Annotated in this window: 115 protein-coding genes and 2 riboswitches (2 of these 117 cut by a window edge); of the genes, 68 read left to right on the top strand and 47 right to left on the bottom strand. The window is 61.7% G+C overall.

Annotation, left to right across the window (positions count from 1 at the left end; translation table 11 throughout):
• Together AC1D1J_RS05870 and AC1D1J_RS05865 are read right to left on the bottom strand one after the other, a co-directional pair.
• Positions 1–949: the 5' portion of an FAD-binding oxidoreductase gene (locus AC1D1J_RS05870; RefSeq protein ID WP_477694121.1), read on the bottom strand. Its footprint begins 473 nt before the window's first position; 949 of the gene's 1,422 nt are visible here — the first part of the coding sequence; the start codon lies at positions 947–949; its stop codon lies off the left edge, out of view.
• Positions 950–965: 16 nt separating this feature from the next.
• Positions 966–1,358, bottom strand: a complete 393-nt coding sequence (locus tag AC1D1J_RS05865) for a DUF2069 domain-containing protein (protein WP_477694475.1) — start codon at positions 1,356–1,358, stop codon at positions 966–968.
• Between the two features lie 58 nt (positions 1,359–1,416).
• Between AC1D1J_RS05865 and AC1D1J_RS05860 the strand changes: the two genes are divergently transcribed.
• The 4 genes from AC1D1J_RS05860 (at position 1,417) to AC1D1J_RS05845 (ending at position 3,770) form a co-directional block, all read left to right on the top strand.
• Complete coding sequence (locus tag AC1D1J_RS05860; protein WP_477685198.1) at positions 1,417–2,631, top strand: YihY family inner membrane protein; 1,215 nt, start codon at positions 1,417–1,419, stop codon at positions 2,629–2,631.
• Between the two features lie 149 nt (positions 2,632–2,780).
• Entirely contained in the window at positions 2,781–3,017 is a 237-nt protein-coding gene (locus tag AC1D1J_RS05855) for a hypothetical protein (RefSeq protein ID WP_477685199.1), read from the top strand.
• A 337-nt stretch (positions 3,018–3,354) separates the two neighbouring features.
• The gene (locus tag AC1D1J_RS05850) at positions 3,355–3,543 is read left to right on the top strand and encodes a DUF3606 domain-containing protein (RefSeq protein ID WP_457280090.1); all 189 of its coding nucleotides are present in this window, start codon (positions 3,355–3,357) and stop codon (positions 3,541–3,543) included.
• Entirely contained in the window at positions 3,540–3,770 is a 231-nt protein-coding gene (locus AC1D1J_RS05845) for a hypothetical protein (protein WP_477685200.1), read from the top strand. Before AC1D1J_RS05850 ends, AC1D1J_RS05845 begins: the two co-directional genes overlap by 4 nt.
• Before the next feature lie 45 nt (positions 3,771–3,815).
• Here the strand turns inward: AC1D1J_RS05845 and AC1D1J_RS05840 are convergent, their stop codons facing one another.
• Entirely contained in the window at positions 3,816–4,184 is a 369-nt protein-coding gene (locus tag AC1D1J_RS05840; protein WP_477685201.1) for an Mpo1-like protein, read from the bottom strand.
• A 159-nt stretch (positions 4,185–4,343) separates the two neighbouring features.
• On the opposite strand from AC1D1J_RS05840, the gene AC1D1J_RS05835 reads away from it, so the two are divergent.
• Positions 4,344–4,724 (top strand): thioredoxin family protein, encoded by a 381-nt coding sequence (locus AC1D1J_RS05835; protein WP_477694120.1) that lies wholly within the window; start codon positions 4,344–4,346, stop codon positions 4,722–4,724.
• Here AC1D1J_RS05835 and AC1D1J_RS05830 read toward each other — a convergent pair.
• Genes AC1D1J_RS05830 through AC1D1J_RS05820 form a run of 3 tightly spaced genes read right to left on the bottom strand, consistent with a single transcriptional unit; the run spans position 4,717 to position 8,129 of the window.
• A complete protein-coding gene (locus AC1D1J_RS05830; protein WP_477694119.1) occupies positions 4,717–6,009 on the bottom strand; it encodes a cytochrome P450 in 1,293 nt (430 codons plus the stop codon). The two genes, AC1D1J_RS05835 and AC1D1J_RS05830, sit on opposite strands and share 8 nt — an antisense overlap.
• A complete protein-coding gene (locus AC1D1J_RS05825) occupies positions 6,006–6,812 on the bottom strand; it encodes an alpha/beta fold hydrolase (protein WP_477694118.1) in 807 nt (268 codons plus the stop codon). The genes AC1D1J_RS05830 and AC1D1J_RS05825 overlap by 4 nt, the downstream gene beginning before the upstream one ends.
• 3 nt (positions 6,813–6,815) lie before the next feature.
• The gene (locus tag AC1D1J_RS05820; RefSeq protein ID WP_477694117.1) at positions 6,816–8,129 is read right to left on the bottom strand and encodes an O-acetylhomoserine aminocarboxypropyltransferase; all 1,314 of its coding nucleotides are present in this window, start codon (positions 8,127–8,129) and stop codon (positions 6,816–6,818) included.
• 171 nt (positions 8,130–8,300) lie between these two features.
• On the opposite strand from AC1D1J_RS05820, the gene AC1D1J_RS05815 reads away from it, so the two are divergent.
• From AC1D1J_RS05815 to AC1D1J_RS05800, 4 genes are all read left to right on the top strand, one after another.
• Positions 8,301–8,756: a CBS domain-containing protein gene (locus AC1D1J_RS05815; protein ID WP_457280097.1), complete on the top strand. Its 456-nt coding sequence runs from the start codon at positions 8,301–8,303 to the stop codon at positions 8,754–8,756.
• A 141-nt stretch (positions 8,757–8,897) separates the two neighbouring features.
• Positions 8,898–10,100 (top strand): MFS transporter, encoded by a 1,203-nt coding sequence (locus tag AC1D1J_RS05810; RefSeq protein ID WP_477694116.1) that lies wholly within the window; start codon positions 8,898–8,900, stop codon positions 10,098–10,100.
• Positions 10,101–10,264: 164 nt separating this feature from the next.
• Positions 10,265–10,675, top strand: a complete 411-nt coding sequence (locus AC1D1J_RS05805; RefSeq protein ID WP_477694115.1) for a DUF4259 domain-containing protein — start codon at positions 10,265–10,267, stop codon at positions 10,673–10,675.
• Positions 10,676–10,689: 14 nt separating this feature from the next.
• On the top strand, positions 10,690–10,956 hold the full coding sequence (locus AC1D1J_RS05800; RefSeq protein WP_477685208.1) for a hypothetical protein: 267 nt from the start codon (positions 10,690–10,692) through the stop codon (positions 10,954–10,956).
• Between the two features lie 96 nt (positions 10,957–11,052).
• On the opposite strand, the gene AC1D1J_RS05795 is transcribed toward AC1D1J_RS05800, so the two are convergent.
• A complete protein-coding gene (locus AC1D1J_RS05795) occupies positions 11,053–12,273 on the bottom strand; it encodes a polyhydroxyalkanoate depolymerase (RefSeq protein ID WP_477694114.1) in 1,221 nt (406 codons plus the stop codon).
• 168 nt (positions 12,274–12,441) lie between these two features.
• On the opposite strand from AC1D1J_RS05795, the gene AC1D1J_RS05790 reads away from it, so the two are divergent.
• Positions 12,442–13,098 carry a glutathione S-transferase gene (locus tag AC1D1J_RS05790; RefSeq protein WP_477685210.1) on the top strand — a complete coding sequence of 219 codons (657 nt, stop codon included), beginning with the start codon at positions 12,442–12,444 and terminating at the stop codon, positions 13,096–13,098.
• 314 nt (positions 13,099–13,412) lie between these two features.
• Here AC1D1J_RS05790 and AC1D1J_RS05785 read toward each other — a convergent pair whose 3' ends face one another.
• The gene (locus AC1D1J_RS05785) at positions 13,413–13,835 is read right to left on the bottom strand and encodes a cupin domain-containing protein (protein WP_092130677.1); all 423 of its coding nucleotides are present in this window, start codon (positions 13,833–13,835) and stop codon (positions 13,413–13,415) included.
• 311 nt (positions 13,836–14,146) lie between these two features.
• Between AC1D1J_RS05785 and AC1D1J_RS05780 the strand changes: the two genes are divergently transcribed.
• The 3 genes from AC1D1J_RS05780 (at position 14,147) to aroC (ending at position 16,441) form a co-directional block, all read left to right on the top strand.
• Entirely contained in the window at positions 14,147–14,593 is a 447-nt protein-coding gene (locus tag AC1D1J_RS05780) for a hypothetical protein (RefSeq protein WP_477694113.1), read from the top strand.
• A 34-nt stretch (positions 14,594–14,627) separates the two neighbouring features.
• Positions 14,628–15,230 (top strand): hypothetical protein, encoded by a 603-nt coding sequence (locus AC1D1J_RS05775; protein ID WP_477694112.1) that lies wholly within the window; start codon positions 14,628–14,630, stop codon positions 15,228–15,230.
• Between the two features lie 113 nt (positions 15,231–15,343).
• Positions 15,344–16,441, top strand: a complete 1,098-nt coding sequence (gene aroC / locus AC1D1J_RS05770; RefSeq protein WP_477694111.1) for a chorismate synthase — start codon at positions 15,344–15,346, stop codon at positions 16,439–16,441.
• 142 nt (positions 16,442–16,583) lie between these two features.
• Here aroC and AC1D1J_RS05765 read toward each other — a convergent pair whose 3' ends face one another.
• Positions 16,584–17,435, bottom strand: coding sequence for a DMT family transporter (locus tag AC1D1J_RS05765; protein WP_477694110.1), 852 nt, complete (start codon positions 17,433–17,435; stop codon positions 16,584–16,586).
• 228 nt (positions 17,436–17,663) lie between these two features.
• Between AC1D1J_RS05765 and AC1D1J_RS05760 the strand changes: the two genes are divergently transcribed.
• A complete protein-coding gene (locus AC1D1J_RS05760; RefSeq protein ID WP_477694109.1) occupies positions 17,664–18,698 on the top strand; it encodes an SDR family oxidoreductase in 1,035 nt (344 codons plus the stop codon).
• Positions 18,699–18,828: 130 nt separating this feature from the next.
• On the opposite strand, the gene AC1D1J_RS05755 is transcribed toward AC1D1J_RS05760, so the two are convergent.
• Positions 18,829–19,641: an IclR family transcriptional regulator domain-containing protein gene (locus AC1D1J_RS05755; RefSeq protein WP_477694108.1), complete on the bottom strand. Its 813-nt coding sequence runs from the start codon at positions 19,639–19,641 to the stop codon at positions 18,829–18,831.
• Positions 19,642–19,834: 193 nt separating this feature from the next.
• Between AC1D1J_RS05755 and AC1D1J_RS05750 the strand changes: the two genes are divergently transcribed.
• The 13 genes from AC1D1J_RS05750 (at position 19,835) to arfB (ending at position 31,153) form a co-directional block, all read left to right on the top strand.
• Complete coding sequence (locus AC1D1J_RS05750; protein ID WP_477694107.1) at positions 19,835–20,803, top strand: shikimate dehydrogenase family protein; 969 nt, start codon at positions 19,835–19,837, stop codon at positions 20,801–20,803.
• 27 nt (positions 20,804–20,830) lie between these two features.
• Positions 20,831–22,042: an ABC transporter substrate-binding protein gene (locus tag AC1D1J_RS05745; RefSeq protein WP_477694106.1), complete on the top strand. Its 1,212-nt coding sequence runs from the start codon at positions 20,831–20,833 to the stop codon at positions 22,040–22,042.
• Between the two features lie 117 nt (positions 22,043–22,159).
• On the top strand, positions 22,160–23,035 hold the full coding sequence (locus tag AC1D1J_RS05740) for a branched-chain amino acid ABC transporter permease (RefSeq protein WP_457280111.1): 876 nt from the start codon (positions 22,160–22,162) through the stop codon (positions 23,033–23,035).
• Positions 23,032–24,039 (top strand): branched-chain amino acid ABC transporter permease, encoded by a 1,008-nt coding sequence (locus tag AC1D1J_RS05735; protein ID WP_457280112.1) that lies wholly within the window; start codon positions 23,032–23,034, stop codon positions 24,037–24,039. The genes AC1D1J_RS05740 and AC1D1J_RS05735 overlap by 4 nt, the downstream gene beginning before the upstream one ends.
• Positions 24,036–24,794, top strand: a complete 759-nt coding sequence (locus AC1D1J_RS05730) for an ABC transporter ATP-binding protein (protein WP_477694105.1) — start codon at positions 24,036–24,038, stop codon at positions 24,792–24,794. Before AC1D1J_RS05735 ends, AC1D1J_RS05730 begins: the two co-directional genes overlap by 4 nt.
• 137 nt (positions 24,795–24,931) lie before the next feature.
• Positions 24,932–25,693: an ABC transporter ATP-binding protein gene (locus tag AC1D1J_RS05725; RefSeq protein WP_477694104.1), complete on the top strand. Its 762-nt coding sequence runs from the start codon at positions 24,932–24,934 to the stop codon at positions 25,691–25,693.
• 32 nt (positions 25,694–25,725) lie between these two features.
• Entirely contained in the window at positions 25,726–26,628 is a 903-nt protein-coding gene (locus AC1D1J_RS05720; RefSeq protein WP_477685221.1) for a VOC family protein, read from the top strand.
• Positions 26,629–26,641: 13 nt separating this feature from the next.
• Positions 26,642–27,535, top strand: a complete 894-nt coding sequence (locus AC1D1J_RS05715) for a sugar phosphate isomerase/epimerase family protein (RefSeq protein ID WP_477694474.1) — start codon at positions 26,642–26,644, stop codon at positions 27,533–27,535.
• Between the two features lie 124 nt (positions 27,536–27,659).
• Positions 27,660–28,898 carry a 3-carboxy-cis,cis-muconate cycloisomerase gene (gene pcaB, locus AC1D1J_RS05710; protein WP_477694103.1) on the top strand — a complete coding sequence of 413 codons (1,239 nt, stop codon included), beginning with the start codon at positions 27,660–27,662 and terminating at the stop codon, positions 28,896–28,898.
• Positions 28,899–28,902: 4 nt separating this feature from the next.
• Complete coding sequence (locus tag AC1D1J_RS05705; RefSeq protein ID WP_457280117.1) at positions 28,903–29,295, top strand: carboxymuconolactone decarboxylase family protein; 393 nt, start codon at positions 28,903–28,905, stop codon at positions 29,293–29,295.
• A gap of 47 nt (positions 29,296–29,342) precedes the next feature.
• The gene (locus AC1D1J_RS05700; RefSeq protein ID WP_477694102.1) at positions 29,343–30,125 is read left to right on the top strand and encodes an alpha/beta fold hydrolase; all 783 of its coding nucleotides are present in this window, start codon (positions 29,343–29,345) and stop codon (positions 30,123–30,125) included.
• A gap of 143 nt (positions 30,126–30,268) precedes the next feature.
• Entirely contained in the window at positions 30,269–30,718 is a 450-nt protein-coding gene (aroQ, locus tag AC1D1J_RS05695; RefSeq protein ID WP_477685224.1) for a type II 3-dehydroquinate dehydratase, read from the top strand.
• An 18-nt stretch (positions 30,719–30,736) separates the two neighbouring features.
• Complete coding sequence (arfB, locus tag AC1D1J_RS05690) at positions 30,737–31,153, top strand: alternative ribosome rescue aminoacyl-tRNA hydrolase ArfB (protein WP_477685225.1); 417 nt, start codon at positions 30,737–30,739, stop codon at positions 31,151–31,153.
• A gap of 2 nt (positions 31,154–31,155) precedes the next feature.
• On the opposite strand, the gene AC1D1J_RS05685 is transcribed toward arfB, so the two are convergent.
• Together AC1D1J_RS05685 and AC1D1J_RS05680 are read right to left on the bottom strand one after the other, a co-directional pair.
• The gene (locus AC1D1J_RS05685; RefSeq protein ID WP_477685226.1) at positions 31,156–31,767 is read right to left on the bottom strand and encodes a DUF6198 family protein; all 612 of its coding nucleotides are present in this window, start codon (positions 31,765–31,767) and stop codon (positions 31,156–31,158) included.
• 177 nt (positions 31,768–31,944) lie between these two features.
• Positions 31,945–32,958: an LLM class flavin-dependent oxidoreductase gene (locus tag AC1D1J_RS05680; RefSeq protein WP_477694101.1), complete on the bottom strand. Its 1,014-nt coding sequence runs from the start codon at positions 32,956–32,958 to the stop codon at positions 31,945–31,947.
• Between the two features lie 472 nt (positions 32,959–33,430).
• Between AC1D1J_RS05680 and AC1D1J_RS05675 the strand changes: the two genes are divergently transcribed.
• Positions 33,431–34,306, top strand: coding sequence for an alpha/beta fold hydrolase (locus AC1D1J_RS05675; RefSeq protein ID WP_477685228.1), 876 nt, complete (start codon positions 33,431–33,433; stop codon positions 34,304–34,306).
• Positions 34,307–34,309: 3 nt separating this feature from the next.
• Here AC1D1J_RS05675 and AC1D1J_RS05670 read toward each other — a convergent pair whose 3' ends face one another.
• Positions 34,310–34,720 carry an FKBP-type peptidyl-prolyl cis-trans isomerase gene (locus AC1D1J_RS05670; protein WP_477685229.1) on the bottom strand — a complete coding sequence of 137 codons (411 nt, stop codon included), beginning with the start codon at positions 34,718–34,720 and terminating at the stop codon, positions 34,310–34,312.
• Positions 34,721–35,006: 286 nt separating this feature from the next.
• Between AC1D1J_RS05670 and AC1D1J_RS05665 the strand changes: the two genes are divergently transcribed.
• From AC1D1J_RS05665 to AC1D1J_RS05625, 9 genes are all read left to right on the top strand, one after another.
• On the top strand, positions 35,007–35,714 hold the full coding sequence (locus AC1D1J_RS05665; RefSeq protein WP_477665654.1) for a FadR/GntR family transcriptional regulator: 708 nt from the start codon (positions 35,007–35,009) through the stop codon (positions 35,712–35,714).
• Between the two features lie 230 nt (positions 35,715–35,944).
• Entirely contained in the window at positions 35,945–37,519 is a 1,575-nt protein-coding gene (locus AC1D1J_RS05660; RefSeq protein WP_477694473.1) for a sugar ABC transporter ATP-binding protein, read from the top strand.
• Between the two features lie 31 nt (positions 37,520–37,550).
• Complete coding sequence (locus AC1D1J_RS05655) at positions 37,551–38,534, top strand: ABC transporter permease (RefSeq protein WP_477646229.1); 984 nt, start codon at positions 37,551–37,553, stop codon at positions 38,532–38,534.
• 68 nt (positions 38,535–38,602) lie between these two features.
• A complete protein-coding gene (locus AC1D1J_RS05650) occupies positions 38,603–39,547 on the top strand; it encodes an ABC transporter substrate-binding protein (protein ID WP_457280127.1) in 945 nt (314 codons plus the stop codon).
• A gap of 50 nt (positions 39,548–39,597) precedes the next feature.
• Positions 39,598–40,605, top strand: a complete 1,008-nt coding sequence (locus tag AC1D1J_RS05645) for an aldo/keto reductase (RefSeq protein WP_477694100.1) — start codon at positions 39,598–39,600, stop codon at positions 40,603–40,605.
• 133 nt (positions 40,606–40,738) lie between these two features.
• The gene (locus AC1D1J_RS05640) at positions 40,739–41,068 is read left to right on the top strand and encodes an L-rhamnose mutarotase (protein WP_477646226.1); all 330 of its coding nucleotides are present in this window, start codon (positions 40,739–40,741) and stop codon (positions 41,066–41,068) included.
• Between the two features lie 22 nt (positions 41,069–41,090).
• Entirely contained in the window at positions 41,091–42,101 is a 1,011-nt protein-coding gene (locus tag AC1D1J_RS05635) for a zinc-binding alcohol dehydrogenase family protein (protein WP_477694099.1), read from the top strand.
• Between the two features lie 13 nt (positions 42,102–42,114).
• On the top strand, positions 42,115–43,269 hold the full coding sequence (locus AC1D1J_RS05630) for a mannitol dehydrogenase family protein (RefSeq protein WP_477694098.1): 1,155 nt from the start codon (positions 42,115–42,117) through the stop codon (positions 43,267–43,269).
• A gap of 188 nt (positions 43,270–43,457) precedes the next feature.
• A complete protein-coding gene (locus tag AC1D1J_RS05625) occupies positions 43,458–44,228 on the top strand; it encodes a transglutaminase family protein (protein WP_477694097.1) in 771 nt (256 codons plus the stop codon).
• Positions 44,229–44,285: 57 nt separating this feature from the next.
• Here the strand turns inward: AC1D1J_RS05625 and AC1D1J_RS05620 are convergent, their stop codons facing one another.
• The 10 genes from AC1D1J_RS05620 to AC1D1J_RS05575 all read right to left on the bottom strand — a co-directional run bounded on the left by AC1D1J_RS05620 (position 44,286) and on the right by AC1D1J_RS05575 (position 56,153).
• Complete coding sequence (locus AC1D1J_RS05620) at positions 44,286–45,053, bottom strand: sulfite exporter TauE/SafE family protein (RefSeq protein WP_477694096.1); 768 nt, start codon at positions 45,051–45,053, stop codon at positions 44,286–44,288.
• A gap of 14 nt (positions 45,054–45,067) precedes the next feature.
• Positions 45,068–47,962 carry an aminomethyl-transferring glycine dehydrogenase gene (gene gcvP, locus AC1D1J_RS05615; protein WP_477694095.1) on the bottom strand — a complete coding sequence of 965 codons (2,895 nt, stop codon included), beginning with the start codon at positions 47,960–47,962 and terminating at the stop codon, positions 45,068–45,070.
• 55 nt (positions 47,963–48,017) lie between these two features.
• On the bottom strand, positions 48,018–48,383 hold the full coding sequence (gene gcvH, locus AC1D1J_RS05610) for a glycine cleavage system protein GcvH (RefSeq protein WP_477646220.1): 366 nt from the start codon (positions 48,381–48,383) through the stop codon (positions 48,018–48,020).
• 48 nt (positions 48,384–48,431) lie between these two features.
• Entirely contained in the window at positions 48,432–49,625 is a 1,194-nt protein-coding gene (gcvT, locus tag AC1D1J_RS05605; RefSeq protein WP_477694094.1) for a glycine cleavage system aminomethyltransferase GcvT, read from the bottom strand.
• Positions 49,626–49,627: 2 nt separating this feature from the next.
• A riboswitch (glycine riboswitch) is annotated at positions 49,628–49,732 on the bottom strand.
• A gap of 19 nt (positions 49,733–49,751) precedes the next feature.
• Positions 49,752–49,867: riboswitch (glycine riboswitch) on the bottom strand.
• A 35-nt stretch (positions 49,868–49,902) separates the two neighbouring features.
• Positions 49,903–50,472, bottom strand: a complete 570-nt coding sequence (locus AC1D1J_RS05600) for a hypothetical protein (protein ID WP_477694093.1) — start codon at positions 50,470–50,472, stop codon at positions 49,903–49,905.
• 342 nt (positions 50,473–50,814) lie between these two features.
• Positions 50,815–52,092 (bottom strand): TRAP transporter large permease, encoded by a 1,278-nt coding sequence (locus tag AC1D1J_RS05595; RefSeq protein WP_477685238.1) that lies wholly within the window; start codon positions 52,090–52,092, stop codon positions 50,815–50,817.
• A 124-nt stretch (positions 52,093–52,216) separates the two neighbouring features.
• Positions 52,217–52,711: a TRAP transporter small permease gene (locus AC1D1J_RS05590; protein ID WP_477685239.1), complete on the bottom strand. Its 495-nt coding sequence runs from the start codon at positions 52,709–52,711 to the stop codon at positions 52,217–52,219.
• A gap of 103 nt (positions 52,712–52,814) precedes the next feature.
• Positions 52,815–53,786, bottom strand: coding sequence for a TRAP transporter substrate-binding protein (locus tag AC1D1J_RS05585; RefSeq protein ID WP_477694092.1), 972 nt, complete (start codon positions 53,784–53,786; stop codon positions 52,815–52,817).
• A gap of 92 nt (positions 53,787–53,878) precedes the next feature.
• Positions 53,879–54,904: a D-erythronate dehydrogenase gene (gene denD / locus AC1D1J_RS05580; protein WP_477694091.1), complete on the bottom strand. Its 1,026-nt coding sequence runs from the start codon at positions 54,902–54,904 to the stop codon at positions 53,879–53,881.
• A gap of 253 nt (positions 54,905–55,157) precedes the next feature.
• Positions 55,158–56,153, bottom strand: coding sequence for an acyltransferase family protein (locus tag AC1D1J_RS05575; protein WP_477685242.1), 996 nt, complete (start codon positions 56,151–56,153; stop codon positions 55,158–55,160).
• A gap of 389 nt (positions 56,154–56,542) precedes the next feature.
• Here AC1D1J_RS05575 and epsA point away from each other — a divergent pair, with 389 nt between their 5' ends.
• From epsA to epsG, 6 genes are all read left to right on the top strand, one after another.
• Positions 56,543–57,331: an XrtB/PEP-CTERM-associated transcriptional regulator EpsA gene (epsA, locus tag AC1D1J_RS05570; protein ID WP_477685243.1), complete on the top strand. Its 789-nt coding sequence runs from the start codon at positions 56,543–56,545 to the stop codon at positions 57,329–57,331.
• Positions 57,324–58,751 (top strand): undecaprenyl-phosphate glucose phosphotransferase, encoded by a 1,428-nt coding sequence (locus AC1D1J_RS05565; protein ID WP_477694090.1) that lies wholly within the window; start codon positions 57,324–57,326, stop codon positions 58,749–58,751. Before epsA ends, AC1D1J_RS05565 begins: the two co-directional genes overlap by 8 nt.
• Positions 58,652–59,971: an XrtB/PEP-CTERM-associated polysaccharide biosynthesis outer membrane protein EpsL gene (gene epsL, locus AC1D1J_RS05560; protein ID WP_477694089.1), complete on the top strand. Its 1,320-nt coding sequence runs from the start codon at positions 58,652–58,654 to the stop codon at positions 59,969–59,971. The genes AC1D1J_RS05565 and epsL overlap by 100 nt, the downstream gene beginning before the upstream one ends.
• A 97-nt stretch (positions 59,972–60,068) precedes the next feature.
• Positions 60,069–60,962, top strand: coding sequence for a polysaccharide export protein EpsE (gene epsE / locus AC1D1J_RS05555; protein ID WP_477694088.1), 894 nt, complete (start codon positions 60,069–60,071; stop codon positions 60,960–60,962).
• Positions 60,963–60,965: 3 nt separating this feature from the next.
• The gene (gene epsF, locus AC1D1J_RS05550; RefSeq protein ID WP_477667871.1) at positions 60,966–62,363 is read left to right on the top strand and encodes a chain length determinant protein EpsF; all 1,398 of its coding nucleotides are present in this window, start codon (positions 60,966–60,968) and stop codon (positions 62,361–62,363) included.
• Positions 62,360–63,259: a chain length determinant protein tyrosine kinase EpsG gene (gene epsG, locus AC1D1J_RS05545; RefSeq protein WP_477646209.1), complete on the top strand. Its 900-nt coding sequence runs from the start codon at positions 62,360–62,362 to the stop codon at positions 63,257–63,259. Before epsF ends, epsG begins: the two co-directional genes overlap by 4 nt.
• Here epsG and AC1D1J_RS05540 read toward each other — a convergent pair.
• The gene (locus tag AC1D1J_RS05540) at positions 63,246–63,650 is read right to left on the bottom strand and encodes a VanZ family protein (protein ID WP_477685247.1); all 405 of its coding nucleotides are present in this window, start codon (positions 63,648–63,650) and stop codon (positions 63,246–63,248) included. The two genes, epsG and AC1D1J_RS05540, sit on opposite strands and share 14 nt — an antisense overlap.
• Before the next feature lie 29 nt (positions 63,651–63,679).
• Here AC1D1J_RS05540 and AC1D1J_RS05535 point away from each other — a divergent pair, with 29 nt between their 5' ends.
• Complete coding sequence (locus AC1D1J_RS05535; protein WP_477694087.1) at positions 63,680–64,462, top strand: WecB/TagA/CpsF family glycosyltransferase; 783 nt, start codon at positions 63,680–63,682, stop codon at positions 64,460–64,462.
• Here the strand turns inward: AC1D1J_RS05535 and AC1D1J_RS05530 are convergent.
• The 12 genes from AC1D1J_RS05530 to AC1D1J_RS05475 all read right to left on the bottom strand — a co-directional run bounded on the left by AC1D1J_RS05530 (position 64,421) and on the right by AC1D1J_RS05475 (position 78,901).
• Entirely contained in the window at positions 64,421–65,101 is a 681-nt protein-coding gene (locus AC1D1J_RS05530; protein WP_477685249.1) for a serine O-acetyltransferase, read from the bottom strand. The two genes, AC1D1J_RS05535 and AC1D1J_RS05530, sit on opposite strands and share 42 nt — an antisense overlap.
• Complete coding sequence (locus AC1D1J_RS05525; RefSeq protein ID WP_477694086.1) at positions 65,089–66,117, bottom strand: NAD-dependent epimerase/dehydratase family protein; 1,029 nt, start codon at positions 66,115–66,117, stop codon at positions 65,089–65,091. Before AC1D1J_RS05525 ends, AC1D1J_RS05530 begins: the two co-directional genes overlap by 13 nt.
• Positions 66,114–67,805 (bottom strand): FAD-dependent oxidoreductase, encoded by a 1,692-nt coding sequence (locus tag AC1D1J_RS05520; protein WP_477685251.1) that lies wholly within the window; start codon positions 67,803–67,805, stop codon positions 66,114–66,116. The genes AC1D1J_RS05525 and AC1D1J_RS05520 overlap by 4 nt, the downstream gene beginning before the upstream one ends.
• Positions 67,802–68,980 carry a glycosyltransferase family 4 protein gene (locus AC1D1J_RS05515; RefSeq protein ID WP_477694085.1) on the bottom strand — a complete coding sequence of 393 codons (1,179 nt, stop codon included), beginning with the start codon at positions 68,978–68,980 and terminating at the stop codon, positions 67,802–67,804. Before AC1D1J_RS05515 ends, AC1D1J_RS05520 begins: the two co-directional genes overlap by 4 nt.
• 2 nt (positions 68,981–68,982) lie before the next feature.
• Entirely contained in the window at positions 68,983–70,086 is a 1,104-nt protein-coding gene (locus tag AC1D1J_RS05510; RefSeq protein ID WP_477694084.1) for an acyltransferase family protein, read from the bottom strand.
• Positions 70,083–71,162 (bottom strand): glycosyltransferase family 2 protein, encoded by a 1,080-nt coding sequence (locus AC1D1J_RS05505; protein WP_477685254.1) that lies wholly within the window; start codon positions 71,160–71,162, stop codon positions 70,083–70,085. The genes AC1D1J_RS05510 and AC1D1J_RS05505 overlap by 4 nt, the downstream gene beginning before the upstream one ends.
• A gap of 3 nt (positions 71,163–71,165) precedes the next feature.
• Positions 71,166–72,134, bottom strand: coding sequence for a glycosyltransferase family 2 protein (locus AC1D1J_RS05500; protein ID WP_477685255.1), 969 nt, complete (start codon positions 72,132–72,134; stop codon positions 71,166–71,168).
• Entirely contained in the window at positions 72,131–73,498 is a 1,368-nt protein-coding gene (locus AC1D1J_RS05495; RefSeq protein ID WP_477694083.1) for an O-antigen ligase family protein, read from the bottom strand. The genes AC1D1J_RS05500 and AC1D1J_RS05495 overlap by 4 nt, the downstream gene beginning before the upstream one ends.
• A 126-nt stretch (positions 73,499–73,624) precedes the next feature.
• On the bottom strand, positions 73,625–75,148 hold the full coding sequence (locus AC1D1J_RS05490; protein WP_477694082.1) for a lipopolysaccharide biosynthesis protein: 1,524 nt from the start codon (positions 75,146–75,148) through the stop codon (positions 73,625–73,627).
• Positions 75,149–75,150: 2 nt separating this feature from the next.
• Positions 75,151–75,486: a hypothetical protein gene (locus tag AC1D1J_RS05485; RefSeq protein WP_477694081.1), complete on the bottom strand. Its 336-nt coding sequence runs from the start codon at positions 75,484–75,486 to the stop codon at positions 75,151–75,153.
• Between the two features lie 144 nt (positions 75,487–75,630).
• A complete protein-coding gene (gene galE, locus AC1D1J_RS05480; RefSeq protein ID WP_477694080.1) occupies positions 75,631–76,770 on the bottom strand; it encodes a UDP-glucose 4-epimerase GalE in 1,140 nt (379 codons plus the stop codon).
• Positions 76,771–77,215: 445 nt separating this feature from the next.
• On the bottom strand, positions 77,216–78,901 hold the full coding sequence (locus AC1D1J_RS05475; protein ID WP_477694079.1) for an electron transfer flavoprotein-ubiquinone oxidoreductase: 1,686 nt from the start codon (positions 78,899–78,901) through the stop codon (positions 77,216–77,218).
• Between the two features lie 125 nt (positions 78,902–79,026).
• Between AC1D1J_RS05475 and AC1D1J_RS05470 the strand changes: the two genes are divergently transcribed.
• The 4 genes from AC1D1J_RS05470 to AC1D1J_RS05455 are packed head-to-tail and all read left to right on the top strand — an operon-like array spanning position 79,027 to position 81,841.
• Positions 79,027–79,809: an SDR family oxidoreductase gene (locus AC1D1J_RS05470; protein ID WP_457280162.1), complete on the top strand. Its 783-nt coding sequence runs from the start codon at positions 79,027–79,029 to the stop codon at positions 79,807–79,809.
• Positions 79,810–79,847: 38 nt separating this feature from the next.
• Complete coding sequence (locus AC1D1J_RS05465; RefSeq protein ID WP_477694078.1) at positions 79,848–80,498, top strand: LysE family translocator; 651 nt, start codon at positions 79,848–79,850, stop codon at positions 80,496–80,498.
• Between the two features lie 3 nt (positions 80,499–80,501).
• Positions 80,502–81,404, top strand: coding sequence for a DMT family transporter (locus tag AC1D1J_RS05460; RefSeq protein ID WP_477694077.1), 903 nt, complete (start codon positions 80,502–80,504; stop codon positions 81,402–81,404).
• Positions 81,405–81,418: 14 nt separating this feature from the next.
• The gene (locus AC1D1J_RS05455; protein ID WP_477685263.1) at positions 81,419–81,841 is read left to right on the top strand and encodes an acyl-CoA thioesterase; all 423 of its coding nucleotides are present in this window, start codon (positions 81,419–81,421) and stop codon (positions 81,839–81,841) included.
• Between the two features lie 6 nt (positions 81,842–81,847).
• Here the strand turns inward: AC1D1J_RS05455 and AC1D1J_RS05450 are convergent, their stop codons facing one another.
• Both AC1D1J_RS05450 and AC1D1J_RS05445 read right to left on the bottom strand, forming a co-directional pair.
• On the bottom strand, positions 81,848–82,759 hold the full coding sequence (locus tag AC1D1J_RS05450; protein ID WP_477685264.1) for a metal-dependent hydrolase: 912 nt from the start codon (positions 82,757–82,759) through the stop codon (positions 81,848–81,850).
• Positions 82,760–82,849: 90 nt separating this feature from the next.
• On the bottom strand, positions 82,850–83,473 hold the full coding sequence (locus tag AC1D1J_RS05445; protein WP_477685265.1) for a peroxidase-related enzyme: 624 nt from the start codon (positions 83,471–83,473) through the stop codon (positions 82,850–82,852).
• Between the two features lie 329 nt (positions 83,474–83,802).
• On the opposite strand from AC1D1J_RS05445, the gene katG reads away from it, so the two are divergent.
• From katG to AC1D1J_RS05430, 3 genes are all read left to right on the top strand, one after another.
• The gene (katG, locus tag AC1D1J_RS05440; RefSeq protein ID WP_477685266.1) at positions 83,803–86,013 is read left to right on the top strand and encodes a catalase/peroxidase HPI; all 2,211 of its coding nucleotides are present in this window, start codon (positions 83,803–83,805) and stop codon (positions 86,011–86,013) included.
• A 103-nt stretch (positions 86,014–86,116) separates the two neighbouring features.
• A complete protein-coding gene (locus AC1D1J_RS05435) occupies positions 86,117–86,506 on the top strand; it encodes a carboxymuconolactone decarboxylase family protein (protein WP_477667851.1) in 390 nt (129 codons plus the stop codon).
• Between the two features lie 102 nt (positions 86,507–86,608).
• Positions 86,609–87,112, top strand: a complete 504-nt coding sequence (locus AC1D1J_RS05430) for an N-acetyltransferase family protein (protein WP_477685844.1) — start codon at positions 86,609–86,611, stop codon at positions 87,110–87,112.
• A 33-nt stretch (positions 87,113–87,145) separates the two neighbouring features.
• Here the strand turns inward: AC1D1J_RS05430 and AC1D1J_RS05425 are convergent, their stop codons facing one another.
• A complete protein-coding gene (locus AC1D1J_RS05425; RefSeq protein WP_477694076.1) occupies positions 87,146–88,171 on the bottom strand; it encodes a zinc-binding alcohol dehydrogenase family protein in 1,026 nt (341 codons plus the stop codon).
• Between the two features lie 145 nt (positions 88,172–88,316).
• On the opposite strand from AC1D1J_RS05425, the gene AC1D1J_RS05420 reads away from it, so the two are divergent.
• A complete protein-coding gene (locus AC1D1J_RS05420; RefSeq protein ID WP_477685268.1) occupies positions 88,317–89,222 on the top strand; it encodes a LysR family transcriptional regulator in 906 nt (301 codons plus the stop codon).
• Positions 89,223–89,420: 198 nt separating this feature from the next.
• On the top strand, positions 89,421–89,777 hold the full coding sequence (locus tag AC1D1J_RS05415; RefSeq protein ID WP_457280173.1) for an HPF/RaiA family ribosome-associated protein: 357 nt from the start codon (positions 89,421–89,423) through the stop codon (positions 89,775–89,777).
• Between the two features lie 8 nt (positions 89,778–89,785).
• On the opposite strand, the gene AC1D1J_RS05410 is transcribed toward AC1D1J_RS05415, so the two are convergent.
• Entirely contained in the window at positions 89,786–90,325 is a 540-nt protein-coding gene (locus AC1D1J_RS05410) for a GNAT family N-acetyltransferase (RefSeq protein ID WP_477694075.1), read from the bottom strand.
• Between the two features lie 216 nt (positions 90,326–90,541).
• Here AC1D1J_RS05410 and AC1D1J_RS05405 point away from each other — a divergent pair, with 216 nt between their 5' ends.
• Together AC1D1J_RS05405 and AC1D1J_RS05400 are read left to right on the top strand one after the other, a co-directional pair.
• Positions 90,542–91,294, top strand: a complete 753-nt coding sequence (locus tag AC1D1J_RS05405; protein WP_477694074.1) for a metallophosphoesterase family protein — start codon at positions 90,542–90,544, stop codon at positions 91,292–91,294.
• The gene (locus AC1D1J_RS05400) at positions 91,291–92,766 is read left to right on the top strand and encodes a protein kinase domain-containing protein (RefSeq protein WP_477694073.1); all 1,476 of its coding nucleotides are present in this window, start codon (positions 91,291–91,293) and stop codon (positions 92,764–92,766) included. The genes AC1D1J_RS05405 and AC1D1J_RS05400 overlap by 4 nt, the downstream gene beginning before the upstream one ends.
• Positions 92,767–92,839: 73 nt before the next feature.
• Here the strand turns inward: AC1D1J_RS05400 and AC1D1J_RS05395 are convergent, their stop codons facing one another.
• A complete protein-coding gene (locus AC1D1J_RS05395) occupies positions 92,840–93,397 on the bottom strand; it encodes a helix-turn-helix transcriptional regulator (protein WP_457280177.1) in 558 nt (185 codons plus the stop codon).
• A gap of 97 nt (positions 93,398–93,494) precedes the next feature.
• Here AC1D1J_RS05395 and AC1D1J_RS05390 point away from each other — a divergent pair, with 97 nt between their 5' ends.
• Both AC1D1J_RS05390 and AC1D1J_RS05385 read left to right on the top strand, forming a co-directional pair.
• Positions 93,495–94,202: a CoA transferase subunit A gene (locus tag AC1D1J_RS05390; RefSeq protein ID WP_477694072.1), complete on the top strand. Its 708-nt coding sequence runs from the start codon at positions 93,495–93,497 to the stop codon at positions 94,200–94,202.
• Positions 94,203–94,291: 89 nt separating this feature from the next.
• Positions 94,292–94,927 (top strand): 3-oxoacid CoA-transferase subunit B, encoded by a 636-nt coding sequence (locus AC1D1J_RS05385; protein WP_477685273.1) that lies wholly within the window; start codon positions 94,292–94,294, stop codon positions 94,925–94,927.
• Positions 94,928–94,970: 43 nt separating this feature from the next.
• On the opposite strand, the gene AC1D1J_RS05380 is transcribed toward AC1D1J_RS05385, so the two are convergent.
• The 5 genes from AC1D1J_RS05380 to AC1D1J_RS05360 all read right to left on the bottom strand — a co-directional run bounded on the left by AC1D1J_RS05380 (position 94,971) and on the right by AC1D1J_RS05360 (position 98,945).
• The gene (locus tag AC1D1J_RS05380) at positions 94,971–95,849 is read right to left on the bottom strand and encodes a DMT family transporter (protein WP_477694071.1); all 879 of its coding nucleotides are present in this window, start codon (positions 95,847–95,849) and stop codon (positions 94,971–94,973) included.
• A gap of 104 nt (positions 95,850–95,953) precedes the next feature.
• A complete protein-coding gene (locus AC1D1J_RS05375; protein WP_477646178.1) occupies positions 95,954–96,109 on the bottom strand; it encodes a hypothetical protein in 156 nt (51 codons plus the stop codon).
• A 66-nt stretch (positions 96,110–96,175) separates the two neighbouring features.
• Positions 96,176–96,757, bottom strand: a complete 582-nt coding sequence (locus AC1D1J_RS05370; protein WP_477685275.1) for a MarR family winged helix-turn-helix transcriptional regulator — start codon at positions 96,755–96,757, stop codon at positions 96,176–96,178.
• A complete protein-coding gene (locus AC1D1J_RS05365) occupies positions 96,754–97,953 on the bottom strand; it encodes a Gfo/Idh/MocA family protein (protein ID WP_477694070.1) in 1,200 nt (399 codons plus the stop codon). The genes AC1D1J_RS05370 and AC1D1J_RS05365 overlap by 4 nt, the downstream gene beginning before the upstream one ends.
• Complete coding sequence (locus tag AC1D1J_RS05360) at positions 97,950–98,945, bottom strand: PDR/VanB family oxidoreductase (protein ID WP_477694069.1); 996 nt, start codon at positions 98,943–98,945, stop codon at positions 97,950–97,952. The genes AC1D1J_RS05365 and AC1D1J_RS05360 overlap by 4 nt, the downstream gene beginning before the upstream one ends.
• A gap of 145 nt (positions 98,946–99,090) precedes the next feature.
• Between AC1D1J_RS05360 and AC1D1J_RS05355 the strand changes: the two genes are divergently transcribed.
• The 4 genes from AC1D1J_RS05355 to AC1D1J_RS05340 all read left to right on the top strand — a co-directional run bounded on the left by AC1D1J_RS05355 (position 99,091) and on the right by AC1D1J_RS05340 (position 103,526).
• Complete coding sequence (locus AC1D1J_RS05355) at positions 99,091–100,398, top strand: Rieske 2Fe-2S domain-containing protein (protein ID WP_477694068.1); 1,308 nt, start codon at positions 99,091–99,093, stop codon at positions 100,396–100,398.
• A 77-nt stretch (positions 100,399–100,475) separates the two neighbouring features.
• The gene (locus tag AC1D1J_RS05350; protein WP_477694067.1) at positions 100,476–101,465 is read left to right on the top strand and encodes a Bug family tripartite tricarboxylate transporter substrate binding protein; all 990 of its coding nucleotides are present in this window, start codon (positions 100,476–100,478) and stop codon (positions 101,463–101,465) included.
• 21 nt (positions 101,466–101,486) lie between these two features.
• Entirely contained in the window at positions 101,487–102,479 is a 993-nt protein-coding gene (locus AC1D1J_RS05345) for a substrate-binding domain-containing protein (RefSeq protein WP_477694066.1), read from the top strand.
• Between the two features lie 81 nt (positions 102,480–102,560).
• Complete coding sequence (locus AC1D1J_RS05340) at positions 102,561–103,526, top strand: DMT family transporter (RefSeq protein ID WP_477694065.1); 966 nt, start codon at positions 102,561–102,563, stop codon at positions 103,524–103,526.
• Positions 103,527–103,696: 170 nt separating this feature from the next.
• Here the strand turns inward: AC1D1J_RS05340 and AC1D1J_RS05335 are convergent, their stop codons facing one another.
• The gene (locus tag AC1D1J_RS05335) at positions 103,697–104,314 is read right to left on the bottom strand and encodes a TetR/AcrR family transcriptional regulator (RefSeq protein ID WP_477665675.1); all 618 of its coding nucleotides are present in this window, start codon (positions 104,312–104,314) and stop codon (positions 103,697–103,699) included.
• A 122-nt stretch (positions 104,315–104,436) separates the two neighbouring features.
• Here AC1D1J_RS05335 and AC1D1J_RS05330 point away from each other — a divergent pair, with 122 nt between their 5' ends.
• The 7 genes from AC1D1J_RS05330 to AC1D1J_RS05300 form a co-directional block, all read left to right on the top strand.
• Entirely contained in the window at positions 104,437–105,735 is a 1,299-nt protein-coding gene (locus tag AC1D1J_RS05330; RefSeq protein ID WP_477694472.1) for an NAD(P)/FAD-dependent oxidoreductase, read from the top strand.
• The gene (locus AC1D1J_RS05325; RefSeq protein WP_477694064.1) at positions 105,732–106,550 is read left to right on the top strand and encodes a DUF1365 domain-containing protein; all 819 of its coding nucleotides are present in this window, start codon (positions 105,732–105,734) and stop codon (positions 106,548–106,550) included. The genes AC1D1J_RS05330 and AC1D1J_RS05325 overlap by 4 nt, the downstream gene beginning before the upstream one ends.
• A gap of 42 nt (positions 106,551–106,592) precedes the next feature.
• Entirely contained in the window at positions 106,593–107,870 is a 1,278-nt protein-coding gene (locus AC1D1J_RS05320) for a class I SAM-dependent methyltransferase (RefSeq protein WP_477694063.1), read from the top strand.
• A gap of 95 nt (positions 107,871–107,965) precedes the next feature.
• The gene (locus AC1D1J_RS05315) at positions 107,966–108,439 is read left to right on the top strand and encodes a chalcone isomerase family protein (protein ID WP_477694062.1); all 474 of its coding nucleotides are present in this window, start codon (positions 107,966–107,968) and stop codon (positions 108,437–108,439) included.
• Positions 108,436–109,749 carry an MFS transporter gene (locus AC1D1J_RS05310; RefSeq protein WP_477694061.1) on the top strand — a complete coding sequence of 438 codons (1,314 nt, stop codon included), beginning with the start codon at positions 108,436–108,438 and terminating at the stop codon, positions 109,747–109,749. The genes AC1D1J_RS05315 and AC1D1J_RS05310 overlap by 4 nt, the downstream gene beginning before the upstream one ends.
• Complete coding sequence (locus AC1D1J_RS05305) at positions 109,746–110,294, top strand: DUF3833 domain-containing protein (protein ID WP_477694060.1); 549 nt, start codon at positions 109,746–109,748, stop codon at positions 110,292–110,294. The genes AC1D1J_RS05310 and AC1D1J_RS05305 overlap by 4 nt, the downstream gene beginning before the upstream one ends.
• A 6-nt stretch (positions 110,295–110,300) precedes the next feature.
• Positions 110,301–110,329, top strand: partial view of an SDR family NAD(P)-dependent oxidoreductase gene (locus AC1D1J_RS05300; RefSeq protein ID WP_477694059.1) — the 5' portion only. Its footprint extends 763 nt past the window's final position; the window shows 29 of its 792 coding nt (coding positions 1–29); its start codon is at positions 110,301–110,303; its stop codon lies beyond the right edge, outside the window.

Genomic DNA, 110,329 nt, shown 5'->3' with positions numbered 1-110,329 from the left:
CTGCGTCGGCCACGCAGCCGGCCTCCATGGCGGCCTCGAGCAGTCGCTCGAAGCATTCACGCGCATGGGTTTCCGATTCGTTGTCCGAGTTCTCCAGAACCACGCACCAGGCGTGCTCTTGCCAGAAAGGCACGCGTTGTTGCGGGAAGTGCCTGGCCACCAGGCCCAGTGCGAACTGGCCCATGACTTCGAAACCGGTCAGGCCGGAGCCCAGGTGCTCATGCGCCAGGCCCAGCAGCTGTACGGCGGCCTCAAGCGACGGCACGGCCGCAAAGGCGGTGAGCTGGGATTTGGGCATGGGATACAGCTTCATGATGGCGCCGGTGATCACGCCCAGCGTGCCTTCGCTGCCGATGAACAGGTGGCGCAGGTCGTAGCCGGTGTTGTCTTTTCGCAGGCCAGAGAGGCCGTCCCAGATTTCGCCCTGCGCGTTGACGACTTCCAGGCCCAAGCAGAGGTCGCGCGTATTGCCGTAGCGCACGACCTGGGTGCCGCCGGCGTTGGTGCCGAGGTTGCCGCCAATGGTGCAGCTTCCTTCCGAGGCCAGGCTCAAGGGAAACAGGAAACCGGCTTTTTCGCAGGCTTCCTGCAGGTTTTGCAGCACGCAGCCGGCATCGACCGTGATGGTCAGGTTGCCGGCGTCCAGCGTGCGCACCTTGTTCATGCGTGTCAGGCTGAGCACGACCTGCGTGCCGGTGTCGTCGGGTGTCGACCCTACCACCATGCCGGTATTGCCGCCTTGCGGCACGATGCTCACGCGTGCTGCGGCGCAGGCTTTCACCACGGCCGCGACTTCAGGCGTGGAGCCAGGACGCACCACGGCCAGGGCCTTGCCGGTTTCGCGCCTGCGCCAGTCCTGTACCCAGGGCGTCAGGTCGCCATCAATCAGGACATTGGGTGCGCCGACGATCTGGCGCAGGGACTCAATCAGTTGGGTGTGTGTGCTCACGATGTTCGGCTTCAGGTTAAGGGGTTGATGGATTTGAGGCGCTGGAAGCGGTGGAGGCGTTTTTCAGCCGCACCCGCACATGCATCGCGCAGGCGACAAACAGCGTGAGGCACAGCAGTACCTCGATGAAGGCCAGGTAGTTGCCGGGGGTGCGGTCGCTCCAGGCCCGCACCACGCCTTCGGTGAAATAAAGCCACACCAGCAGGCTGACCCAGCGGTAGGTGTACATGCGGTTTTTCATGATGCCGGCCAGCGGGATGCACAGCGGCAGCACTTTGAGCGCCAGTAATGAGCCGCCCGGGCGTATGGGCGCCAGCCACATTTCCCAGGCCAGGCCCAGGACGATAAGGCCCAGCAGACTGGCCAGCGCGAGCCGGCGGGTGATGTCAATTTGCGTTGTTTTGTTCATGGTCATGGGAACCCGCTGGACCGTCAACACGTCCAAGGTCAGTGGCATGATACCGGGGATGAAATTTCAGCAATATCTGGAGGACCTCTTGGGCAACCTGTCGCGCTTTCCGTGGCGCGGCACAGCGCTCACGCTGCGCGACCGGTTCCGCGAAGATCACATGGGCCTGACCGCCAGCAGCCTGACCTTCACCACGTCGATCGCGCTGGTGCCGTTTTTTACGGTGGCGCTGGCCATTTTTACGGCCTTCCCGATGTTCTCGAAGTTGCAGGGTGCCCTGCAGGCCTGGCTGATCCAGAGCCTGATCCCCGACAACATTGCCCGCCAGGTGCTGGGTTACCTGACGCAGTTCAGCCGCCAGGCCAACAAGCTGGGCATCGCGGGCCTGGCCGTGCTGCTGGTTACCGCCATCGCGCTTATTTTGACGATCGACCGCACGCTCAACGGTATCTGGCGCGTCAAGAAGGCGCGGCCACTGACGCAGCGTGTGCTCATTTATTGGGCTGCCATTACCCTGGGGCCGCTGCTGCTGGCGGCCAGCCTGGCGGTCACCTCTTATGTGCTGTCCGCCTCGGGCGGCCTGGTGGGCGCCTTGCCGGTCAGCCTGCGTTTTCTGCTCAGCGTCCTGCAGTTTTTCCTGGTGGCAGGGGGCATGGCAGCGATGTACCGCTATGTACCCAATACCTACGTGAAGTGGTCGCATGCCTGGGTAGGGGGCCTGTTTGTGGCTGCGGGCATTGAGGTGGCCAAACGCGTGCTGAGCCTGTATCTGGGCGCCGTGCCGACCTATTCGCTGGTGTATGGCGCGTTCGCTACCTTGCCCATCCTCCTTGTATGGATTTATGTGTCCTGGGTCATCGTACTGATGGGCGCTGTGATTGCCGCGTACCTGCCCAGTCTCCTGGCCGGAGTGGCCCGTCGCGGCAGCGCACATGGCTGGCATTTCCAGCTGGCCATTGAAGTGCTCCAGCAGTTGCACCGGGCACTGGCTACCCCGCGCAAGGGCGTCAGCGCTTCGCAGCTGGCCGAGCTGCTTCAGGTGGACGGGCTGCAGCTGGAGCCGGTACTGGAAACACTGGTTGCCCTGGACTGGGTAGGCCAGCTCAATGAAGCCGAGGGCGAGGTAGAAGCCCGTTACTTGCTGCTGGCCGATCCAGACGCCACGCCGCTGGAGCCGCTGATACAGCAACTTCTGCTGGACAAAGCCGAAGCGGTCCAGGGCCTCTGGGAAAAAGCCCGGTGGCCGGCCATACGGCTGCGCGACGCGCTGTAAACCGCCAACTCCGACCCGCCAACCCCCGCACATCGGCAGGTTTCGAGGCTAGTCCATCCGGACTAAAAACCAATCACGGCTTAGGGATATTTGTGCCTGCCGGCGTGCTGTAACAAAATCTGTTTTTTTGATTTTTTCACGCACTGACAATGCCATCAAAAACACCAGCCAGGGAAAAATTGGACGGCGCCATCGCGCATGAACGGCAGGCGCACCAGGAAGCCAGGCAGATCTACGAAGAGTTGACTGCAAAAATGTGGGCCTATCAGACCGGCCAGGGCCCGGCGCCCACCAATAAAGACTTCGAAATGTGGAGTCAGGCCGTGGAGCAGCGTGTCAAGGTCAAGCAGTTGGGCATCCGGGTAGACGGCGAGTCCAGCCCTTAATTTTTTGCGTTGCGCCTTCGCGGCGGTTCAGGCGCACACCCGCGTCAATCTGGCCTTTGACGTGGCCTCCTTGCGATTCGGCAGGCTCTGCCTTCAGCCCAAACGCCGTGCCGGGAAGCAGGTTTGAGCCTGTTTTCCAGCCAGATTGCCTGATCCTGCAACAGCCGTTCGGGTGACGTAAGCCTTGTAAGAATTTTCATGCTGCACCGCACAAATTTTCGCCCGTTAGGCCTTCAGGCGCGCGGGAGGAATTCTTACAAGACCATCTTTATGCTTACGCCACGATTCTCTCCATCTGCTGCAATCCCCTCAATTGACAACCAAGCTGGAGAGAACTGTGACATCACCATCGAACCTGATCGCCGACCCGGCCCTGACAAACGAGCCCATCAACATCAACGAGGAAGCCTCCCTGAAATACTGGGTCAGCGCACTCGATTGCAGTGAGCTTGAACTGCGTGTTGCCGTAGCGGAAGTAGGCCCAGCCGCCAAAGACGTGAGCACTGAGCTCGGGCGGTCTTTATGAGTGCCGCTGTTCCCGATGCGCCCGGGCCGCTGGCGGTGCGGGTGAAGGAGCCGTCAGCAGGTCTTTTTTACTGGGTGGTCACGCAGCTGTCTGCGCAGGAGCATATGGCGGACCTGCGCATTGAAGGCTCCGACCACCCGTATCCCACGCATGAAGCGGCGTTGCAGGCAGGTGCTGCATGCCTCAAGGCGTTAAAAACTGGCCCTTTGCAGTCACTGGACTCCTGATACAGCCCGTTAAGGGTTTGGGGACTGCAACGTGGAAAACAGGGTTCAGCTGCTTTTGCTGCGCCGCAAGGCCCGGACCCACATGTCGCGGTACATGACCCAGTCTCCCATGAAGCTGTAGAGCGGCCGTTTGAACGAGGCGGGCCGGTTCTTCTCGAACCCAAAATGCCCGATCCATGCAAAGCCGTAGCCGCACAGCAAGCCTGCCAGCAGCCACCACGGGTTGCGGGTGGCCAGCAGTGCCGCCAGGCAGAGCAGCGTGAGGCTTGAGCCTGCAAAGTGCAGGCGGCGGCAGATCGGGTTGCGATGCTCGCCCAGGTAGAAGGGGTAAAAATCCGCGAAAGACGCAAAGCTGCGGGGATCAACGGGTGTCGTGACGCCGGTTTCGGCCGCATCGGGGCTGATGGCATTCATGGGTTTGTCTCCTGCGCCGGATATCCGGGGGTGCTCCTCATTTTGCGACGCTGGCCATAATAGTCAATCCATGGCCGCCCAGCCTCGTCACACCCTTTCCGCGCTTCTGCCTGCATGCCAACCGATTTACTTCCAGAAACTCCCCATGATGAGCTGCCTGTGACGACGCCCCACGCGCGCTGGGTGATTTGCCTCTGCGCGGACTGGTGCGGCCTTTGCCGCGACTACGGCGTCGTCTTCTCGGAAATGGCCTTGCGCTATCCGGAAAGCCGGTTTGTCTGGCTGGACATTGAAGACGAAGCCGAGCTGGTCGGAGACCTGGAAGTGGAAACCTTTCCCACGCTGCTGATTACCGATGCGGACGGCACGCACTTTCTGGGCCCTTTGACGCCGCACGCGCAAACCCTTGCACGCTTACTGGATTCGCTGGAGCACACCGACATCAAGGCAGTGCCTCATTTGCCATCCACGCAGGCACTGTTGCGGGCGCTGGAAACGGCGCCGCAGCATCTTGTGGGCGCGCAACGCCAGGTCAGGTAGCCGTCGTTGAAAACGGCGCCTTCAGAAAACCCCTGAAGCGCGCACGGCCGCCACGTGTGGGGCTGGCGGTCAGGCGGTAGCGCGGAAAACGCTGCAGAAAGCGGCCAATGGCAACGCGGCCTTCAAGCCGGGCCAGGCTGAGTCCGGCGCATTGGTGAATGCCGTAGCCGAAAGCCAAGTGGCGGTTGTCCTGGCGTGCCAGGTCCAGCGTTTCCGGGTGCGTAAACTGCGCCGGGTCGCGGTTTGCGGCCCCAATGCACAGTGTCAGCAATGCGCCTTCCGGCAAGTCCACACCGCCCACTTGGCAGGCCTTGAGCGCACGACGGTTGCCCAGCTGATTGGATGACTCAAAACGCAAAAATTCATCGATTTCAACAGCCAAATCGGCCTGCATCCCTTTATCTACGGGCGCTAGCAGCTCCAGTTTTGATAGCAGTTGCTGCTTTGCCTGCGGCCATTCCTGCAGCAGCACCAGCGCGTTGCCGATGAGATTCGTCGTGGTTTCGTGGCCGGCGTTGAGGATGAACACGCAGTTTTGCAGCAACTCGGTTTCGCTGAGCCTTTCACCCGACACTTCTTCGCCGATCAGCCGTGTCAGCACATCGTGTTCCGGGTCACCCGGGTGTTTGCGCCGGTCGGCCACCAGGTCCTTGAGGTAGCCGGTGAAGTCCCGCACGCTACTGTTGCCCAAGGCATCCTGTTCGGGCGTCAATTTGGGCTCCAGAGCGCCGAGTATGGCCAGCGACCAGGCGCGAAGCGGCGCCCGGTCGGCATGCGGCACGCCCAGCAGGTTGCCGATGATCTCCACCGGGATCGCCGAAGCGAAATCCTCAATCAAATCACCGCCGCCCCGGCTTTCGATCACGTCCAGCAAGCCATCGACCAGCGTGATGAGACCAGGCTCCATGTCGGCGATGGCGCGCCGCGTGAGAGCGCCCATGATCAGTTTGCGAACGCGCGTGTGAAGCGGCGGGTCGTTGAACACCAGGCTGGTGGTGTGGTGTTCAAACAGGGCCGAGCCCGCTCCGTACTTGGGCTCGAACTCCACTTTCTTGTCCGAGCTGAAGGTCTGCGCGTCGCGGTACACCGCCACCAGGTCGGCATAACGCGTGAAGAACCAGGAACCGTCCGGCATGCGCTTGACAGGTTCGGTTTCTCGCAGCACTGCATAAACCGGATAGGGGTTGGCGTAAAAATCCGGCGGCAGCGCCCGCAGGTCGAAGCTGGCGGCGATTTCCAGCGCACGCTGCTGCGTCATCGGTGGCGTGGCCATCGGCACGCTCATGGCTTGATGAAATTCTTCAGCGCAAACAAGACCCCTTCGGGTGCCTCGGTCATCATCTGGTGGCCGGCCTGCAGCATCACCGTCCTGGCGTTTTTGGCTTTGGCCTGCAGCGGCGCCGCCATTTTGGGCAAGGTCATGGAATCGTTCTTGCCCAGGATGAACAGCACCGGGCACTGCACTTTTTCGATGGCTGCTTCACCGCCGGTGTAGTCGTCGCAGGCCTTGAAGCCGCGGTGGAACAGGTTGACTTTGGTATTGCTGGCCAGCACCCGCTTCATGAGCGCCTTCGACCCTCCATACAGCCAGGTGCCCGGGCCCAGCGACGAAGGCGGCGGCGCCAGCATGGAATGCGAGAAGGTGTTGACCATGTCGATGGCCTTCATCGGCTGGTTCAATGCGCTGTCCAGTAGCGCCGGGGAAACTTTCATGGGGGAGGCGGTGCCCAGCAACGCAAGGCGCGTCACCCTTTGCGGTGCAGTGGACGCCGCGTGCAGCGCCGTGAGGGAGCCGAAGCTGTGGCCCACCAGTGCGGCGGTTTTGATGCCGGCCGCATCGAGCAACGCGATGATGAACCCGGCAGCCTCTTCGACCGACTGCGGCGGCTCGCCTTCGCTTTTGCAGTGGCCCGGCAAGTCCGGCGCCAGCACGTTGAAGCCGTGGTGCGCGAAGTAGCGGGTCTGCAAAATCCAGATGCTGTGGTCGTTGAGTACGCCATGAACAAACACGACAGTGGGTTTGGCCGCATCAAAAGGTTTGCCGCCGGTGTAGCAATACGTTTTATGGCCGTTGACGTCGAGGTACATGCTTCAGGCCCCCGCTTTCATGGCGGCTTTTTCTGCCGCCTTGAGGGCGCGTTTGAGGTCGTCCAGCAGGTCGTCCGGGTCTTCCAGTCCAATCGACAGGCGAATCGTTCCCTGCGTGATGCCGCCGGCCGCCAGCGCTTCGTCGCTCATGCGGAAATGCGTGGTGCTGGCGGGGTGGATCACCAGGCTGCGGCAGTCGCCCACGTTGGCCAGGTGGCTGAAGACTTTCAGCGCCTCGATGAAGGCCTTGCCCTGTTCGCGGTTGCCCTTGATGTCGAAGCTGAACACCGAGCCGGCGCCGCGCGGCAGCAGCTTTTTGGCCAGTGCATGGCTGGGGTGCGACTCGAGCATGGGGTGGCCCACGCGTGAAACCAGCGGGTGGCTGGCAAGAAACTGCACCACCTTTTCGGTGTTGCCCATGTGCCGCGCCATACGAAGCGGCAGGGTTTCAATGCCTTGCAAGATCAGCCAGGCCGTGTGCGGGCTCATGCAGGCGCCGAAGTCGCGCAGGCCCTCACGCCGCGCGCGCAGCAGGAAGGCGCCCACGGTGCTTTCCTCGCTGAACACCATGTTGTGAAAGCCTTCGTAGGCCTTGGTCAGTTCGGCAAATTTTCCGGATTTTTCCCAGTCAAAACTGCCGCCATCCACCACCACGCCGCCAATGACCGTGCCGTGGCCGCTCAGGAACTTGGTGGCCGAGTGGTAGACCAGGTCGGCGCCGTGTTCAAAGGGCTTGATGAGCCAGGGCGAGGTGAGGGTGGAGTCCACCAGCAGCGGCACGCCGGCATCATGGGCCATGCTCGACACGGCTTCGATGTCCAGCACATCGAGGCCCGGGTTGCCCACGGTTTCGCCGAAGAAAAGTTTGGTGTTGGGCCGTACAGCGGCGCGCCAGCCGTCCAGGTCACCGGGCTTGACGAAGGAGGTGTCAATGCCGAAACGACGCAAGGTGTAGTGCAGCAGGTTCTGGCTGCCGCCGTAAAGCGCGGTGCTGGCGACGATGTGCGAGCCGGCGCCCATCAAGGTGGCAATTGCCAGGTGCAGTGCCGCCTGCCCGCTGGACGTGGCGATCGCGCCTATGCCGCCTTCCAGAGCCGACACGCGCTGCTCCAGCACCGCGTTGGTCGGGTTGCTGATGCGCGAATAGACGTGGCCTGCGCGTTCGAGGTTAAAGAGGCTGGCCGCGTGGTCGCTGGATTCGAAGACAAAAGAAGTCGTCAGGTGAATCGGCACGGCACGCGCGCCGGTGGTGGGGTCGGGCGCGGCACCGGCGTGCAACGCCAGGGTGTCGAAGCCGGGGTCTGAGTAACCGGGCATGGGTTTGTCTCCAGTCAGAAAAAAGTGGCGGTGCGCCGGGCAATCGCAGGAGCCCGAACAGATTCTTGCAACCTGCCGTTTGATTGTGGGCTATATTTAAACTGAATTCCCTGTTGCCGCGCTGTGGTGGGACAATGAGGGCCGGCAAGCAGCACAACCGAGGAGATGGCCATGAAGGTTCTAGACATACTGCGCGTGAAGGGCAACACGCTTTACACCGTCCAGCCTGACGAACCCCTTGCCAAGGCGGCGCAGATCATGGCCGAAAAAGACATCGGCTCACTGGTCGTCATGGAGCACGGCGACCTGGTCGGCATGCTGACATTTCGCGAAGTGATTGTCTGCATCGTCAAAAACGGCGGCGAGATCGGCAGCACGCTGGTGCGCACTGCCATGGACGACCACCCACTCACCTGCACGTCGGAGACCGAACTCGACGAAGTCCGCCGCATGATGCTGGAACGCCACGCGCGTTACATGCCTGTGATGAACCAGAAAGTCATGATGGGCGTCATCAGCCTTTACGACGTGGCCAAGGCCGTGGTGGACAGCCAGAACTTCGAAAACAAGATGCTCAAGGCCTATATCCGCGACTGGCCGGAAGAAGACGGCGCCGACCGCAGCTGAACACAAGGGGTACGGACCTGATGGCGTTCTTTGCGTAAAAGATGCCGCCTGCCCAATCAGCCCAATCAGGAAGAGCGCAAGGCGCTATCAAAATAATAGCCAGATACGCAAGGCATCTGGCCTGCTTTGCGAGGCAAGGCGATGGGAGCAGGAGTGCGCGACAACGCCAACAACGCCAACGGCCAGCTGTTTTATAGCTCCTTGTTCCTTTCCAGGCTTGCCGACCAGATACTGCTGTTCCTGGTTCCTCTGGTGGTTTTCGAAACCACAGGAAGTGTGGCCTGGTCCGGTATCGCCTTCACGGTAGAAACGCTCCCCCGTTTCCTGGCTTTTCCCGTGTGCGGCGCGCTGTGCGACCGGGTTTCGCCCCTCAAGCTTTTGCGCATCAGCCAGCTCTACCGCGCGCTCGTGTGCATCGGCGGGGCGGCCGCTTTTCAGTGGCTGGGCGGCATTGGCTGGTTGATTGCCCTTTCCGCGGTCTGCGGTGTGCTGACCACCCAGGGATTGATGGCCCGCGAGGTCATGCTGCCGCAAATTTTCCGTCAGCACCGCTTTGAGAAAGTGCTGGCCCATGCGCAGATTGCCGACCAGCTTGGCATGGTTCTGGGCCCCGTGCTGGCGTCGCTGTTGCTGCGCTGGATGCCGTGGCCCGCGGTGGTGGCTGCCACCGCGGCGCTTTTTTTGCTGGCCGATGGCGCCGTGACCTTGTGGCACCGGAAGAACCCGGTTGAGCTGGCCGCGCCCGAATCTGCCCCCGACCATTGGCTGCTGCCCATCCGCACCGCGTTTTCGCAGGTGCTGCACCTGCCGGGCCTGAAAAAAGTGATTGCGCTGGCGGCCGGCGTTAACCTGGTCATTGGCGTGACGCTCGCTACTTCGGCCGCGATGGTGACCGGGCTGCTGCAGCGCTCTGCGGGCGATTACGCGTTGCTGCAAACGGCCGGCGCTATTGCCACCGTCATCATCCTGCTGTTCATCGCCCGCACCGTACTGCCCTTGCGAACCCTGGGCCTGGTGTCATACAGCGTGATGTTGGCCGGCGGCTTGCTGACGGGGCTGGCCGGCAGCTTCTGGGTGTATACCGCCGGTTTCTTGCTGGTGATCGGCTTCGACAAGATGTTCAACGTCTACATCCGCAGCCTGCGGCAGAAGATCATTCCACCGGGAGACCTTGGCAAGACTACTGGCGTGATCGTGATGCTCAACAATTTGTCGCAGCCGCTGGCAGGCATGCTGGTGGGGGTGTTTGCGGGGGTGATGGAGGGGCGTGGGGTGATTTTGGGATTGGTCGGGGTGATGGGTTTGATTGGGGTTGGGGTGGCACGGATGAGGCCGGCGCAGTGAGCTTTTGGCGTGAGGTGAGAACCTTCGCTGCGCTTAGACTCTCTCAGCTTTGGAATTGACGTGCTCCTGCGCCATTGGCATGGGTTCGTCCCTTTCGGTGAGACATCTAACAGGCGACGCCCTTGGCCGCCTGCCGTTCAACGCTAAGACTTAAGGAGTTCTGTATGGGTGCTTGGGCAATTGACGCGCTGGGTAATGACGATGCATGCGATTGGGCCTACGGCCTTGATGAATGCCGTGATCTCTCACTCGTTGAGGAAACGCTGAACAAAGCGCTTTCAGACGGATTGGAGTACCTGGAATCTCCAGATGCTTGCGAGGCTCTCGCGGCAATCGAAGTCATCGCAAGGCTCCAGGGTAATTGGGGAGTGAAGAACTCTTACAGTGAGTCAATCGATATCTGGGTCGAAAAAATCAGACTCATTCCGAGTAGCGCACTGGTAGAAAAGGCTCACAAGGTTATCGAACGAATCCTGGCGGATGGTTCTGAATTGAAGGAGCTTTGGGAAGATTCGGACGAGTTTGATGCGTGGAAGGCATCGATAAAAGACCTTGCTGACCGCGTGCAAATATAGACGCGAAATCCTTGATGAATGCCTACGAAGAACTCCGGCGAAGATTGGAGTCAAAAGGTGTCGGGATGAGTGCGCTCCGAATCAACGACACGCCGTCTGATAACACTTACTGCATCCTCAACCATGGCGATGCGATTGAAACTTTTTACTTTGAGCGTGGAGGGAAGTTCGAGCGGAGAGCGTTCACGGAAGATGCAACTGCGACGGCAATTGCACATTTTGAGGAATGGGTTCTGGCAGATCAATCGATCCGCAGAGATTGGGATGGTGTCGTCCGATAAGGCTCGAGTCCTGAAGGATAGGTCAACTGATTGCTATTAATTCAGGAGCTGCTTGCGCCCGATTCCATTGGCCTGGAGGCCGATTTCGTATGAATTTCAGCCCATGCTCGAGTGAATCATCTCCCGAACCCGCGGATAAATCTGCTGGTTCCACTTGCGCCCGCTGAACACCCCATAGTGCCCCACGCCGGTCTGCACATGGTGGGTTTTCATGTACGGCCGGATGCCGGTGCACAGGTCCTGCGCCGCAACCGTTTGCCCTACGGCGCAGATGTCGTCGCGTTCCCCCTCAACAGTCATGAGCGCCGTGCGGCGAATGGCGGCAGGTTTGACAAGGCGGCCGCGGTAGCTGAGCTTGCCCAGCGGCAGGTCGTAGGTCTGGAACACCTTTTCCACTGTTTCCAGGTAGAACTCGGCGGGGAGATCGTTCACGGCGAGGTACTCGTCATAAAACACGCGGATGATGTTGGCCTTTTCCACATCACCGTCCACCAAGTGCTGGTACATGTCCTGGAAGGATTTTTTGTGCCGGTCCAGGTTCATGCTCAGAAAAGCGCTCAACTGCACAAAACCTGGATACACGCGGCGCATGTAGCCGGCGTGCGGAAGCGGCACATGGCTGATCAGGTTTTTCTCGAACCACTCGATTGGTTTGCTGGTGGCCAGTGTGTTGACACCGGTCGGGTTCACGCGGCAATCCACCGGGCCGGCCATCAGGGTCAGGCTGCGTGGCTGGGCCGGGTCATCGTCTTCAGCCATGATGGCGGTGGCCGCCAGCGCCGCCACGCAAGGCTGGCACACCGCCACCACATGGGTGCCCGGGCCAATGGCCTGGGTGAAGCGGATCATGTGGTCGATGTAGTCGTCCAGCGCAAACGGGCCGTGGCTTAGGGACACATCGCGCGCGTTGTGCCAGTCGGTGATGTACACGTCGTGGTCTTGCAGCAGGGTGCGCACGGTTTCGCGCAGCAGCGTGGCAAAGTGGCCCGACAGCGGCGCTACCAGCAGCACCGGCGGCTGGAAGGGCAGGCCCGAGGGTGTTTCCTTGCGAAAGCGCAGCAGGGTGCCAAAGGGCATGGACAGAACGGTTTCTTCCGTCACGGCAAGTTCGCGCTCGCCCACCTTCACTGAGCTGATGCCATAGGCCGGCCGTGTATGCGTCAGCCGCAGGCGTGAAAACACCTCCATGGACGCCGAAATCTTGCGCAGCAGGCTGCCTTCGGTTTTACCCAGCCAGAATGCCGCGCTACCGCTTTGGGCGAACAGGCGAAACGGCGACAGCAGGTCGGACTGGGTTTGGTAGGCCTGGTAAAGCATGGTTGTCCTGACATGAATCGGAATTCGTTGTCTCTTTGTCTCTGCCAGTCCATGCAGGCAAGTTACGGGCCAGTCGGAGCCGAAAAGCGCAGGCTGGCATAAGCCTTGCGGGAGTTCATGCATCCATCCTGCAGCCAGCGGGACCTTTCCGGTTCAAGGAGCATGTGCATGGCCAAAGCCATCCTGACGATCAGCAGCAAGAACTACGGAGCGTGGGCCCTGCGCGGCTGGCTGCTGGCGAAGTTCGCGGGGCTGGAATTCACCGAAAAAGTGATTTCACCGGATGACCCGGCGATGAAGGCCGAAATGCTGCTGCTTTCGTCCAGCATGCTGGTGCCCTCGCTGCAGCACGGCAACGTCAAGGTTTGGGACACCCTGGCGATTGCCGAATACCTCAATGAAATCAAGCCTAAAGCCCAGTTGCTGCCCGTGGACATCAAGGTGCGGGCGCATTGCCGTGCGGTGTGCGGCGAAATGCATTCAGGCTTTGCCTCCATGCGCGCTGCGCTGCCAATGAACATCAAGGCGCATTTTTCGGGCTTCAAGGTCTGGTCCCGCGCGCAGGCCGATATCGACCGCGTGCTGGAAATCTGGAAGGAATGCCTGGCCACCTATGGCGGCCCCTATCTGTTCGGCAAGCAGCTGTCGGTGGCCGATGCCATGTATGCGCCGGTGGTTACCCGGTTTTTGACCTACGACGTGCCCCTGGACAAGGCTTGCACGGCGTATTGCAAGCGCATCATGGAGTTGCCGGCGATGAAGGAGTGGGTGGCTGAGGCTCGGAAGGAGCCGGATGACATTGATGAGTTGGATGCGGAGTTTTGAGCTGACTGACGGCGATGTCTGTTGGTCTGATGAGGGCTGGGTTCTCTGCTGAGGGCTCTGGCCGGGGGTTGCCCGGCATGCAACTCACTTTCTTTTGCTTCGCCAAAAGAAAGTAAGCAAAGAAAAGGCGACCCTGGTTCCTGCGTCCCTGCGCTGCGCTGCGGGCAACCTGCGGTGCTCGGTCCAGCCGGGGCCAAAAACAACTCGCTTCGCTCAAACAAGTTTTTGCCCTGATCCGTCTGAACCTCCGCTCCTCGGCGCATCCACAAGGGGCAATCGGGAGCGGGTGCGGGGATGGGGGCGGCCAGGGCCGGTTACTTCCAGGGCGTGGGGGGCGGGATCTCGCAGACCGGGTCGACGTCGATCGATTTGAAGTCCGCCGGCCCGACGATTTCGAGGTATTCCATGTCGGGGGAGTAGTCGAACAGGAAATGCTTGATGCCCGGGCGCTGGTGCACCACGTCGCCGGCCTCGACCAGGGTTTCCTTGTCTTCGTACATAAAGCGGGCCCAGCCCTTGGTCATGATGACGATCTGGAAATCTGCCTCATGACGGTGCCATCCCGTGCCTGTTTCTGGTGCCATATTCGCCTTCACAAGGTGCGCGATGACCTTGCCGTTGGTCGCGTCGGCAATGCCAAGGTCGCGGTACAGGAAAAAGTCGCGCAAACCACCGGAGACAAACTGCGTGTCACCGGGCTTGACATGGGAAAACTTGGTCGCGGTGCGGTCCAGCATGGGGTGCTCCTGTTCAATCAAGACATCCAATTCGGGGTTGGTGCAGTGCAGCAAGCATGAAGTGTTCCACAGTGTGTGCGGCATGCGCTCCACCGCATGGCTGCACAGCCAGGGCGACAAAGAGGGGGGGGCTGGTTGCAAAGCTATAGTTCAGGAACGCCTAAACCACACCCATACGGGTCAAAGGCGTCTGACCCTGTGGCTCAAGCGCATCCGCTTCCTCAAGGGGGAGCAGAGGCCTGCCCCTTGCTTCAAGCGAATGCCGGGCTTGTTCGGCTTTGTTGACACTTTCACCTTAGAAGAGACTGTCCATGCCTCCATCGTTGAAGACCCGAAAGCCCATTGACCAACTCAAGCCGGAAGACCTCATCGCTTTTCCCGTCTGGGAGTTCGCAAGCGACGAGGAAGAGGATGAAGAGCAGGACGAAGCCTGGGTTCGCCCTCATCCGGCGAAGATGATGGGCCCGGACCTTTACGACCTGTCCGTTGCTGCTGATTTCCTTGCTTCCTCAGGCCAGACGTTCACCGGCTTTGTTGGCGTGACCACGGCTGGCGATCTCGAGTTTGGGCATGGGGTGCTGCTGCACGAAAACACCCACATCTTCGTTCCCTCGGCCGAGTACCCGCAGGCAAAAAAGGAACGCAAGGCGGTTGCGGCCGCGCTGCGCGTGAAAGAGTCTCAGGTCTTCCCGCTCAAGTTCACATTACGTGTTCTTCTGCAGGGCGAAGTTGCACCGCGCCACGGAGAGTTCGCGTAGTCGCAGTGCCGGCAAGCAACAAAACGTTCGCATCATGTCTGTTCTGGATCGCCCATTCTTCAATCTGTCTGTGATCAAGGCACCGGTGACCGAGGTTGCCCAGGCGTTTGATCGCTATCCGCCAATGCGGGTTCATAGCAGCCCAACCCCGTTTGTCTTGCCAGAACAGCCGTACACGGAAGACAAAGACGCGTCGCCGCTCATTCTCTGGTCACCGGCTAACGCCCCTGGGCTAACGGTTTTTATGCCTCACCTGTCTGCGGGAGACGGTTACGTACCAGCCTATGCGCAGTCGACGTTTCGCTTTGATGTGATTTCAATTCGAAGTACGACTGATGATTGCAAGAAGGACGCGCTCAATGAGTTCTCGGCTTATTCCCAAGGCGCTTTGTTGCGCTTTGTACGTGTAATGAGTGACAACCCGGGTTGGGACTTCTATCAAAAGGGAGATCCTTTGTCCTTCGAAAACCTGGAAAAGTATCAGTTGCGATTAAAGCGGAAACGATTGCAGCGAGGCGATGTGCTTGCCTACGTTGAATCCTGGGGAGCTCCAATCACATCGGCAATGTTCTGGCGCAGCGACTTTTCCGCTGTTACCTTCTTGCCGAAAGGACCGGCCCCTTCGGCATCGGTCTGACATGACCACGAGAAACCAGCGCTACCCACACTCCGGGTTTGTCCGGGCTTGTCAACGGCGGGCCTGAATCAGGCTGTCCGTGCCCCCTCAGCCCCCTCTGGGATAATCCCCCCATGAGCGGAAATACCTTCGGAACCCTATTCGCAGTCACCAACTTCGGTGAATCCCACGGCCCGGCCATTGGCTGCGTGATTGACGGCTGCCCGCCCGGCATGGACTTGAGTGAGGCCGACATCCAGGGCGACCTGGACCGCCGCCGGCCCGGCACCAGCCGGCATGTGACCCAGCGCAATGAGCCCGACGCCGTCGAGATCCTCTCCGGCGTGTACGAGGGCAAGACCACGGGCACCCCTATCTGCCTCCTGATCAGGAACACCGACCAGCGCAGCAAGGACTACGGCAACATCCTGGAAACCTTCCGCCCTGGCCATGCCGACTACACCTACCTGCACAAATACGGCCGGCGCGACCCGCGTGGCGGTGGCCGTGCTTCCGCCCGCCTGACGGCGCCAATGGTGGCCGCCGGCGCGGTGGCCAAGAAGTGGCTGGTTGAAAAATACGGCACCACCTTTCGCGGCTGCATGACGCAGATTGGCGACATCGCGATTCCGTTTGAATCGTGGGAACACGTGCCGGGCAATCCGTTCTTCGCGCCGGTGGCTGACGTTTCGAAACTGGAAGACTACATGGACGCGCTGCGCAAGGCCGGCGACTCCTGCGGCGCGCGCATTCGTGTCACGGCGTCCAAAGTGCCGGTGGGCCTGGGTGATCCGCTCTTTGACAAGCTGGACGCCGACATTGCTTTTGCCATGATGGGCATCAACGCCGTCAAGGGCGTTGAAATCGGCGCCGGCTTTGCCAGCGTCACGCAGCGCGGCACCACGCACGGCGACGGTCTGTCGCCAGAGGGCTTTCAGTCGAACAACGCCGGCGGTGTGCTGGGCGGCATCAGCACGGGGCAAGACCTGGAGGTGTCCATCGCGATCAAGCCGACGAGCTCTATCATCACGCCGCGCCAGTCGATCGACACCGCGGGCAACCCCGCCGAGGTGGTGACGAAGGGCCGGCACGACCCTTGTGTCGGCATTCGCGCCACGCCGATTGCCGAGGCCATGCTGGCTCTGGTAGTGATGGAGCACGCACTGCGCCAGCGTGCGCAGAATGCGGATGTGGTGGTCGCCACGCCCAACATCATGCAAAGCCGCAAATAAATCTCCTGCGCGGCCCGATCTCGCATCTGCGATCCTCACCGTACGGGTGGGTGTACGGCTCCGGTCCTCGACACGACCTCGGGCTGCTCGGGCCGCTCGCCACGATTTCTTTACGACTTCGCGCCGGTGCGTGCCTTAAGCTTTATGGCTCAGGTGGCGCAGCCCGAAACGGGTTAAAACCCGTGATCAGCGCGGTGGCCGATAACACCAGGATGCAACCCGGCAACATGCTGATCGTCACCGGCTCCCCCAGAAACAGCCCGCCCCAGGTCACGCCGAACAGCGGAATCATGAAGGCCGCCGACGTGGTGGCGCTGGCCGGAATCTCGCGCATCAACCGCATGCTGATCCAGTACATAAACCCGGAGGTAAACGTGCCCAGCACCGTAACGGCAGCCACGGCGCCCGGCGTCAGGACAGCCGAGGGTGCGGCGATTCCGCCCGGTATGAGCAGGATCAGGGCCGCGGCCACATGCACCACCGCTGACGAAGGCAGCGGCGAATAGGCCATGGTGGCGCGTTTCATGAGGATGGCACCGAAGCCGTAGCTGGCCGACGCGGCCACACAGGCCAACGCCGCCAGCACGACCCGGGGCGTGACGGCGACGGGCCCCAGTTGCACCAGCAGCGCGACGCCGGCAAAGCCGACTGCGCAGCCGAGCAGGCGGAGGCGGGTGAGTTTTTCCTCGCCGGCCAGTGCGGCGGCCATCACGCCGAAGAGCGGCACCGTGGCATTGAGCACCGCCGAATAGCCCGACGGGATGACCAGCGCGGCCCAGTTGTACAGCACAAAGGGAACCACCACCGACAGCATGCTCAGCAGCGCCAGCCGGGGCCACGCCTCGCGCGGCGGCCATTGGCCGCGCAGCCTGCTCATCAGCAGGCCCAGCACGATCGAGGCCAGGACGCAGCGGGTGGCCGCTACCACCCACGGCCCCAGGGCGGGGCTGGCGATACGCAGCAGGGGAAATGATGCGCCCCAGAGGGCGGACATCGCGATGAGCTGGAGGAAGTGTCGGGTTTGCATCAAACGCCGCTCGGGCGGCAACAAAAGCGGCAATGGAAAAGATGGCTGCCTTGATTGTGCAAGATTCGGCCCGACGCTGCAGCGGCCGCAAGGCATGGCTGGGGCGAAGGCGCGAATCTTTCCTACACCGTGCCAGGCGCGGGCCACTCTAAATGGAGGTTTTCACCCATCAACTTTCACTTTCGAGGAAGCGCCATGCCCAAAATCACTCCCTCTTCACGGACGTCCTCCACGCGCCCATCCGCACGCGCGGAGCCCGTCACCGCCAAACAGCAAAAGATCCAGCGAGAACAGGACAGCAAGGACGAGGCCAAGCGTGCCGAGCGCGAAACCACTGTCGGCAAGCAGAAAGAAGCCGTGCAAGCCGGCAAGCAGGATTACCCCGAGCCGCCGTTGCCGAAGCAGCACCTGCGCAAGCCCGGCCTGGAAGCCGAAATGGAGCTCAAGCCGCAATTCATGGCGCCCCACTACAAGGGCAGTGGCAAGCTGGAAGGGTTGACGGCATTGATCACCGGTGCAGATTCCGGCATTGGCCGCGCCGTCGCGGTGCTGTTTGCGCGCGAAGGCGCCGACGTGGCGGTTGCGTATCTTGATTCCGACCAGGATGCCAAAGAAACAAAGCGCTGCGTCGAAGCGGAAGGCCGCCGCTGCGTGCTGATTGCAGGTGACGTGAAAGATGCCGGGTTCTGCCGTGAGGCGGTGAAGAAAACCGTCAAATCGCTGGGCAAGCTCGACATCCTGGTGAACAACGCGGCCTTCCAGGAGCACGCTGATTCGCTGGAAGACCTCACGGAAGAACGCTTCGACGAAACCCTGCGCACCAATGTGTATGGTTACTTCCACATGGCCAAGGCCGCATTGCCGTACCTGAAGCAGGGCTCCTGCATCATCAACACGGGCTCGGTCACAGGGCTGGAAGGTAGCGCCAGGCTGCTGGACTACTCCGCGACCAAAGGGGCCATTCACGCCTTCACCAAGGCCCTGGCCAGCAACCTCCTGGACAAAGGCATTCGCGTGAATGCCGTGGCGCCCGGCCCGGTGTGGACACCGCTCAATCCGGCGGATTCACCGCCCGATGTCATCAAGGACTTCGGCAAGAAGACCGACATGAGGCGGCCGGCGCAACCTGAGGAGCTGTCGCCTGCTTATGTATTTTTGGCTTCTCCTGTTTGTTCCAGTTATGTCACGGGGATTGTTTTACCGGTGACGGGGAGTGTTGGTGCGGTTTGATTTGCCCGGCAGCTACTCACTTTTCTTTTGGCGAAGCAAAAGAAAGTTACTTGCATGCCGGGCAACCCCCGGCCAGCCACCCTCAGCAAAGCGCGCATCGCCAGAGCAAGAACCGCCCTGGCAGATGCACTCAAATCAGGTTTCTCATCGCCTGCGCCGTCTCCCGCAACACCGACAGAACCCGTCCCCCCGCCTCCTCACTCGACTCATGCCCCATGGGCATGGTCACGCTGAGCGCGCCCGCCACTTCCCCGTGCCGGTCCCGCAGCGGTACGGCAATACCGCGGTAATTGAGTTCCAGCTGCTGCTCGGAAATCGCCCATCCTTGCGCCCGCACGCGCGCCAGTTCAATCCGCAGGCGGTCCTTGCTGGCGATCGTGTACGAGGTGTAGGCCTTGAGTTCGTGGTTGGCCAGCCAGGTTTCCAGCCAGGCGGGGTCGCGCATCGACAGCATTAAAAGGCCCGCTGCCGTGACCTGGGCCTGCACGCGTGAACCCAGCACGTAGCCGGTGTTCATGGCGCGGCTGGAGCCGTTGCGGGCGATATAGACGATGTCGTCTCCGTCCATCACGCTCACGTACGCGCTCTCCTGGGTGCCGGCGGTCACGCGCTGCAAAAAGGGTTGCACGATGCGCGGCAGGCGCGCCGACTCCAGGTAGGACTGGCCCAGGCGAAGCACCCGCGGTGTCAGCCAGAAGAGCTTGCCGTCGCCGGCGACGTACCCCAGGTGCTCCAGTGTCAGCAAATAGCGGCGGGCGGCCGTGCGTGTCATGCCGCAGCGCGCGCCGGCCTGGCTGGCGGTCAGGCGTGGGTTGGCATCGTCAAAACATTCGATGATGGACAGGCCTTTTTCCAGCCCGGCAATCCAGTCGCGCTTGTCCAGCGTGGAAGGGCTGGGGGCCTGCAATGTAGAGGGTGAAATGGGGAGTTTGGCCGCGGTCATTTGCTGAAGTATTCACAACACGGTATCAACGCAGGCGTAGGTCAAACCCTTGTTTCGTTCGATCATCGATCTTTATTGAGCGATTAACGATCAATTTGGTGATAAACCTGTTGGGATTCCTGAGGCTAGCTACTAAAGTTCACACCAAATCTGGCAGTTTCAATCGATTATCGAACGTTTCAGGCAATCCAGCATGTTTTCCACCATTCAGGGCAATACCGACGTGTATTTGATCCCCGGCGATCCGGTCGGGCAGGTGCGTGCGCCGGAGGTGTTCAACCTGATCTTCAAGACGCTGGGTATTGATGCTGTCCTTGTCCCGGTACATGTGGCCGCCGGGGACATCCAGGCTTTTGTAAAGGCCGCTTTCCTGGCCAGGAACGTCAAAGGCATGCTGTTGACCATCCCGCACAAGGCCGAAGTGATGAGCCTGCTTTCGCATTGCAATGACGCGGGCCGGGTAGCCGGCGCGGTGAACGGCATTCGCCGTAACGCAGCCGGTGAACTGGAAGGCGCCTTGTTTGACGGCAAAGGTTTTGTCCTGTCGCTGGACTATTTCGGTGTGGCCTACGCCGGCAAGCGCGTGTTGATACTGGGCGCAGGCGGCGCGGCTGCCGCGATTACCGCTTCACTCGCAATGGCGGGCAGCCAGGCGCCAGCCGCCATTTCGCTCTATGACCCGGCGCCCGGCAAGGCGCAGGTGCTGGCCGACCAGATTGCCGCCGCTATGCCGCTGTCCAACGCAAGCATCGCGGCTGTGAGCAGCGGTGACCCGTCGGGCCATGACGTGGTGGTGAATGCCTCACCGCTGGGGCTCCGGGCCGATGATCCCCTTCCGTGCGATGTGTCCCGTGTGGCGCCGCATGCGGCCGTCATGGACATCCTGATGAAGAACCAGCCGACGCCGCTGGTCCGGGCTGCCCGCGAGCGCGGTCTGACCGCACAGCCCGGATTTGAGATGCTGATCCAGCAGGTGCCGGACTACCTGGATTTTTTTGGGCATGCCGCAGCGGCGCAGGCCGTTCGCCGCGATGCCACCTTTATCCGGGGGCATTTGTACCCCGCCACGATGGCCGGTGAAATCAGGCGCCCCTTCCAGACCACACCATCTGACAGTGTTCCCATCCCAGGAGTCGGGGAAGCACGACTCGCATCACCTTGATTTTTTAACCCCCCAGAGGAGACAACCATGAAAAAACGATTCGCTCTCAAATTGATAGCCGCTTGCGCTCTCGCAGTAAGCGCTAGCGCTGGTTTTGCGCAAGACGTCATCAAGATCGCCAACATTGTCGAGCTGTCCGGCGGCGGCGCCACGGCAGGCACCAACTTCAAGAACGGCGTTGAGCTGGCCGTCAGGGAAATCAATGCCAACGGCGGCATCCTGGGGAAGAAAATCCAGACAACCACCGCTGATACGCAAAGCAATGCAGGCGTGGCCAAGGGGCTAACGCAAAAAGCCATCGATGACGACGTGTTTGCCATCTTCGGTCCGGTGTTCTCCGGCTCCATCATGGTCAGCATGGCCGAATCACGGCGCGCCGAGGTGCCCAACTTCACCGGGGGCGAGGCAGCCGGCATCACCGAGCAGGGCAACCCTTACGTGTTTCGCACCAGCTTCACGCAAGCCACTGCCATGCCCAAGGTGGCACGCTACATCAGTGATCAGGCCAAGCTCAAAAGCATTGCCGTCATTTATGTGAACAACGATTTCGGCAAAGGCGGGATGGACTCGATCAGGAAGGCCCTCGCCAATTCGCCGACCAAAATCCTGAGCGAGATCTCCACCGAACCCGGCCAGGTCGACTTCTCTGCCGCGGTGCTGCGTGCCAAGCAAAGCAATGCAGACGGCGTGTTCGCTTATTCAAACGAAGAAGAGTCGGCACGCTTGCTGCGTGAGCTGCGCAAGCAGGGCTGGAACAAGCCCATCATCGGCGAAACCACCCTGACAGGCCAGAAAGTCATTGAGCTGGCCGGTGAGGCTGCCAACGGCGCGATTGCCCACGTGGGCTTGACGGTGGATGCGCCGGTGCCTGCCATCCGCGCCTTCAAGGCCAAGTTCGAGAGGGACTACAAGTACATCTCCGACCACAACGGCATGAAGGGCTACTCCGGTGTTTACGTGCTCAAGGCTGCCATTGAAAAAGCCGGCAAGCTGGACCGCAAAGCCGTGGCTGCGGCCATGAAGGGCCTGAAGGTCAACACCGACAAATACCCCGGCGCGCTGATGTACACCGAGTTTGACAACAAGGGCGACCTCGACCGCATGAGCTTCATGGTGGAAGTCAAAAACGGCAAGCAGGAAGTCATTGACATGGTTCCCCCGCTTGGCCTGGCCACCCGGGACGTGAGCAAGACCCTTCCTTTGGCGCCTGCTGCGGCCAAGCCGGCCGCGAAGAAATAACTGAGTAACTGCAACCTCGGCCGGCCATGCGGGGCCGGCCGCTCATGGGGCAGGGCGCAAGCCCTTCCCATTGAGAACTCCGCTGAATACAACCGACTTTCTCCATCGGACCTTCCCATGACAGACTTTCTCCAACTCTTTTTCTCGGGCCTGGCCACCGGCAGCATTTATGCGCTGGCAGCCCTGGGCTTTACCTTGCTGTGGCAGGCCTCGGGAACGATCAACTTTGCGCAGGGTGAATTTGTCATGCTGCCGGCCTTCATGATGCTGGCCTTCATTTCGCTGGGCGCACCCATGCTGGTGAGCTTTGTGCTGGCGGTGCTGTTGGCCGTGCTGCTGCTGGGCTGGGTCTTCAAGCGGGGGGTGGTGGATCCGCTCTTCAAGTACGGCATGATGCCCATCGTCGTGGCGACCATCGGGCTTTCCATTGCCCTGCGCAACGGCGTGCGCGCCGGCTACAGCGCCGAAGCCCATCCTTTTCCGAGTCTCTTTGCCGACAAGCTGTTCAACATCGCCGGCGTCACGATAACGCTTCAGGACATCGGCACTTTTGCGCTGGCCCTGATCATCGTGATGGCGACGCAGGCCTTCCTGGCCAAAACCGTCACGGGCCGCGCCATGCAGGCCGTGGCGCAAAACACCGAAAGTGCTTCGGTACTGGGCATCAATGTGCCGCGCATGATTTTCTACACCTTCGCGATCAATGCCGTGCTGGCGGTGGCGGCGGCCCTGCTCGTTACGCCCACTTACCTCGCCAAGTTCGACATGGGCGAAGGCCTTGGTACCAAGGCTTTTTTTGCCGCCATCATCGGCGGTTTCAACAACTCGCGCGGCGCCTTGCTGGGCGGGCTGATTGTGGGGGTGTGCGAGAACCTGGCCGCTGCCTATATTTCACCGGCCTACAAGGACGCCGTGGCGCTGGTTATTTTCATGGTGGTGATTCTCTTCAAGCCACAAGGCCTGCTGGGTAAAAAAGAGGAGCGCAAGGTATGAAGCTCGCCAACAACAAATTTGCCCTGGTATTGACGGTTCTGGCCGCTTTGCTGGTACTGGCAGTGCCGCAGTTCCTGAAGAGCTACGGCATCTACCTGCTGACCTACTGGCTGGTTTTTATCATTGCCACCATGGGACTGAACCTGACCATTGGCTACGCGGGCCAGAAATCGCTGGGCCACGCGGCTTTCTTCGGTATTGGCGCCTACACCGTCGCCATCCTGATGAAGGCGGGTGTCAGCTTCTGGCTTGGTTTGCCGGCTGCCGCATTGATCTGTTTTGCCGTCGGGCTGATCCTGGGTTTCCCGGCGCTGCGCGTGCAGGCCATTTACCTGGCATTCGCCACGCTGGGTTTTAACACCGCCATCTGGCTGGTGATGCGCAATGAGGAATGGCTCACCGGGGGAACCTTCGGCATCAACAACATTGCACGGCCGTCCCTCTTCGGTTATTCGCTCGAAGGCAACCTGCCTTACTACTACTTTGTACTGGCCGTGACGGTCATTCTTTCGGGCCTGCTGTGGGGCCTGCTGCGCTCGCCCTGGGGCAAGGCCTTCACGGCCCTGCGCGACAACCCGATACGTGCCGAGAGCCTGGGGGTAGACATCCGCAACTACACGTTGCTGAGTTTTGCCATTGGCGCGGCGTATGCCGGTATCGCCGGTGCGTTGTTCGCATCGCTGGTGCAGTTCATTGAGCCGGGGCCGTTTACGGTGGCGGCATCCATCATGATGTATTTGATGGTGGTGGTCGGTGGCGCAGGTTATTTTCTGGGCCCGATCGTGGGCGCCGCCGTGGGTGTGGTGCTGCCGGAATGGTTGCGCGATGTGCCGCTGGTGTCCAACTGGTATTTGCCGATGTTCGGCGCTGCGGTGGTGCTGTTGATGGTGTGGCTGCCCGATGGGTTGCTCAGCATTCCTGACCGTATACGGGCCAAGCGCGCAGCGCGTGAGGCGTCCCAGGCACGTGCGGCTGCGGCCAGCCGGATCGGAGCGGCATCATGAGCAATGCATTGTTAAAAGTCGCCGGGCTCAAGAAGGCTTACGGCGCCATCCAGGCTGTGGGCGGGGTTTCCTTTGAAGTCATGCCGGGGGAAATCTTTGGTGTCATCGGACCCAATGGCTCGGGTAAAACCACCATGTTCAACAGCGTGTTGGGCCAGATCAGCCCCGATGCCGGCACGATCGAACTCAACGGTAAAACCATTACCGGCCTGTCGCCGCTGGAGCTCAGCCGGCGTGGCGTGGGCCGCACCTTTCAGACCCTTCAGGTGTTTGGAAAGATGACGGTGCGCGACAACCTGATCGTGGCGGCCCAGGAGCACAAGGGCAGCCTGCTCGGCCGCATGTTTGCGCCTGGCGACTCGGGGCTGGGCGACAAGGCCGATGCGCTCATCGACCAGTTCCGCATCCGCCATGTGGCTGACAAGCTCGCCGGGACCTTGAGCTACGGCCAGCAAAAGCTGGTGGACATCGCCATGGCTTTTATGGCCGAACCGGACCTGGTGCTGCTCGACGAGCCGTGCGCGGGCGTCAATCCCAGCCTGGTGGGCGGCATCTCGTCGCTGCTCCGGGATCTGAACCAGAACCCCAAATTTGGCCGCAAGGCCTCGTTTGTGGTGATCGAGCACAACATGGATTTTGTGATGGGCCTGTGCCACCGCATCATGGTGATGGTGGAGGGCAAGGTGCTGGCCATCGGCACGCCAGCGGAAATCCGGGCCAATAAAGAGGTGCTGGACGCCTATTTAGGGAATTAGCCTCCTGTCTCGGCTCACTTCGTGTAGCCGAAAAACGGGCAGTTAAGCCCCTCAGGGGGACAACCGCTGCGGCCCGGCGGAGCCGGTTCCGCGCCGTTGCTTGGAAAGAGGTCAACTGAGGCTTCATGGAGATTGATATGACAAGTGAGATCTGTATTGAATTTGACGATGTGGTGGCAGGTTACAAGGACTTCATGATCCTGAACAACCTGTCGTTCAAGGTGCGTACGGGTTCCATCACGCTGCTGCTGGGCCCCAATGGTGCGGGCAAGTCCACGGTTTTGAAAGCGCTGTTTGGCTTGCTCAAGCCGCGGCAGGGCCGCATCCTGTTGAATGGTGAGGACATTTCGGGCGCCAGCCAGAAAGAATTGCTGGCCAAAGGAATTGTGTTTGTGCCCCAGGGGCGCAACCTGTTTGGCCAGCTTACTGTTTGGCAGAACCTGGAGCTGGGCGGCATCACGCTGGGTACGAAAACCACACACGAGCGTATTCCCGAGGTGCTGGAGTTTTTCCCGCGTGTCAAGGAACGCCTGCATTCCCAGGCCTCAGCGCTTTCGGGTGGTGAGCAGAAGCAACTTGAAATCGGCCGGGCCTTGCTGCTGCGCCCCAAGGTCATCCTGATTGACGAACCCTCAATCGGGTTGTCACCCATGGTGGTGCAGGACGTGTTCAAGCTGTTGCAGAAACTGGCGGCGCAGGGCACGACAGTATTGATGGTTGAGCAAAACGTCAAAAGCGCGCTGAAAATTTCCGATGACGCCATCGCGCTTGAGTCGGGGCAACTGGTGCTGCACAAGCCGGCGGCGGAGCTGCTGGCAGACCCCAACATCGAACGCCTCTTCCTCGGCGGCGGCCATGTGCCGGGCGCAACCGTGGCGCCCGCCGTGGCAACTTCCTGAATCTGCTGCAACCTCTCACCGGAGACATCACCATGAGCACCTTTGCACCAGCGCCAGCCGCCGACCGGGAGGCCATCCCCGAAGTTGCCAACCCCCTGGGGCTGGACGGCATTGAGTTCATTGAATACACCACCGCCAAGCCGCAGGCGCTGGGCCAGGTGCTGGAAACAATGGGCTTCCGTCCGGTCGCCCGCCACCGCTCGCGCGAGGTATTGCTGTACCGGCAAGGCAGCATGAACGTGATTGTCAATGCCCACATTCCCGCCATGCCGGATGGCGCCGCGCCGACCGACAAGCCGGTGATTGCCGCTGTGGCCTTGCGCGTGCGGGACGCGGCAGACGCCTATCACCGTGCGCTGGAGCGGGGCGCGTGGGCCGTGCCGTCGCGCGTCGAGGTGATGGAGCTGAACATCCCGGCCATCCATGGCGTGGGAAAGAGCCGCATTTATTTTGTAGACCGTTACGACAAGTTTTCGATCTATGACGTGGACTTTGTGCCGATTCCCACGGTGGATCAGCATCCGCCTGCCGTGGCGGGGTTGCACTTCTTTGGTGTCGTGCAATACATCGGCAATGACCGCACTGAAGACTGGGCCGAGTTTTACCGCGAGCTGTTTGGCTTTACCGACCTGCCCGACGAACAGCGCTTCGGCATCCTGCCCAAGGGGCGCATCCTTCGCAGCCCGTGCCCGCCTTCGTCGCGCTTTTACCTTCAGCTGATCGAGCCTGAAGCCAGCGTGCTCGACGTGGAAGGGGACGAAAGCCTGCAGCGCATTGGCCTGGGCAGCGCAGACGTGCTGGCCACTGTCGGCGAGTTGCGCAAGCGCGGCGTGGAATTCCTCGAGTCACCCGGGGTCCATACCGAGGACCGCGGCGCGCTGACCAAGAGCTGGATGGGCAGCGTGAGTTTTGAGCTGGTCCATGACGTACGCTAAACAGGCGCCAGGCATGAGCCACTACAGCGGCAACATCGACGATTTCGGGATGGACACCATCTCGCTGGCAGGCCCGCTGGAGGCCAAGCTCAAGGCCGTGCGCGAAGCCGGTTTCACCCAGATCATGCTGGCCGCCAAGGACCTGGTAGGCCACCCCGACGGCATGGAAGCCGCCGTCGCTGCGGTGCGTGCAAGCGGTTTGCGCGTCACCGGGTTCCAGGTTTTGCGTGATTTTGAGGGGTTGTCCGGGCACCTGCACGACTACAAGATGGACATCGCCAAATCGATGCTGGAAATGTGCCATGCGCTGGGCTGCCGCCTGCTGCTGATCTGTTCGTCAACCTCGGTGCACGCCACGGGTGAAACCCGGGCGCTGGTCAGGGACTTGCGCAAGCTGGCCATGCTGGCGATTCCGATGAATATCAAGATCGCCTACGAAGCCTTGTCGTGGGGCCGCACCGTCAATGAGTTCCCGCAGGCCTGGGACATTATTTGTGAAGCCGACATGCCCAACCTGGGTTTGGGCTTTGACTCCTTTCATATGTTTGCGACAAAGACCTCGCTGGATGAGCTGGACATACTGGATCCGGACAAAATTTTTCTGGTGCAGCTGGCCGACTTCATGTGGACGGAAATCAAGTCGGTCGAGGAGCGCATTGCCACCGCCCGGCATTTCCGCGTGTTTCCAGGCGAGGGTGTGCACAGCGAAGCGCTGGCCACACTGGTCACCAAGCTGCATGGCCTGGGCTACCGCGGCGATTACAGCTTTGAAGTGTTCAACGACGACTACCAGCAAATGCCTTTGCCCACAGTAGCCCAGCGCGCATGGCGCTCTGCACTGTGGTTGGGGGAGGATGTGCTGCGCCGTTCCGTGCCGCTGCCTAACCAGATCCGCTTGAGAAAATGAAGCTCCCACGCTCGTCACTTCGTGCCTGCGGGGCGCTGCCCCTTTCCCCTGTGTATGGGGTCCGTCTTTCCTTGAGGCGTCCCGGCGGGAAAATATCAGTCATTGTTTTTCGAGAGTTCACGGCATGAGCAGCATTTTTGAAGGTTTTTTGTCCACGCCGGAAATTCTGGAGGCCTTCAGCGAGCGTAACTTTCTGGATGCCATGTTGCGCTTCGAGGCTTCGCTGGCGCGGGCGCAGGCCAGCGCCGGCCTGATCCCCGAAGCCGCCGCGCAATCCATCATCGGCACCTGCAAGATCGAATTGTTTGATGTGGCCAAAATCGTTCGCGAAAGTGGGCGTGCCGGCAGCATCGCAATTCCACTGGTCAAGGCCCTGAGGGAAACCGTGGGCCTCTTCAACAAGGAGGCTGCGGGGTTTGTCCATTTCGGCTCGACCTCCCAGGACGTGATCGACACTGCGCTGGCGCTGGTGACCCGCAATGCGCTGGACCTGATTGAGGCCGACATCCGCAAGGCAGTAGCGGCGTTACTGGTGCTGGCCCGCCGCCATGCCGCTGACCCCGTGCTGGCCCGCACGCTGATGCAGCCGGCATCGGTCACCAGCTTTGGTTTCAAGTGCTCGGGTTGGGCTGCGCCGCTGGCGCGCAGCCTGCAGCGCCTGCAAGTGGCTGGCCACAATGCGTTGGCCGTGCAGCTGGGCGGGGCCGTGGGAACACTGGCGCAGATGAACGGCAAGGGCCCGCAAATCATGGCGCATATGGCGGCCGACCTGAAACTCAAACCTTCCGCATTTGCATGGCATACCCAGCGTGACGAGTGGGTGGCGCTGGGCTGCGAATTGGGTCTGCTGGTAGGCAGTCTCGGGAAGATCGCCAAAGATATCTCGCTGATGGGGCAGTACGAAGTGGGCGAACTGGCGGAGCCGGCCGAGCCGGGGCGCGGCGGTTCATCCGCCATGCCGCACAAGCGCAATCCGGTCGCCTGCATGGTGGCACTGGCTGCAGCGCAGCGCGCGCCGCAGCGCGTGGCCGCGCTGCTCGCCACCATGGCGCAGGAGCATGAGCGCGCCCTGGGGAACTGGCAGGCCGAATTGGCCGAATGGCCGGGGCTGCTGATGTCGGCGCACGGATCCGTCCGCGCCATGGCCCAGGCCCTGCCGGGCCTGCAGGTGGACACCCAGCGCATGAGCGCCAACCTGGAGGCGCTGCGTTCCGTGCTGCCCGCCGATGCCGCCGACGAGTGGTTTAACCTGGCGCTGGCGCGGCACGCGTCAACACTCGCGCATGCGCAGGCCGACGCTGTTGAAGCACTGGTGGGGAAAACGCACACTGACAGCCATCGCACCAAGACCGCAAAAAGGTAAAACCATGAACGACCATGACAAGGGAATGATCAACCGCCGGCGCGTGCTCGGTGATGCCTGGGTGGACCGTTCCATCGCCAAAAGCAATGCCTTCAACGGCGAGTTCCAGGACTTGATCACGCGCTATGCGTGGAATGAAGTCTGGGGCCGGCCGGCGTTCGGCGACAAGACGCGCCGCCTGATGGTCCTGTCGACCATGATTGCGCTCAAGGCGTACGAAGAATTTGCCATGCATGTCCGCGCGGCACTCGACGGCCCGCCGGAGTCGCGGCTCACGCCGGACGATATCAAGGAAGTGATTCTGCAGGCCGCCATTTACTGTGGTGTTCCCGCCGCCAACCATGCGTTCTCTGTGGCGGGCGACATCCTTCGCGAAAAAGGCCTGCTCGCTGACTGACAGGGCTGCATTCGCGGTTCCTCAACCACTACATCATTTGATAACGCATGAAAAAACCTCATCTGCACTGGATCAGTGAAGGCCAGGGGCCTGTCGTGGTGCTTAGCCATGCATTGGGCTGTGACCTCACGATGTGGGACGGCGTGACAGCCATCCTGAAGAACCGCTACACCGTGCTGCGCCATGACCACCGCGGCCACGGCCAATCGGAAGCGGTGCCGGGCCCTTACACGCTCGACTTGCTGGCCGATGATGTGGCGGGCCTTATCAAAGGGCAGGGCGGTGGCCCGGTGCATTTTGTCGGGCTCAGCATGGGCGGCATGACGGCGCAGGCGCTGGCGGCGCGGCATCCGCAGCTGCTCAAAAGCATCGTCGTTGCCAACGCCGCCCTGTTTTACGACGATGCGGCGCGTGCCATGTGGCAGGCGCGCGTTCACACCGTACAGGCCCAGGGCGTGGCGGCGATATCAGACGGTGCGATGCAGCGCTGGTTTACCCCGGAATTCAGGGCGGATGAGGTGGGCGGCGGTGCACGCAAGGTCGCGGCGCTGCGCAAGGTGCTTGAGACCACCGATGCCGCCGCCTATGCGGCCAGCTGCGAAGCGGTTTCCCGCATTGACTTTCGCACCAGCAACGGCGCGATCCAGTGCCCGGCCCTTGTGATTGCCGGCACGCGTGACGAGGCAACGCCCTTGGCCATGTCTGAAGCCATTTGCGCCAGCATCAAGGGCGCGCAATTGCGCACCTTGCCAGCGGCTCATTTGAGCGCGGTGGAGCAACCAGATGCGTTTGCCGACTGGCTGGAACGCTTTTTCGGAAGCCTGCGCTAGGGTGCTGCCGGCGGGTTGATCAGGCAGGTGCGGGAGCGGGGGACAGGGTGCTTCGGTGATGGGGTGGCGGCGGCAGCGTCGATAATCGGGCCCAGGCTAATAGCCAAACCCCACCCACCCGAACATCCGGAAAGCCCCGCTTCATGCAAACAGTTCTTGTCCTGAATGGCCCCAACCTCAATCTGCTGGGAACGCGTGAGCCGGCTGTGTATGGCTCGCAAACCCTGGCCGATGTAGAGGCGCTGTGCACCAAAGCCTGCGCAACCCACGGTTTCAAGCTCGACTTTCGCCAGAGCAATCATGAAGGCGTGATGATTGACGCGATTCATGAAGCCGGCCGCGCCCAGGCCGCGGGCACGCTGGCAGGCATCGTGCTGAATGCCGGCGCTTACACCCACACCAGCGTGGCCTTGCACGATGCCATCAAGGGCGCGGGCGTCACGGTGATCGAGCTGCACATCAGCAATGTGCATGCCCGCGAAGCCTTCCGCCATCATTCTTATATTTCGCCGGCTGCCAGGGCCGTAATGGCCGGGTTCGGCGTCAGGGGCTACGCACTCGCCATCGCGGGCCTGGCCGAATTGGCAGCCTGACCCGCTGCGGCACTGACCATGGCTGCGCCACCGAAATTTCCCGTTGACGAACGCGAGGTGGAGTTCAGCGCCATACGCGCGCAGGGCGCTGGCGGGCAAAATGTCAACAAGGTGTCGAGCGCCATTCACCTGCGGTTTGACATTGCTGCCTCGTCGCTGCCCGACGCCATCAAGGAGCGGCTGCTGGCGACCAGTGACAACCGCATCACGCAGGAGGGCGTTCTGGTGCTCAAGGCGCAGCAGCACCGCACCCAGGAGATGAACCGCAGCGACGCCATGGCACGCCTGCAGGAGATTGTTGACAGCGTCTCCACACCGCCCCGGGCGCGGCGCGCCACCAAACCCACCTACGGTTCGAAGCAGCGCCGCCTGGCCGGCAAAAGCCAGCGTTCGGAAATCAAGTCTTCGCGGGGCAAGGTGGGCGGCGGCGACTGAGTTCAGGTCACCGTGTAGCGCCCGGGTTTGTGGTTGACCCAGAGGAAAAGACTCATCAGCACGGCAGCCATGATGGAATATGCCACGCGCTCGGAGGGCACGACCGCCAGCGCCATCAAGACCACAACCGAATCAATGGCCATCTGTATCTTGCCGGCGCGCCAGCCGTGCTTTTCCTGCAGGTAGAGCGTCACGATGGTGGCGCCGCCCAGGCTGGCCCTGTGCCGGGCCAGGAAGAGGCAACCGGTCCCCAGCAGCAGGCCGCCCACCAGCGCGGCGTACAGCGGGTGGATGTCTGCGATGTCGAGCACCCGGGGCGACCAGTCCGCCAGCAGTGATAGCAATGCAATGGACAGGAAGGTCTTGATGGTGAACTCGCGGCCCATGCGGGTCCAGGAGAACCAGTAAAAGGGCAGGTTGACCAGAAAGAACAGTTTGCCGAAACTCACGCCGGTGGCGTAGTGCAGCACAAAGGCCACGCCGGCCGTACCGCCCGTCAACAAGCCTGCCTGGTTGAAGATCACCATCGCCAGCGACACAAACAGCGTGCCCGTGAAGATGCCCTGCGCATCGTCAAAAAGGGTGTGGCGTTCGGGTGATGTAACTGGGGGCATGGGAAGCTGGCGTGTTGCCCGCGGGCGGGTGCTTCAGCTTTGCATGATCTGTGCCAATGGGCACGTTTGCATTTCAGTGACTACGGTTTGGCCTGCGGCGCTCACATGACGAAATTCAAGCCTTTTAAGGCTCTAGCCCAATAAAGACGAGCGCAAGCAGCTATCAAAACAATAGCGCTATGCGCGGCACTGGCGTTCTTCCTGCAGCCTGTCCCGCACTTGTGCAGTGATTTCCAGGGAGCGCCGGGCGATGGCGGGGTCGTAAATGTGAGTGGTCACCATCAGTTCATCGGCCTGCGTGTCCTCGATGAAGCGCTGAAGCTGGTTTTCAACCGTTGCAGCCGACCCCGCGACGGCATAACGCAGCATGCGCTGGGCGCCGGCTTTCTCGGCCGGGGACCAGTAGCTTTCGATGTCGTCGATCGGCGGCGGCATTGGTCCCGGGGTGCCGCGCAACAGGTTGGTCATGGCCTGCTGCACCGATGTGAGCTGGTAGCGCGCCGCTTCGTCCGTTTCGGCCGCGACGACATTGGCCACCACCATGGCGTAAGGTTTGGCGAGCTGCGCGGAAGGCCTGAAGCCGCTGCGGTACAGGTCCAGCGCCTGCATCAACATGTCGAGCGCGAAGTGCGATGCGAAAGCAAAGGGCAGGCCCAGCATGGCAGCGAGCTGGGCACCGAAGAGGCTGGAGCCCAGCAGCCACAGCGGCACCTTGAGGCCAGCGCCCGGGACCGCCCTGATTTTCTGGCCGGGCTCTGCCGGTTCAAAGTAGGCCTGCAGTTCCTCCACGTCCTGCGGAAAGGTGTCGGCATTGTTCTGGTGGTCACGCCGCAGCGCGCGTGCGGTGAACTGGTCGGTGCCCGGTGCGCGTCCCAGTCCGAGGTCGATACGGCCAGGGTACAGCGAAGCCAGCGTGCCGAACTGCTCGGCGATCACCAGCGGCGAGTGGTTGGGCAGCATCACGCCGCCGGATCCCACGCGGATGGTTTGCGTGCCGCCCGCCACATGGCCGATGACCACCGCGGTGGCGGCGCTGGCAATGCCCGGGTTGTTGTGGTGCTCGGCCAGCCAGAAGCGCTTGAAGCCCAGCTGTTCGGCATGCCGGGCCAGGGCCAGGGTGTTGCGAAAGGCATCGGCGGCAGTGGCGCCCGTGACGATGGGGGACAGGTCGAGGACTGAAAAGGGGATCATGTTTTTGCGCCCTCTCCCCGGAGGAGTGGGAGTGAAGAGGAAGCGAGCTGGCCTGAATTCATGGATGTTGTTGTAAGGGTGCCGGGCCAGTTTAGGAGCTTGGCAATGGCCGCATGAGGGACAGGGTATAAGAACCTGTTTACGGTCTAAACGAGGCCGCGCAAGCCCCTTCTCGGGATGGGATGCAAGGCGCGGTGCGACGCCCATAGCACAGCTATGGGTTAGCATCGCAACGCTGCAAACCGCCCGAGAAGGGGCTTGCCCTTCGGGTTGGGGTGACGCAAACGCGGTCGCGTTTGCATCCCCATTGGGGCAGCTGCACGACGCCCAGCCGGCCGGCTGGGCGGTCGGGCGATTGAGCCACCCAGGCCCTTGCATGGGCATTAGCCCATGCGGCGGTCCCGGTCGGCCCACTCATCCCGATTGCACCCCAACGCGGCTCCGTTTAGACCGTAAATAGGTTCTATCTCCCATGACAGATTCGGCAAACATTGAGCGGCCCTCCGAAGCGCTTGCGATGCTGCGCACGGCCAGCCGTTTTGAAACCCCTTGCGGCGACGGCACCATGGTCTGGCACACGTGGGGCCAGGCCACGCGCCGGCCCGGGCTCGCGCCCCTGGTGCTGCTGCACGGCGGCAGCGGCAGCTGGATGCACTGGCTGCGCAACATCCCCGCGCTGGCCGCGTCGGGCCGCTGGGTGCTGGTCCCCGACCTTCCCGGTTTTGGCGATTCGGCCGCGCCTTTACGGGGCACCGATGCCGACGTGCTGCCCGAACCGGTCGAGCAAGGGCTGGCCCTGCTGGCGGGCGAGGCGGCCTGCGACCTCGTGGGATTTTCCTTTGGCGGCATGGTGGCCGGCTTTGTGGCGGAGCGCTTCCCCGCCCGGGCGGCGCGTGTGGTGCTGGTGGGTGCGCCCGGCCTGGGTGTCGCGCCCGAAAAAGCCATACGCCTGCGCGCATGGCGGCATATCACCGATGCGGGCCAGCGCGATGAGATCCATCGCCACAACCTCGCGGCGCTGATGCTGTACCGCGCGGACGCGATCAACGAACTGGCCTTGCGCCTGCACATCGCCAACGTGCTGCGCGACCGCATGAAGGGCCGCAGCCTGGCGCGCACCGGCGCGCTGGCGCAGTCACTGGCGCGGCTGCGCTGCCCGGTGTGGGCGATTTACGGGGAAGAGGATGCGCTGTACCGCGGCAAGCTTGATGGGCTGCGGGCAGCCCTGGAGCGAGCTGCGGATTTCAGGGGCCTGGCCCTGGTCGAAGGCGCCGGCCACTGGCTGCAGTTCGAGCGCGCGCAGGCCTTTGACAAAGCCCTCCTCACGACGCTCGAAGCGCCTCTTTAGCTTTTACTTTTCAATCGCGAGCAGTTCGATGTCGAAGGTCAGCGTGGCATTGGGCGGCACCACGCCGCCGGCGCCGCGGTCGCCATAGGCCGTGGCGGGTGGGCAGGTCAGTGTGGCCTTGCCGCCGACCTTGATCTTCTGCACGCCTTCGGTCCAGCAGGGCACCACGCGGTTCAGCGGGAAGGTGGCGGGCGCGCCGCGCTTGTAAGAGCTGTCAAATTCCTTGCCGTCGGCCAGCGTGCCGCGGTAGTGCACCTTGACGGTGTCCGTCGCCTTGGGCTGCGGGCCGGTGCCGTCGGTGCTGTGCACGATCTTCACGCCGCTGGGCAGGGTTTCGGCCGGGGCGGCGGCAAGGGCGGTGGTGGACAGGGCAATGGAGGCCAGGGCGATGAGCGCGGCGGTCAATGTCTTCATGGAGGTCATGCTTTCATGGCTAAGGGGAATCGGAACGTGTGGCCTTGATTATCGTCCCGGCTCTCGCCTTGCCTCAGTGGCGCCGGCTCGCCTATCTCAGGTTGTCAGGTCGCTGAGCTGGATCATGAGCGGGGCGGAAGGTATGAGTGGTACGCCAGCCAATCAAAATTGGCTCCAAAATTAAGTAACGTCAGCGTGAAAAATTTTGCATTGGCCTTACCAGTTCGAACCATAACCCCATAGCAAAAACCGCCGTCGCATAAACTGCACTTCACGCGGAGGACTCATGCTGGACCAACTCAAACAGGTCGACAACCGTCGGCTCTATCAACAAATTGCCGAGCAGATTCGCGCCTTCATTGACAAGGGCAACTACACCGCGGGTGCGCGGTTGCCGCCGGAGCGCGATCTGGCCCTGCAGTTGGGCGTCTCACGCCCCTCGGTGCGCGAGGCGCTGATTGCACTGGAAATTGAGGGCAGCGTGGAAGTGCGCATGGGCGCTGGCGTGTACGTCTGCAGCGCGGCCCAGCGCAAGCCGCAGTCCCTGGCCGCCATGGGCGAAAGCCCGATCGAACTTATGCAGGCACGCGCCGCCCTTGAGGGCACCATCGTGCTGCAGGCCTGCGCCAGGGCCACGCCCGAGGCGCTGTTGGCGCTGCGCCAGATTCTGGACAACATGCTGTCCGCCATGGCACAAAACCGCTCGCCCCTGGCCTTTGACCGGCAGTTTCACCAAACGATTGCGGCCATGACCGGCAACTCCGTGCTGGAGCGGCTGGTGGGAGAGCTGTTTGACGAGCGCCACAGCCCGATTGCCGCGCGCCTGAGCGCGCATTCCGAATCGGGCCAAAGCTGGGCGATTGCGCTGCAGGAGCATGAGGCCATCTTGCGCGCCCTGGAGAACCGGGACGTACTGGCCGCACAGAACGCCATGCGAATGCATCTGCAAGCCTCCGAACAGCGCTGGGTCGAGAACCGCCGCGAATGGTCATGAGCTCCGTCAACCTTTACTCCCGTGCCCGTAGTCAGGCCTGTGCAATTGCGCAGGCTTTTTCCCGTTTTTTTACCCCCGATTTTTGATCCCGGATCACGGGTAAGCACCAATACACACGCACTTCCCGGTAAGGCCAAATACGGCACATCGTGTCAGGTGGCCTTACCAATTTGCAAAACAGCAGATTCATCCCTCCCGGTCCCCTGACCCACCAAGAGGAGTTCGCATTGCTGTCTTCCGTGTCCGATCCCGTCCGTCCCGATGCGCCCAGCCCCGCCGAGGCTGGCGTACTGTTGCGCCTGGAAGGGATTACCAAACGCTTCCCGGGGGTGCTGGCACTGGATGGTGTGAGCTTTGAGGTGCGAAGTGGCGAGGTCCACGCGGTGTGCGGCGAAAACGGCGCCGGCAAATCGACGCTGATGAAGGTCATCAGCGGCCAGTACCAGCCCGATGCGGGGGCCCTGTACTACCGCGGCGAAGCCTGCCAGTTCCAATCCACCGCCGAATCCCAGGCTGTCGGCATTGCCATCATTCACCAGGAGTTGAACCTGGCTCCGCACCTCACGGTGGCTGAAAACATTTACCTGGCCCGCGAGCCACGCAAAGGCTGGCTGATTGACCGGGCGGCACTGCGTCGCCAGGCACAGCAATGCCTGGATCGGTTGGGGCAGGACATTGCACCGGACGCTCTGGTCAAAACCCTGTCGGTAGCCCAGCAGCAGATGGTGGAAATTGCCAAGGCGCTGTCGCTCAACGCCCAGGTGCTCATCATGGACGAACCCACCTCGTCCCTCACAGAGTCGGAGACCGAGAAGCTCTTTGCCATCATCCATGAGCTCAAGCGTACGGGGGTGGGCATTGTCTACATCTCCCACCGCCTCGACGAACTGGCGCTCATCGTGGACCGGGTCACCGTCTTGCGCGATGGACGCTACGTGTCCACTGAACACCTGGCCGATACCAGTGTGGAAGAGATCGTGGCAAAAATGGTGGGGCGCTCGCTGGACGATGTATTCCCCAAGAGAACATCCGTGCCCACTACCGACGTGTTGTTGCGCGTACAGGGCCTGACACGCCAGGGTGTGTTTCACGACGTGAACTTTGAGCTGCGCCGCGGCGAAATTCTGGGCTTTGCAGGGCTCATGGGGGCTGGCCGTACCGAAGTGGCTCGCGCCATTTTTGGTGCCGACCCCATCGACGCCGGCGAGGTGTTCCTGGCCGGGGAGCGACTCACCATTCACTCGCCACGGGATGCCGTACGCCAAGGGCTGGCCTACCTGTCAGAGGACCGCAAGCACGACGGGCTGGCATTGAAGATGAACGTGGCACAGAACATCACGCTGGCCAACATGGAAGCCGTGTCGAACCGTGCGGGCATGATCCAGTTTTCCAAAGAGCAGGATGCCGCACGCCGCTACATTGGCGCACTCGACATCCGCACGCCCAGCAGCAGCCAGATCGTGCGCCTGCTCTCGGGCGGCAACCAGCAAAAACTCGTGATCAGCAAATGGCTGTTCCGTCAATCACGCGTGCTGTTCTTTGACGAGCCCACGCGCGGCATCGATGTGGGCGCCAAGTATGCGATCTACCAGTTGCTCGACCAGCTCGCAGGGCAGGGCATCGGCGTCGTGATGATCAGCTCCGAGCTGCCCGAAATCATGGGGATGACCGACCGTGTCGCGGTCTTCCATGAAGGCCGCCTGGTCACCATCCTCCCGACCCGCGAGACCCACCAGGAGGAGGTCATGCACTACGCCTCCGGCCGCAGCGTGCCGCCTTTGCCCGCCGACCAGCTGACCCACTGAACCCTTCAAGACTTCTTTCCCGAACCACATCATGACCGAACAACAACAAGACCTGTTTCAGAAATTTGCCGCGCTGGCCAGCCTGCTGGGACTCATCGCCATCTTCTCGTTCACCAGCAACGCCTTCTTCAGCGTGGGCAATGGCATGACCGTGGCGCTCCAGGTGACCTCCATTGCCTACCTCGGCATCGCAGCGACCTGCGTGATCATCACCGGCGGTATCGACCTCTCGGTAGGTGCCATCCTGGCACTGTCCGGCGTCGTGGCCGCCATGCTGGTCAAGGCGGGCGCGCCCGTGCCGCTGGGCATGTTTGCCGGCCTGCTGGTCGGTGCACTGTGCGGGCTGATCAACGGCCTGTGCGTGACGGTGCTCAAACTGCCGCCCTTTATTGCTACCCTGGGAATGATGCTGGTGGCACGCGGCGTGGCCTTGCAGCTGACCGATGCCCGCGCCATCAGCGGCCTGGGCGACAGCTTTGCGGAACTGGGCAACGGAGCCTTGTTCCGCATCGTCAATATCGGTGCGGACGGCTTCCCCGATGTGGTGTTCGTCGGCATCCCTTACCCCGTGGTGCTCATGATCGTGCTGGCGCTGGCCGTCTCCATCCTGCTTAACCGTGCCACGTTGGGCCGCCATCTGTACGCCATCGGCTCCAACCTGGAAGCCGCCCGGCTCTCGGGCGTGAATGTTAATGGCGTGACGCTGTTTGCCTATGTGCTTTCCGGCCTGCTGGCCGGGCTGACCGGCTGCGTGCTGATGTCACGCCTGGTCACGGCCCAGCCCAGTGAAGGCCTGATGTACGAACTTGATGCCATTGCCGCCGCGGTGATAGGCGGCACCTCGCTCACGGGTGGTGTGGGCACGGTGTCGGGCACCGTCATCGGTGCGTTCGTGATTGGCATCCTGCGCAACGGTTTGAACATGAGCGGCGTGTCCGCTTTCACCCAACAAATTCTGATTGGCGTCGTCATCCTGCTGGCCGTATGGATCGACCAGATGCGCCATCGCAAGTGATCCCTACCGGCAGGGCTTACCGGGACTTCGAGAGACAACCTCCACAACCACTACCCATGAGGAAAGAAATGAAAAAATTTGTCCACACACTGATCGCAGCCGCCCTGGTGGCTGCGTCGTCGATGGCTATGGCCGCCGACAAGGAAATTGCCGTCATCGTGAAGACCGCCAACTCGGATTTCTGGCAAAACGTGAAGAAGGGTGCCAACGCCGCCGTGGGAAATCTCAAGGGCTACACCGCCACCTTCCAGGGGGCAGCATCCGACACCGACCTGGCCGGGCAGGTGGCCCTGGTGGAAAACGCCGTGAACCGCAAGGTGGCCGGCATCGTGCTGGCCCCGTCGGATCCGGATGCCCTGATCCCCGCCATGAAAAAAGCCTGGGAAGCCAAGATTCCTGTGGTGTTGATTGACTCCGCCGCATCGGATTCCGGCAAGGCTTACTACCAGTCCTTCCTGGCCACCGACAACAAGACTGCCGGAGAAATGTCCGCCAAGACGCTGATCGAGAAAGTCGGTACCACCGGCAAAATCGCCGTCATGTCTTACACCGCGGGCTCGGGCTCCGAAATCGGCCGCGTGGGAGGTTTCACCGACTACATCAAGAAGCATTCCAAGCTGCAGATCGTGGGCCCCTTCTACTCCAACTCGCAGATGGGTACCGCACTGAACCAGACCACCGACGTGCTGGCCGCCAACCCCGACCTCAAGGGCATCTTCGGCGCCAACGAACCCACCGCTATCGGCATGGGCCGCGCACTGGTTCAGTCGGGCAAAGCCGGCAAGGTGGTGGCCATTGGCTTTGACGGCAACTCCGACCTGCAAGGCTTTGTGAAAGACGGCACCATCGAGGCGATTGCCGTGCAAAGCGCCTTTGAGATGGGCAACCTCGGCGTAAAGACCGTGGCGGAAATCGTGGCAGGCAAGAAAGTGCCCGCCTTCCGCGATACCGGTGTGTTGATGGTGACCAAGAAAAACATCGACACGCCCGCTGCCAAGAACGTCCTCTACTAAACCGCTCCAACCCAAGGACCCTCCGGCACCGGCTGCCGGAGGATGGGTATATGCACACCACGGATTTGAAACCCTTTCCCCGCGTGGACCTGCGGCTGACCGCCCTGGGCCTGGGCTGCTCGCAAATGGGCGGCCTGTACCGTGCTACCAGTGCCCGCGAGGTCGAGGAGGTCTTTACCTGCGCCTGGGCGGCCGGCGTGCGCTATTTCGACACGGCACCCTACTACGGCTACACCCGCTCCGAGCACCGCCTGGGTGCCCAGCTGGCCGACTGCCCCCGGCACGAGTATGTAGTCAGCACCAAAGTGGGCCGCCTGCTGCGTCCTGATGCCAGTGTGACTGCTGGCGATGGCGGATGGGCCAACCCCTACCCGTTTCGCCCGCAGTATGACTACAGCTACAGCGGCGTGATGCGCTCATTCGAGGACAGCCAGCAACGGCTGGGTCTGGCCCACATCGACATCCTGTACGTACACGACATCGGCCGCGACACCCACGGCGAACAGCATGCGCATTACTGGCAACAATTGACCACGGGCGGCGGCTTCCGCGCGCTGGACGAATTGCGCGCAAGCGGTGCCACCAAGGCAGTGGGCCTGGGCGTGAACGAATGGCAGGTGGTGATGGACAGCATGCAGGAGTTCGACCTGGACTGCACCATGCTGGCCGGGCGCTACACCCTGCTGGAGCAGGACTGCATCACCCCCTTTCTGGGCGACTGCATGCGCCGCGGCAACGCCATCGTGGTGGCCGCGCCGTTCAACTCCGGCGTCCTGGCGGGCAACACCAAATTCAATTATGCGGAAGCCCCGCCCGCCGTGGTGGCGCGCGTGCAAGCCTTGGCGTTGGCTTGCGAGGAATTCGGCGTGCCCTTGCAGGCCGCCGCACTGCAGTTTCCACTGGCGCACCCTGCGGTGGTGAGTTGCGTCACCGGCACCCGCACCGCAACCCAGCTGCAACAGAACGTCGCCTGGCTGGAGACGCCCATTCCCGCCACGCTGTGGCAGGCCCTGCGCAGCCGCGACCTGCTGCATCCCGATGCGCCGGTACCAGTCTGAGGAAGACCCCATGCTGATCGACGCACACCCGCATTTCTGGAATCTGGCAAACCGCACTGGCCACTGGCCGCCATCTTTGGCGGCAATGCGCGCCGCCTGTACCACCTTGGCCAACATATAGACGGAAATTGACATGCAACGAATGGGATGGGTCATTGGTATCGACCCCCGACACATCGCCGAATACAAGCGCCTGCACGCGGCCGTCTGGCCCGCTGTGCTGCAGCGCATTCACCAATCGCAGGTGCGCAACTACAGCATTTTTCTGCGAGAGCCGGAAAACTTGCTGTTCGGCTACTGGGAATACCACGGCCGGGACTTTGACGCGGACATGGCCGCTATCGCCGCTGATGCCGAGACGCAGCGTTGGTGGACCCTCTGCGGCCCCTGCCAACGCCCCCTTCAAACCCGCAGCCCAGGCGAGCACTGGGCCGCCATGGAATCCGTATTCCACATTGACTAACCACTTCCACCCAAGGATATCTATGCTGACAGTCATTTGCGAAACTCCCGGCGTGCTGCGCACGGTCGAAGGGGCCATGCCTATCCGCAATGAAGGCGATGTGCTGCTGCGCATCCGCCGCGTGGGGGTGTGCGGCACCGATCTGCACATCTTCACCGGCAAACAACCCTTCCTGGCCTATCCACGCGTCATGGGCCACGAAATCGCGGGTACCGTAGAGGAAGCTCCAGCGGACAGCCCCCTCCAGGCCGGCGACAGCGTCTTCGTCATGCCTTACCTGTCATGCGGCCGGTGTGTAGCCTGCCGCCAGGGCAAGACCAACTGCTGCGTCCACATCCAGGTACTGGGCGTGCACCGCGACGGCGCCTTCACCGAGTATCTCAACGTACCCGCGCAGTTTGTGCGCAAGGCAGAGGGTGTTTCACTGGACCAGGCCGCCATGCTGGAATTTCTGGCTATTGGTGCCCACGCCGTACGTCGCGCCGACGTGCAGCCCGGCCAGCGTGTACTGGTGGTAGGGACGGGTCCCATCGGCATGGCTGCCTTGCTATTCGCCGGCCTGCGTGGTGGCCAGGTCACAGCGCTGGACACGCGAAAGGAGCGGGTGGAATTCTGCAAACAACACCTGGGGGCGCATGCCGGTGTTGTGATAGGTGACAAGGACCTGGACGAGCTGCGCGCACTGACTGATGGAGATTTTTACGATGTCGTTTTTGACGCCACGGGCAACGCAAAGGCCATGGAGCGCGGCTTCCAGTTCATTGCCCATGGCGGCAAGTATGTGTTGGTGTCGATAGTGCTGGACAACATTACCTTCGCCGATCCGGAGTTTCATAAACGCGAGGCGACGCTGCTGGGCAGCCGCAATGCCACCATGGAAGACTTCGAAACGGTGCTGGAGGCGATGCGGGGCGGCAAAATCCCCACCGCGGCACTCAACACCCATCGCATGGCCCTGGCCGATGTACCTGCCCAGTTCGCCACCCTGCTGGACCCCACGCAGGGCGTGGTCAAGGCGCTGATCGAATGCTGACCGGGGCCTGCACGTGAGCACGCCCATCCTCCAGTTCGGCACCGGGCGCTTTCTGCAGGCGCATGCAGACCTGTTTGTGTCCGAGGCCCTGGCCCAGGGCCAGGGCCAGGCGCTGGGCGGCATAACTGTGGTGCAGAGCACAGACAGCCCGCAGAGCAGCGCGCGCGCCGCGGCACTGGCACATGGCTACCGCGTCGAATTGCGCGGCATGCAACATGGCCGGCGTATCGAGGAAACCGTGCAAGTGAACGCAGTCCAGGCCGTCTGGCATGCCCGCCGCGACTGGACACTGTTGCGCGATGCCATGGCTACCACCGTGCAGGTCATCATCTCCAACACCGCGGACATGGGCTATGTGCTGGACGACTCCGACACCGCGGCGCTGCTGCGTAGCCCGACGACGACGCCGCCGCCGCGCAGCTACCCGGCCAAGCTGGTGGCGCTTCTGCACCACCGCTGGCAGCAGCAGCCGGAGGCTCCCCTGACGCTGTACCCCTGCGAACTGGTCAGCCGCAACGGTGACACACTGCGCGACCTGGTATCCACGCTGGCACAGAGCTGGGGCGTTACGCCGGCCTTCCTTCGCTATGTGCGGGAGCACTGCGTTTGGGTCAATTCACTGGTGGACCGCATCGTGTCGTCTCCGCTGGAACCCGCCGGTGCGGTGGCCGAGCCCTACGCGCTGTGGGCCATCGAACACCAGCCGCGCATGGTGCTTCCTTGCAGCCACCCGGCCATGGTGGTGACGGATGCACTGGCCCCATTCGAGCAACGCAAGCTCTGGCTGCTGAATCTGGGCCACACCATATTGGCCGAACGCTGGCGGCTGCTGGGCGGTGCTGCGGACATGACCGTGGTGCAGGCCATGCACACCCCGGCACTGCGCACCCCGCTGGAGGCGGTGTGGGCCGACGAGGTGCTGCCGGTATTTGACGCCGAGGGCACAGGTGCCGAAGCCCGCGCCTACCTGGTGGAATTGCGCGACCGTCTGCTTAATCCGTTTCTGGAACACCGTCTGGCCGACATTGCCAAGGACCACGCGCAGAAAAAGCTGCGCCGCCTGGCACCCGTGGTGGAGCGCGCCGCGGCGCTGCAAGTGCCCATCGCACAGACCCAGCTGCGCAATGCGTTAGCTGAAACCGGAAGCACCCTGGGCACTGGTGCCTGAATCGCCGGCTGGTCACCGGCGTTTGATGACATGCTGCGGCGCAACATCCGACGTTGCGAGCCCTCATGCCTGCCTTCTCCGGAGGAAGAAGGGGCCAGTCCGTCAGCGCCCGGGTGTGGAACGGAAATTCGCCGCAATTGCGCCTCCGGGGTTACGATGCGTAAACCATTCACTCCGTCGGTGGTTTCATGGTGGCACTTGCCGCACAATTCGATTCGCCCCGCCGGCTGCATCAAAGAGCCAGCGACCGGCCGCAGGACTGGCTTGGCACAACGCCCCTGCTGGACCTGGACGACACCAAGCTGCGCCTGAAGGCTCGCTCGATTGTCCAGCTGTGCCGCACCGACCGGGACAAGGCACTGGCTATCTATCGCTTCGTCAAGCGACTGCCTTATACCAAGCGGATAAAGCTGCAGTACCCGACCGCCCGCGACGTACTCGAGGCGCGCGCGGGCGACGGTGACGACAAGGTGACGCTGCTGATTGCGCTGATGCGCTCCGCCGGCATCCCGGCTCGTGTGCGCTACATGGAGATGCGCGGCGAGATGCTTCGCGGCCTGATCCCGAGAGCCACGCCGGCGGCGCGCCCCTTGGCGGAGTTCTGGCTGGGCCATTGGGTGCGTACTGACACCTACATTTTCGATGCCGAATACGTGGCTGCCGCCCTGGAACGCCTGAAAGCGAACGGCTGGGCATGCGGCTGGGGCATCCACATCAACGCCCAGCTTCTGTGGGACGGGAAGAACGATGCCTTCCTCGGCGGTGTGCCCCCCGACCAGGATCCCATGCTCACGCGGCTTCTGTGCGTGGTGAGCGACCCCCTGGAACTGGTGTCGGCATCCCTGCGCGCCAACGGGCTGCGCTACCGCCGATCGTTGCGGGCGTTGCAATGGAATGCGCTGGCGCCGACCATGATGCGGGCCATTCGCGAGCTACGGGCCGGCTCCCGCTTCTATTGAAATGAAATGCGCCCGACTTCCCTTTATGGCGCCTTAAGCGAACCATACGATGATGTTCTACCCCATCCGCCGCAACAACTCCGGCACGGATGACACCAGCATCGCAAGGCCGGAGCAGGTCAGCAGGCTCAGCACCAGTCTGCGAAAGGCCAGGTCACTGATGCCCGTGTAAAGCCGTCCGCCCAGCCACGCGGGAACGAGTGCCGCAGGCGCCACGATGGCCAGCATGGGCAGCGTCTCACGGGTGACCAGGCCGGCGACGCCGTAGCTGGCCATGGTGACTGTCAGCACGGCCAGGTTGAAGTTCTGGATGACGGCGCGCTGGGCAGCTTTCTCGTAGCCCCGCAGGGTGCACCACAGCGTCGGAATAACGCCACTGAAACCACCCAGCGCACCCATGAAACCGCCGACGACGCCGGCCGTTCCGTCTGCAATTCGCCCCCCATGGTGGATACGCGGGAGCTTGCCCGAAAAAAGCATGGCCGGGCACCACACCGCCAGCAGCACGCCGAGAAACAACTTGAACAATTGGACGTCAAGCCGCGGTAACAACAGCAAACCCAGCGGCAGCCCTAGCAGGCCGCCGGTCAGAAACGGCAGCAGGCGCTTCCAGTCCGTAGTGCGGCTGACCGTGAAGGCCGCCATGACCTGGCCGGTCAGGCCGCCGAACACCGCCATGACAGCGGCCAGCTTCGGGTCTATGGCCCAGGCCCAGAAGGACATGGCGACAAGGCTGAAGCCAAAGCCCGACAGGCCCTGGACAAACCCCGCCGCCGCCGCGCCCGCGACGATGAGGATGATGTGAGCGTCAGTACCTGCCAACACAGTGTTGACAGGTCCTAGGCGTAGTCACTCACGGGCACGCAACTGCAAAAAAGGTTGCGGTCGCCGTAAACGTTGTCGACGCGGCCAACCGGCGGCCAGTATTTGACCTGCTTGAGCGAAGCCAGCGGGAAGGCCCCGGTCTCGCGTGAGTAGGGGCGGTCCCAGTCGGCGCCCATCAGGCTGGCTGCGGTGTGTGGCGCATGCTTGAGCGGGTTGTTGTCCTGGGGCCATTGGCCGGCTTCGACTTTGCGGATCTCTTCGCGGATGGCGATCATCGCGTCGATGAAACGGTCCAGCTCGGCCAGGGTTTCGCTTTCGGTCGGCTCGACCATCAGGGTGCCGGGCACAGGGAAGCTCAATGTGGGCGCGTGAAAGCCGTAGTCCATCAGGCGCTTGGCCACGTCTTCGGCGGTGACGCCGCTGGTTTCCTTGAGCGGGCGCAGATCGAGAATGCATTCATGCGCGACATGGCCGTTCTCGCTGGCGTAGAGCGTCGGGAAGTGGTCCTTCAGGCGTGAGCTGATGTAGTTGGCGCTGAGGATGGCCACTTCGGTCGCTTGCGTCAGACCTTCCGGGCCCATCATGCGGCAATACATCCAGCTGATGGGCAGCACCGCGGCATTGCCTAGCGGTGCAGCCGAGACAGCGCCGACGCCGTTGACGGGAATCCCCGCAGTGGCATGGCCGGGCAGGTAAGGCACCAGGTCAGCCACCACGCACACCGGGCCAACGCCCGGGCCGCCGCCGCCGTGCGGGATGCAAAAGGTTTTGTGCAGGTTCAGGTGGCTCACGTCGCCACCGAACTCGCCTGGCGCGGCCACGCCCACCAGTGCGTTCATGTTGGCGCCGTCCACGTAAACGCGTCCGCCATGGCTGTGCACCATGGCGCAGAGCTCTTTCACCTGGGTTTCAAACACGCCATGCGTGCTGGGATAGGTGATCATCACGCAGGCGAGGTTGGCGCTATGTTGTTCGCACTTGGCCTTGAGGTCGGCCATATCGACATTGCCCTGCGCGTCGCAGGCAGTGACGACGACGGTCATGCCCACCATCTGTGCACTGGCCGGGTTGGTGCCGTGGGCCGACGATGGAATCAGGCAGATGTTGCGGTGGCCCTGGCCTTTGGACTCGTGGAAGGCTTTGATGACCAGCAGGCCCGCGTATTCACCTTGCGAACCGGCATTGGGTTGCAGGCTGATGCCCGCGTAGCCGGTGGCCTGGCACAGCCAGTCGCGCAGCTGCTTGTCGAGTTCTGCGTAGCCTTGCAGTTGGTCGGCAGGGGCAAACGGGTGGATGTTGGCGAACTCCGGCCAGGTGATGGGAATCATCTCGCTGGTCGCGTTGAGCTTCATGGTGCAGCTACCCAGCGGGATCATGCTGCGGTCCAGCGCAAGATCTTTGTCGCTGAGCATGCGGATGTAGCGCAGCATGCCGGTTTCGGAGTGGTGGGTGTTGAACACCGGGTGCGACAGGAAGGCGCTGGTGCGACGCAGCTCGGAAGGAATCAGCGATTCAATGCCTTTTTCAAACGCACTGACCACGGGCACGGTCTGGCCGGGTTTGGCGAAGAAGGACCAGAGCAGTTCGATGTCCTTGCGGCTGGTGGTTTCGTCCAGCGACACGCCCAGATGGTTATTCAGGCGAAAACGCAGGTTGGCGCCCGCCGAACGTGCGCGGTCAGCTATCAAATTGGTAGCATCACCTGTCTTCACCGTGACGGAGTCGAAGGCGCCCGTGTTGGTGATTTCATAGCCCAGCTCTTTGAGGCCCTGCACGAAGATGGCCGTGTAGGCCGCCACACGCTCGGCGATGCGCTTGAGGCCTTGCGGGCCGTGGTAGACCGCGTACATGCTGGCGATGACGGCCGGCAACACCTGCGCGGTGCAAATGTTGGAAGTGGCTTTCTCGCGGCGGATGTGTTGCTCGCGGGTTTGCAGCGCGAGGCGGTAGGTCGGGTTGCCGTGGCTGTCGATGGTCACGCCGACCAGGCGGCCGGGCAGCGAGCGCTTGAATTCGTCGCGGCAGGCAAGGTAAGCGGCATGCGGCCCGCCGTTTCCCATGGGCATGCCGAAGCGCTGGGTGTTGCCGAGCACAATGTCGGCATCCCATTCACCGGGCGGGGCCAGCAGCGTGAGCGCCAGCAGGTCGGCCGCAACGCAGAGGGCTGCGCCATCGACATGCGCCTGGCCGGCCAGCGGGCGCAGGTCATGGATGCTGCCTGTGGTGGCGGGGTATTGCGCCAGCACGCCGAAGTAATTGCCTTCGGCCATCAGTTGCGGCACCGTGACGGCTGCCGTGCTGACCTTTACTTCGATGCCCAAGGGCTTGGCGCGGGTCTGGATCACCTCAATTGTTTGCGGGTGGCAGTCGCCTGCGACGATGAAGACATTGCTTTTGCTTTTCACGCTACGCTTGGCCAGGGTCATGGCTTCGGCGGCGGCGGTGGCTTCGTCGAGCATGGAGGCGTTGGCGATCGGCATGCCGGTCAGGTCGCAGACCATGGTCTGGAAGTTGATCAGCGCTTCCATGCGGCCTTGAGAAATCTCGGCCTGGTAGGGCGTGTAGGCCGTGTACCAGGCGGGGTTCTCCAGGATATTGCGCAGGATCACGCCGGGCGTGCAGGTGCCGTAGTAACCCTGGCCGATGAAATTCTTGAACACCTGGTTCTTGGCCGCGATGGCCTTGAGCTGCTTGAGTGCTGCTGCCTCCGTCACAGGAGCCGGGATGGCCATGGCCGTGCTGCGTGCAATCGAGCGCGGAACGATGCCTTCCACCAACGCGCGCCGCGAAGCCGAGCCCACGATGCTGAGCATGTGGACTTCGTCGGCGTCGTCAATGCCGATATGGCGGGCAATGAATTCGGAAGGATTTTCAAGATCGCCCAAGGGCTTGGCGGATTGCATCAACATGTCGGGTCCCGTGTCAGGCTTGGCAGCCAGGAATCAAAAAAAGTCGGTCAGAAAATCAGGCGGCGAAGGCTGTGTAACGGGTCTCGTCCATCAGCGCGTCAAGCTGTGAAGGGTCAGATAACTTGACCTTGAAGAACCAGCCGGCGCCCATCGGGTCGCTGTTGGCAAGCGATGGGTCGTTTTTCAGGGCTTCGTTGATTTCGGTCACTTCGCCGCTCAAGGGCATATACACGTCGGCCGCAGCCTTGACGGATTCGACAACACCGGCGGTTTCTTTCTGGGCGAAAGTGGTGCCGACAGCCGGCAGGTCCACAAACACCACGTCGCCCAACGCGTCCTGCGCATGCACGGTGATGCCAACGGTGGCAACGTTGCCTTCAATCTTGACCCATTCGTGGTCTTCGGTGTATTTGACGGTCATGAGGTTCTCCAGGGGTTGAGTGAGCAGAAACTAAAACTAAAAAGGTGCTTAACCGCGGTAGTAGCGGGCGGGAACAAAAGGCATGGCGGCGACTTCCATGGGCACGGCCTTGCCGCGCACGATGGCGTTCACGCGCGTGCCCAGTGCGGCAAATTCGGGTTTGACGTAGCCCATGGCCACCGGCTGATTGATCGTGGGGCCCAGCAAACCGCTGGTGACTTCGCCAATGACCGTACCGTCGGTGCTTTGCAGTTCGGTGTGATCGCGCACCGGGACGCGCTCAAGCGCCACCAGGCCGACACGCTTGCGGGTGAGTTGGGTGGGGTCGGCCAGTTGAGCCAGGATTTTTTCTGCGCCGGGAAACCCACCGGCCCGCGCTCCGCCGGTCCGGCGAATCTTCTGCATGGCCCAATTGAGGTTGGCTTCCACCGGTGTGGTGCTGGTGTCGATGTCGTTGCCGTAGAGGCACAGACCCGCCTCCAGCCGCAGCGAGTTGCGCGCGCCCAGGCCTATGGATTTGACTTCGGGCTGCGCGAGCAGCGCTCGTGCGAGCGTGTCGGCTTGCGAATCAGGCACCGAGATTTCAAAGCCGTCTTCGCCGGTGTAGCCGCTGCGGGTGATGAAGCAATCGCAGCCGGCCACGTCGAATTGTCCGCCGGTCATGAACACCAGTTTCTCGACACCCGGGGCCAGCCGCTGCAGGGCAGTGACAGCTTGCGGGCCCTGTAGCGCCATGAGCGCCATCTCCGGCATGGGAATGACTTCGCAGCGCGAGCCGATTTTGGCCTGTATGTGCGCGATGTCACCCACCTTGCACGCGCCATTGACGATGACAAACAGGTCGCCGCCGTTCGCATAGTCACGGTTGAAAAACATCAGGTCGTCGATGATGCCGCCCTCGTCGTTCAGCAGCAGGCCGTAGCGCTGCTTGCCGGCGGGCAGGTCTATGACGTCGACGGGTATTAGGGATTCAAGGGCGGCTGCAGCATCAGCACCCACCAGGCGTAGCTGGCCCATGTGAGAGACATCAAAAAGGCCTGCCGCCTGACGCGTGTGGTGGTGCTCGGCCATCAGGCCCGCAGGGTATTGCACCGGCATGGAATAGCCCGCAAAAGGGACCATGCGTGCGCCAAGCTCTAAATGCAGGTCGTGCAAAGGCGTTTTAAGCAGGGTTTCGGGGGCGGCAGAAGAGGTGGACGAATCGGACAAGGCATTCTCCAGGGGGCAAACAGGTAAAACCATGAGTTGCCCCTGCTGTCCACTTTACCTGAGAGATTCACCCGGCGATGCGGGTTTGCTCCTTCGGTGGGCGGGCCTGTGAAAGGCTGCCTCTCTCCAGTAGGGAACGACCTGTAGCGTGGTGCGCCGCAGGGCGGTTGCCAGTCCTTTTGCCTGAGCGTTCAGTGCGGCCCAAGGGGTGCCCTTGGGTGTACGTGCGCCTTCGGCGGTTTTCGCTAAGGAAAACTCTCTCCTGACCCGGCAAGTGTAACGGAACCGGCTGTGCGGTCGGTCAGTTTGATCAGGCGGCCAGATGCTGGGGCAGCAGCATGGCGATCCGCTCGCTGATGGAGTCGGCACGCTCATGGCCCGCGATTTTTTCGATTTCCTCGATCATTTCGCGCGAGGCGCTGAGCATGGTCTCGCGGTCCTTGGCATTGCGCAGCGCTTCGCGAAAGCGCTCGGCCATCTCCGGGTTGCGCCGGGCGAACATACGCTCGCAGATGTCGAACAGGAACATCCGGGTTGTGGCAAGCGAGCGCTTGCCTTCAAATTGATCGGCAGAGACCTGAATGGCCTGGGTGGTTTCGGGGCTGGGAAAGTTCTGTAACTGCGCCGGCGTGAGTGTGTGGCCGGGTGCAGGCGCGGGGTTTTTTGCCGGTGCGGACGTCTTGCCGGGATGGGCTTCCAGAAAGCCGTCGCGCAAAAGGCGCAGGGCAATGGCTTCGCCGTCGCCCTCAAACAGCGGTCGGAAGTCCTGGGCAGACTTGCTGCCGTCGGCCATCAGCAGAAGGGTGCGCTCGCGCTGGCCTAGCGTTCTCACGCCGGGCTTGAGCTCGGCGCGGGCACGGTCGGTTTTATGGAGCTGCATGGATTTCATCCTCAAATGAAAGTAAGGGCCTGTTAACGCTATTTATGCAAATGCGAATGGGGTGAGAAAGCCGCCAATCAAGGCGCGTGACGACGCCCAGACTTCTGTCTGGGCTAGGAGAGCAACGCCGAGTGGCGGCTTTCTCACCCCATTCCCTCCGGGTTGCGATCAAAAAGGCCCTGCGCGGCGTTGCAAAGCCTTGACGGGGTTCACCCCGCCTGCGTTTTGCGCCTTGCTCAAGGCCTTTTGACTCGCAACGCATCTTGCATAAATAGCGTTAACAGGCCCTAAAGCATCGCCTGCGTAGATGACAAGGGCGTGAAACCCCGTCCGAAAAAATAGCTATTTGGCGTAGACCAGATCGCGCAGGCCAAGAGACAGCTGCGGTACGTAAGTGATCACCATCAGGCAAGCCAGTATCACCAGTACAAACGGGAGCAGGTGGGTCACGATGCGGTCCAGCGATATCCTGGCGACCGTGCAGGCTGCAAACAGGTTCACGCCGAATGGCGGCGTGATCATGCCCAGCGCAAGGTTGACCACCATCACCAGCCCGAAGTGCACCGGGTCAATGCCGAAATGCACGGCCACTGGCGCCAGGATGGGCGCCAGCACGATGATGGCGGCGCTGGTTTCAATGAACATGCCGATGATGAACAGCGCCGCGTTGACGCCCAACAGGAAGAGGGCGGGCGACTGCAGCACGGCTTCCAGCCAGTGGCCTATGGCGTCCGGCACGCCGGCCCGCGTGATCAGGAAGGCGAACAACCCGGCATTGGCGATGATGAACATGATCACGGCACTGGACAGCACCGATTTGCGCAGAATGACGTACAGGTCGGCCGGCTTGATCTCGCGGTAGATCACGATGCCCACGACCAGCGCATAAAACACCGCCACGGCAGAGGCTTCGGTCGGCGTGAAAATTCCGCCGTAAATCCCGCCCAGAATGATCACCGGCATCAGCAGCGCCCAACCTGCCTGCCAGGTCGCCTTGCCAAAGCTCAGGCGGCCGTCGCCGTCCTGTTTGCCCCAGCCTTTCCAGCGGCAATACAGGTGGACGAAGAGCATCAACGCACCACCGATCAGCAGCCCCGGGCCGAAGCCGGCAATGAAGAGTTCGCCGATCGAAACCTCGGCGCTTACGCCGTAAAGAATCATGGGGATGGAAGGCGGAATGATCACGCCCAACTCGGCGCTGGTGGCCTGCAGCGCTGCGGCGTAGGCGGTGGGGTAGCCGTGCTTGATGAGCGCCGGAATCAGGATGGCGCCTATCGCGAAGGTGGTGGCCACGGAGGAGCCGGACACCGCGGCGAAGATCATGCAGGTCAGCACGCAGGTCATGGGCAGGCCGCCCTGAACGCCGCCCACAATGCTTTTGGCGAACTCGACGAGCCGACGCGAGATGCCGCCGGTTTCCATCAGGTTGCCGGCCAGGATGAAGAAGGGGATCGCGGCCAGCGGAAACTTGTTGATCGAGGAGAACATCTCCTTGACGGAGATCAGCATGTTGGCGTTGGACGCCTGGATACCGAAGATGGATGCCAGCCCGATGGACACGGCGACCGATACGGTGAGTGCAAAACACAACACCATGGTGGAAATCATTACCGCGGTCATACTTGGCCCCCACGCTTTTCACTTCGTGTAATGCGCTGCCCCCCGAGGGGGCCGCTGCGCCTGCGGCCCGGCAAAGCCGGTTCCGCGGCCCCTGCTTGAACGGGGTGAAATCCATCTTGGGTTTTCATTGAGCTGTCTCCAGTTCATTGCGCTGTGGGTCGATCAGGTTGCCGATGATGCCCATCACGCAGAACATGCCGCCGACAGGCATGGCCACATAGCCCCAAAACATGGAAATGGATTCAAGGCCGGCCATGGACTGCACACGCCCGCGAAGGGAATAGTCCCAGCCCCACCAGACGATGACTGCGACGAGGAGCAGGGCGGCGAGGCAGACCAGCCAGTCCAGCACCCGCCGGATGCGGGGTGGGCTCCAGCGATAGAGCACGTCCACGCTGACCATGGCGCCCTGGCGGAAAGCCATGGGAATTCCCATAAAGACCATCCAGATCAGGCTGAGGCGGATCAGGATTTCACTCCACTCTGCAGGCTGCTCGAAGACAAAACGCGTCAGGATCTGGAACACGCCGAGCCCCGATGCGATGACCAGCATCAGGCAGGCCACCAGCATGGAGAAACCGGTGGTCCACCGTTCAAGTTGAAGAAAGGCTTGTTTCATGGCGGCACCAATACGTGAGAGGATTTTCAATGAAAACGCCCGCAGACCAATGGTGGCGGGCGCGAGCAGCTACAAATAATGTAGCAAATAGTTGCGGAACGGTTTACTTGTAGTTCCTGATCGCGTCGATGTTGGCTTTGCCGAATTGCTTTTCAAATTCAGCATTGACCGGCGCCAGGGTTGCCACGAACTTCGCCTTGTCAACGTTTTCGATCACGGTCATGCCCTTGCTGCGCAGCTCGGCTACACCGTTGGCATCGTCCTGGTCCACGCGGGCCCGGTTCGCCTTGGTCGCTTCCTTGGCAGCGTCAATGAATGCCGTCTTGTCGCCGGCGCTGAGCTTGTCGAAAGCTGCCTTGTTCATGACAAAAATACAGGGTGAATAAACGTGACCGGTCAGTGAAAGGTGCTTTTGCACCTGGTCGAACTTGGCGGACATGATCACAGACAGGGGATTTTCCTGGCCGTCGACCGTGCCTTGCTGCAGCGCCGTGAACACTTCGGGAAAGGCCATGGGCGTGGTGATGATGCCCAGGCCTTTGTAGGCGGCGATGTGCACCGGATTTTCCATGGTACGCATCTTCAGTCCCTTCAGGTCCTCCGGAACTTTCACGTCCCGCTTGCTGTTGGTCATGTGGCGAAAGCCGTTCTCGGCCCAGGCCAGCGCCTTAAAGCCCTTGGCATCGAATTTGGTCAGTAGATTCTGGCCGATGGGGCCGTCCAGCACGGCGCGTGCGTGCGCCTTGTCCCGGAACAGGAAGGGAACGTCGAGGATCTTGGTCTCGGGGACAAAGTTGGGCACGGGGCCGGTGGAGGAGAAGGCCAGCTCCTGGGTGCCCAGCTGCACGGCCTCGATGGATTCGCGTTCGCCGCCCAGGGCGCCGTTATAGAAGGTCTGGACTTTGTAGCGGCCTGCTGTTCGTTTCTCGACTTCTTTGGCAAAGGTGTCGATGGCAATGCCCTGATGCGAATTCTGGGCCGTGGAAATGCTGATTTTCATGGTGGTCTGTGCATTTGCAGACGCCATGAATCCCGCTGCGAGCGTCATGCCGATAATCAGTTTTGAAAGCTTCATGTTGTTTGTCTCCGTTGGGTGATCGGACCGGAAATCCTGTGGACGACTGGGGCCGGTCCTGCATCAGGATTTTTCGACCATAAGCACACGCATTATTGCCGCGATGCATCAGCGGTCATGCGCGGGTTTTCGCTTAAATACGCCGCGATGATGCTTTCAAAATCACTGTCAGGCAGCAGGCCCAGCGACCGCGCGCGTGCTGCGTCGATATCGGCAGGCCAGTTGCCCACGATTCTTGCGATGACAGGGTCGTACACCCAGTCGATCAAATCCGCCGCGTCCTTTCCTGCCACCCGTGCCAGGGCTTGCGCCATTTCGCCGACCGTGGTCTTGAGGGCCGGCAGATTGACGGCTGTGCGGGCACCCCATTCGATGTCGCTGGCTTGCGCAGCGCGAATCAATCCCTCAACCGTCCGGCCGGGTGACGCAAGAGCCACGGCCGTTTCGGGAGGGACAGGGCACTGCGCCCTCGTTCCCGCCAGGGGTTCCCGGATCATGCCGCTGAGAAAGCTTGATGCCGCACCGTTGGGTTTTCCGGGCCGCACGCTCACGGTCATCAGGCGTACGTTGCGGCCGCGCATGAAACCCTTGCGCGCGTAATCAGCCACCAGTTGTTCACCGATGAATTTCTGGATGCCGTAGCTGTTCTGCGGTGTGGGCAGCGTTCTGTCGTCAATGACCGCCGGGAGTGGTTGCTCGGGTGAATTCCCAAACACTGCGAGCGAGCTGGCGAATACGACGGTGGGCGATGTTTTCAGGGCACGGCACGCCTGCAGCAGTGCACGCGTAGCGTCGACATTGCTGCGCATGCCAAGGTCGAAGTCCGCTTCGCATTCACCGCTGACTGCCGCCGCCAGATGAAATACGAGAGCGTCCTTTTCCGTTACCACGAGGGCCTGCGGGTCGCTTTTTTCCAGCAGCTGGCTCAGATCGCCGGTGACGGCTCGAACGCGCTTGTCCGCTAAAAGCGTTGCCGGCGGCGCGACCCTGTCAACCAGTGTCAATTTCTGGATGGTTTGCGGCGTGCTCCCCGCGAGGGTCAGTTGGCCGATATCCAAAAGCTGTTGAGCCAACCTGGCCCCGAGAAATCCGGCGCCGCCGGTAATGACGATATTCATGGATATGTTGTCTCTCTGTCTTTTGCGGGTTGTCCGCCCGCATGCCCGCACCGATCCGTTTGCCGGTTTGCTTTTGGTGCGTCAGGCAGTTTAGTTCGAACGAAGGGCCGCCAGCCAGGCGTGCGTTGAACAAGCCTTTCCGGTCAGCAGGCAGATCGGCTGGGTTGCAAGAGGCGTGACAGGGTGCTGATGTGCTGCCGTCAAAGATGAGCTGGCGCCAGAAAGGAATGGGCCTTGGCCCGCGCCCGATATGTCAGGCCACTACTGTCTTTGGGTTGGTTTTCGGTTTACCAGGCACAGTTCCCAGGAGCCACAGGTTCAGGCCTGCGTGCCGGCTGATGAGCAGCGCGGATGCGACGGGGCCGGCAATTCCGGCGGCGAGTCCCAGTGTCATCAGGACATACGTGTCCGTGATACCCAGCTTCCTGAAGGCGATACGGCTCGCAGCCGTAAAAAAAACATGCAGCAGGTAAATTGCAAATGAGAAGGATCCAATGTAGGCCAGGGGCGCGAAACTCCAGCCACTCCGCAAAAGAAGAAAGGCGCTTGAGACGCCGAGCGCCAGTGCGGCGACAGAACTTCCCTGCTCGGAAAATTGCGGAAAAAGCATGGCCCCGGTAGCGGCGCAAATAAATACTGCCGCTGCCACAAGCCGGGCCTTTGGCGTCCCGATGTCAAATCGTTTGCAGGCAAGCCCGGCCAGGAAAAAAGGCAAAAGGTAAACGGCGCCGCGGGCTGCGAAATAGTTGGGTGGGCTGAAGTAGTCAAACAGCACCGCGCTGAGTGCCCAGGCCACCGCAAATCCGGCCGCAGTAGAAAGCGCGTTGAAGTGTTCCAGCAACAGAACGACCAGGAAGACAATAAAAAGCGCTTCAAGAAACCAGAAGTGCCCCACGGGTTCAATGTGCAGCAGCCACCACTGACTGACCGATGAGTTGGCGCCTGGCGTGAAGGCCTGCACGACGGCAAAAATAGTTCCCACCGTAATCAGGGGAAGCAGCAGCCGCCGGACCTTGCCTTTAATGAACTCAGCAGCATTGCCTTCATAGGGGCGAAATGCATACACATAGCCTGAGATAAAAGAAAAGAGCGGCATGCGGATATAGGCCAACCCTTCATTGAACATCTGCAGCCAGTGCCCCTCCGGAACCTTCAGGCCCACTGAGGGCGTATCCCCTACTACATGAAACAGAACCAGCAAGATGCAGGCGATGCCTCTTACCGTATCCACTTCCATGCTGCGCTTCATTTTCTTACCTGTCATCGGCCTTGCGTTCCTCTTCTTGCTTCTTTGCTGTCTTGCTCACCGCAACTGCGTGCACAAATTATGTGCGCAGCGTAGTCAATAGCAGCCACGGCCGTGCGCCAAAAGAAAGCAAACTGTTGCAAGCCGTATCGTTTTGCGAAGCAACTGCCATCAAGCGCACAGCTGTTACGTAGTTGCAACCAATACGCGCGGGTCTGACATCTCAATTGCATGCCTGCCACCCTACACTGAGTCGTCTTGTTCCTACATCAACTGTGCCGTCTTTGGTATTGCGACTTATACCAAGCTAGACGATTCTCAGTGGGCCCCTTCTGCCACGCCTGCACACGCAGGCAGGGGGCAGAACAAAACACAGGAAGTGATATCAAGGCATGAAATCTCACGCTCCGCTTTTTAGCGAAGATCCTGCGCACTATACGGCGCTGATAACGCAGGCTACGGCCATCACCCGGCACGCCGACCTGCTCGAATGGTTGCGCGGTGACGTCCAATATTTCCTTCCACATGACATCCTGATGGTGGGCTGGGGCGACTTTCAGGAAGGTGTTATCCAGCACGACATTCTTTCCGAACTGCCTGGCGTGCGTTCCTATGCTGACGGTACCGACGGCGTGCCCTTTTTGCTTGGCCGGCTTCATGACCACTGGGTGGCGGCCGGCGGGCAACCCTGCCTCCTCAACTTCAGCCAGTTCGAATATTTGCTGGGCAATGCGAGCCTGCCGGGTTCGTTCACCCATACCCTGGCGGACATGCGTTCGGTGCTCGTTCACGCAATGCATGACGAAAGGGCGCGCCAGGACTGCCTGTATGCGTTTTTCCGTGCAGATGAGATTCCCAGGGAGTCTGGGCTGAAGGCCATGAGGATGCTGATGCCTGCCATTGATAACGCGCTGCGGCAGATGGCGCTGTTGCCACAGCAGCACCCGCAAGCTGTCGTTACGGTGCGCAACGGAGCCGACGACGCGTCCGGTCTGAGCGAACGTGAAACGCAAATCATGGCCTGGGTCGCCATGGGCAAAACCAATGCCGAGATCGGAACCATCCTCAACATCAGTGGCTACACGGTGAAGAATCACATGCAGCGCATATTCCAGAAGCTCAACGTATTTAACCGGGCCCAGGCTGTCTCCAGGATTACGCGGGTGAGCTTGCATGGATGACGTCAACCCGCTCAATTCAGCCTCGGCATGGCTTAACCGGCGCGAACCCCGTTCCATGGGGTTGGGTCGAAGTCATCTTTTCACCGCAGTGGAGGCCGCGCTGGACCCTCTGGTTCTGGTGTTCTCGCTCTGGGGACTGGCTTTGTACTTTGAGGGGTCGGTGCGTCCTGCATATTTGATTTTGTCGGTCATCGTGTTTTCGCTGACGTTTCCCGGTACCTCCCAATTGCGTTTGCCCGTGTGGAAGGTGTTCTCGAAGATTGCATTTCACTGGATATGGATTGCCGGCTTGTTGCTGCTGACAGGTTTTGCTACCGAATATTTCTACAAATTTTCCATGACGGTACTGGTTAACTGGCTATGGGTCGCGCCGGTTGCCCAGGCGGGTGCGCATGTGGCCCTGCGTGCTGCCGCTCCGCAGTTGCTGAAGTTGCAGGGGGCGGTTCGGGGTGCTGTCATCGTCGGCATGAACGAGCAGGGCGTTTCTCTGGCCCGGCACATCACGGGCTCGGCGTATTCGGGCATTGATTTGAAGGGTTTTTTCGATGACCGCGGGGAAGACCGCAGGGAATCGCAGGATGACTACCAACTGGTGGGGAAAATTGACGACCTTCCGGCTTACGTCAAGCAGCACCGTATCCAGTTTATTTATCTGTCCTTGCCCATGGCATCACGGCCGCGCATCCTGCAGGTGCTTGATGGCCTGAAGGACACCACAGCGTCGATCTATTTTGTCCCCGACATGTTCATTACCGACCTGATACAGGGCCGCAGCGATTCGGTCTGCGGGGTCACGGTGATATCTGTTTGTGATACGCCGTTCCGGGGTGTCAGCGGCGTGCTGAAGCGGGCCAGTGACATCGTGCTGTCGCTGCTGATCCTGTTGCTGATTTTTCCGGTCATGCTGGTGATCGGGATCATGGTCAAGCTTGACTCTCCCGGGCCGGTAATTTTCAAGCAGCGGCGCTATGGCCTGGACGGCGAACAGATTTTGGTCTACAAGTTCCGGTCCATGGCTGTTACCGAAGACGGCGGCACGATTCAACAGGCCCGCAAGAATGACATGCGGATCACCCGCCTGGGTGCTTTCCTGCGCAAAACCTCACTCGACGAATTACCGCAATTCATCAACGTATTGCAAGGGCGCATGAGCATCGTCGGTCCGCGCCCGCACGCCGTGGCACACAACGAGATGTACCGCTCGCTCATCAAGGGCTACATGGTTCGCCACAAGGTCAGGCCCGGCATTACCGGCTGGGCTCAGGTGAATGGGCAGCGCGGCGAAACCGACACGCTCGACAAGATGCAGTCGCGTATCGATTGCGACCTGGATTACCTGCGCAACTGGTCGCTGCAGCTCGATTTTTTCATCATTCTGAAAACGATCCGCCTGGTCTTCAAGGACAGCGCGGCTTACTAAAAGCAAAAAAAGGACAGCTGATGCCTCACCGCGACCTCCTTCCCATTCCGCTCTTGTTGCTGAGCCTGTTTCCGTTGGCGGTGCATGCCGATGAGCTTGACACCCTTCAGTTCAAGGCCGGGCAATCCGTCACGCACGACAGCAATGTCTTCCGGTTGTCCGATACAGCGAATGCCCAGGCATTGATAGGAACCACGGACCGCGCGGACACAGTTTCGGTGACGACAGCAGGTTTTAAGATAAACAAGCCTTTCGGGCTTCAGAGATTTGAGCTCGACGCTGGGGTCGAAGACCATCATTACAGCCGCTTTTCCAATCTCGATTTCACCGCGGTGAATTACGCCGCCGCCTGGCGCTGGAGTTTTACGCCGGCCTTGCACGGCAACCTGACCTCCGACCGGCGTGAATTTGTCGACAACACGGCCGACGTCCAGAACTCAGGTCAACTCAATCGCCGGACCAACCGCTCGACCGTGTTTGATGCGGAATACGAGCTCGATGGTGCGTGGCGGCTGGTTGGCGGACTTTTCGAACGCACCAGCACCAGCAGCCAGCCCTTCACCTTTGAAGGCGACTCACGAATTCGGGGAGCCGAGGGCGGCGTACGCTATGTCTTCCCCTCGAACACTTCCATGGCTTATCGCTACAAGCGGGGCAACGGCGACTATCCGGGCCGGGTACCGTCGCCAACGTTTGCGGGGAGCTTTACGGATACCGAACACGAGTTCCGGCTGGACTGGGCGCCGACCGGAAAAACCACCCTGCGGGCACGCTTGTCCCACCTCGACCGCGAGCACGATGGATTGGCTGCGCGGGATTTTTCGGGTTTTACCGGCCAGCTTGATGCGACCTGGAACATCACGGCAAAGACAAGTCTTGCCGGAGGCCTGGTGCGGGAACTGGGCAGCTATCAGACTTCTACAGCCAGCTATTACGAAGGCTATCGCTTCTTTATCGCGCCGACCTGGAAACCCAGCGAGAAGACGGCAGTTCGCCTGCGCTACGACCACGGCGCACGCGACTTCCGGGGGCCTTTGCCGGGTTTTGCCGCAACGGACCGCCACGACACCAGCAATCTGGTTTCCCTGGCACTTGAGTGGCAGGCGCTGCGTGCCCTCAAGTTGATAGCTTCAGTGCAGCGTGACAGGCGCAAATCCACTGAGCCGGGTTTTGACTACACCAGCAATGCCTTTGGTCTTTCAGCGCAAGCGAGCTTTTGATGGAATCCTTCAACCAACCCCGCTTTCAGGCGCCGGCGTGGCCCCAGCCTGCGGCGCCCTTTACAGACATTTTGCTTTCCGAAAAGGCGACAACAAGATGAAATTCATGATTCGTAACTTTCCTCCGGTCTTATTGGCCTTGCTTCTGGCGATGACGGTTCCCGCGTTCGCCCAGCCGGCCGCACCAAGTCAGTCTGCTGCAGTGACGGCTCCGGTTGCGCCTGTGGCCCCGGCTGCAGCCGGAGCGGCGGCTGTGCCGACCAACCAGGACTATCGCCTCGGCGCCGGCGATGCCATTGGCGTGCAGGTGTATCAGAGTCCGGACCTCTCGGTCGACGCACGGGTATCTGAAAGCGGCGTGATCAGCTATCCCCTGATTGGCAGCGTTCAACTGGGCGGCCTGACGATTGGAGAGGCCGAGAAGAAGATTGCAGATGCCTTGCGCACCGGCGGTTTCGTCAAGGTACCGCAGGTCAACATCGTCTTGCGGCAGGTACGGGGCAATCAGGTCGCCGTGCTGGGGCAGGTAAGCCGCCCGGGCCGTTTCCCCCTGGAAACATTCAACACCCGTGTCAGCGACATGCTGGCTGCTGCCGGCGGTGTGACCCCTACGGGTGACGATGTACTGATCCTGACCGGCCACCGTGAGGGTAAGCCGTTTCGGAAAGTGATTGATATCCCGGCACTCTTTCTGAACGAGAAATCAGATGAAGACATTGTGCTAGCGGGCGGAGACACGCTGTATGTCAACAAGGCGCCGATGTTTTATATCTACGGCGAGGCACAGCGCCCCGGACCGTATCGCATTGAGCGGGGCATGACCGTGATGCAAGCGCTTGCCCAGGGCGGCGGACCCACGGTGCGCGGCAGCGAAAACCGGCTGCGCCTGCATCGCCGCGACGCGGCGGGGAAGGTCGTGGAAACAACCCCCCGGCTCACCGACCCCGTTCGCGCCGAGGATGTGATTTATGTTCGTGAAAGCCTCTTTTAAATCATGACACTCCATCAATTCCTGCTGATCCTGCGGGCCCGTTATCGGGTTGTTGTGCTCGTCATGCTGGTGGCCATATTGGCAGCGCTGGCCGTCAGCCTCGCGCTTCCGCGCAAGTACACCGCCCAGGCCGCCGTACTGGTTGACGTGCGCTCCCCTGATCCGGTTGCCGGCGGCGCGGCCTTGCCCGGCCTGGTTGCACCCAGCTATATGGCGACCCAGGTGGACATCATCGGTGGTGACCGTGTGGCCCAGCGCGTGGTGAAAATGCTCAAGCTGGATGAAGACCCACGCACCAAAGCCCGTTGGCTTGAGGCCACCGACGGACGCGGGTCGCTTGAGAGCTGGCTGGCCGAGTCCCTGCAGAAGGGCCTGGATGTGCGGCCCGCGCGCGAAAGCAACGTGATCAACATCACCTACAAGGGCAGCGATCCGGATGTCGCCGCCACTACGGCCAATACTTTTGCCCAGGCCTATCTCGATACCAACCTGTCGCTAAAGACGGAACCTGCCAAGATCTACGCCGAATGGTTTGATGACCAGACCAAGGCATCTCGCGCGAAACTTGAGGAGGCTCAGGCGCGCCTGTCGGAGTACCAGCAGAAGGCCGGTATTGTCAGCAGTGACGAGCGTGTGGACTACGAGACTGCGAAGCTGGGGGAAATTTCTTCCCAGCTCACGACTGTGCAGGGCGAGACTACCGACAGCCAGAGCAAACGCAGCTCCCGCGGAGATACCGTCGCTGAAGTCATGCAGAGCCCCCTGATCAATGGCCTGAAGGCCGATCTTTCGCGGCTGGAGGCCAAGGTACAGGAAATCAGTGTGCGCCTCGGGGCTAATCACCCTGAGCGGCAACGCGCTGAATCCGAACTGGCCGCTGTGAAAAGCCGGCTGGCAACCGAAACTGCACGCATCACAGCATCCATCGAAACAACCTACCGCGTGGGCAAAGACCGGGAGCGTGAACTGCAGGCCGCGGTGGGTGCACAGAAAGCGCGTGTCCTCGAACTGAACAAGCAGCGGGACGAGCTCAATGTATATCGCCGCGATGTCGAGTCGGCCCAGCGCGCTTTTGAGGCTGTCAGCCAGAGTGCATCGCAGACACGCCTCCAGAGCCTGAGCAACCAGACCAATGTTGTGCGGCTGAACATGGCAACGCCTCCTGTCAACCCTTCGAGCCCGAAACTGCTGGTGAATCTGCTGGTCGCTGCTTTTGGCGGGACGTTGCTCGGCATTGCATGCGGATTGCTGCTGGAACTGGCCAACCGCCGCGTGCGCTCTGCCGAAGACCTTGTGCAGATATTGGGCCTGCCTGTGTTGGCAAGCATTTCTTCGGATGGAGGAAGCGGCAGGCTTCCCGGGTCGCGCCGCCTGATGCTAGGCAATGGAGGGACAGCATGAATAGAAACAACGCTCCGACGATACGATCAGTTCCCCTGACAGTTCCCAGCAAACCGGCCACGGGTGCCGGCCGCTCCATGGGGACAATCCTGGTGGACGCAGGTCGGCTGTCGCCGCCGGATGCCGAACGTATTCTCCATTTTCAACGGGACCGTGGCTTACGCTTTGGCGATTCCGGCAAAGCCCTGGGCCTGCTGAGTGACGACGATGTGCGTTTTGCCCTCTCGGTCCAGTTTGACTACCCCTACCTTGCGAATGAAACCAAGCTCAGCCGGGAGCTGGTGGCGGCGTACCAGCCGGGCAGCCAGCCGGTAGAACAGTTGCGCGCGCTGCGAAGCCAGTTGATGTTGCGCTGGTTTGACACCGGGGCCGAGCGCCGGGGGTTGGCGATTGTCAGCGCCGGAGCGAAAGAAGGGCGCAGCTATATCGCAGCTAACCTGGCCATTGTGTTTTCACAGCTCGGGGAGCGTACTTTGCTGGTCGACGCGGATATGCGGACGCCACGGCAGCACCAGCTTTTTAACCTTGGGGCGACTGCGGGCCTGTCTGACATGCTCGCTGGCCGCGCCGGGCCGGAAGCGGTCATCAGCATACCGGCCTTGCAGGATCTGTCGGTGCTGCCTGCGGGGGTCATTCCGCCTAATCCACAGGAGCTGCTTGGACGGCAGGAGTTTTCCAAACTGTTGCAATCATTGGGCGAAGACTTTGACGTCATCATCATCGACACACCGCCTGCCAGCGAATGTGCCGATGCGCACACGGTGGCCGTCCGCGCAGGGGCTGCTCTGGTTGTGGCGAGGCAGAACATGAGTTCCATGCCGCAAATGACCCGTTTCACCCACAGTCTGCGGGAGTTCGGCGTGGCTCTGGTGGGCTCCGTGCTTAACGATGCTTGAAGAAGCGGCCAGCCCCCAGCCGGTAGGCGGCCTCAAGCGTGGCGGCTCCCAGAAATCCGCCTGCGGCGTCCGCTGCCAGGTCAGACCAGCTGGCTGCCCGGCCCGGCAGGAAAGCCTGATGCAACTCATCCATGGCACCCACCATGACGGCGCTCGCTACGCAGCAAAGCGCCACACGCCAGCCGCGCGTGCCGCTTGCAATACCGGCAGCCGCGCCCACCATGCCAAAGACAAGCAGGTGCGCCAATTTGTCCCAGGGCGAAGGGAACAGCCCAACGGCGACAGGCTGCGCGCCAAGTATGTAAAGCGCTGTGGCCGTCAGGACGACGGTGATTCCCGCCAGGATGCGAAGGGTGCGCAGGGGATTGCCGGGGGTTGCGGTGTTCGACATGACTACGATTTTGTCATGCCGCAGACCGGATGGGTGACGCCATGCTGAGTTCTTCTTCCTTTGATAGCCCTGCTGACTGGCGCCAGCGCTGGTCGCTGTTGGTGGAAAAGATTGAACGGGTGCAAAGCCCTGTCGACAGCCAGGCGCTGCTGGCATCCCTTAGCCATCCTGCAAGGCCGCAGGTACTGGCTTTCGCCAATGCTCATGCGATGAATTCCATGGTGGCATCGGTTCCTTTTTTTGAGGCAATGCGTTCGGCCGACCTGGTGCTCAGGGATGGCTCCGGCATGGCAACGCTGTTTAAATTGCTGCGGATGCAGCCCGGCCTTAATCTCAATGGAACGGACTTCATTCCGCAATTGATCCGGGCGTTTGACGGCCGCCGCATTGCGTTGTTCGGTACGCGTGACCCCTATCTGGCCAGGGGCCGGCTGCGTGTGCAGCAAGAACTGGCTCCCCACAGCCAGCTCATTGCAGCCGATGGCTTCCTGGATGTAGAGGCATACGCCCTGCTGGCAGTTCAACATCAACCGGCGCTGATCGTGCTCGGCATGGGAATGCCCCGGCAGGAGGAAGTGGCGGCCAGGCTGCGCGCCTTGCTGGATTTCCCCTGCCTGATCGTTTGTGGCGGAGCCATCATTGACTTTCTGGGCGGAAAAACACCGCGCGCACCGATTTGGATGCAGCGAGCCGGTCTGGAGTGGTTGTTTCGCCTGGCGCTGGAGCCGCGCCGGTTGTTTCAGCGCTACGTGATAGGCAATCCGCTATTCTTAACGCGGGCCTTGCGCCTGGCCTCGCTGAACCGACGCTGATCCGGCATTCACTGCGAGCGATTGACGTTGCGGCCGCAAGTGCCGGTTTTCTTCGTCCACGGATGTCGGTACGTAGCGGTTATCCACATCCGGTGTGCAGTTGGTTTTAACAATCTGCCCGGGATTGCCCATCACTACGCTGTAGGGGGGAACGTTCTCAAAGACATACGCTCCGCCGGCAATCCTGCTGCCTTTCCCCACGGTCACACCGCCCACCACAATCGCATGCGGGCCGATCCACACATCGTCTTCAATGACCGGGTAAACGGTGTTCCGCTGGCCCTGGCTGTCAATGTAATCCCGCTGCCCGATCGTTACGCCATGAAACAGCGTGACGTTGCTGCCGATACGTGCATTCACGTTGACGACGATGCCGCGGCCATGGGTGAGGGCAAGACCGGGCGCAATGGCGGTTCGCCAGGGTATTTCGATCCCCGCCAGCTGGCTTGTCAGTCGGTACAGCAGCTGTGCAGGAACCATCGCGAACCAGCGCCATGCAGGCGACAGTTGCTGGGCTGCCTGGCAAAGACGCAAGGTGACCACCACACGAAATGCCGGATCCAGAAGGGCGCCTTTCAATGCCAGGTGCCCGTCGGATCGTCCAAATTTCCGGTGAATATCGGCTTTCAGGGAAGGCATACTATTTTTTCCATGGTTTGGCCGCTGGTTGATGCCCCGGTACGGAACCACCGGGCCGAGTCATGCACACCGGTGCGATAAGGTGTCCACGCCAATCCCAATTGTTCCGTTGCTGCCTGCGAGTCGAGTTGAATGTGCTGGGACCACAAACGGAGCAATCCCGGTGGCAACGCATCGGGAAGCCGCCGGCCGGTGATGCCAAGAAATTTCAAGGCCCGCTGAGCTGCCTTGAGTGGCGGGCCACCTACCCAGGAGTCCACGCTCAGCTGGCGCCGGCCGATGCGTTTCACCGGCGTTGTCTTGATATCGAGAGCCAGGTCAACAAAGTAGTCGTTCCAGCGAGGACTGTCCGGCGCAGCCAGATTGAAAGCCGGCAACTCGCCTGGAGCCACCGGCAGCTGCAGTGCAACCAGCAGAGCCTGGCAAACGTCGTCCACGTGGACAAGATTGGACCAACCATCGCCTGCGATGCCAAGGTCGCCAAGACGCCCGGACTGAAGCCATCGGCCGATGCGTCCGACCCAGAGTTCACTGCCAGGGCCAAAAACACAGCCTGGCCGCAGCATCACGGCTGTACCGCCGCGGCGAGCAAATTCCTCCAGACTGGTTTCCGCTTCGCACTTGGCACGGCCGTACCAACCCAGGCTGGGATCACGTGGCGCACCCTCACGGATAAGGCCTTCTGCAGGGCCATAAACCGACATGGTGCTCAAATGAACAATGCGTGGGCAGCCTGCCTTGAGCGCAGCGTCGACCAGCGTGCGCATGCCTTCGGAAATCGACGCTGCATCGCCTGCCACGCAGTTAACGACTGCATCGAAGTTTTTTAATGCCGCCGCAAGCTGCCCGGCGTCTCGGGTGTCCAGTTCCAGCCATTCGGCCTGCAACTTTTTTGCGCCTTCCGAAGTTTTTTTTCGCCTGGATGCGCCGGTGGGGGTTGCCCACGAAGTGCTGTGCAGCATTTCCAGCAGGCGCCTGCCGATGTGGCCTGAACCTCCCAATACCAGCACCTTCATGCGGCCTCCTTCAACTGGACCGGTGCTCGCTCTGCACGCAAGCGATGCGACAGCGTGTCGCCCAGTCGGAGCGACATGGCAATCAGGGTCAAAGTCGGATTGGCCTGGCTTGACGTAGGGAAAACGGCGCTTCCGGCTACAAACAGGTTGTGCACTGAGTGAACCTGGCAGTCGGCATTGACCACGCTGGTGCGCACGTCATCGCCCATGCGCGCGGTGCCGATGTGATGCCCTCCGTAGGCGCCGAAGCGCACGAGGTCGTCCTCAAGGGTCTGGCGGTTGTAGTCGAAGTGGGCCTTTCCACTGCGCGCGAATTCTTCAGCCATCACGTCCAGGGTTTTGCGGACGGAGTCGATGTCCGCCTGGCTGTAGCGCCAATCCACCTTCAGGCGAGGCATGCCCAGCGCATCGACAGTGCCGGCAAGTGTGACCCGGCTGTGGGCCTGGGGTATTTGCTCACCATGAACTTCAAGGCTGAAGCGGTTGGTGCGGTTGCGCAGAATCACCGACGGGAATTTGCGTTCAGCGAAGGAGCGCCTGGCCAGCCAATGGGCCAGGAAAGCCGTGGTGTCCAGTGGGTCGGCCACCACATTGAGGAGGTGGCGGGCGTAAGTCCCTGCCGTGGGGGCATGGCCATCGTTGAGCCGCTTTCCATATTCGTAGCTGATCAGTTTGCGGGCCAGGAACAGCCCCGACAACACCCCGTTGCGATGCACCGGATCGGTGATGCGCGGGAAGTGCAGGCGGGCGACTGCATTGGCAAGGCCCAGGCGCCTTTGCTCGTGGGCGGCCACAGACAGCCTGCGCCTGCAATAGATGCCTTCCGGGGAAATTTCATAGCCGTGCCGCACATTGCTGACGGGCCCATGAACGGTCAGGGTGCCGACATTCCCGGCGATGTGGCACATGTAGTAGCGCCCCACCACATCATGCTGGTTGCCGACACCTTGCGGAACGACATCCCGCGACGCCAGTAACAAACGCGCCGTTTCGAGTCCGCCCATGGCCAGTACCGTGGTATTCGGAGTCACCCAAAAGTGTGTTCCTGCCAGGGTGCGTACCTCGAGTTCCCGGACGGCCCTTCCGTCGGCGTGCAGCCGCACTGCAGTGCAGTTGGCTCCCAGCAGTACCTGGATATTGGGCGCCAGCTCAAGCCGCCGTGCATAGCGATTGCCGAAATGCGTGGGACAGGAAAACCGCTCCAGCCCATTGGTCAGCACGCGCGAACTGTCGAACCCTGCAATCATCGGACCGATCTCCGGCTCCAGGGCGTTACCCGCGTCATAAATGAACCGCCCGGCTTCCGCGAGGGCATTGGCACGCGGGTAGTAGGGGAGCAGATCTTCGTAAGACAGTGGCCAACCGCTGTGCGGGATGTAGCTACGGGTCTCGAAGTCAATCGGGTCGAAGGGCATGCAGCGTCCGCCCCAGATCGCGGTGGATCCCCCAAGACGCCGCTGGCGATATTTGCCGGGCGGACTGTGCAGCCGCTCATCCGCGACCTCTCCTTCGCAGAGCGACTGGGTGGGAGCGTGCGCCTGCACCTGCCCCGACTCCAGCAGAAGCACGGAATGCCCTTGCTCCGACAAGGTGAGCGCCAATGCAATGCCCGCGGGGCCGCCACCCACTACGCAGACGTCCGCCTGAAGGCGGCTGCCGGCCTGAATGTCATTGGCCTGCGTGATCATAGGTGGGTGTCCGGGACAAATTTGGCGGTGGTGCGCAGCGGTTGGGCTGCTACGCCGAAATTGCGCTGGTGGATACGTGCAACGCTGGCAAAGAAACGGGCAAGGGAAAAATTCTGTTCATAAAGTGCCCGGCCGTTGCGCTCCAGTGACGTCCTCAGCGCAGGCTCGTTCAGCACCCGCTGCAGGCTCCTGGCAATACCGGCCGCGTCACCGGCCTGCACGAAGCAGGCATTGACGCCATCGGTCAACACGGAAGGTATTTCGCCTACCGGGCTGCAGACCACCGCAACGCCGTTGGCCATGGCCTCCAGGATGACCAGCGGCAAACCCTCGTCGTAAGAAGGCAATACCAGGACATCGGCGCGAGCCATCAGGCGTGCGACCTGCTGCTGGTCGGACCAGCCGGCAAAATCAAGCAGTGCTTCGATGCCCAGTTGCTTTGCCTTTATCCGGTAGGCTTCGATATCGCCGCCGCCGGCCAGAATCACTTCGGTTCGTGAGGCATCAAATCCCGGGAGTGTCAGCGCCTGCAAAAGATCCGATACCCCCTTGCGCTCCGACAGGTTTCCCAAAAAGAGCACGCGCTGCACGATTTGTTCTGAGGCTATGCGCCGTGCATGGGTAGGTTCGGGAACACCGTTGATAACGATCTCCACGCGATTGGCCGGCACGCCGAGTTCTTCGACCACAAAACGTCGTGCGGATGATCCCAGCACCACACAACTGGCCGGCAGTGAAAATACCCAGCGCGTCAGCATCTGCAGCGGACGGGGTAACGACCGGTAGAAATGATGCAGCTGCGCAGCGTGCAAATGAAGCACCACCGGAATACCGAGGGCGCGGCAGACAATGATGATCACGCTCTTGCGAAAGAGGCTCAACCGCTCGGCCATGTTCACATGGACACCCGCCAGCCGGCCGTTGAGTTTTCCGCACATTATTCTGGCCATGGCAGTTGCCAGCACCCAAAGTGAATACAGCGCGTTGGCGCCGCCGCGGGTGTCAAGCGGACGGAGTTCCGCCGCATCCGCAGGGGCGGAAAACGCCTGGGCCTGAATCAGGTAGTCCGCGACCTTGAACATGCCGCCGCCTTTGGGCGTCCAGGGACACGCAAGGTAGATATAGCGCCCCTCGCGTTCTCGTGCGGCTGAATGCGGCAGCGATTCACTTCTCATAATTACTTTCCTGTACCTTGATAAGAAAGACCGGGCTTCCTAAAGAGTGCGCGCTTGAAGAAGGTGGTCATGGGACGCTCCAGCCACACGTACGAGATGCAGCCTGCAACCACCACGGCCGTGCCCACGGCAAGCACGATGGTCAGGCTGTCCTGCACGCCCAGTTTTTTCAGTGCCAGCACACCGGCCGGTACCACGAAGGTGTGCGAGAGATAGATGGAATAGGAAGCGTCACCCAGGAAGGACAGGCGGGAAGCCAGTGGCGCGCGCAAGGTCCATGGTTCGAGCCAGATTGACCCGAGGACGACCAGCGCAGCACCGCAGCCCCATGTTGCGAAACGGTCGGCCGAGTGCCCCCAGTCAGGGATAAACATGAACACTACACCAGCGGCCATGACGATCAGGCCGACTCCTGGCGATGCATGCCGAAAATGCAAAAAGGCATAGGCAATGCAGACCCCAAGAATGAACTCAAAAACAATGCTCTGGGCGTAGAAACCCAGCACCACCGAGTCCGGTGCATGCCGCCCAGCCGTGAAAATAAGCAGAAAAACCAGCAAACAAAACCGGATGCGTGGTGCGCCCAGCGCAATGGCTGCCGCAAAAACCGCATAAAAAAGCATTTCAAAATTCAATGTCCAGCCGACGGGCAGCGCGGGCAATACGAGGCCCCACGGGCTCACGGCAGGGATGAACAAAAGGGAGGCGGTCAGATGACCGGGCTCAACGGACGCGCGGGATGCGAGGGTCGGCACGGCCAGCAACAGGGCAACCTTCAGCAAGGTATAGAACCAGTAAAGTGGTGCGATCCTCAGCAAGCGCCTTCGCATGAACACCCAGGCGGCATTGACCCGCGACGTTGCGTCGGAAGGCAGTGCCGACGTTGACATGGCCATGACAAAACCGCTGATGACAAAAAAGATGTCCACGCCTGCGGAGCCGTCTGCCCAATAGCGGGTTGGGCCGGTTCCGCCGATGTGGATGGAGATGGCCTGGGTAATGTGCATGACCACGACAAGCATGGCCGCGGCAAATCTCAGAATCTGTACGCCCGTGAATTGCTGCGTCGCCTGCTGCTTCTGCGGGCTTCCATCGGGGCCGGTCAATGGGCGCTCCCCTGAATTGCCTGGCGGGGCGCCATGGCGAAGTCCTTGAGTACCCGGCTCGCGATGGCCTCGCCAGCCGGGCGCTGCCGGCGAAGCAGGCCGCGTACGAGGCCCGCGGCGTTGAAGCACCATGAGACCACCGAATAGAGCGCCTTGGTGACAGACCGCTTTCGCCAAGTCATCAGCAACACCGGCGCCGTGACGATGATGCAAAAGAATGCCATGCGCAGGGGCGCCGACACCGGCCAGAATACCAGGCTGGCCATGACCGCCCACCAGCCCAGGACGGCCAGGTACAGGCGCAGTTCCCGCAGGCCCTGCAGCGCCAGATGCAGGCGGGGCTGGCCGGCGGCAGCGCGGACCAGTTCGCCCAGCCCGCAGATATAGCGGGTGCTCCAGCGCCGCATCAACAAGCGATAGGGCGGTGCATCGTGGCCAAAGTGGTTGACGGCATCCACCGGCAGGCGCCACAGATGCCAGCCGAGAGCGCGCAGCCTGATGGCCAGGTCAAATTCTTCATAGCTGTGCAGGTTACGGTCGGAAAGATAGCCTGCGGCCTCAATGGCGGTGCGACGGTAAAGCCCACCGCCGTCGAGCCGGTCGACCTTGCCGGGCAGCAAGTGCGGCGAGGCGCGTTCTCCACGCGCCAGGTATTCCAGGCTCTCGGTGTTTTGCTCCACCACGCGGCCACCAACGCCTGCGACATCCTCGTGGGTATCCAGAAAATCGAGTGCCTTCTCAAGAAAGCCTTCCTGCATCTGCATGTCGCCATCGAGGATATAGATGAAGTCGCCATGCGAATGCTGGTAGCCCAGTTGCGGACCTACGCCGCAGCAGCGCTCGTTGGGATTGGCCAGCTGGACGATACGGATGGGGTAAGTGCATGCCAGCTCCACTGTGTTGTCGGTCGAGCAGGAGTCGGCAAGAATGACCTCTCCGCCCACGGCGGAAACAGCGCGCAGCGCACTCTCGATGGTCGCCCGGATGCGTTTTTCCTCATTCAGTGCCTTGATGACCACGGAGACCCGGCAGGAATGCCAGAGGGGGGTAATTTTGCGGAGTGATTTGGGGTTCATTTTTTATCCTGCTTCGGCCGGGCTGCCGGTGTGAACGGTCCGGCGCGTGCGCCAAAGCTGCCAGTTTTTCACCACCTGGCCCGGCATGAAAAGCATGGCCGCCGTCAGCCACCACCGTCTTCCGGTAGCCGCGCGGTGCGCACGCACCAGCCAGTCGAAGCCCTCACGGCGGCTTCCGGATGCCAGTGCCTGCCGTGCCAGCGTCAACTCGTGTTGCGCCACAAGCCACAGTGCAGACCGGCGTTGTATGGTGGTCATGGTCCCTGAAAGTGCACGTGCCCGCATGCGTTCCAGAAAAGGTGGCATGGCCAGGTCGGGGTGATATGTCGTCAGGCCGCCTTCCACGGCCAGCCGATACGCCATCAAGGGCGACCGGACCAGCGCAACGGGGGTTTTCTCTGCCAGGCGAAACCATAGATCCAGGTCTTCGCCGTGCGACTCTCCCGAAGGAAAGCATGGCTGCATTTGCCGCAAGCGCGCGCTTCGCACGGACACCGCGCTGGTGCACAGCGACGGCGCGCTCATCCAGCGCCGTGGCAGATCGGTGATGAGTTCCACTTCCGGCTGATCTGCCAGCATTGGCCAGTTCGGCGGCCACATGGTGTGGGTATCGGGAACCGGCAGGAAGTCGGTGGCCACCGTGTCGACCTGCGGGTAACGCGCCTGCGTCCACAGAAGGGTTGCCAGGTACTGGGGATGGTGCCAGTCATCGGCGTCGAGAAAGGAAACCCATTCGCCTTTTGCCAGCGAGATTCCCAGGTTCCGGGCGGCGGAAACGCCGGCATTGGCCTGGCGCACCAGGCGCAATCGCGGGTCAGGTATGAACGTTACCAGTTCCGCACCGCCGTCGGTAGAACCGTCGTCCACCACAATGACCTCGAAGTCCGAAAAGGATTGCGCCAGCACCGACGCGATGGTGTCGTTGATGTACGGTGCCTTGTTGTAAAGCGGAATGACAATCGAAAATTTCATGGTTGGGCCCGAGAGGTGGCCGGGGACGGATGGAAGTTCCCGGCGAAGCGGGGCACGGCGCCTTCCGGCAAGCTTGCCGGCTGCGCTCTGCGGGCATAGGCTTCGCGCGTTGCAGCGGCCAGTGTCATCAGCAAAAGCACGTGGGTAGTGAGCTCGGGGCCGTAACCAAAGAGCAGCAGCGGCACTTCACTGATGGCGCGCAGTGCCAGCGCCACGAACAACGCCAGTGAAAGGCCGCCGCTGGCACGTGCATAGCGGATGGACAGGACCAGCAGCACCAATGCGTACAACACCAGTGCAGCGGCACCCACCGTGCCGGAGCGCGACAGCGTGTCCATAAACTGGTTGTGCGCGTGGGTCGCATTGGGCATGCCGATGCTTTCACGGAAACTGACATCCCACAGGGTGGGTCCGTAGCCGAACACAGGGTTGCGTTGCCATTCGTCATAGGCAATTGCCCAGATCTGATCACGGCCGGTCATGGACGCGAGTTGCGCGCCCTGGGCGCTGTCAAAGAAGCTGGACAGACGCGCATCGACATCGCCAAACATCAGTACCAGCGTGACACCAGTCACCGCAACCATGAACCCCACCAAGGAGACGATGCCGAATTCCGGCCGCACCGGGTCGCTGGCGCGGCGCAGAAACGCGGGCCCCTGGCGTACAGCAAGAATGCAGGCGGAGCACAGGGTGAAAGAAATCCAGGCTGTTTTGGATTGAGCGAGAAAAAGGACAAGAAGCCCCATTCCCCACGCCAGGCGATTAAGCCAGACGCTCTGCAGAGGGCGCGCGAGGAGACACAGCAAGCCCAACTGAGCCAGCATGCCGAGTGACACAGCATGTGCGGCCAGCCCTGCCATCCGCGGTACACCCGGCAGCAGACCCTGCGTATAGGAGAGATCCAGCACCAGCGTTGGCTTGAAGGGGATCAGCAGCAAGCCCGCTGCCATAAAGAGCAGCAAGGCGTTGCGAGCTGCCTTGAACGCAAGATCTCTTTCGATGCTGGTGGCAAGCACTGCCGCGATGCCGATGAGCAGCGGGTACACGTAGTCGTGTGACACATGCGGATGCAGGCCAAAAAGGGCCGGTGCGGCCACCGTGCCTGCCCAGAAAAGAATAAAGGTGATCAGCATCACCGGGGGCGCCTGCACCGTCTTGTCGCGTTGAAGCCAGTGCGTGATGATGCGCTCCCCCGCTAGCGTGAGCAGCAAGAGGGAAACCAGCGGCTGTGCCAAAGCCACCAGTGGGTGGCGCACCACCACTGCAACTTCGTCCAATTTAAACGCACTGCTGGAGAGGTCGCGCCCCGAGAGGAAATTGTTCAGGGCCACCATTGCCAGGATGGCGTAAAAAATGACATGCATGTATCCGTGCGCACGGCGTGACGTGACATGAACGGCACCCGCCATGCCCAGCGTCGCCAAAAGTGCCGCCAAAATGGCGCCGGCAACCAGAACAGAAATAACGACGGTTTGTTCCAGGATAGCTCCTTAGAGTGGCTGCTCAAGGGAATTGGAAAGATCGGTACGTGGTGCCGAAACACCGCGGCGCAAAAACTTCGCCAGTCCGGGGACAAACCGGATGACCATTTCGGATGTTTCCCGTCCCAGCATTTGCGGCCTCAGGGCAAGCAGCAATGCCGGCAGGACTGCTGCGGACAGGCTTCCGGCAAGCAGCGAGAGCAGGGGAATATCAAACCGTGCAACCGCGTGCTGACCTGCCATCACACCTAAAACGCAAGCGGCACAAAGAAGAAACCCGCGCAGGGCATCCGGCAGCAGGGACATCCAGCCAAGCTCCAGTGCACGGAATGCAGCCGTAGCCGTAACGGCTGCGCGCAGTACCAGCAACAGACCTGCCACGACTGCAGCCATGTGGATTCCCTGGCCTGCAAACAGGTAAAAACCGAGGATGCCCAAAACGATCAGCGGGAGCTGCAGCGCAAATTCGTAGTACTTGCGTCCGGTGTTCCACAGCACGGGTGTCGACAGTCCCCAAATGACGTACGCCGGCATGCAGAGGAACAAAATTCCCAGCACCCAGGCTGCCCCACTCCATGCGGGCCCATAAAGCACACGCACGATGTCGGGCGACAGAAAGGCAAGCGTCGCAAAGGCGGGGAGTCCCAACACCACAATGGTGGCCAGCATCTGCAGATAAGCGCGGCCCAGTCGTGGCCGGTCGTTTTGCAGGCGTGCGCCCGCCGCCAGGAACGCGGGCTGAAGTGCGCCCAGCAGCAAGGTGTTGGGCATCGTGGCCAGGTTGTAAGCCACGTTATAGAGACCCAGCGATTGCGCGTTGAGCAACCGGCCTATCAATACCCGGTCAAGGTTGTTGAGTACCCAGTTGACGATATTGGTCAAAAAGACCGTGTGTCCCGTACCGACAGCGGACTTTGCATCGGCATACCAGAACAGCGGGCGAAGCGCATGCGGCTTGAGGGCATAACTGGCAACAAACACAACAGCCGCCTGAACCAGCCAGGCCGCTACCAGCGAAGCCTCACCCTGGCCAAGCAGTGCCATCGGCACCCCAACAGCCACATACCCAGCGGCATAGCTGCCGACCTGGATCAATCCCACTGCCCGGAAATTCAAGTCACGCTGCAGCAGGTAGGTAGCCGGTGCTGCCGCAGCACCCAACAGGCACGCCACCGATAACCATTCAATGACGAATTGCGCGCGCGGCTCCCGGAAATAAGCCGACAGCAGCGGCGCCAGAAAATAGAGGGCAAGCATGGTGGCAATACCCACGATCAGTTGCCATGTCCAGGCAAACCGGACGTCTTCGTCACTCAGTGTGGTGCGTTGCAACAGGCTCCAGCTGAAGCCAAAACCGGAGACGAATGTGGCGAATGTCAGTACCACCATGCCGATGGCAAAAACACCAAAAATCTCCGGCCCCAAGGTGCGGGCCAGAATCACCTGGGCCACCAGCTGCAGCCCAAAGCGTGCCGCTGTGGAAACGGCGCTCCATTTGACCGCTGCAACACCCGGACGGCCGAGGCCACTCATGCTCAAGACCTCTCTGCTTTATGGCGGCGAACGGCAATCACGCCCATCAACGCCAATGTGGCCAGCAGCGTGCCGTAAGGGTGCCATCCGGATTCGTCCGTATCTGCCTCGCCCGCCGCCGCCGTGACACCCAGGCCGGATTGGCCATTGCGCACCGTGTTCACACTGTGGACTGTGTTGACCTTGACGGGCTCAGTGCCGGGCTGGAGTTTCATACGTGTCGCTTTGGCGGTAGCTCCCGTTGGCGTCACCGCTGCGGGCGCTGCAGGCGGGTTGGTAGACGCCGTTGCTGAAGCAATCCAGGTGGCCAAAATGGCGGTAAACAGGGTTCGAAACATAGGGTTTTCCTTCTGTCAAAGCAGGAAAAGAGTTTGTTGTGCAGTGCAGCAATTGACAATAGTCCGAATGGCTCATGGCGCGCTTTATGCTATTTATTGAGTTCAAAAAAGCGTGGCGCATTCTTGGGGCAAGGCTTGAATTGCTCACATGCTGACCGCCGGCTGGATGAGTCCGTTCGGGCTATTGCGCATGGGCTCAGATGCAGATACGTCCATACCGGTTTCAGAGGTGTTCCTGTAGCCTTCGGGATTGCGCTGCTGCCAGTGCCAGGAGTCGCGGCACATGTCGTCGATCGTGCATGTGGCGCGCCAGCCCAGCAGGCTGCCGGCCAGGGAAACATCTGCAAAGTACTGTGCGACATCCCCGGCTCGCCGAGGTGCGAATTCATAAGGAATTGGCCGTCCGCTTGCCCGCTCAAACGCCTGGACCACACCGAGAACACTGGTGCCCTCGCCGGTGCCCAGATTGACCGTAAAGCTCCTGCCGCTTGCCAGCAAAGCATCGACTGCGGCCACATGGCCTGCCGCGAGGTCGGTGACGTGCAGGTAGTCGCGCACCCCGGTGCCGTCGGGTGTGGGGTAGTCATTGCCGAACACATTGAGCGTGGCCCGTTTGCCCACGGCCACCTGGGTGACGTACGGCATCAGGTTGTTGGGGATTCCATTAGGGTCTTCGCCGATCAGTCCACTGGGGTGCGCGCCCACCGGGTTGAAGTAGCGCAGCACCCCGACCCGCCACGCCGCGTCTGAAATGCGCAGGGATGCCAGGATGTTTTCACACATCAGTTTGGTGTGGGCGTACGGGCTCTCCGGCATGCATGGAAACTGCTCATTGATGGGCACGGTGGCGGGATCCCCATAGACCGTGGCGCTTGAAGAGAAGACTACGGCCCGGCAGTCCGTCGTTTCCATCGCCCGCAACAAACTCAGGAGGCCGCCAACATTGTTCTGGTAGTACATGAGAGGGCGCTGCACGCTTTCCCCTACGGCCTTGAACCCGGCAAAGTGGATGGCCGCAACGCAGTGGTAGCGTTGCAGGACTCCTGCCACAAAATCGGTGTCCAGTACGTTGCCGCGTTCGCAGGGTGCGGGCTGATCCGTCAGCTGCTGCAGCCGGTGCAGCACGGCAGGATGGCTGTTGGAAAAGTCGTCGAGGATGACAGGCTGGTAGCCGGCATTCACCAGCGCCACAAAAGTATGGCTTCCGATGTATCCGGCTCCACCGGTTAATAGCACACTGGGTCGCACACTGGGTTTGTTCAGGGTCATTGCAAAAGGCTGCATGGCAGCGGGTTGATTTGATACGGGTCACGGCGCCGGCGTAACACTGCTGAAACATGTTCGCGTGAGGGATTGCATGGACAGGCAGCATCCAGACATCACCAGACCATTCCCTTTCAGGGGCTAGTTACGAGTGTCTTTGACGCGTGGAGAAAGGATGTCAGCGTAAGCCGCATATGTGCGTGGGAAGCTGTCACGCTGGCCTCAAAGCGTTTCGAATCGTTCGGTAAGCACTTGTGAATGACGGTTGCAAATCGCCGGCTGGCGGGGAGCTGAACTGTTCGTTAGCAGTTGGCATCCCAACGGCAAACGACAAAAAGTCACAAAGATCAGGGGCTGCTGCGACTGCTCGCACAGTGCGCTGAATTCCCGGGAATTAACCCGGCGTAGCAAATCGCATGAAAAAAGCCCGGGGGAGGCCGGGCTTTCGTTGATGGAGATGCTTTGCTTACATGCCGCTGTAGTTGGGTCCGCCACCGCCTTCGGGCGTGACCCACACGATGTTTTGTGTTGGGTCTTTGATGTCACAGGTTTTGCAGTGCACGCAGTTCTGCGCGTTGATCTGCAGGCGGTCGGTATTGTCGGGGTTCTTTACGAACTCGTAGACACCGGCCGGGCAGTAGCGGCTTTCGGGGCCGGCGTACTTGGCCAGGTTGATGCTCACCGGCACGCTCGCGTCCTTGAGCGTCAGGTGCGCGGGCTGGTGCTCTTCGTGGTTGGTGTTGGAGACGAAAACCGAACTAAGGCGGTCGAAGGTGATCTTGTTGTCGGGCTTGGGATACACGATGGGCGTGCACTCGGCCGCCGGCTTGAGCTTGGCGTAGTCCGGAATGCTGTTGTGGATGGTCCAGGGCGGCGACTTGAAGCCCAGCTTGGGCAACAGCCAGTGCTCGATGCCGGTCATGAAGGCGCCGACGTAGAGGCCTTTCTTGAACCAGGACTTGAAATTGCGCGACTGGTTGAGCTCCTGCGCGAGCCAGCTCTTGGCATAGGCTTCAGGGTAGGCGGCCAGCTCGTCGTGCTGGCGGCCGGCGGTGACAGCCCCATAGGCGGCCTCAGCGGCCAGCATGCCGCTCTTGATGGCCGCGTGGCTGCCCTTGATGCGGGCGGCATTGAGGTAACCGGCTTCGCAGCCGATCAGCGCGCCACCGGGGAACACGGTTTTGGGCAGGCTCAATGCGCCGCCGGCGGTGATGGCACGCGCGCCATAGCTGATGCGCTTGCCGCCCTCAAGGTATTGCTTGATGCTGGGGTGAGTCTTCCAGCGCTGCATCTCTTCAAACGGGCTGAGGTAGGGGTTGCTGTAGTCCAGGCCGGTGACCATGCCCAGCGTGACCTTGTTGTCCTCCAGGTGGTACATGAAACCGCCACCGTAGGTCTGGCTGTCCATTGGCCAGCCGGCAGTGTGGATCACAAGGCCCGGCTTGTGTTTGGCCGGGTCGATTTCCCAGAGTTCTTTCACCCCCAGCGCGTAGCCTTGCGGGTCGCGGCCTTCGTCGAGTTTGAAGCGGTTGATCAGCTGGCGGCCCAGGTGGCCGCGCGCGCCTTCGGCAAACACGGTGTATTTGCCGTGCAGCTCCATGCCGAGCTGGAAGTTGTCGGTCGGCTGACCGTCCTTGCCGATGCCGAGATTGCCGGTGGCCACGCCCTTGACGGAGCCGTCGTCGTTGTAGAGCACTTCGGCTGCCGCGAAGCCGGGGAAGATTTCAACGCCCAGGCCCTCTGCCTGCTGCGCCAGCCAGCGCACCACATTGCCCAGGCTGATGACGTAATTGCCTTCGTTGTGAAAGCAGTCCGGCACAAAAAAGGCCGGTGTCTTGATCGCGCTCTTTTCGCTCAGGAAAAGCACTTCGTCAGCGGTAACGGGCTGGTTCAACGGGGCGCCCCGGGCTTTCCAGTCGGGCAGCAGTTCGGTCAGCGCCTTCGGATCCATCACTGCGCCCGAGAGAATGTGCGCGCCGGGCTCGGAACCTTTTTCAAGCACCACCACGGAAACATCTGTGCCCTTTTCAGCGGCGAGTTGTTTGAGCCGGATGGCGGTGGCCAGGCCGCCCGGGCCTCCGCCCACCACGACCACGTCATATTCCATTGCTTCGCGCGGGCCGAACTGGGCCAGAATTTCTTGGGTATTCATCGGGGACTCGCTGATAATGATTTTCAGGAAGGATTGTCGGTCTCGCGTTGGATTTTATGTCGCGAATGCGGCGATGCGAACGGTCGTTCTCTTTTGTACGGTTTAAATTGAGAGAGGAGCCTCTAATGGCTTACAGCATTGATCTGTCGGGGCGTGTCGCTCTCGTGACCGGTGCATCCGGCGGGCTGGGTGCGCAGTTCGCCAAAACACTGAGCCGTGCCGGCGCGGCCGTGGTGCTGGCCAGCCGCAGGCTCGACAAGCTCAAGGACCTGCGCGCGCAGATTGAGGCTGCGGGTGGCGATGCGCATGTGGTTGAGCTCGACGTGACCGACCACGCCAGCATCAAGGCCGGCGTGGCCCATGCTGAAACGGAAGTCGGGCCCATCGACATTCTGGTCAACAACTCCGGCGTGAGCACCACACAGCGCATCCAGGACGTCGGCGAGGAAGACTACGACTTCATCTTCAACACCAATGTGAAGGGCGCCTTCTTCGTGGCGCAGGAAGTCGGCAAGCGCATGCTGGCCCGTTCGCGCGGTGCCGGGCCCGGCAACTATGCCGGCGGCCGCATCATCAACATCGCCTCCATGGCCGGCTTGCGCGTACTGCCGCAGATCGGCGTGTACTGCATGAGCAAGGCCGCCGTGGTGCAGATGACCAAAGCCATGGCGCTGGAGTGGGGCAAGTTCGGCATCAACGTCAATGCCATCTGCCCCGGCTATATTGACACCGAGATCAACCACCACCATTGGGAAACCGAGCAGGGCAAGAGGCTGGTGCAGATGTTGCCGCGCAAGCGCATCGGCAAACCGCAAGACCTGGATGCACTGCTGGTGATGCTGGCCAGTGGCGAGAGCCATTTCGTCAATGGTGCAGTGATTGCAGCCGACGACGGGTTTGGCGTTTGATCGATCGGCATAACAAAGATTAATTTTCGGAGAAGAACATGATGGATTCCGTAGTGCCCTACCTCGGCCCGATAGGCCTGATCTTCCTGGCCTTGCTGGCGGGCGTGGTCAGCCCGGGCCCCAGTTTTGTGCAGGTTGCGCGCATCGCGGTTTCGCGTTCACGCGCTGACGGCCTGGCTGCCGCGGTGGGTATGGGCCTGGGGGCGCTGGTGTTTGCCGCGTTGGCGCTGGCCGGGCTGCAGGCCCTGCTGGCCGCCTTGCCTGGTGTCTACATGGCGCTCAAGGTCGTGGGCGGCCTGTACCTGATGTGGATCGCCTTTAATATCTGGCGCGGCGCGCGCCAGCCGCTGGAAATGGGCGGCGGTGACACGGGCGCTTCGCGCCGCACGGTGCTGCAATCGTTTCGCCAGGGGCTGGTGACGCAGCTGAGCAACCCGAAGATCGTGGTGGTTTACAGCAGCGTGTTCGCGGCACTGTTGCCCGCACAGTTTCCCTTGCCCGCAGCCCTGCTGGTGCTTGTGGGCGTGCTCGTGATGGAAACCGGCTGGTATGCCGTGGTGGCGGTGGTTTTGTCTTCCGCTGTACCGCGCGCAGCCTACCTGCGCAGCAAGGCTGCGGTAGACCGCACCGCCGCCGGTGCGATGGGGCTGCTAGGTTTGCGCCTGGTAGCCACTGCGCACACTGCCTGACGGATGCTGACGGGCATTCTGGCCGGGCTCGCGGCGGGCGCGCTGTGGGGCCTGGTGTTTGTGGCGCCGCGCATGCTCGACATGGGCGTGGGTGGCTATTCGTCCATTGACCTGACGGCCGGGCGCTTTGCGGTGTACGGCGTGGTGGCTGTGCTGGTGATGCTGGCGGGATGGCGCACTCGCCGCCTGCCCACGGTGCGGCAGGCGTGGGCCGCTCTGGTCATGAGCATTCTCGGGTTCAGCGGCTACTACCTGCTGTTGGTGCTGGCCATACGCGACGCCGGCACCGAAGTGCCTTCGCTGGTAATCGGCACCATTCCCATTTGGGTCATGTTGCTGGGCAAGCCGCAAGGCCTGCGTTGGGCTTCCCTGCTGCCCGGCCTGGCGCTCACCCTGGCGGGGCTGGCGCTCATGATGGGTTCCACCCACGAGGCCGGTCAGGGAACAGCCACGAATTTCTGGCGTGGCATGCTGTTTGTGTCGGCCTCACTGGTGTGCTGGACGGCGTTTGCGATCCTGAATTCTGCCTGGCTCAAGCGGCATCCTGAAGTCAATGCCACCGACTGGGCCAACTGGCTGGGTGTGGCGACTGGCCTCGGGGCATTGCTGATGTGGCTGCTTGCGGGTTCGGACGCAAGCGTGCTGGCCGGCCGCGAAGACTGCGGCGTGTTCGTGTTGCTCTGCGTGCTGGCCGGTCTGGGCTCCACCTGGCTGGCGACGATTTTGTGGAACATGGCCAGCCAGCGGCTCAGTGCCAGCCTGTGCGGGCAGCTCATCGTGAGTGAGACCATTTTTGCGCTGCTGTATTCGTTTGCCTGGGATGGCCACTGGCCCACACTGGTACAACTGTCTGCGTGCGTGTTGTTCACGCTGGGAATCCTGGCTTCCATCAGGGCCCATCGATAAAGGCAATTGGCATCATGAAAATTGAAATTCCCGAAAAGAAAAAGCTCGTCCACGAAATGCATATTCCCATCCGTTGGGGTGATATGGACGCGATGGGCCACCTCAACAACGGCACTTACTTCCGTTATCTCGAAACTATCCGCATCGACTGGATGTATGGCATTGGCTGCAAGCCCGACCCGAAAGGCGAAGGGCCGGTGATCGTTAACGCTTTTTGCAATTTCTACAAGCAGCTGGAATATCCGGGTGACGTTCTGATGAAGATGTACGTAAGCGACCCGGGGCGCACCACGTTTGAAAGCTGGGCCACGATGGAGCGCGCTGATACGCCGGGCGTGATCTGCGCTGCGGGCGGTGCCACCACCATCTGGGTGGACTTTCCGGCGCAAAAGTCGAGACCGCTGCCGGACTGGATGCGCAAAATAATCGAGGAGTAGAGCGCCTCAACGCACCACGCGAAAGCTCTCCGCGTGTTCTTTAAGCCAGCGCTGGGCCAGGGTCCGTGTCTGCTGCCCGGGCTCCGCAAACGCTTCCTGGTCCGGGTGGAAGCTGCGCCTGAAGTAGGACAGCAGCGGCATCGTGCAGTGCCACATGGCACCGTTGCGGCCCCAGAAGAATTTGAGTGCGCTCCACCAGGTGCCGGGTTTGAACAGCGTGCCGTCGTGCCACAGGTTGAGCACGGTCTGCCGCCCTGAATCGAAGGTGAACAGCAGCACCGCATAGATGTACCAGCGTATGCGCCAGCCGTAGCTGCCCTGCAGCGCCTGGTAAAGGTCGTAGGCCACGGCGCGGTGCTCGGTTTCCTCGGCCGCGTGCCAGCGCCAGAGGATTTGCATTCTCGGGTCGGCACTGTCCAGCGTGTCGTTGTGGCGCAGCAGGTAGTCGGCCAGCACCGCGGTGAGGTGCTCATACGCGGCCGTCACCGCCAGGAAATGGCGCGACGCGATGCCTCTTTTCTTCGCATAGTCGATGCGCGCCGTAGCCCAGTGCTGCCAGTGGTTGACCAGGCCCTGCGTTTCCAGGTGCGTGTTGTAGAGCGCGTGGATATGGCGGTGCGTGGCCTCCTGGCCCATGAACTGCGCCATGGCTTCGTGCAGCAGGGCATGCTCGGGCGTCGGGGGCAGCAGCTTCGCGCAGTCGCGCACCGCATCGATGAAGGATTGCTCACCGACCGGAAAGCTCATCGACAAGGCATTGTGGTACTGGCTCAGGAAGGCGTCGCCGCCATACCAGTGGCGGTTAAAGCCCTGGCCCAGATCGATCTCGAGCTTGCGCACGGACAGGCCGGAGGGGTTGGCCGATGCGGGGTTGGGCGCGGCCGGGGCGACGGGGGAAGCGGTGGCGGTCGAAGTCATGAAATCCTGTTCCAAATCAAGCCAAACACAAACGCGGAGCCATGCGCATTATTCAGCGTTGCCGGGCACCGTACAAACCAGAACCAGCTCTCAGGTGGGCCTGGGCGGTTTGGGCACACGGCCCATCAGGTAGAACTCCGGGTTGGGCTGCATGTTGCTGAAGCTCGCCATGCGGTTGGAGAGCCCAAAAAAAGCTGTGATGGCCGCGATATCCCAGGCGTCTTCATCGTCAAAGCCGTGGCCGTACAGCGCTTCAAAGTCGCTGTCTTCAATCTGGTCCGCCTGCAGGCATACCTTCATCGCAAAGTCGAGCATGGCGCGCTGGCGCGGTGTGATGTCGGCCTTGCGGTAGTTCACCGCCACCTGGTCGGCCACCAGCGGCTTTTTTTCGTAAATGCGCAGGATGGCTCCGTGCGCCACCACGCAATACAGGCAATTGTTGGCCGCGCTCGTCGTGGTGACGATCATCTCGCGCTCGCCCTTGGTCAGGCTGCCGTTGGGGTTGGAACCCTCTTCCTTGAGCATCAGGGCATCGTGATAGGCGAAGAAGGCACGCCATTCGGCAGGGCGGCGCGCCAGCGCCAGGAATACGTTGGGCACGAAGCCGGCTTTTTCCTGCACCTCCAGGACTTTGGCTTTGATGTCTTCCGGCAGGTCCTTCAGTTCGGGAGCAGGGTACCGGGGTGCTGTGCCGGCGGTTTTGGGGCTGGTCATGAGGGCTTCCTTCAAAGGCTTTATAAGAGTGACTCGATAAGTGACTTGGGTCCAAGCGTAACTGCAAGACTACCCGCCAGGTCGCGCTGAGGGTTGAAGTCAAAATACATGTAATTGATAAAAACTATTAACTAAATATGTTTAATTGCCTTTGATTATTTTGCGGCGAAACCTAGACTGTGTTTCACAGGCCATCCGTCTGGCAAGCCCCTCAAAGGAGACTCCATCCGCAGCCCCAAAACACGGCCTTGACCAAAGCGTCCTGGCTGTCCCGCAGTGCAAATCCATGCCGTCATTCGGCACCACTTAATCATCAAAGGTAACTCATCATGGCTGATCACAACACGCAAAACGAAGGCACTTGCCCATTCTCGGGCGGCGCCCGCAAACACGCCCTGGCTGGTGCCGCAACGAACGCCGATTGGTGGCCCAACCAGCTGAACCTCAAGATCCTTCACCAGAACTCATCGCTGTCCGATCCCATGGGCGAGGCGTTCAACTATGCCGAAGAATTCAAGACCCTGGACCTGCATGCCGTGGTGAAAGACCTCCATGAGCTGATGACGGATTCGCAGGACTGGTGGCCTGCGGACTACGGCCACTACGGCCCATTCTTCGTTCGCATGGCGTGGCACAGCGCAGGCACCTACCGGATCGCCGACGGGCGCGGCGGCGCCGGCTCCGGCACACAGCGATTTGCGCCGCTCAACAGCTGGCCGGACAACGGAAACCTTGACAAGGCACGCCGCCTGCTGTGGCCGATCAAGCAGAAGTACGGCAGGAAAATCTCCTGGGCCGACCTGATGGTTCTGGCCGGCACCGTGGCCATGGACTCCATGGGATTCAAGACCTTCGGCTTTGCCGGCGGGCGCCCGGACGTCTGGGAGCCGGAAGAGATTTACTGGGGCCCTGAAGCCGAGTGGATGGGCGACAAACGCTACACCGGCGACCGCGAACTCGAGAGCCCGCTCGGTGCCGTGCAGATGGGCCTGATCTATGTGAACCCCGAGGGCCCGAACGGCAAACCGGACCCGCTGGGTTCGGCGCGGGACATCCGCGAGACATTCGCCCGCATGGCGATGAACGACGAAGAAACTGTTGCGCTCACCGCCGGCGGGCACACCTTCGGAAAGGCCCACGGCGCAGCCGATCCGGGCCAATACGTGGGGCCCGAGCCTGAGGGCGGCACCATTGAAGACCAGGGGTTTGGCTGGATCAACAAGTTCGGCGGCGGCCACGGCGTGCACACCGTCACCAGCGGCATCGAAGGCGCCTGGACCAAGAACCCCACCAAGTGGGACAACGGCTACTTCGAAAACCTGTTCGGCTACGAGTGGGAGCTGACGAAGAGCCCCGCCGGCGCCCACCAGTGGAAGCCCAAAGACCCTGCCGCAGCGACCACCGTGCCGGATGCCCATGATCCCGCGCTGCGCCATGCCCCGATGATGACGACCGCCGATATGGCCATGCGCATGGATCCGGCTTACGAGAAGATCTCGCGGCGCTTCATGGCGAATCCGCAGGAGTTTGCGGACGCCTTCGCCCGGGCCTGGTACAAGCTGACGCACCGTGACATGGGACCGGCTGCGCGCTACCTCGGCCCGCTGGTGCCGAAGGAGGCTCTGATTTGGCAGGATCCGGTTCCCGCTGTCGATCATCCACTGATCAATGAGCAGGATATTGAAGGCCTCAAGGCCAAGGTCCTCGCCTCCGGGCTCTCCATCTCCCAGCTCGTCACAACGGCCTGGGCGTCTGCTTCCACCTTCCGTGGCAGCGACAAGCGCGGTGGCGCAAACGGTGCGCGCATCCGCCTCGCACCGCAAAAGGATTGGGAAGCCAATCAGCCGGCCGAGCTGGCAAAAGTCCTGAAAGTGCTGGAGGCCATCCAGGGCGAGTTCAATAGCGCGCAGTCTGGACGCAAGAAGGTTTCGCTGGCCGACCTGATCGTTCTCGGTGGCTGCGCGGCCGTCGAGGCGGCTGCACGGAAAGCCGGCCACGACGTGAAGGTGCCCTTTTCACCGGGCCGCACGGACGCTTCACAAGCGCAAACCGATGTGGCGTCGTTTGCCGTGCTGGAACCGGCCGCAGACGGTTTCCGAAACTACACCCGCAAGGGGCAGGCGCAGCGGGCAGCCGAGCAGCTGGTGGATCGCGCGAACCTGATGACGCTGAGCGCTCCCGAGATGACGGTTCTGGTCGGCGGCATGCGCGCCCTGAATGCCAACGTCGGGCAGGCTCAGCACGGTGTTTTCACCAAGCGGCCCGGAACCTTGAGCAACGACTTCTTTGTGAACCTGCTCGACATGCGTACGAAGTGGCAGAAATCTGCCGCCGCTGAAGATGTGCTGGAGGGACGCGACCGCACGACGGGCGAACTCAAATGGACGGGTACGGTGATCGACCTCGTCTTCGGTTCGAACTCGCAGCTGCGGGCCATTGCGGAGGTCTATGCGTGCAGCGATTCGCAGCAGGTCTTCGTGCGTGACTTTGTGGCAGCCTGGAACAAGGTGATGAACCTGGACCGCTACGACCTTGCCTGATTGAGCAGACCATCATAGGCGCTGATTGAGGCCAAGCCCGCCCTGGTGAAGACCGGAGCGGGCTTTTTTGCTTTCCATTACGCTTCGTCTTTTAGGAGCCTTCATGACGCAGCCCGCAGACAAGGATTTCGACAAGGGCCTCGCCACCCGCAAGCAGGTGATGGGCGAGGATTTTGTGGCCAATGCTTTCGACAAGGCCACCGGTTTTTCCCTGCCGATCCAGCACTTCGTGACCCGCAATGCCTGGGGTGATGTGTGGCAGCGGCCGGGGCTGGACCTCAAAACACGCAGCCTGATTACCGTAGCCATGCTGACGGCACTGGGCAAACAGCATGAACTCAAAGGGCATGTGCGCGGCGCGCTCAACAACGGCGTGACGCCGGAGCAGCTTCAGGAAGTGCTGCTGCACGCGAGCATTTATTGCGGCCTGCCCGCCGCGGTCGAGGCATTTCGCACGGCGGCCGAGGTTGTTGATGCGCCTCCAAAGGCGTGAGGTTTGTAAGCGATTTGAGGTTGTAGCCCTTCCAATACGTGGATGTATAGCTATTAAAAAGATAGGAAATAACTTTTATCCTTATCCGCCATGACTGAACCCATGCCCTTGATCCGCCGCTGCACCGAGGCCGACTGGCCCGCCGTTTGGCCGCTGCTGCGCGCCACCTTTGAAGCAGGCGACACCTATGCCTTTTCGCCCGACAGCACAGAAGCTGAAATACACGCGGTGTGGATGGACGCGCCCCGGGCGACGTATGTAGTGCGTGAGGGGAACAGCGACGACGGCCGACTGCTAGGCACCTACTTCATCAAACCCAACCAGCCGGGGCTGGGTGCGCATGTCTGCAACTGCGGCTATGTGGTCGCGCCCGAAGCGCAGGGCAAAGGCCTGGCGTCGGCGATGTGCGAGCACTCCCAGCAGGAAGCGCTGGCCATGGGTTTTCTGGCGATGCAGTTCAACCTGGTGGTGTCGACGAATGAGCGTGCTGTTCGGTTATGGCAAAGATTGGGATTTGAGATTGTGGGGACCTTGCCGGGGGCTTTTCGGCATGTGAGGTTGGGGTTGGTGGATGCGTTTGTGATGTTCAAGACTTTGCGGCGTTAAGGCCGGAACAAGCCCCGGCCTCAACAAGAAAACTCAAACCCACCCTTCAAGCACAACCTTCCCCCGCGCCTTTCCAGACTCCACCAACTCATGCGCCCGCCGCAAGTTGGCGGCATTGATCGCACCAAACGTTTCCGTCAGCGTCGTGCGGATCAAGCCGGAATCGACAAGTTGGGCGACCTCATTGAGCAGGCGGTGCTGTGCCACCATGTCGGGTGTACCGAAGAGGGGGCGGGTGAACATCAGTTCCCAGTGGATGGATGCGCTCTTGCGTTTGAACAGCGTGATGTCGAACTTCACCGGGTCGTCAATCAGGCCGAACTTGCCTTGTGGTGCGATGGCTTCGGCGATTTGTGCCAGGTGGCTGTCGGTTTGCGTGAGGCCCACGATGTAGTCCACCGCGGGGATGCCGATACGCTTGAGCTCTTCGGCAATCGGCCGGCTGTGGTCGATGACATGATGTGCGCCGAGTTCCTTCACCCAGGCTTGGGTTTCCGGCCGTGACGCGGTGCCTATCACGGTGAGCGAGGTCAGGCGCGTGGCCAGCTGCGTCATGATCGAGCCCACGCCGCCCGAGGCGCCGATGATGAGCAGTGTTTTGTTGTTGGGTGTTTTGCCCGGCACGATGCCGAGACGGTCGAACAGCATTTCCCAGGCGGTGATGCTGGTCAGCGGCAGGGCGGCCGCTTCGGCAAACCCCAGCGTTTGCGGCATGCGGCCGACGATGCGTTCATCGACCAGGTGGAGTTCGCTGTTGGTGCCGGGCCGGGCGATGGACCCCGCATACCAGACCTTGTCACCGGCCTTGAACAGTGTGACCTCGGGGCCGACGGCGCGCACGATGCCGCTGGCGTCATAGCCCAACACCTTGTAATCCGAGCCAGCGCTGCGCGCCGCGCTGGCGCGTACTTTGGTGTCCACCGGGTTCACTGACACGGCTTTCACCTCGACCAGCAGGTCGTGGCCGGTGGGCGTTGGGTCGGGCAGGGTGATGTCGCTCAAACCGGTTTGGCCGGTCTGGTTGAGTGCATGGGCGTGTGTGTAGCCGATGGCTTTCATGGTGATTTCCTTTGCGTGTGATGTTGCGTGGTGTTGTGTGGCGTTGTGGTCAGTCGTGCTAAAAACTGATGCCTGAACTGTATTTGGTTTGAAAATGAAGATAAATAGGCTTTCAATTGAAGCTATTTACAAATAAAATTTGTAAATGAAAGCCCTGCAAGACTTGGAAATCTTTGTTCGCACCGTTGACACCGGCAGCCTGTCTGCCACCGCTCGCGGTCTGGATCTGACGCCCGCTGCCGCCAGTGCCGCGCTCAAGCGGCTGGAGGAGGAACTGCAGGCGCCGCTCTTTGTGCGCTCGACCCGCAGCCTGCGCCTCACGCGCGAGGGCGAGGTGTTTCTGGCGCATTGCCGGCCCGCGCTGGCGGCATTGCGCGATGCCCAGCTGGAGCTCGCCAGCGGCCGGCAGCAGGTGCGCGGTGTGCTGCAGCTGGCCGCGCCATCAGACTTCGGCCGCAATGTGCTGCTGCCCTGGCTGGAAGCGTTTCAGCTGTTGCATCCCGGCATTCAATACCGGCTGCATCTGTCGGATCGCGTGACCAATGTCTACAGCGACCTGGTGGACGCGGCTTTTCGGCAAGGCGAGCCGCCCGATTCCAGCATGCTGGCGTTGCCGGTGGATTTGACGAATCGGCGCGTGCTGTGTGCATCACCTGCCTACCTCGCGTTGCACGGTACGCCTGACACGCCGCAGGCACTAGCAAAGCATATTTGCCTGTGCTTCATGCTGGGTGAAGACGTGTATGACCGCTGGAAGTTCTGGAGAAATGGCGAAGAGCTCACGGTGCGTGCCACTGGCGGCAATGTTGCCAACGATGGCGACGCGGTTCGCCGGTGGGCCCTGGCCGGCCGCGGCATCACTTACAAATCGCGGCTGGATGTGGCGGACGACCTGGCTGCGGGGCGGCTGGTCGCCCTGTGCACAGAATGGCAAACCGAGGCAGTGCCGCTGTACATGGTGTTACCGGGGCGGCGGCAACTGACGCCCGGCCTGCGCCTGCTCAGGGAATTTATCGGTGCACGCTGCCTGGCGCTTTCTGAAGCCCCGTGAAGCACTCACCCCATGAGGAAACCGTAAGTCCGTGTGCGGTGTGGAAAACCACCCTTACTTCAGGGTGAGGATCAGGACTACACGCTCGCAGCCGTGCAGGGCGCACAATGAATTTTCCAGTTGCCTTCCCGGCAACTGCAAGACAGCCCGGCCGGCAGGCCTCTTCGCTGTAACCGTCCTGAAAGGAAACCAATACCCATGCAAGTTCAAGTCAATTCCAATCACACCATGCATACCGGCGAATCGTTCGAGCGCTGGGCCAGCACCGAACTTAACACCTCACTGAGCCGCTTCAAGGGTGACATCACGCGCATTGAGGTTCATATGAGTGATGAAAACAGCGACAAGATCAGCCCGGACCAGAAACGTTGCGTGATGGAGGCGCGGCTGGCGCATCATGAACCACTGGCCGTCAACCACCACGCGCCCAGCCAGGACGAAGCCTTTCGCGGCGCAAGCGACAAGCTCAAACGGGTGCTTGACCACACACTGGGGAAATTGCGCGACCACCACCGCACGCGTGAAACCATCCGGCACGAGCCCGACGCCATCTGAACCGTTGACTAAGCCTTGTCGCCCAGGGTGATGGCCTTGGCCATCGCAAAGCGGCGAAGCATGGCCCCACGCCGTTCAACGCATTGCTCTTGCCTCACCGCGAATCCCTGGCGCTCAAAAAATGGCCGGCTCACCAGGCTGGCTTCGGTAAAAAGCGCCACGATGCCGAGACCGCGCAGCGCAGTTTCGGCATGGCCATAAAGCTGCGAAGCCACACCGCGGCGCGCGGCAGCGGGCGACGTAAACAGGAGGTCGATATGGCCATTTTTTTCGTAGCCAATAAAGCCCAGCAGACCGCCGCCTTCCGTGTCTTGCGCCAGCAAAATTTGTAATGGCCCGAGCCGCGTTTTCCATGGGCCCAGATCGGGTGGGCGCGGCGCCCAGGCCTCGCGCTGCACGGCGTCGTAGTGGCTTCCCGCCAGGCCATGAACCGCATCGGTGAACAGCTGGGCGACTGCGGCGAGGTCTGAATCCTGGTAAGGGCGGATGTGCATGACGGGATCAACGGCGATAAAGCAGGCGAGGATAAAGGTAATTTTGGTCTGCAACCCAGTCAGGGCGAGCGCAAGCAGCTATGAATTTAATAGCGTTATGACAATCACCATCTTACCGGCCAGCGCATGGCAGCGGCGCTGACGAGGCGCAAAAACAGCCACGAATCCCCCCTTTTACGGCAAACTGTGCTGTCCTGTTCGCAAATGGCAGGATTGGCAGGGCTGGCTGCCTGAAACTGCCAGCCGTGAAATAAAACTGCGCCTCACCTTATGAAAATAGCCCTGCTGTCCGATGTGCATGCCAACCTGCGTGCACTGGAGGCCTGCCTTGCCCACGCCGCGGAGCAGGGCGCCGGCCGCCTGGCCATACTGGGAGACCTGGTGGGCTATGGCGCGCAGCCGGCCGAGGTGGTGCAACGGATTCGCGACCTGGCTGGGGAGGGCGCCGTCGTGCTCAGGGGCAACCATGACCAGCACACGGTGACGCCGCCCGTACAGGCCCGTTCGGTCGACCAGAGCGGCGCCGCCTGGACGCACGAACGGCTGGACAAGGAGGCTCTGGATTTCCTGGAGAGACTGCCACTGACGGCCACCATTGGCACCGCGCTGCTGGTACACGCCAGTGCCGATTCGCCGGGGCGCTGGCACTATGTGGACAACGAGCGCCGCGCCGAAGCCAGCCTTGACGCTGCATCGCTCGACCCGGACGTACGCTATGTGTTTTGCGGCCACGTACACCAGCAGACGCTGTATTTCCACGGCGCGGGACAGGGGCTGATGCGCTTTCATCCAACCCCGGGTGTGCTCATTCCGGTGCCGGCGCACCGCTACTGGCTCGCCACCGTGGGTTCGGTGGGCCAGCCGCGCGACGGCAATACCAAAGCCATGTATGCACTGTTTGACCCGGAGCTGGCCGAGCTGACTTTCCACCGCGTGGCTTATGACCACCTGGCTGCCGCAGCCGACGTGCGCGCGGCGGGTCTGCCCGCATACTTTGCGCAGCGGCTGGAGGCGGGCCTGTGAGGTTGATGGCACCCGGGACCGTGGTAGATGGATTTGTGGTTGGCGAATGCCTGCATGCCGGCGGCATGGCGCACATCTACCAGGTGGGGTATGCCGACGCAACGCACGCCGTGCCTTTTCCGTTGGTGATGAAGGTCCCGCGCATGACGCCCGGCGACGGCGCGGAAAACATTGTGGGCTTTGAGGTCGAGCTGCAGCTGCTTTCCGTGCTGAGCGGGCCGCATGTGCCGCGGCTGGTGGCTGCGGGAGACCTCGAAAAACTGCCCTACCTGGTGATGGAATACATCCCCGGCCGCACCCTGCAACAACTGCTGGACGAGGCCGCAGCGCCGCTGCCTGCCGAAGAAATTGCCCAGCTGGGTGTGGCAGTGGCCCAGGCGGTGCACAGCCTGCATCTGCAGGATGCCTGCCACCTGGACCTGAAACCGGCGAACGTGCTGATACGCCCCGATGGCCGTGCCGTGCTGCTCGACTTCGGGTTGTCCTGCCATGCGCATTACCCGGACCTGCTGGCTGAAGAGCTGCGCCCCGCCGTCGGCTCCCCGACCTGGATGGCGCCCGAACAGGTGGTGGGCGTGCGGGGCGACCCGCGCAGCGACATCTTTGCCATCGGCGTGATGCTGTACGAACTGGCCACACGGGCGCTGCCTTTTGGCAACCCGCAGACCCGCGGCGGCCTGCGGCAGCGCCTGTGGATGGACCCGGCGCCGCCGCGCGCGCTGCGGCCAGACTTGCCCGAATGGCTGCAGGAAGTGATCCTGCACTGCCTGCAGAACGAGGCTGACCGGCGTTATGCGTCGGCTGCACACCTGGCGCTGGATCTCTCTGACCCAGCGCAGATCGCCGTGACGAGGCTGGGCCAGCGCCTGCAACCCACGGGCTTCTGGATGCATTTCAAGCGGTGGTTGCGCGCAGCGGGCAAAGATTACCAACCCAGCCCGCTGCCTTCCCGGCAAATTGATGCGGCGCCCATCATCATGGTGGCCGTGCCTTACCTGGACGTGAGCGACGTCACGCTGTATTCGCTGCGGCGCGCTGTGATGCGGGTGCTGGGCACGACACCACGCGCGCGGCTGGCCTGCGTGACGGTGATTGATCCTGCGGCAACCCCGGGCCACGACACACAGACGAGCGAAACCACCGTGCACCGGCGCTACCTGGGCATGCTTCGCCAGTGGGCTCAGCCTTTGCACCTGAGCAGCCAGATGGTGTCTTTTCACGTCATCGAATCGGGCGATGTTGCGCAAGCACTGCTGCACTATGCCCAGGGCAATCACGTCAGCATGATCGTGATGGGCGCTGCGACGCATGGCCTGCAGATGCAGCGCCTGCTGGCGACGGTGCCGATCAAGGTCGCCATGGCGGCGCCCTGTACGGTGATTCTGGTGAAGCAGGAATTGCCGTTTGACCGGCTGGCGAGTGAAGCGGTTAATCCACCGGAGCTGGTCAGCACCCATGCGTCACTGGTTTAAGAAAAAAAGCCCTGCAGCCCTTTATGAACGGGCGCAAGGCGCTATCTAAAATGTAGCAAAAATGATCGATTCGTCAGGACCCGGCCATCAGCCTGTGCACCAGGTCGGCCGTGGTGGACGCCTTGTACTTGCGCATCAGGCGGGCGCGGTAGATTTCGACGGTGCGGTGGCTGATCACCAGCGCGCGGCCGATTTCCTTGGAGGTCATGCCGTCCATCAGGTGGGCGGCCACTTCGCGTTCACGCGCGGTGAGCTCGGCCGTGACGGGGCGGCGCGAACTCAGGTCCTCGAAAGTCCAGATGCCAGCCTCGTGCGGTGCGCTTCGGTTAAGCGCCCGCCCCGTGACGTGGCACCAGAAGGTCTCACCTTTGTTGCGGCCATCCACGCGCTTCATGATGCGGTCGTCGGAATACAGACCCTTGGCGTTCAGAATGGGAATCATGCGTGCGCCTATGCGCTCATACTCGTCCGCGCTGGGATAAAGGATCATGAACGACTGGCCGGCGAGCTGTTCACGCGTGGCGCCGAACATCTCGCACAAATGCTGGTTGCAGTCCACAATGGAGCGGTTGCGGGACAGCACCAGCCCCACCGGTGCCAGATCGAATGCGAGCTGGTAATCGACTTCCACAGTACTTACCTTTACGGAAAACTACCTAACTTGATAAGTAGTATCGTAATGGATTGCTGATGGCACCTGCCAGCGTCACGACTCAAGGAGACTATTTGTGAAAAAACTTTTCCCTTCCGCCGCAGAAGCCCTCAAGGGCGTCGTCAAGGACGGCCAGTTGATGGCCGTCGGCGGTTTCGGCCTGTGCGGCATTCCCGAGGCGCTGATCGAAGCCTTGCGCGACAGCCAGGTGAAGAACCTCACCGTTATTTCCAACAACGCCGGTGTTGACGGCTTCGGCCTGGGCAAGCTGCTGGAAACGCGGCAGATCAAAAAAATGATTTCGAGCTATGTCGGCGAGAACAAGGAGTTTGAGCGCCAGTACCTGGCGGGCGAGCTGGAGCTGGACTTCACGCCGCAAGGCACGCTGGCCGAAAAGCTGCGCGCAGGCGGTGCCGGCATTCCGGCCTTCTTCACCAAGACCGGCGTGGGCACGCAAGTGGCCGACGGCAAGGAGCTGCGCGAGTTTGACGGCGAAACTTATGTGATGGAACGTTCACTGGTGCCCGATGTAGCGTTGGTGAAGGCGCACGTGGCCGACAAGTCCGGCAACCTGCGTTTTAACCTCACGGCCCGCAATTTCAATCCGGCCGCCGCAATGGCCGGCAAGATTTGCATCGTTGAAGTGGAGAAAGTCGTTGAGGTCGGCGAGCTCGCCCCCGATGACATCCACCTGCCAGGGATCTATGTGCATCGGATCGTGCTCAATGCAAATCCCGAGAAACGTATTGAGAAGCGAACCATTACCGAGAAAGCGGGAGCCTAATATGAGCCCCCACGTTTGCGGCTTTGCCGCTTCACTGCCCCCCGAGGGGGCGCAAATCGCCCTTGGGGCGGCCCTACGGGAGATTTGACATGCCTTGGACCCAAGACCAGATGGCGGCACGTGCCGCCCAGGAACTCGAAGACGGTTTCTATGTGAACCTCGGCATCGGCATCCCGACGCTGGTGGCCAACTTCACGGGTGACAAGGAAGTGTGGCTGCAGTCGGAAAACGGCATGCTGGGCATTGGCCCATTTCCGACCGAAGACGAAGTGGACGCCGACGTGATCAACGCAGGCAAACAAACCGTGACCACCATCAAGGGCTCATCCATTTTCGGCAGCCATGAAAGCTTCGCGATGATTCGCGGCGGCAAGATCAATTTGTCGATTCTGGGCGCCATGCAGGTCAGCGAAAAAGGCGACCTTGCCAACTGGATGATCCCGGGCAAGATGGTCAAAGGCATGGGCGGGGCCATGGACCTGGTGGCCGGCGTCAAGCGCGTGATCGTCCTGATGGAGCACGTTGCCAAAAAGAAGGACGGCAGCGAAGACATGAAGATCCTGCCGAAGTGCACCCTGCCGCTGACGGGCGTGGGCGTGGTCGACCGCATCATCACCGACCTGGCCGTGATGGACGTGGTGCCCGAAGGCCTCAAGCTGGTGGAGCTTGCACCCGGCGTCACCCGCGAGGTCTTGCAGGCCAAGACGGGTGTCCAGCTGATTTGATCTGTAGCCGGGCGGCGGCTTTTGCACTGCCGCCCGGCAACTTTCAGCGTGCGGCTAACGGCTGCACAGGGTTGCGGAAAACCTGCACCAGGCCCAGCAGGATCGCCAGCATGCCCACCAGGCTCCAAGGCGCCAGGCGGTTGCCCAGCACCAGGTAGTCGAGGGCAGCCGTGCCTGCAGGCACCAGGTAGAACAGGCTGGTGACGTTGACCAGGTTGCCCGCGTGAATCAGGCGGTACAGCAGCAGCGTCGCCACCACAGACATGACAACCCCCATCCACACCAATGCGACCCAGAAGCCGGTGCTCAGATCAACGGTCATCGGCTGAAACGGTGCAAAGAGCAGGCACAGCAACAGGCTGCAGGCCAGCTGCAGCGGCAGCACTTCGCGCGGCGCTTGCTTGACAGACTTCTGCAAAATGGCGCCCAGTGTCATGCAAGCCAATGCGCCGAAAGCAAACAGCATTCCGGTGGCGGTGAAGTGCGCACGCGCAATGCTTTCATACACCACCAGCACCAGTCCGCCCAGGGCCAGGCCGAGGCCCGCCAGGCGCCGCCGCGAGAAGGCCTGCCGCTCCGTTAATGCCAGCGTCAGGATGGGCTGCACGCCCAGCACGGTGGCCAGCACGCCGGGCGTGAGGCCGTGGTCCAGCGCCAGCAAATGGCAGATGGAATAGCTGCCGATCATCAGAAGGCCCGTCACCGCGACGCGTATGCGCGTGCCGGGGGCCGGCAGCCAGCGGCGGCCAACCAGCCCGAGTGCCAGCAGAATGCCGAGCGCGAGGGCAAACCGTAAACCCAGGAAAGCAAATGGGCTGGCATGCTGCAGCCCGAGTTTGGAGAAAAGCGCGCCGCTGCTCCAGATCAGGACGAAAAGGGAAGTCGGGCCGAAGGTGGCCCAGGCCGTGTTTTTTGAAATCATGAAAATTACCTGCCGAAAAAAGGACAAGCTCCAGCGAGCGCACGTGGCGCGGCTGCGCCAGTGGCTGAATCAAACGAGGGCTGGAGAGCTGGACCGGCTGGGACTCAGCCGGGAACGTGCGCGGCCGGCGGGTAAGCGCCGGAAGCGACCACGTTGCGCGGAGGTGCGGCAGGTGGGGGAGCAGTGAAGCCGCCTGTCAGGCGCATGTCATCGGCCAGCAGGGCTGGCGCAGTGGCATGGCTTGAAAAAGGCGTGTACATGGGCAGACTATACCCTGCGAAACGGGTACGGGAGCGATGGCTTCATGAAGGGACGCCGCGCGGGGTTCAGGACGCGGCTTTTTTGCCACGCTTGCTGCGCGTGGCCGAGGGTGACTGCGTGGCCTGGGCGGCCGGTTTTGCGGCAGCCTTGCGCTTCGTTGCGGGTGGTGTTTGCAGCAGCTCGTCTTTTGCGAGGTTTTCAATCATGGCCAGCAGTACCGCGCGCGTGGTTTTGATGTCTTCGGGTGCAATGCCTTCAATGCTGACGTTGTTGGTATCTTCGGCCAAAGGCACCAGCAGCTTCTTGAGCGCCCGGCCCTTGTCGCTCAGGTGCACGTACATGTTTTTCTTGTTGGTGGGCAGCTGCTTGCGCACGATGTAGCCCAGCGACTCCATGGCCTTCATCGCAATGAACGTCGTGGGTTCCATCACGCCTGCGCGCGCGCTGAGCTCCTTTTGCGTCAGCCCGTCCGACTCCCAGAGAATGCGCAGGAAGGTCCAGTGGCCAAAGGGAACACCATGCTCTGCCAGGCGCACCTGCAGCGCGCGGTGAAAGGCGCGTGAGGCATCGCGGATCAGGTGCGCGAGGCGGTCATTGGGAACGGCTTCACGCCAGTGCCGGATGATGTTTTGGGTGTCGTTGGTCATGAACCGGCATTGTGACGCACTTGATACCCCGGCTGGCAATCCCGCCCGGTGCGGGCCGACTCCAGCAGTGCCAGGCACACCGCCGTGGTGGCCCGGGCCCATTCACCGCTATGCACCGGTGAGTCGCCGTTCACCACCGCGGCAAAGAGCTCGTCGATCACTTCCCGGCGCGGGACTGTCGGGGCAGGAAGGGGTTGGAAGGTTTTTTCGCCGTCAGCGTATATGGTGATTCCGGCCGGGCCGGGGCGAAGATCAGCTTTTTCGCAGCTGACGATGAACTGGCCAAAGTGCTGGTGCTGCAGGCCTTGCGGCAGGGCGTTGCCGGCCATGTACAGGCTGCCGCCGTAGTTGCGCGCTGCTTTCAGCGCGGCTTCTTCAGCCGGGGTGGACGCAACCTGCAGCCGTTTGCGGGCGGCGCTATAGTCATTCGGGTTTTTGGCCTGGCCCATTTCGCCAACGTTGTCCAGCAACTCGTCCGAGTCGTAGTGGCCGTAGCCGCTGTAGGTGGCCGATGCGAACGCACCGCCTTCAAATTCGACCAGTGCGCTGTAGGCACCTTCGGTGGGGCGGGCGGCGTCCCAGGCGCCGGTGTGGGCACGCACGCTGCGCACCAGCCCGCCGCCCAGCAACCGGACGATGTCCATCTGGTGCGTGGCCTGGCTATGGATCACGCCACCACCGGCTGCCGTGTCGAGTTCCTCCGGCCGGCGCGGGCGATAGAGGAAGTCGGTGTAGTTCATGGCGTGAATCATCTTCACCGCGCCGTAGCGGCCGCTGTCGATGAGTTCGCACGTGCGCCGTATCGGCATGTTGAAGCTGTGACTGTGGCCGACGATGAGGTGAACGCCTGTGCTGCGGGCCGCTTCAATCATGCTGGTGCATTCGTCAACCGTCAGGGCCATCGGCTTTTCCACCAGCACATGTTTACCGAAGGAGGCGGCGAGGCGCACGTGCTCCGCATGGAACTGGTGGGGCGATGCGATGTAGAGCACTTCCACGGCCGGATTGGCGCACAGCGCTTCGATAGATTCGTAGCTGGGCGCGCCGAAATCTTTTTCAAACTGCGCCCGGGCCTGGGCAATCGGGTCGGTCGCGCCCACCAGCGTGACGCGGCTGTCATGCACAAAGGTGGGCAGCATGAGCGTGAACGCCCGTCCCAGGCCCACCACGCCCATCTTCAGTGTGCGGTTTGTCACAAGTCCAGTACCAGTTCAGGCGATTTTGCCCGCGAGACGCAGACCATGATGTGGTCAGCCTTTTCCTCGTCGGTCAGCACCATGTCGCGGTGCTCGGCCTCGCCTGCCAGCAGGCGGGTCTTGCAGGTGCCGCAGGTGCCGCTTTCGCAAGAGCTGGCCACGCGCAGGCCTGTGCCGCGCAAGGCCTCCAGAATGGTTTGTTCTGCACTAACCTCGACGCTCTTCCCGCTCTTTTGAAGCCGCACGGTAAAGGGCGTGTTATCGGCATACACCGTGGCGTCGACGCCGAAGCTTTCAAAATGCACCGAACCCGAAGGCCAGTGGCCCGACATGTCGGCCACGCTGTCCATCAGGCCTTTGGGGCCGCAGCAGTAAATGTGCGCGGCGGTGGGCTTTTCAAACACCGGCCACAGGTCCAGCGCCTGGTCGATGTCGCCGTTGTCGTGGTGAATCTGCACCTGGCCAGCAAACTCGGATTGCAGCTCGTGGATGAACGCCGTGCTGCCCGCATCGCGCGTGCAGTAGTAGAGCTTGAAGCTGGTGTTCGTGCGCTTGAGGTAGCGCATCATCGATAGCACCGGCGTGATGCCGATACCGCCCGCCACGAAGATCGACTCAGCGGCGTGGCTTGCCAGTTTGAAGTTATTGCGCGGCGCGCTGACTGGTAGCAACTGCCCCGCCTGCACGTCATCCGCCATGCTGACGGAGCCGCCACGGCCACGCTCATCACGCTTGACAGCGATCTGCCAGGCGCCGTTGTCAGCCGGGTCGCTGCACAGGGAATAGTTGCGCCGCACACCGCTCGGCACTTCAACCGTCAGATGCGAGCCGGGCGTGAAGGCGGGCAGAGGCGCGCCGTCCGGATGACGCAACTCGAACAGGTAAATGCCTTGTGCAACCGCTTCCTTCCGGACCACCCGCAGATTAAAAAAATCCGGCTCAATGGCGGCCGCGGCGGGGCTGCCTGCTGCGACGCTAGGGTTAACGCTCATCGTTGTCTCCGTATGGTGATTGACAAATGTCAAAAGCCCGATATTCTTAGTGTGCTAAGAATAATCTGCTTGCCCCGGATTTGCAAGCTGCTTTTGATTTCATGCCGAGCCCATGAATTTGCAACTGACGTGAAGGATATTTGTGATGTTGACCGCTGAAGAAAATGACCTGTTGTGCCGCGTGGAGGGCCAGGCTTCCATGGGCCAGTTGATGCGCCGCCACTGGACGCCGGTATGCCTGATCGAAGAAGTCAGTGAGCCTGACGGCACGCCCGTAAAGGCACGCGTGTTCGGTGAAGACCTAGTGGTGTTTCGCGACACCAAGGGCCGGGTCGGTGTGATGGACGAATACTGCCCGCACCGGCGCGTGTCGCTGGTGTTTGGCCGCAACGAAGATTGCGGCCTGCGCTGCCTCTATCACGGCTGGAAGATGGATGTGGAGGGCAATGTCCTGGAGATGGTCTCCGAGCCCGCCGCTAGCGGCATGGCGCAAAAGGTCAAGCATCTGGCCTACCCGGTGAAGGAGTGGGGCGGTTTTGTCTGGGCTTACATGGGGCCGAAAGAGACGCAACCTGATTTCGTGCCACCGGCCTGGGCCCCCACCGCCGACACGAAGGTGACGATTGCCAAAGCCTTGATTCCCTGCAACTGGGCACAAATCCTGGAAGGCGCGATCGACTCGGCCCACAGCTCCAGCCTGCATTCTTCAGACATGGTGCCGGCGCGCGTGGAAGGCGCCGAGGCCACGGATACCAACTGGCTGCGGCCCTCTACCGACAAGGCGCCGCGCATGCAGGTGGAGCGCGGCTCCTACGGTTTCCGTTACGCGGCCATACGTCGCCCCATCAAGAACGCGGCGGCCAATGACTACATTCGCTCGACCGTGTTTGTGGCGCCCGCCACCGCGCTGATCCCGCCCAACAACCTGTACAACGTTGCCAACATCAACGTGCCGATGGACGATACCAACACCGCGTTCTATTTCATCGCCTGGGGCCATCCGTCGCAGACGCCTGACACCGGCACCTGGCGCAAATTCCTTGGCCAGCAGCTGGGTGAGGATCTGGACGAAAAATACCAGCCGCTGCGCAACCGTGCCAACCACTTCTGGCAGGACCGCGAAGCCATGAAGGCCGGCAATTTCACCGGCATTACCGGTTTCCCCAACCAGGACATCGCCATGTGGGTGACCATGGGGCCGATTGCTGACAGAACGCACGAACGTCTGGGCGCCAGCGACATGGCGGTGGTGGAGTTCCGCAAGCAGATGCTGGAGGCAGTGAGCGCGTTCCAGGCGGGGGAAGCCGCCATCGGCACAGGCGAGTTCCGTATTCCGCCCAGCGTGGTCGCTTTTCAGGCTATTGTTCCGAAAACGACGGACTGGCGTGCCTACCAGGCGTCCTGTGTGTGGGATTCCCGCGAGCCAGCGCTGGAGCCGTCCTATTCCACATAGGGCGCCACATAGGGCATTTTCTGCCTCTGTGCTTCTTTTCCGCCATGACACTTTAAAAAATCATCAGGAGACATATCATGAAACAGCGCCGTCATCTTCTTCATCTGCTAGGGGCCAGCGCCATGCTGGCAGCCGGCAACCTGCTGCCGATGTTCGCAGCTGCCCAGGGCGCCTACCCCAATCGCCCCATCAAGTTCGTGGTGCCCTACGCGGCCGGCGGCCTGCCCGACACCGTGGCCCGCATTTTTGCGCAGCGGCTGGGCGACAAGCTCGGCCAGTCGGTGGTGGTCGACAACCGGCCGGGCGCCAACGGTGTGGTGGCCGCGCAGGCGCTGGCCACCGCCCCGAAAGACGGCTACACCTTCCTGGTGACGGACGGCTCGATGTTCTCCATCAACCCAGCCATCTACAAAAGCCTGGGTTACGACTTCAAACGCGATTTCATGCCCGTGTCGCTCGCGGCTCGCGCGCCGCTGTACCTGGCGGTTCACCCCAAAGTACAGGTCAATACATTTCAGGAGTTCATCGCGCTCGCCAAGGCCAAACCAGGAACCTTGAACTACGGCTCTTCAGGTATCGGCAGCACGCACCACCTGACCATGGAGGCGCTGAAGGCATCGCTCGGCCTGCAAATCACCCATGTGCCGTTCAAGGGCACGGGCCAGTCGGTTCCGGCGCTGATCGGTGGGCAGGTCGACGTGCTGTTTTCGGCGCTGCCGTCCCTGGCCGGTTTTGTGAAAGGCGGGCAGGTCAAGCTGCTGGCCAACAATGCGGCCCAGCGCTCCAGCCAGGAGCCCAATGTGCCGGCGATTGCGGAAACCATTCCTGGGTTTGACTTCGCGCCCATCGTGGGCGTGCTGGCTGCCACGGGCACGCCGGCGAGTGCGATAGAGCGCATCAGCGCCGAGATGGCGCAGATCGCCAGGATGCCGGAAGTCATCAGCACGCTGAACAACGCCGGCATCGAGCCCATCGGCAGCAGCCCTGCCGACTACAACAAGGCCATCCTTGGTGAAAACGAGCGCCTGGCCAAAGCCATTGTGGCGTCGGGCATCAAGCCGGAATAACTCTCAGGAACACACTGCGACATGTCAAAACTGAAACTGACCTTCGGCTGCTGGAACTATGACCGCACCCGCGCCTTGATGGACGGGAGCTTGCAACCCGATGGCATTGACCTGAACTACCTCAACATGCCGGTGGAAGAAACCTTCTTTCGCATGCTGCGGCACAAGGAGTTTGATGCGGCTGAAATGTCGCTGTCGTCGTACACCGTCTCGATGTTCAATGAGTCGCGGCCGTTTGTGGCGATCCCGGTGTTTCCCTCGCGCTTCTTCCGCCATTCCTGCATCTATGTGAATGCCAACTCCGGTATTCGCGAGGCGAAGGATTTGATTGGCAAGCGCGTCGGCAATCCCGAATACCAGATGACGGCACCGGTGTGGATACGCGGCATCCTGTCCGACCACTACGGCGTCCCTGTTGACAGCGTGACCTACTTCACCGGCGGCGAAGAGGAACCCGGCCGCTCTGAAAAGATCAAACTGGATTTGCCGCCCAACATCAAGGTCGAGCGCATCGGCCCCGGGCAGACACTGGCGCAGATGCTGCTCGACGGCGAGATCGATGCCCTCTACACCGCGCGTATGCCTTCGAGCTTTTTGAAAGGTGGAGGCAAAGTCAAACGCCTCTTTGAAGACTACGAACAGGTCGAGCGCAACTATTTCCAGGAAACGAAAATTTTCCCCATCATGCACACGGTGGCAATTCGCCGTGACGTGTATGAAGCCAACCGCTGGGTGGCGCGCTCGCTGATGAAAGCGCTGGAGGAGTCGCAGCGGCGCACTTACGAAGATCTGTACGAAACAGCGGCACTCAAAGTCATGCTGCCCTGGTTGACTTCGCACGTCGAGCAGGTCAGGCGTGAGATGGGCGAAGACTTCTGGCCTTACGGATTCGAGAAGAACGAAGCCACGCTGCAGACCTTCTTGCGGTACTCGTTTGAGCAGGGCCTCTCCAAGCGGCTGCTCACGCCGCAGGAGCTCTTTGCCCCCGAGTCACTGGAAGCTTTCAAGATCTGACATCGTGATGAATGCTCCTGTTTTGATAGCTGGTTGCGCACGTCTTATAAGGGCTTGATGCCGATTTGATGCTTGATCTGGATGTCTGATACCTTTTTCGGTTACCTGCTGGCCAGCGTTGCGCTGCTGCTTTTCACGGTCTCCATTCTGGTCACCAAGGTAGCGTCCAGCCGCCTGGAGCTTGGCCTGGGCTTTCTCATCGCAGCTTCCTCCAACGTGGCGTTTTCTGCGTTGGCCACGCTGGTGCAGATGGGTCTGCGCACGGATGGCTTGCATTGGAATGCGCAGGCGTTCTGGCTTTTTGCCGCTGCCGGCGCATTTGCCACTTACCTGGGGCGCTGGTTTTTTTACGAGTCCGTGGTGCGTTTCGGACCGGCCAAAGCCAGTGTTTTCCAGATCAGCAGCCCGCTGTTCACCGCACTGACGGCCTGGCTGCTGCTGGGAGAGCGTCTGAGCATGCTGGTGGCGCTGGGCATGGTCATGACGATAGGCGGCCTGATGCTGGTCAGCTACAAGCCCGGCTTTTTTTTGCGCCGCGGTTCCACGCCAGCGCTGGTGCCCGACGGAGGCCCCGCACCTGCAGCCACGCGGCCCACCGCGCTTCAGCGGGCGCTGCAATCCGCCTTTTTGCTGGGCATGGGCAGCTCGCTGGCGTATGCGATCGGCAATGTGCTCAGGGGGTCAGCTGTGCGCAGCTGGAATGAACCCGTTGTGGGCGCATTGATAGGCGCCGCCAGCGGCCTGGCCCTGCTCCTGTTTTTCAGCGCCGACAAGCGCGCCATGGCTGCCCGCCTGCGCTCAGCCAGTCGCATTGGCATGGCGCTCTACGCCCTGATCGGCGTGACCACCATTTCAGCCCAGATGTGCGTGATCGGCGCCATGCGCTACATACCGCTGTCCGTTGCCACACTGGTCACGCTGTGTACGCCAGTGTTGGTTTTTCCGCTGAGCCATCTGCTGTTCAAAGACCAGGACGCCATCAAGGCCACCACGCTGGCGGGCAGTGGCTTGACTTTGCTGGGTATCTTCATCATCGTGATGCGTTGACGCACCGACCCTGACCCGGAAACTCAATACCGCAGTGCCAAAAGGGCACCCAGCCGGCACAGCCCCGATGGTTGGGGTACGCGGTTACGAAGGAACTCAAGGCACAGATATCCTGGAAGGCCCCGAAGCAGTATGCCGGTCCCTGAGGCAGGCCCCATGTGCGCCGGCGATCAGCGGGCTTCGAGGCCTTCAAAGCACGTGCTCAGCACCAGGGCGACGATTTCATCGTCGGTGTACAGCTCTCCCATTTTCAAAAATTCCAGCACGGGATCGCAGGCGCGGGCGTACAGGGTGTACAGCACGGCGATGGGCGGGAGCTTGGGATTGAGCGCGCCTTTTGCCTGCGCCGCCTCAATCCAGGCTCCCAGCCGGTCACTCACGTCCATGAGCCCGTCCATGTAGTCCTTGTTGGCTATCAGCGCGGTGCGCAGGCTGGAGTTCTGGCTGGGTAGCGAGGGCATTTCACCCGCCAGCTTCAGGCCCATGGTCCAAGCCACCACTTTGCGCAGCTTGTCCACGGCGGACAACTCGGGCTGCAAGTCGTCCAGAAAGGCCTGCGCCCGGCGCATGACGGACACCATGGCCGCCGCGGCGAGGTCTTCCTTGCTGGGGAAGTGCTTGTAAAGGCTGGCTTTGGCAATGCCCACGTCGGCCGCCACTTCGTCCACCGTCATGGCTTCAAACCCTTTTTCAGCCAGCAAACGGTTCACCGACTGGATGATGGCGTCTTCACGCGCCAGCAGCATTTGTGCCTTGAAGGAGGCCTTGGGGGGGAGGGGGCTCGTCATGCTGTGATTTTAGCCAGTTTAGTTTGAAAAAAGAATTGTGAGGAAATATTAATACTGAATGGTTTTAATAAATACTGAGTAGTATAGAATTGACCTGAGCAATTCAAGGAGTGCGGGTGTCAATCAAAGTAGCCATCGTCGGTTCGGGTATTTCAGGCTTGGCGGCCGCCCATGCCCTCAGGGGCAAGGCGGACATCACGCTGCTGGAGGCAGGTGCCTGGTTTGGCGGGCATACCCACACCGTCGACGTGACGCTTCCCACACCGCGCGGTGACGTCACTCACGGGGTGGATACAGGATTTCTGGTCCTTAACGAGCGCACCTACCCGCAACTGATCAAGCTCCTGGCGGAGCTGGACGTGGCAAGCGTCAAGTCAGAGATGTCGTTTTCGGTGCAGACCGACGATTTCGGCAACGGCCGCGCCATGGAATGGAGCGGCTCCAGCCTGAACACCGTGTTTGCGCAACGTGGCAATCTGGCCAATCCGCGCTTTTGGGGCATGCTGCGCGACCTGCTGCGCTTTAACGCCCTGACCAGCCGCATGGCCCACGGCGGAACCGAAGCGCAACTGGGCCAGTCGCTCGGAAAGTTCCTGGACGAGCACGGCTTCGGCGCCGCGTTTCGCGACTGGTACTTCCTGCCCATGATGGCCTGCATCTGGAGCTGCCCCACCGCGCAGATGCTGCAGTTCCCGGTGTCGACCATGGTGCGCTTTTGCCACAACCACGGCTTGCTGCAAATCACCAACCGCCCCCAGTGGTGGACCGTGCAGGGCGGAGCCAGGCACTATGTTGAAAAAATCACCGCGGGCATTGCGGACAAGCGGCTGAACACCCCGGTGCGCCGCATCGAACACGTTGGCAACACGCCGGACGGCAAAGCCAGCGTGCGCATTCACACCGACGCGGGCGCCGAGCTGTTTGACAGGGTCATCATCGCCACCCATTCCGACCAGGCCCTGCGCATGCTGGCCGCGCCGACGGAGCAGGAGTGTGAAACCCTGGGCGCCATTCACTACCAGTCCAACAAGGCCGTGCTGCACACGGATGCCTCGGTTCTGCCGACGCGCAGGGCGGCATGGGCGGCCTGGAACTATGAGCGTGCAGGCGGAGCCGAACAGGAGGGCGCGCGGGTGTGCCTGCACTACCTGATCAACCGCCTGCAGCCCCTGCCCTGGGAACAGCCGGTGGTCGTATCCCTGAACCCGGTACGCCCCATCGCACAGGAAAAAATCATCGGCGAGTACGACTACACCCACCCGGTGTTCGACCTGGCCGCCGTGGCGGCGCAAACCCGCATGCCGGCGCTGCAGGGCAAAAATCATCGCTACTTTGCGGGCGCGTGGATGGGCTACGGTTTTCATGAAGACGGCCTCAAGGCCGGGCTGGCTGCCGCCGCGCAGCTGTTGGCGGACGCATGAGCCAGCCCGTGCCGCTCATCGGTTTCGGCCAGGTGCGCCACACCCGCCTGCGCCCGCGGCGCCACGCGTTTGTTTACCCCACGTACTTCCTGATGCTGCCGCTGCGCAGCCTGCAAAAGCAGGCGCCGCAACCGGGCCAGTGGCGCATCAATCGCGGGGGCGCGCTGAGCTTTTTCGAGGCCGACCACGGCGACGGGCGCGCGCCGGAGCAGGGCGGCGCCATCGCCTGGCTGGACGAAGTGTTGCGGCGCGAGGGCATCCATGACGCGACCGGCGAGGCCTGGCTGCACACCTATCCGCGCGTGCTGGGCTACACCTTCAAGCCGGTGAGCTTCTGGTATTGCCACCGCGCGGCGGGCGACCACGAGGGCGGTCTGCGCGCCATCGTGGTGGAAGTCAACAACACCTTCGGCGAGCGTCACTGCTATGTGCTGGACGCCCCGCGCTATGGCGTGGAGCAGCGCGCGGACAAGGTGTTTCACGTCTCCCCCTTCAACCCGGTGCAGGGCCACTACCGCTTTCGCTTCATGCGCAGCGAACACGGCGAACAGGACGGACAGGACGGACAGGCGCGTACGGTGGCCCGCGTGGATTTCTACGACGAAGTCGTCGCCGACGCCGCCGTGCTGCAGACCAGCGTGAGCGGCACGCTGCAGGCCATCACGCCCGCCGTCCTGCGCGGCACCCTGTGGCGCTATCCCGCGATGACGCTGGGCGTGGTGCTGCACATCCACGTCCAGGCGCTGCGCCTGTGGCTGAAAAAAGTGCCTTTCTTTCGCAAACCCGCGCCGCCGCAAAGCTTTGTCTCGCGCTAGAGGCGCACGCGCAATGCATAAGCCCCATTCCAGGAGTCCGACATGAACGCCGTTACCCGCACCGTCCAAGGCCTTGCGTTTCCAAATGATGCGCCGGCCGCCGCCCGAAGCGCGCTGCGCTTGCTGCAAAACCTGCGCCACGGCGCGCTGACCCTGCACCTGCCCGACGGCTCGCAGCGCCGCTTTGGCGAGCACCCGCAGCAGCACGACATGCATATGCCCGGACACCCCAGCGCCAGCATCACGTTGCACAACTGGAAGGTGTTCGGCGCCGCGCTCAAGTCCGGCGACATTGGCTTTGCCGAGAGCTACATCGCCGGGGACTGGAGTACGCCCGACCTGACCCAACTGCTCAAGCTGTTCTCCGCCAACCGCCGGGAGGTCGACGCCATGATCTTCGGCACATGGTTCGGGCGGCTGCTGTACCGCGTCAAGCACCTGCTGCACCACAACAGCCGCGCGAACAGCCGCAAGAACATCCATGCCCACTACGATCTGGGCAACCCGTTTTACCGCTTGTGGCTGGATGAGACCATGAACTACTCCGGCGCCTGGTTTGACGGCGATCTTTCGCGCCCCTTGCCCGAGGCGCAGAACGCCAAGGTGCGCCGCGCGCTGGACATGGCCGGCGTGAAGCCCGGCGACCGCGTGCTGGAAATTGGCTGCGGCTGGGGCGCGCTTGCCGAGCAGGCCGCCGTCGAACGCGGCGCGGCCGTGGTGGGCGTGACGCTGAGCACCGAGCAACTGGCCTATGCCAATGCCCGCATGCAGCGCCTGGGCGTCGGCACCGGCGCGGGCGGGCGGGCCGACCTGCGCCTGCAGGACTACCGCGACATCCCGGACGCGCCGTTTGATGCGATCTGCTCCATCGAGATGGTGGAGGCTGTGGGCCAGGCCTATTGGCCCACGTACTTTGCCGCCGTGAGCCGCCTGCTCAAACCCGGCGGGCGGGCCTGCGTGCAAAGCATCGTGATCAACGACGCGCTGTTCGACCGTTATGTCGGGTCGACCGACTTCATCCAGCAGTACATCTTTCCCGGCGGCTGCCTGCCGTGCCCGCGGGAATTCCGCCGCCAGGCCCAGGCGGTGGGGCTGGAGGTGGTGGACGAATTCGCCTTCGGCGCCGACTACGCCGAGACGCTGCGCCGCTGGCGCGACGCCTTCATCGCCCGCAAGGCCGAGGTGGCGGCGCTCGGCTTTGACGAACGGTTTATGCGCATCTGGGAGTTTTACCTGGGCTACTGCGAGGCTGCCTTTGACACGGGTGATATCAACCTGATGCAGTACACCCTGCGCAAACCTGAAGCGCTTTCGATATGAAAAACGCATCTGCTTGCGCGATATTGGCGGTCATTGGGTGCTTGTCTTGCTTGCAAGTTCAGGCTCAGCCCCTTCCGCAAGAGCTACGCTCCGCCTTGCCTGCGGCCAGCCTGTCGGGTCAGGCTAATTTGAAATTCTGGGGCCTTGAGGTTTACCGGGCGACCCTCTGGGTTGCACCAGGATTCGACGGGCCAGCCTATGAAAAAAGCCCGTTTGCGCTGGAGCTGGCTTACCTGCGTGACTTCAAAGGGGCCGACATTGCCCGGCGATCCATTGCGGAGATGCGCCGCCAGGCGGCCATCACCCCGGCGCAGGAAGCCGCCTGGGAAAACCAGATGCGCGCGCTGTTCCCGGATGTCAAAACCGGCGATCGCATCACCGGGGTGCACCAGCCCGCCACGGGCGCGGTATTCTGGAGCAACGGCCGCCTGCTCGGTGAAGTGCGCGACCCGCTGTTTGCCAAACTCTTCTTCGGCATCTGGCTGTCACCGCAAACCTCCGAGCCGCAAATGCGCCGCGCGCTGCTGGCGCAGGAGAAATCCCCGGCCCCGGTGGGTGCCGCACCATGAATCCCTCTATGGCCGCGCGCATCGAAGCGGAGCCCCGGGTTCTGGGTCTGAGCGGCGGGGCGCGCTACGGCCTGCTGGGGTTGCCCCTGGCGTTTTGCGCCCTGCCGCTTTATGTCTTGATGCCCAATCTGTACACGCGCCATTGGGGTGTTTCGCTCGCGGCTTTGGGCGCCGTGCTCCTGGGCGCACGTCTGCTCGACGCGGTCATCGATCCGTTGTTGGGCCGCTTGTGCGATCGACTCTATGTCGTATCGCTTCGCGCCGTGCTGGTGATGGGCGCGGTGGCCGCGGCCGTACTGGCAGTGGGATTTTCTTTTTTGTTTGTGCCGTTGGTGAGTGATCCCACCGCACTGCTCTGGTGGGCGGGGTTCTGGCTGGTCGTGACCTATGCAGCCTACAGCGCTTTGTCTATTGCGCACCAGTCCTGGGGCGCCATGCTGGGCGGCGACGCGCTGTATCGCAGCCGCGTCGTGGCCTGGCGCGAAGGGCTGGGCCTGGTGGGCGTGCTGCTCGCGTCGGTCACGCCCGCGCTGCTGGGCGTGCCCGTCATGCTGGCCCTGCTGGTCGCCGGCCTTGCAGGCGGCTGGTGGGCCTGGCGCGCGGCGCCCCGGCCCAAGCGCCGCCATGCAGCGGCAAGCGCCGCGGACAGCACCGCCGGCGCGCTCCGGCATCCGTGGCGCAATCCCGACTTTCGCCGCCTCCTGGGCGTCTACCTGCTCAACGGCATCGCCAGCGCCATCCCTGCCACCCTCGTGCTGTTTTTCCTGCAAGACCGTTTGTTGGCCAGCGAGGCCATGCAGTCCGCCGCGCTGGCTGTGTACTTTGTGTGCGGCGCGCTGTCCATGCCGCTGTGGCTGCGCGGGGTCAAGAGCTGGGGGCTGGCGCACAGCTGGCGCTTTGGCATGCTGCTGTCCATTGCCGTTTTTCTGGGGGCGAGCCGGCTGGGCGCGGGCGACGCATCCTGGTTTTTGCTGGTGTGCGCCTTGTCGGGCGCGGCTTTGGGCAGCGACCTGGTCCTTCCCGGCGCGCTGCTGGCCGGGGTCATTGCCAGGGCCGGTGACCGCGGCCGCGCCGAAGGGGCTTACTTCGGCTGGTGGAACTTCGCCACCAAGCTGAACCTGGCGCTGGCCGCCGGCCTGGCCCTGCCTTTGCTGGGCTGGCTCGGCTATGTGCCCGGCGTGCGGGATGCCAACGCCTCCGCCGTGCTCACCGCCGCCTACTGCCTCCTTCCCTGCGCGCTCAAAGCCCTGGCGGCCGGTGCGCTCCATTTTTTCATCCTCCCAACCACGGCCCAGCCGCACACCCCATGACACAACGCACTTTTTTCCACCGCTCACGCCTTCTCGCCGTCGTGGTGTGCGCCGCCTTGCTGGGCGCATGCAGCACGCCGCAAGTCCAGGACTACGCCAAGGAGGCCCCGGTGCTGGAGTTGAGAGACTACTTCAACGGCACGCTCGACGCCTACGGCATCTTCACCGACCGCTCCGGCAAGGTCGTCAAGCGTTTTAGCGTGGTGATGACCTGCACCTGGAAAGGCGACGCCGGCGTGCTCGACGAAGCCTTCAGCTATTCCGACGGCACGACCCAGCGGCGTATCTGGCGCCTCACGCGCCACGCCGACGGCCGCTACACCGGCCAGGCCGACGACGTGGTCGGCACCGCCGAGGGCCGGCAAAGCGGCAATGCGTTCAACTGGGCTTACACCCTGGCCTTGCCGGTGGACGGCAGGGTGATAGAGGTGCAGTTTGACGACTGGATGTACCTCATGAACGACAAAGTCATGCTCAACAAGGCCGCCATGCGCAAGTGGGGTGTGGGCCTGGGCGAAGTGACGCTGTCCTTCATCAAGCGATAGATCAGCATGGCACTGAACTCCCGCATGGCGGACTG

This window comes from Polaromonas sp. P1_F8 (assembly GCF_056405635.1).
Note: the sequence above shows the minus strand (reverse complement) of the source record. Positions and strands in the feature narration are given on the sequence as shown.

Excerpts from the sequence above, each read along its gene's own strand:
- AC1D1J_RS05865 (WP_477694475.1), bottom strand. The coding sequence starts at position 1,358 with ATGAACAAAACAACGCAAATTGACATCACCCGCCGGCTCGCGCTGGCC.
- AC1D1J_RS05860 (WP_477685198.1), top strand. The coding sequence starts at position 1,417 with ATGAAATTTCAGCAATATCTGGAGGACCTCTTGGGCAACCTGTCGCGC.
- AC1D1J_RS05855 (WP_477685199.1), top strand. The coding sequence starts at position 2,781 with ATGCCATCAAAAACACCAGCCAGGGAAAAATTGGACGGCGCCATCGCG.
- AC1D1J_RS05845 (WP_477685200.1), top strand. The coding sequence starts at position 3,540 with ATGAGTGCCGCTGTTCCCGATGCGCCCGGGCCGCTGGCGGTGCGGGTG.
- AC1D1J_RS05840 (WP_477685201.1), bottom strand. The coding sequence starts at position 4,184 with ATGAATGCCATCAGCCCCGATGCGGCCGAAACCGGCGTCACGACACCC.
- AC1D1J_RS05830 (WP_477694119.1), bottom strand. The coding sequence starts at position 6,009 with ATGAGCGTGCCGATGGCCACGCCACCGATGACGCAGCAGCGTGCGCTG.
- AC1D1J_RS05825 (WP_477694118.1), bottom strand. The coding sequence starts at position 6,812 with ATGTACCTCGACGTCAACGGCCATAAAACGTATTGCTACACCGGCGGC.
- AC1D1J_RS05820 (WP_477694117.1), bottom strand. The coding sequence starts at position 8,129 with ATGCCCGGTTACTCAGACCCCGGCTTCGACACCCTGGCGTTGCACGCC.
- AC1D1J_RS05815 (WP_457280097.1), top strand. The coding sequence starts at position 8,301 with ATGAAGGTTCTAGACATACTGCGCGTGAAGGGCAACACGCTTTACACC.
- AC1D1J_RS05810 (WP_477694116.1), top strand. The coding sequence starts at position 8,898 with ATGGGAGCAGGAGTGCGCGACAACGCCAACAACGCCAACGGCCAGCTG.
- AC1D1J_RS05805 (WP_477694115.1), top strand. The coding sequence starts at position 10,265 with ATGGGTGCTTGGGCAATTGACGCGCTGGGTAATGACGATGCATGCGAT.
- AC1D1J_RS05800 (WP_477685208.1), top strand. The coding sequence starts at position 10,690 with ATGAATGCCTACGAAGAACTCCGGCGAAGATTGGAGTCAAAAGGTGTC.
- AC1D1J_RS05795 (WP_477694114.1), bottom strand. The coding sequence starts at position 12,273 with ATGCTTTACCAGGCCTACCAAACCCAGTCCGACCTGCTGTCGCCGTTT.
- AC1D1J_RS05790 (WP_477685210.1), top strand. The coding sequence starts at position 12,442 with ATGGCCAAAGCCATCCTGACGATCAGCAGCAAGAACTACGGAGCGTGG.
- AC1D1J_RS05785 (WP_092130677.1), bottom strand. The coding sequence starts at position 13,835 with ATGCTGGACCGCACCGCGACCAAGTTTTCCCATGTCAAGCCCGGTGAC.
- AC1D1J_RS05780 (WP_477694113.1), top strand. The coding sequence starts at position 14,147 with ATGCCTCCATCGTTGAAGACCCGAAAGCCCATTGACCAACTCAAGCCG.
- AC1D1J_RS05775 (WP_477694112.1), top strand. The coding sequence starts at position 14,628 with ATGTCTGTTCTGGATCGCCCATTCTTCAATCTGTCTGTGATCAAGGCA.
- aroC (WP_477694111.1), top strand. The coding sequence starts at position 15,344 with ATGAGCGGAAATACCTTCGGAACCCTATTCGCAGTCACCAACTTCGGT.
- AC1D1J_RS05765 (WP_477694110.1), bottom strand. The coding sequence starts at position 17,435 with ATGTCCGCCCTCTGGGGCGCATCATTTCCCCTGCTGCGTATCGCCAGC.
- AC1D1J_RS05760 (WP_477694109.1), top strand. The coding sequence starts at position 17,664 with ATGCCCAAAATCACTCCCTCTTCACGGACGTCCTCCACGCGCCCATCC.
- AC1D1J_RS05755 (WP_477694108.1), bottom strand. The coding sequence starts at position 19,641 with ATGACCGCGGCCAAACTCCCCATTTCACCCTCTACATTGCAGGCCCCC.
- AC1D1J_RS05750 (WP_477694107.1), top strand. The coding sequence starts at position 19,835 with ATGTTTTCCACCATTCAGGGCAATACCGACGTGTATTTGATCCCCGGC.
- AC1D1J_RS05745 (WP_477694106.1), top strand. The coding sequence starts at position 20,831 with ATGAAAAAACGATTCGCTCTCAAATTGATAGCCGCTTGCGCTCTCGCA.
- AC1D1J_RS05740 (WP_457280111.1), top strand. The coding sequence starts at position 22,160 with ATGACAGACTTTCTCCAACTCTTTTTCTCGGGCCTGGCCACCGGCAGC.
- AC1D1J_RS05735 (WP_457280112.1), top strand. The coding sequence starts at position 23,032 with ATGAAGCTCGCCAACAACAAATTTGCCCTGGTATTGACGGTTCTGGCC.
- AC1D1J_RS05730 (WP_477694105.1), top strand. The coding sequence starts at position 24,036 with ATGAGCAATGCATTGTTAAAAGTCGCCGGGCTCAAGAAGGCTTACGGC.
- AC1D1J_RS05725 (WP_477694104.1), top strand. The coding sequence starts at position 24,932 with ATGACAAGTGAGATCTGTATTGAATTTGACGATGTGGTGGCAGGTTAC.
- AC1D1J_RS05720 (WP_477685221.1), top strand. The coding sequence starts at position 25,726 with ATGAGCACCTTTGCACCAGCGCCAGCCGCCGACCGGGAGGCCATCCCC.
- AC1D1J_RS05715 (WP_477694474.1), top strand. The coding sequence starts at position 26,642 with ATGAGCCACTACAGCGGCAACATCGACGATTTCGGGATGGACACCATC.
- pcaB (WP_477694103.1), top strand. The coding sequence starts at position 27,660 with ATGAGCAGCATTTTTGAAGGTTTTTTGTCCACGCCGGAAATTCTGGAG.
- AC1D1J_RS05705 (WP_457280117.1), top strand. The coding sequence starts at position 28,903 with ATGAACGACCATGACAAGGGAATGATCAACCGCCGGCGCGTGCTCGGT.
- AC1D1J_RS05700 (WP_477694102.1), top strand. The coding sequence starts at position 29,343 with ATGAAAAAACCTCATCTGCACTGGATCAGTGAAGGCCAGGGGCCTGTC.
- aroQ (WP_477685224.1), top strand. The coding sequence starts at position 30,269 with ATGCAAACAGTTCTTGTCCTGAATGGCCCCAACCTCAATCTGCTGGGA.
- arfB (WP_477685225.1), top strand. The coding sequence starts at position 30,737 with ATGGCTGCGCCACCGAAATTTCCCGTTGACGAACGCGAGGTGGAGTTC.
- AC1D1J_RS05685 (WP_477685226.1), bottom strand. The coding sequence starts at position 31,767 with ATGCCCCCAGTTACATCACCCGAACGCCACACCCTTTTTGACGATGCG.
- AC1D1J_RS05680 (WP_477694101.1), bottom strand. The coding sequence starts at position 32,958 with ATGATCCCCTTTTCAGTCCTCGACCTGTCCCCCATCGTCACGGGCGCC.
- AC1D1J_RS05675 (WP_477685228.1), top strand. The coding sequence starts at position 33,431 with ATGACAGATTCGGCAAACATTGAGCGGCCCTCCGAAGCGCTTGCGATG.
- AC1D1J_RS05670 (WP_477685229.1), bottom strand. The coding sequence starts at position 34,720 with ATGAAGACATTGACCGCCGCGCTCATCGCCCTGGCCTCCATTGCCCTG.
- AC1D1J_RS05665 (WP_477665654.1), top strand. The coding sequence starts at position 35,007 with ATGCTGGACCAACTCAAACAGGTCGACAACCGTCGGCTCTATCAACAA.
- AC1D1J_RS05655 (WP_477646229.1), top strand. The coding sequence starts at position 37,551 with ATGACCGAACAACAACAAGACCTGTTTCAGAAATTTGCCGCGCTGGCC.
- AC1D1J_RS05650 (WP_457280127.1), top strand. The coding sequence starts at position 38,603 with ATGAAAAAATTTGTCCACACACTGATCGCAGCCGCCCTGGTGGCTGCG.
- AC1D1J_RS05645 (WP_477694100.1), top strand. The coding sequence starts at position 39,598 with ATGCACACCACGGATTTGAAACCCTTTCCCCGCGTGGACCTGCGGCTG.
- AC1D1J_RS05640 (WP_477646226.1), top strand. The coding sequence starts at position 40,739 with ATGCAACGAATGGGATGGGTCATTGGTATCGACCCCCGACACATCGCC.
- AC1D1J_RS05635 (WP_477694099.1), top strand. The coding sequence starts at position 41,091 with ATGCTGACAGTCATTTGCGAAACTCCCGGCGTGCTGCGCACGGTCGAA.
- AC1D1J_RS05625 (WP_477694097.1), top strand. The coding sequence starts at position 43,458 with ATGGTGGCACTTGCCGCACAATTCGATTCGCCCCGCCGGCTGCATCAA.
- gcvP (WP_477694095.1), bottom strand. The coding sequence starts at position 47,962 with ATGTTGATGCAATCCGCCAAGCCCTTGGGCGATCTTGAAAATCCTTCC.
- gcvH (WP_477646220.1), bottom strand. The coding sequence starts at position 48,383 with ATGACCGTCAAATACACCGAAGACCACGAATGGGTCAAGATTGAAGGC.
- gcvT (WP_477694094.1), bottom strand. The coding sequence starts at position 49,625 with ATGGTTTTACCTGTTTGCCCCCTGGAGAATGCCTTGTCCGATTCGTCC.
- AC1D1J_RS05600 (WP_477694093.1), bottom strand. The coding sequence starts at position 50,472 with ATGCAGCTCCATAAAACCGACCGTGCCCGCGCCGAGCTCAAGCCCGGC.
- AC1D1J_RS05595 (WP_477685238.1), bottom strand. The coding sequence starts at position 52,092 with ATGACCGCGGTAATGATTTCCACCATGGTGTTGTGTTTTGCACTCACC.
- AC1D1J_RS05590 (WP_477685239.1), bottom strand. The coding sequence starts at position 52,711 with ATGAAACAAGCCTTTCTTCAACTTGAACGGTGGACCACCGGTTTCTCC.
- AC1D1J_RS05585 (WP_477694092.1), bottom strand. The coding sequence starts at position 53,786 with ATGAAGCTTTCAAAACTGATTATCGGCATGACGCTCGCAGCGGGATTC.
- denD (WP_477694091.1), bottom strand. The coding sequence starts at position 54,904 with ATGAATATCGTCATTACCGGCGGCGCCGGATTTCTCGGGGCCAGGTTG.
- AC1D1J_RS05575 (WP_477685242.1), bottom strand. The coding sequence starts at position 56,153 with ATGAAGCGCAGCATGGAAGTGGATACGGTAAGAGGCATCGCCTGCATC.
- epsA (WP_477685243.1), top strand. The coding sequence starts at position 56,543 with ATGAAATCTCACGCTCCGCTTTTTAGCGAAGATCCTGCGCACTATACG.
- AC1D1J_RS05565 (WP_477694090.1), top strand. The coding sequence starts at position 57,324 with ATGGATGACGTCAACCCGCTCAATTCAGCCTCGGCATGGCTTAACCGG.
- epsE (WP_477694088.1), top strand. The coding sequence starts at position 60,069 with ATGAAATTCATGATTCGTAACTTTCCTCCGGTCTTATTGGCCTTGCTT.
- epsF (WP_477667871.1), top strand. The coding sequence starts at position 60,966 with ATGACACTCCATCAATTCCTGCTGATCCTGCGGGCCCGTTATCGGGTT.
- epsG (WP_477646209.1), top strand. The coding sequence starts at position 62,360 with ATGAATAGAAACAACGCTCCGACGATACGATCAGTTCCCCTGACAGTT.
- AC1D1J_RS05540 (WP_477685247.1), bottom strand. The coding sequence starts at position 63,650 with ATGTCGAACACCGCAACCCCCGGCAATCCCCTGCGCACCCTTCGCATC.
- AC1D1J_RS05535 (WP_477694087.1), top strand. The coding sequence starts at position 63,680 with ATGGGTGACGCCATGCTGAGTTCTTCTTCCTTTGATAGCCCTGCTGAC.
- AC1D1J_RS05530 (WP_477685249.1), bottom strand. The coding sequence starts at position 65,101 with ATGCCTTCCCTGAAAGCCGATATTCACCGGAAATTTGGACGATCCGAC.
- AC1D1J_RS05525 (WP_477694086.1), bottom strand. The coding sequence starts at position 66,117 with ATGAAGGTGCTGGTATTGGGAGGTTCAGGCCACATCGGCAGGCGCCTG.
- AC1D1J_RS05520 (WP_477685251.1), bottom strand. The coding sequence starts at position 67,805 with ATGATCACGCAGGCCAATGACATTCAGGCCGGCAGCCGCCTTCAGGCG.
- AC1D1J_RS05515 (WP_477694085.1), bottom strand. The coding sequence starts at position 68,980 with ATGAGAAGTGAATCGCTGCCGCATTCAGCCGCACGAGAACGCGAGGGG.
- AC1D1J_RS05505 (WP_477685254.1), bottom strand. The coding sequence starts at position 71,162 with ATGAACCCCAAATCACTCCGCAAAATTACCCCCCTCTGGCATTCCTGC.
- AC1D1J_RS05500 (WP_477685255.1), bottom strand. The coding sequence starts at position 72,134 with ATGAAATTTTCGATTGTCATTCCGCTTTACAACAAGGCACCGTACATC.
- AC1D1J_RS05495 (WP_477694083.1), bottom strand. The coding sequence starts at position 73,498 with ATGCATGTCATTTTTTACGCCATCCTGGCAATGGTGGCCCTGAACAAT.
- AC1D1J_RS05490 (WP_477694082.1), bottom strand. The coding sequence starts at position 75,148 with ATGAGTGGCCTCGGCCGTCCGGGTGTTGCAGCGGTCAAATGGAGCGCC.
- AC1D1J_RS05485 (WP_477694081.1), bottom strand. The coding sequence starts at position 75,486 with ATGTTTCGAACCCTGTTTACCGCCATTTTGGCCACCTGGATTGCTTCA.
- galE (WP_477694080.1), bottom strand. The coding sequence starts at position 76,770 with ATGCAGCCTTTTGCAATGACCCTGAACAAACCCAGTGTGCGACCCAGT.
- AC1D1J_RS05475 (WP_477694079.1), bottom strand. The coding sequence starts at position 78,901 with ATGAATACCCAAGAAATTCTGGCCCAGTTCGGCCCGCGCGAAGCAATG.
- AC1D1J_RS05470 (WP_457280162.1), top strand. The coding sequence starts at position 79,027 with ATGGCTTACAGCATTGATCTGTCGGGGCGTGTCGCTCTCGTGACCGGT.
- AC1D1J_RS05465 (WP_477694078.1), top strand. The coding sequence starts at position 79,848 with ATGATGGATTCCGTAGTGCCCTACCTCGGCCCGATAGGCCTGATCTTC.
- AC1D1J_RS05460 (WP_477694077.1), top strand. The coding sequence starts at position 80,502 with ATGCTGACGGGCATTCTGGCCGGGCTCGCGGCGGGCGCGCTGTGGGGC.
- AC1D1J_RS05455 (WP_477685263.1), top strand. The coding sequence starts at position 81,419 with ATGAAAATTGAAATTCCCGAAAAGAAAAAGCTCGTCCACGAAATGCAT.
- AC1D1J_RS05450 (WP_477685264.1), bottom strand. The coding sequence starts at position 82,759 with ATGACTTCGACCGCCACCGCTTCCCCCGTCGCCCCGGCCGCGCCCAAC.
- AC1D1J_RS05445 (WP_477685265.1), bottom strand. The coding sequence starts at position 83,473 with ATGACCAGCCCCAAAACCGCCGGCACAGCACCCCGGTACCCTGCTCCC.
- katG (WP_477685266.1), top strand. The coding sequence starts at position 83,803 with ATGGCTGATCACAACACGCAAAACGAAGGCACTTGCCCATTCTCGGGC.
- AC1D1J_RS05435 (WP_477667851.1), top strand. The coding sequence starts at position 86,117 with ATGACGCAGCCCGCAGACAAGGATTTCGACAAGGGCCTCGCCACCCGC.
- AC1D1J_RS05430 (WP_477685844.1), top strand. The coding sequence starts at position 86,609 with ATGCCCTTGATCCGCCGCTGCACCGAGGCCGACTGGCCCGCCGTTTGG.
- AC1D1J_RS05425 (WP_477694076.1), bottom strand. The coding sequence starts at position 88,171 with ATGAAAGCCATCGGCTACACACACGCCCATGCACTCAACCAGACCGGC.
- AC1D1J_RS05420 (WP_477685268.1), top strand. The coding sequence starts at position 88,317 with ATGAAAGCCCTGCAAGACTTGGAAATCTTTGTTCGCACCGTTGACACC.
- AC1D1J_RS05415 (WP_457280173.1), top strand. The coding sequence starts at position 89,421 with ATGCAAGTTCAAGTCAATTCCAATCACACCATGCATACCGGCGAATCG.
- AC1D1J_RS05405 (WP_477694074.1), top strand. The coding sequence starts at position 90,542 with ATGAAAATAGCCCTGCTGTCCGATGTGCATGCCAACCTGCGTGCACTG.
- AC1D1J_RS05385 (WP_477685273.1), top strand. The coding sequence starts at position 94,292 with ATGCCTTGGACCCAAGACCAGATGGCGGCACGTGCCGCCCAGGAACTC.
- AC1D1J_RS05380 (WP_477694071.1), bottom strand. The coding sequence starts at position 95,849 with ATGATTTCAAAAAACACGGCCTGGGCCACCTTCGGCCCGACTTCCCTT.
- AC1D1J_RS05375 (WP_477646178.1), bottom strand. The coding sequence starts at position 96,109 with ATGTACACGCCTTTTTCAAGCCATGCCACTGCGCCAGCCCTGCTGGCC.
- AC1D1J_RS05370 (WP_477685275.1), bottom strand. The coding sequence starts at position 96,757 with ATGACCAACGACACCCAAAACATCATCCGGCACTGGCGTGAAGCCGTT.
- AC1D1J_RS05360 (WP_477694069.1), bottom strand. The coding sequence starts at position 98,945 with ATGAGCGTTAACCCTAGCGTCGCAGCAGGCAGCCCCGCCGCGGCCGCC.
- AC1D1J_RS05355 (WP_477694068.1), top strand. The coding sequence starts at position 99,091 with ATGTTGACCGCTGAAGAAAATGACCTGTTGTGCCGCGTGGAGGGCCAG.
- AC1D1J_RS05350 (WP_477694067.1), top strand. The coding sequence starts at position 100,476 with ATGAAACAGCGCCGTCATCTTCTTCATCTGCTAGGGGCCAGCGCCATG.
- AC1D1J_RS05345 (WP_477694066.1), top strand. The coding sequence starts at position 101,487 with ATGTCAAAACTGAAACTGACCTTCGGCTGCTGGAACTATGACCGCACC.
- AC1D1J_RS05340 (WP_477694065.1), top strand. The coding sequence starts at position 102,561 with ATGTCTGATACCTTTTTCGGTTACCTGCTGGCCAGCGTTGCGCTGCTG.
- AC1D1J_RS05335 (WP_477665675.1), bottom strand. The coding sequence starts at position 104,314 with ATGACGAGCCCCCTCCCCCCCAAGGCCTCCTTCAAGGCACAAATGCTG.
- AC1D1J_RS05325 (WP_477694064.1), top strand. The coding sequence starts at position 105,732 with ATGAGCCAGCCCGTGCCGCTCATCGGTTTCGGCCAGGTGCGCCACACC.
- AC1D1J_RS05320 (WP_477694063.1), top strand. The coding sequence starts at position 106,593 with ATGAACGCCGTTACCCGCACCGTCCAAGGCCTTGCGTTTCCAAATGAT.
- AC1D1J_RS05310 (WP_477694061.1), top strand. The coding sequence starts at position 108,436 with ATGAATCCCTCTATGGCCGCGCGCATCGAAGCGGAGCCCCGGGTTCTG.
- AC1D1J_RS05305 (WP_477694060.1), top strand. The coding sequence starts at position 109,746 with ATGACACAACGCACTTTTTTCCACCGCTCACGCCTTCTCGCCGTCGTG.